The following is a 113,068-nucleotide window of genomic DNA, read 5'->3' on the forward strand; positions in this document are numbered from 1 at the left end:
GCGCTCAAACACGCTGTGCCGGGTGTCCCCGCAGGCCGGACACACGAAGCCATCCGGCCAGCGCGACTGCTTCAGTGCCGCAATGCACTGCGCCTCGCTGCCGTAGCGTTTCATGAACTCGCCCAGCGACAGCCCTTTCTGAAACTGAACCCGATTCATCGACATCGCACGACTCCTTCAGAACCATGCCGATATCTTCCGCATCAACAGGCTCAGTACCTGAGCCCAGCTGCGATTCGGGCCTAATCACGAATCGCTATCCGTCACATGGCACAGGGACCGAGCCCGGTGGACTCCAAGACGCAGGAATATCTGCAGCGCCTACCCCGCCCCACGGCGGCGCCCGAAGTACTGTTGGGTCTCGGCGGCGAGCTGGCGAGTCAGGTCCAGGCGCCGCAGCTGCGCGGTCTGCTGTATCGCGTCGGCCGCGGCCTGGCCGGCCGCCATTCGGTCGGCAGCATCAAGACGCTGGCGGAGTTCGAACAGTTCGCGCTGCGCAAGCTCGCCGAGCTGGATCTCGGCTGGGTGCAGGTCGAGGAAGTCGCCGGCGCCGTCGACTTCGTGCATGGCGGCGCGCCGCTGCAGAACTGGTTCGGCGCCGACGCCGAAGAATGGGCGCCCGGACTGCTCGAAGGACTCTACGCGGAGTGGATGGCGCAACTCGGCGCCGATGCCCGGCTCGATGTGCGGGAGATCGAGGACGGCGCGCTGGAGCCCGGCGTCCACCGGCTGCGCTTCGCGCACGAGTCGGCATTCGGAATCTGATGAACGACATGCCAGATCAACCGAAATCTTCGGACGATGTGCAACAGCTGCTGCGCGATTTGAGCATCGGCGGCCTGCAGTACCGCGAGTTCGCCAAGCCCAATGCCGCCCATCTGCGGCTGGCGCCGAACCGTCCGGCGGTTGAAGCGCCGGCCGCCTCGCCGCCGTCGTCTGCGCCGCCGCTGCAGACGCCTCCCCTGGCTTCGCTGCCGCAGCCTGCCGCGGCGCCTCCGCTGCCGGGCACCGAGGTCGGTCCGGCACCGGCTCGTCGCCCGGCGGCAACGCCACGCGCCGTGCACGAGAGCCCGCTCAATTTCACGTTCGAGCGCCTGCGCCGCCAGGCGATTGCGTCGCGCGCCACGCCGTTGCAGCTCGATCTCAAGCTGCCGTCGCGGCGTCGCGTGACGCTGCCGTCGCACCTCGATCAGCTGCAAAAACGCCCCCTGCCGGAAGTCTTCAGCTCGCTCTGCCGCACGGCGGGCGATCAGCGCAGCATCTCCTAACCACCCGCTCGCACTCGTCCAGGGAGGACCTGCATGCGGCTGTCCGTGATCCTGCTGATCGTTGCCGTCGCCGTGCCGGCGTACGCCGTGATCAGCGCGCCGCTGTCGCTGTTCTGGCAGTCGTTCACGGCGATCGGCATGCTCGTCGCCGCCAATGTCTTGGTACGCCTGCGCGACTATCGCTGGGCGCTGGCGCTGATGGGCCTGTCGGTGCTGGCCAGCAGCCGCTACATGTGGTGGCGCCTGACCGAGACCCTGCCGCTCGGGCACGGCTTCAACGCCTGGGACATGTTCTGGGCCTGCGGCCTGATCATCGCCGAGCTCTACGCGTACCTGATCCTGATCCTCGGCTTCGTGCAGACCGCCTGGCCTCTGCACCGCAAGCCCGAGCCGCTGCCGGCCGACCCGTCGCGGTGGCCGACGGTCGACGTCTTCATCCCGAGCTACAACGAGCCGCTGCAGGTCGTGCGGCCGACGGTGCTGGCGGCGCTGGCGCTCGACTGGCCGCGGGACAAGCTCAACATCTATCTGCTCGATGACGGCCGCCGCGACGAGTTCCGGCAGTTCTGCGAAGAGGTCGGCGTCACGCATCTGACGCGCAGCGACAACAAGCACGCCAAGGCCGGCAACATCAACGCCGCGCTGAAGCGCACGCACGGCGACTTCATCGCGATCTTCGACTGCGACCACATCCCGGTGCGCTCGTTCCTGCAGATGACGATGGGCACGATGATCGCCGATCCGCAGATCTCGCTGGTACAGACGCCGCACCACTTCTTCTCGCCGGATCCGTTCGAGCGCAACCTCAACACCTTCCGCAAGGTGCCGAACGAGGGCGAGCTGTTCTACGGCCTGATCCAGGACGGCAACGATTTCTGGGACGCGTCGTTCTTCTGCGGCTCCTGCGCGGTGCTGCGCCGCCAGACGCTGGACGAGATCGGCGGCATCGCCACCGAGACCGTCACCGAGGACGCCCACACTTCGCTGCGCATGCACTCGCGCGGCTGGAAGAGCGCCTACATCAACATCCCGCAGGCGGCCGGCCTGGCAACCGAATCCCTGTCCGCGCACGTCGGCCAGCGCATCCGCTGGGCGCGCGGCATGGCGCAGATCTTCCGCGTCGACAACCCGATGATCATGCGCGGCCTCAAGCTCGGCCAGCGCCTCTGCTACACCAACGCGATGATGCACTTCTTCTACGGAGTGCCGCGCCTGATCTTCCTGACCTCGCCGCTCGCCTACCTGCTGCTCGGCGCCGACATCATCAAGGCGCAGGGCTGGATGGTGCTGGCCTACGCGATGCCGCACGTGCTGCTGGCGACGATCACCAACAGCCGCCTGCAGGGCCGCTACCGGCACTCGTTCTGGGCGGAGATCTACGAGACGGTGCTGGCGACCTTCATCATCGCCCCGACCCTGCTGGCCGTCATCAATCCCAAGCTCGGCAAGTTCAACGTCACCGCCAAGGGCGGCATCGTCGACCGCGACTACTTCGACAAGGACATCGCCAAGCCGTACTACCTGCTGTTCCTGCTCAATCTGGCCGGCTTCAGCGTCGGCATCGGCCGCCTGCTGCTCGGCAATCCGCATCCGGACACCGTGCTGCTCAACCTCGGCTGGACCGCCTACAACCTGCTGATCATCGGCGGCGCGCTGGCCGTGGCCAGCGAAAAGCGCCAGGTGCGCGAGGCGGTGCGCGTGCGCACGCGCATCCCGGCGGCGATCGCCACCGAGCCCGGCGGCGAGGCCTATCTGACCGACACGCTCGACGTCTCCTACGGCGGCGCCGCGCTGCAGGCGCCGGAGAGCCTGGCGCTGCAGCCCGGCCAGCGCCTGCAAGTATTGCTGATGCCGCAGCGCAACGACGTCTGGATCGATGCCGTGGTGCGCCGCTGCGGCCACCGCATGGTCGCCGTCGAATACGAGGCGATGTCGATCGCCCAGGAAAGCGCGCTGGTGCAAGCGCTGTTCGGCCGCGCCGATGCCTGGATGCAGTGGCGCGACCGTCAGGACCGCGATCGCCCGCTGCACGCGTTCGGCGAAGTCGCGCAGAACGGCCTGCGCGGCGCGCGCGCGTTCTTCCGCTGGGCCTTCACCACGATCTTCAACCGCACCGCCGACCGCAGCGCGCGGTCCGGTTCCGCATGAATCCGCAGCGTTCCGACCGGAGCATGATCTGATGCGTTCGTTCAAAACCTCCCTCGCCCTCGCCGCCGCGCTCCTCGCGGCGGCGACAGCGCTGGCCGCCGCCGAACCGGCGGCCGAGCCGGCGGCCCGTCCGGTTGCGGCGACCACGGCCGTCGCCGGCACCGCCGCGTCGCGCACGCTGAGCCTGCGCGATCTCGGCATGCTCTATTCGCTGAAGCTGCGCACGGTGTTCGGCCAGGCCTCGCTGCCGCTGAACCTGCGCAGCGATCAGGTCGTCACCGGCGCCAGCCTCGAACTGCGTTACGCGCACTCGCCGTCGCTGCGCTTCGACCTCAGCCACCTGAGCGTCTACATCAACGACCAGCTGCTGCGCACGATTCCGCTCAGCGCCGAGACCGCGTCCGGCGCCATCGCGCAAATCCCGATCGACCCGCGCTTGCTGTTGCCGAACAACCAGATCCGTTTCGAGCTGGTCGCCCACTACGCCAAACCCAATGAGTGCGAAGACCCGGCGCACACCACGCTGTGGGCCGACATCAGCAACGAAAGCCGCATCACCCTCAACTTCGCGTCGCTGCCGCAGGCGCCGGCGCTCGAAAATCTGCCGGCGCCGCTGTTCGATGCCGGCGACGAGCGCCGCGTGCGGCTGCCGTTCGTGTTCGCCGGCAACCCGGATGCGACCACGCTGAAGGCGGCCGCCATCGTCGCCGCCTGGTTCGGCGCGCAGGCCTCCTATCGCGGCGCCGATTTTCCGGTGTCGTTCGGGCCGCTGCCGGACGGTCACGCCGTGCTGTTCACGATCGGCGGCGGGCCGTGGCCGGGCCTCGAGCGCCTCGGCGCGCGCCGCGAGCCGAGCGTGTCGGTGCTCGAGAACCCGAGCGCGCCCGGGCACGAGCTGCTGGTCTTCAGCGCGCCCGATGCCGACGGTCTGGTGACGGCCGCCGCGGCCCTGGCGCTCGGCAAGCTGACGCTGCGCGGCAGCGAGGCGACGATCGGCAGCCTGCAGCTGCCGGCGCCGCGCCAGCCCTGGGTCGGCCCGCAGTGGATCGACCCGTCGCGGCCGTTCCGGCTCGCCGACGGGGCGATCGGTCCGCTGTCGGTCACCGGCCTGCTGCCGGGACCGATCAGCTTCGAGTTCGCGCTGCCGCCCGACCTCTACCCGCTGTCCGAGAGCAGCGTGCAGGTGCAGCTGAAGTACCGCGCCGCGCCGGTGTCGGCGGTCAGTTCCTCGCTCAACGTGCTGTTCAACGAGCAGTTCATCGGCGGCGTCTCGCTCGACCGCAAGAACGGCGCGAAAGCGGTCGACAGCAGCCGTACGCTCAAGCTGACGGTGCCGCCGGCGCTGCTGCGCGCGCGCGATCGGCTCGATGCCCAGTATCACTTCCGCCGTGACACCAACAGCGCCTGCCAGGACTTCGATGTCACCGCGCTGCAGGGTTCGGTCGATCCGGACTCGACGGTCGAGATCCGCAGCTACGCGCACTTCGCCGAAATGCCGGCGCTCGAAAAGTTCGCCGACGGCGGCTATCCGTACTCGCGGCTCTCCGATCTCGGCGAGACCACGATCGTGCTGCCGGCCGCACCGGTCGAGGAGGAAATCTCGGCGGCGCTGATCGCCGTCAGCCACCTCGGCCGCTGGACCGGCGACGCGGCGACCCGCGTCGGCGTCACCACCACCGACGGCCTGGCCTCGATCAAGGACCAGGACATCCTGCTGGTCGGACGCCTCGACCGCCTCGGCCTGCCGGAAGACTGGATCGGCCGCATGCCGCTGCGCCTCGACGGCCAGCAGATCGAGCTGGCGCCGATCGGCACGCTGCTCGCGTTCAACGAGCGCTGGCTGCGCGGCCACGACATCGGCGCCGCACGCGAGCACGCCAGCCATGTGCTGGTCGACGCCGGCCAGCGCTTCGCCGCCATCGAGGGCTTCGAGTCGCCGCTGCAGCGCGGCCGCAGCGTGGTGCTGCTGACCGCCGGCCGCGACGGCGACGTGCGCGACGCCGCGCTGGCGCTGACCGACGCCGGCACCGCGCAGTTCATGCGCGGCGCGCTGGCGATCGTGCAGGGCGGCAAGCTCAGCGGCTACGAGCTCGGCGAGCACTACGACGTCGGCCACCTGCCCTGGTGGTTCGCGCTGCGCCGCTGGTTCAATCTCCACCCGTACCTGATCTGGCCAACGGCGCTGCTGCTTGTCATCATCCTCGGGTTCGTCGTCATGGGCCTGATGCGGCGTCGCGCCGCGCAGCGCCTCGCCCACAAGATCTGAGCCCCGGCCGAGCCGAGACCGTCCGAGATGATCCGACCGATGCGCTGGCTGGTCTGCCTGCTGACGCTGTTGAGCGCGCAGACCGCGCGCGCCGCGCCGCCGCCGGTCTGGGACGACTGGCGCGCGTTCGACGACGCCTTCATCGACGTGCAGGGCCGCGTCATCGACTGGACCGAGCGAGCGCGCACCGTGTCCGAAGGCCAGGCCTACGCGCTGTTCTTCGCGCTCGTCGCCAACGACCGCAAGCGCTTCGCGCAGATCCTCGACTGGACCGAGAAGAACCTCGCCTACGGCGACCTGCGCCAGAACCTGCCGGCCTGGCACTGGGGCGCGCGCGACGACGGCAGCTGGGGCATCGTCGACGCCAATCCGGCCAGCGACGCCGACCTCTGGCTCGCCTACACGCTGATCGAGGCCGGCCGCCTCTGGAAGCAGCCGGACTACCGCGCCACCGGCCGCGCGCTGCTCGCGCAGATCGCCGCGCGCGAGGTCGTGCGCATGCCGGGCGGACCGTATCTGCTGCTGCCCGGCCCGCAGGGCTTTGTCGGTGACGACAACAGCGTGCGCATCAATCCGAGCTACTACATGCCGCTGCAGCTCGCCGCGCTGCAGAACGAGGACCCGCAGGGTCCGTGGCTGCGCCTGCTGCGTGACTACGTCGCCCTGCTGCCGCAGATCGCGCCGCTCGGCCGCGTGCCGGACTGGACGCTGTGGCGCACCGACCGCATCGTCGTCGACCCGAAGACCGGCGGCGTCGGCAGCTACGACGCGATCCGCGCCTACCTGTGGGCTGGCCTGGCGCCGATCAACAATCCGCACGCGCAGCAGATGCGCGTCGCCCTGCTCGGCTTCCACGATCTGGTCGTCGAACTCAAGCGCGCGCCGGAGAAATGGACGACCGGCAACAGCGGCGTCGGCGGCGAGGCGCCGCCCGGCTTCTATGCGGCGCTGCTGCCGTACCTGCTGACGGTCAGCGATCCGGACAGCTACCAGCGGGCCCGCGCACGCCTGGCCGCCAGCCGCGTCGATGGCCTCTACGGCAAGCCGGCGCGCTATTACGATCAGGTGCTGACGCTGTTCGGCAAAGGCTACGTCGACGGCCGCTATCGCTTCGACGCCCACGGCAGAGTGATTCCTTCATGGCAATGAAAGTCGCACGGCATCGCGTCGCGCTCGGCCTTTGCTCGGGCCTGCTGCTCGGCGCCGCGCCGATCCCGGCGGCGCTGGCCCAGCAGGACGGCGCCGTCGCCCAGCTGGTGCAGCAGGCCGAGTTCTGGGACGCCAAGCAGCGCCCCGACCTCGCGCGCGAAAGCTGGAAGCGCGTGCTCGCCGCCGATCCGCGCAACGCCCGCGCGCTGGCGCGCCTGGCGGTGCTCGAGGAGCAGAACGGCAATGCCAGCGACTCGCGCCGCTATCTCGACACCCTGCGCCAGGTCGCGCCGGACTCGGCCGAGCTGCGCCGCGCCCAGCAGGAGCTGCTCAGCGGCGGCGCACCGGCGACGCTGGCGCGCGCCCGCGCGCTCGGCCAGCAGGGCAAGGCCGCCGACGCGGTCGCCGCCTACGAGCAGGCCTTCGGCGGCAGCACGCCGCCGGACGACGTCACCGCGCTCGAGTACTACGAGACGATGGCCGGCGTCGAACGCCGCTACGGCGAGGCGCGCGACGCCTTGGCGACACTGGCGCAGCGCAATGCCGGCGACACCCGCTACGCGCTGACCTATGCGCGCGTGCTGACCTACCGCGCCGCCTCGCGCCGCGAGGGCATCCAGCGCCTGCGCACGCTGGCCGGCGATCCCAAGTATGGTGCCGACGCCCGTCGCGCCTGGCGTCAGGCGCTGGTCTGGCTGCAGGCGACGCCGGCCGACCAGCCGCTGTACCAGGCCTATCTCGACGGCGTCGGCCGCGACGCCGAGATCGCCGACAAGCTCGACGCCCTCAAGCAGGCGCGGGCCGGCGCCGTCGTCGCCGAGGCCGGCCAGGCCGCCGACGCCGAACTCGCGCATGGTTTTCGTGCGCTCGACGACGGCGAACTGGCGGTCGCCGAATCGACGTTCGAGCGCCTGATCGGCCGCAACGCCGGCAATGTCGCCGATGCCCGCGCCGGACTCGCGCTGGTGCGCCTGCGCCAGCAGCGTTTCGCCGAGGCCGGCAGCCTGTTCGACGCCGCGATCCGCGCCAAGCCCGGCCTCGAACCGCGCTATCGCGAGGCGCGCCGCACCGCGACCTTCTGGGGCCGCGTGCGCCGCGCCGAACAGGCCGCCGCCGACGGCGATACGCGCCAGGCCGAGACCGATTACGCCAGTGCCCTCGCCGCGCCGCCGCCGGGCGGCGCACCGGCCTCGGTGGTGCGCGCCTATGCCGACGCACTGATCGCCAACGACAAGGCGACGCTCGCCGAACAGAAGCTGCGCGAAGCGCTGAAAGCGCATCCGAATCAGCCCGAGCTGGTCAGCGGCCTCGCCGGCGTCCTGATCCGCAGCCAGCGCAACGACGAAGCCGGCCGTCTGCTGGCCGCCGCGCCGGAAGCCTCGCGCATCGAGTTCCGCACCGCGCAGGCCGAGATCGCGCGCCAGCAGGCCGCCGCGCTGCTGCAGGCCGGCCGCAGTGCCGAAGCCGAGCAGAAGCTGCGCGAGGCGCTGGTCGCGGCGCCGGAATCGCCGTGGGTGCGCCTCGACCTCGCCCGCCTCTACCGCCGCATCGGCCGCGACGCCGAAGCCGAGTCGCTGCTCGACGCCATGGTCGAAGCGGCCAGCAACACCGCGCAGGCGCGCCTCGCGCAGGCCTACGCCTACGCCGAGTCGCAGCGCTGGTACGAGGCGCTGCAGGCGCTCGAACGGCTGGCGCCGGCCGACCGCAACGCTGACGCGCGCAAGCTGCAGCGCGAGGCCTGGGTCCGCTACCAGGTGCAGCGCGCCACGCAGGCCGCGCAGCGCGGTGACGCCAGTCACGCCGCCGAATGGCTCGGCGCCGCGGTCGACGGCGCCGGCAACGATCCGGCGCTGGCCAGTGCGCTGGCCCAGGGCTGGGCCGCGCTCGGCGATCCGGCGCGCGCGGTCGCCGTGCTGCGGCGCAGCTTCGCGTCGCGCGGCGAGCCCTCGGCCGGCGACCGCATCCAGTACGCGGCGCTGCTGCTGCAGATCGACCAGGACGCCGAGTTCGAGGCGGTCAGCACCACGCTGATCCAGCGCGGCGGCCTGACGCCGGCGCAGTCGCGCACGCTCGAAGACCTGATCGTCGGCTACCGCATCAAGCTCGCCGACCGTGCCCGCGAGCGCGGCGACTTCGGCGCCGCCTACAAGCAGCTGCGCGAAGTCGTCGCCCGCTATCCCGATCAGCCGCGCGTGCAGATGGCGCTGGCGCGCCTGTTCGCGTCGGCCGGCGAACCCGACAAGGCGCTGGCGATCGGCCGCGCGCTGATGAAGTCGGCCGAGCCGAGCGACGAGCAGCTGTATGCGGCGATCGACGCCGCGCTCGCCGCCCAGGACCGCGACAGCGCCGCGCGCTGGATCGACCTCGCCTTCCAGCGCGGCAGCGATCCGGTCGCCGCGCACCGCGCCGCCGCCCGCCTCGCCGAACAGCGCGGCCGTCAGGCCGAAGCGCTCGGCCACTATCGCGAGGCCGAACTGCTCGCCCAGAAACAGGATGCCTACGGCGCGCAGCCGCCGGATCTGGTGCTGATCGATCCGGCCAGCGGCGACGCGCGCCTGCTGCCCGAGCCGCTGCGCGACATGCTGCGCGGCGAGGACGTGCCGGTCGGGCCGCTGCTGCCGCGCGCGCCGGAAGCCGGCAGCGAAGCGGTGCTGCCGGCGACGCCGGCCTTGCCGGCCGCCGCGCGCAGCGCCGCGCCGGCGTCCGCGCCCGTGCCGCCGGCCGATGCGCGCTACGGCGGCTACCGTCTCGACGCCAAGCTGCAGGGCGGCAGCGGCCGCGAGCTCGCCGGCGCCAGCAGCGCGCGCTACGGCGCGCCGCTGGCGCTGCAGTTCGAACGCCGGCTGCGCGCGCCGGCGCCGGATTCGGAATGGGTCGCGCCCTACGACGAGACTCAGGTCAAGCCGATCGACCGGCTCGAAGCGCAGGTCAGCGGCTGGGCCCTTGGCGGCTTCATGAGCCGCTCGCGCAACGGCGAATCCGGGCTCGGCCAGCTCTACGATCTCGAAACGCCGATCGACTGGACCAGCCGCCAGTGGCGCGCCGGCCGCATCGGCCTGCGCGTGCGGCCGGTCTATCTCGACGCCAGCACGGTGTCCGGCGACAACCTGCTCAAGTTCGGCACGCTGGCGCTGATCAACGGCGATTCCCAGGAGCTCGACCAGTCCGACAGCGGCATCGCGCTCGCCGCCGCCTGGCAGATCGCCGACTTCAGCGCCGATCTCGGCACGACGCCGGTCGGCTTCAGCATCGAGAATCTGGTCGGCGGCCTACAGTGGGCGCCGCAGTTCGGCGATCTGAGCCTCAAGTTCGACGTCTCGCGGCGCGCCGTCACCGACAGCCTGCTGTCGTACGCCGGCGCCTACGACCCGCTGACCGGTCACGACTGGGGCGGCGTGACGCGCACCGGCGGCCGCTTCGACGCGGCCTACGATTTCGGCCGCTACGGGCTCTACGGCAACGGCGGCTATTCGGTCTACACCGGCCGCAACGTCGACGAGAACAGCGAATACGAGATCGGCGGCGGCCTGTTCATTCGCGCCTACCAGCGCGGCTCGCAGACCCTGACCGTCGGCCTCAACCTGACCGCGCTCGGCTTCGACAAGAACCTGCGCTACTTCAGCTTCGGCCACGGCGGCTATTTCAGTCCGCAGTACTTCGGCGCGGTCACGGTGCCGATCTCGTTGACCGGCACCTACGGGGCGCTCAGCTACCGCGCCGAGCTCGCGCTCGGCCTGCAGAGCTTCCGCGAGGACGGCGCGGCGCTGTACCCGAACAACGGCTCGCTGCAGAAGGAACTGGAGGATCTGGCCGCTTCCGAGCCAGCCTCGAACCTGGCGACCGGCTATGCCTCGCAGAACAACAGCGGCCTGGCCTACCGCGTCGGTGGCGCCGCGCAGTACCGCCTGACCGAACGGCTCTCGCTCGGCGGCACGCTGAGCGTCGACAACGCCCGCGATTACGAGGAACTGGTCCTGCTCGGCTATCTGCGCTGGTATTTCTCCGGCGTGCAGCCGCTGCCGCCCGAGCCCAACGCGCCCAACGTCTTCAAGGGACCGCTGCCATGAAGCCGATCCGTTCCGCATCGCCGGCCCTGGCCGCGCTCGCCGGTCTGCTGCTGGCGCCGCTCGCGGCGCCGGCACAGGGCCCCGCGCCGAGTTCGGCGCAGCTGCAATCGCTGCTCGAATCCGGCCGCGTCTCGCAGGCGGTCGACTCGCTCGAAGCCACGCTCGGCGACAACCCGTTCGACCCGGTGCAGCTCAACAATCTCGCCGCCGCGCGCGCCCGCAACGGTGACGTCTACGCCGCGCTGCAGCTGCTCGACCGCGCCGCGCGGCTGGCGCCGGAGCAGCCGGTGATCGCCGACAACCGCAGGCAGCTGCGCGAGTGGATCGCCGCCAAGATCGGCGCCAACAGCGCGCGCCTCGAAGCGGTGCCGGTCGTCGACCTGCCGGCGCAGCTGCCGGACCCGCCGCCGCTGTGGGAGAAGTAGCGCCCGTCAGGCATGCGTCCAGCGGCGGCCGGCGGCGCCGGCCAAGGTAGACAGGCCCGCTGTCGGGCGATACGAGACACGACGATGAACGATGAGCGATGGACGGCGGCACTGGCGCTGCTGATCGAGATCCGCGACCAGCAGCGCAGTCAGCTCGCGCATGCCGAGCAGGCGCTGCAACTGCAGCGCGAACAGCTCGCGCTGGTGCAGCGCCAGGCCGAGCGCGCGGAACGCCTGCAGGAGCGCGCCGAGACGCTGCAGGCGCGCAGCGCCCAGGTCGTCGGCCTGTCGCGGCGGCTGCTGGCGCTACTCGTGCCGGTGATCGTGGCGCTGATCGCCTATCTGAGCTGGCTGCTGTTCAGCCACCGCCTCTGAGTGCGCTTCAGTCCTCCGCGTACTTGACGGCAACGATCTCGAACTCGGTCTCGCCGGACGGCAGCCGCACCTTCACGATCTCGCCCTTGGCGCGGCCGAGCACGGCGCGCGCGACCGGCGAGTCGACGCTGATCCAGCCGCGCGCCGAGTCGGTCTCGTCGGCGCCGACGATGCGATAGCGGCGGCTCTCGCCGGCCTCGTCGGCAAGCTCGACCCAGGCTCCGAAGAAGACCTTGCCGTCGCGCGAGGGCTTGATCTCGACGATCTTCACGTCTTCGAGGCGCAGCGTCAGATACTTGAGGCGCGCGTCGATCTCGCGCAGCTCCTTCTTGCGGTACTGGTACTCGGCGTTCTCGCTGCGGTCGCCCTCGGCGGCGGCGGCCGACAGCGCGCGCACCACTTCCGGCCGGCGCACGCGCCAGAGCTGTTCGAACTCGGCCTTCAGGCGCGCGTGGCCCTCGGCGGTGATGTACGGCGAGGACTTCTCGGACGGCGGACGCCAGCGGGACATGGAATGCGTGGATACGGACGCGGGAGACGGCCGCCAAGCGTAGTGCGGCGCTGCCGCACGTCAAGGCGGGCCGGCACGCTGCGCAAGCCGCGGCGCGCCGGCCCGCCGGTACGGCTCCGTCAGTGGAACTTCGGCAGATCGTCCGGCAGGAAGAAATCCGGCGCCAGCGCCGACTCCGGCGTGCCCGGCACGGCCGTGTACATCGAGAAATCGCGCATGCCCTCGCCATGCAGCACCACGTCGTCGATGCAGAACTGGCCGGTGAACTCGCGCGAAGGCTTGTTGAGGATCACGTAGGCGGCGTCGGCCATGATCTCCGGCTTGCGCGACGCGCGCACCACCGGATCGCCGCCGGCCAGCTTCAGCGCCGCCGTCGCCACTGCCGTGCGCGGCCACAGCGAATTGGCGGCGATGCCGTCCTTGCGGAATTCCTCGGCCCAGCCGAGCGTGCACAGGCTCATGCCGTACTTGGCGATCGAGTACGCGACGTGCGGCGCGAACCACTTGGCGCGCATGTCGAGCGGCGGCGACAGCGTCAGGATGTGCGCGCCGCCGCGCTCCCGGGCGGCTTTCTGCAGATGCGGGAGGCAATGGCGGCCGGCCATGTAGGTGCCGCGCGCGTTGATGCCGTTCATGAGGTCGTACTTCTTCATGTCGGTCGCGAGCGTGCCGGTCAGCGAGATCGCGCTGGCGTTGTTGACGAGGATGTCGATGCCGCCGAAGGTGCTCGCCGTCTTCTCGACCGCCGCCGCCAGCTGCGCCTCGTCGCGCAGGTCGCAGACGATCGGCAGCGCGCGGCCGCCGGCCTGCTCGATGTCCGCAGCCGCCGAGTAGATCGTGCCCGGCAGCTTGGCATTGGGCTCGGCGGTCTTGGCGGCGATCGCGACGTTGGCGCCGTCGCGCGCCGCGCGCACGGCAATGGCCAGGCCGATGCCGCGCGAACCGCCGGTGATGAACAGGGTCTTGCCCTTCAGGCTCATGATGCGCTCCTCGCAGTTTTTCGAAATCCTTGCATGCCGGCCGTGCCGCGGCCTGCTGCTTTCATGGGAGCCCAGCCTAGCGGGGAGCGCCGCGGAAATGGCGATTGCCGGTCCGCCGTACGCCCGTACGCCCGTACGCCGCCTATTGCAGCATCGCCGTCGCCCGCGCCAGGCGCTCGGCCTGGATGCGGTTGAGATTGCGCAGGATCAGCGCGGCGATGCGCGGATAGCGCAGGCGCAGGCGTTCGAGGTCCTGCGAATCGAAGCGCAGCACGCGCACCGCGCCGAGCGTGTCGACGTTGGCGGTGCGGCGCTGGCCGAAGTAGCCGGCCTCACCGATCACCGCGCCGCGCGTCAGCGTCGCCAGACGCTTGCGCTCGCCGTGGCGTTCGACCCAGACCTCGAGCTGGCCGTCGAGCACCACGTAGATGTCGCGCGCCAGATCGCCCTCGCGGATCAGCAGCGTGTTCGGCGGATGCTTTTCGAGGCTCGACAGCAGCGCGAACACGCGCGCCTGGCGCAGCGACAGGCCGGACAGCAGCGGGATCGTGTACTGCGGCGAGGCGCCGAGATCGAGGCGCAGGATGTCCCACAGCGTGACGATGCGCAGCTTGCTGCCGAGCGCCGGCGTCAGCGTGATGTTCATGATCCACGCCAGGAACAGCGTGAACGCCGACAGCAGGCCGAACTGCACCTGCGTCGCCAGCGAGCTGCCGGCGAAGACCATGAAGCCCGAGCACAGCGCCACCGTGCTCAGCGTCACCGGCCGCAGCACGGCGACCAGCGCGCTCGACACCGCCGGCGCCTCGGCGGCGCCGGCGCGCGCGTCGGCATTGAAGCGCGCCAGGAACTGGATGGTGTCGTCGACGGCGATGCCGATGACGATGCAGGCGATCAGGCAGGTGGTCGGCGACAGGGCGATGTCGAGCACGCCGAGCGTGCCGAAGTAGATCGCCACCGGCACGACCGTCGGCAGCAGCGCGATGAAGCCGGCGCGCGCCGAGGTGAACATCAGTGCCAGCAGCAGCCAGATCGCGGTGGTGGCGACGGCGATCGACAGGAACTGGCCCGCGGCGATCGCCTGCACCATGCGCGTCGCCAGCACCGGGCTGCCGGTGACGACGCCGTTGAGCGGCGGCGGCATCGCCTGCAGGCGCTGGTTGATGCGCGCGACCAGATCCTCGACCGGACGCGAACCGTCGACGCGGATGCGCAACTGGATCAGCGCCGAACGGAAACGCGGATCGACGACATGGCGGATCGCGTCGCCGCCGCCGAACACCAGCAGCTGCTTGACCGCCGCGGCGCTGTCCGGGATCGCGAAGGCGGCCGGATCGTCGTCGTGGAAGGCCCGGTTCAGCAGCTTGAGATGATCGACGTAGGACACTGCGGAGCCGACCTCGGGCTGCGCGCGCAACCACTGCTGCAGCGCGTCGAGCTGGGCGATCAGCGCCGGATCGGTCAGCGCATCGTTGACGTGCGTGTCGATGTGGATCGAGATCAGGCTGGCGCCGTCGAACTCGCGATTGATGGCTTCGAAGTCGCGGCGCACCACGCTGCGCTCGGCGAAGCTCTTGCTGAATTCGGCACCGGCATGAATGCGCGTGGCGAACAGACCGCCGACCGGAATCAGCAGCAGCGCCAGGGCGATGATGGCGGCGCGCCGACGCTGCGCGAAGGCCGCGAGCCGGATCGCGGCGGCGGTGAACAGTGCTTCGCCCGGCGGCGGCCGCTCGCGCCGCGAGCAGCCGCTCAGCGCCAGCAGCGACGGCAGGAAGCTCAGCGCCAGCAGCGCGCCGTACAGCGAGCCGAGCGCCGCCAGCACCGCGAAATGGCGGATCGCCGGCAGCGCGCTGATCAGCAGCGCCAGAAAGCTCGCCGAGGTGGTCGCCGCCGACAGCACCAGGCCGATGCCCGAGCGATTGATGACCCAGCGCGTGCGCGCCGCGCGGTCGTGGCGCAGCCACGGACGGCCGAACGCGCCGAAGTAGGCCGACAGCAGATAGATCGTGTACGAAAGACCCAGCGTCACGACCAGCGCCGGCACGATCGCGGTGACCAGGTTGAACGGCATGCGCAGCAGCACCGCGCTGGCCAGCGTCCACAGCAGCGTCAGGCCGACGGTCAGCGCCGCGGCCAGGGTCGCACGGCCGTTGCGGAAGGCCAGCAGCAGCAGGCCGACGATGATCGCGAATACCGCCGGCACCGTGAACTTCAGCGCATCGATCAGCGCGCGCGCGGTCGCCGCACGGCCGACCTGCGTGCCGGTGATCCAGACTGGCGCGTCGCCGACCACCTCGCGCGTCGCGGCGCGGATCAGCGCCGGATAGTCGTCGTTCAGGAACTGCTGCTCGCTGACGCCGTCGGCGACCAGCGCGAACGCCGCCTTGCGGCCGTCCGCCGATACCAGCGTGCCGCGATACAGGGGATTCTCGGCGATGCGCTGCGCGAAGCCGGCGATGCGCTCGGGATGCTCGCGCGCCTGCTGCGTGAACGGGCTGACTTCCAGCTCGTCGCCGCTGGCATGCAGGTTCGGCGCGCTGGCCAGCGACAGCACCGCGCTGACGCCGGGCAGCGCCGCGTAGCGTCGGCTCAGGCGCTCGACGGTGGCCATGCCCTCGGGACTGAACAGCGGCTCGATCTGCACCGCGACGATCACCGGGTCGGCATTGCCGAAGCTGGCGCGCACGTGGTCGTACAGCGCACGGTCGGCATCGCGGGCCGGCAGCAGCCGCTCGATCGACGGATCGATCTGCAGGCGCAGCGTGCGCGCAGCCGGATCGACGATCACCAGCAGCGCGGCGACGCTGAGCAGCAGCGTCAGCAGCACGACCTGCCACGGCCGCCGCGCCATCCAGACGATCAGTCTCTGCACGCGCGGCTCCGGCGCTCAGCTGCCGACGTAGAACGTGCCGGGATTGAAATAGCGGTCGGCGAGGTCCTTGTCGGCGCTGATGCCGAGCACCTTCAGCCGCGTCTGCGAGCCTTCCTTGAGGTCCTTCATCAGCGCCTGCGAGGCGTACCAGTAGCCGCCGCTCTGCGCGAGATCCTGTGGCTCGACCGTGAGCCGCTTGCGCACCGTCTCACCATCGAGGAAGTCGACGCGGATCGCCATGCAGGTCTTGGCATCGACCCAGGCGCGCAGCAGACTGAAGCGCGCGCTGTCGGCGGCGCTCGGCACCACGCTGAGCACGTGCGTCGCACGGCCGCCGAGCGTTTCCTCCTTCTCCAGTCGGGCCTGCGCGCCGGTGAAGGCATTGGCGATCTGCTTGACGTCGCCGTACGACAGGTCGGTGCCCCACAGGGAGCCGTCGACCGCGGCGCCGCTGATGCGGCGCACCTTGGCCAGCGCCGGCAGGTAGGTGTACATCTCGTCGCCGCCGTCGCGCTCGCGCAACAGGTAGGCGGCGCCGGCGAGGTCGGCCGGCGAGGCGATGCGGATCGTCGCGCGCAGCTTGTCCTGCTCGCGACTGGCATAGAGCCGTCCCTGCAGGGTGCGGCTGCTGCCGTTGCGGTCGGTCGCGGTGAGCAGGATGTCCTTGATCGTCAGCGTTTGCGGAATGTTGCCGCGCATGCAGGCGAGCACCGCTTCGGCCGTGGTCGCGGCATCCGTCTGCGCGGGCGCGGCGGGCGCGGCCTGCGCGGCGGCGACGCCGCACAGCACGGCCCCGCATCCTCCGACGATCCAGCGTCTCAGCATGTTTTCCCCCTCGCGGTCCTGGCGCCGGCGATTGTGTCATGTCCGGGCACGCGCTTCGTGCCGGCACGCTCGCAGAGCCGGCCGCAGCTGTCATTGTCCGGCTGCCGCCCGCGTCTGGCGCGGCGGCCACGCATAATCGGGCGCAAGCAGCGGCGCACCGGACCCGGGCCCGCGATCGAGGAGAGCCGACATGAGCACGAAACACGCGCCGCACGGCGCGACGCGGCGATGATGCTGCTGGCCGGTGCCGGTGCGGTCGGCACGACGCTGGCGACGTTCGTCGTCGCCGCCGGTCGCGAACCGCTGCGGATTTACGCGCGCGACAAGGATCGCGCCGCCTTCGCGGCGGTCGCGTCGCTGTGCGTGCGGCATGCCGGCGGCGAGCTGCGCGCGCCGCGGCCGCCGCTCGCCGACAGCCTTGCGCTCGATGGCGTCGATTACCTGCTGATCGCCGTCAAGCATCCGCAGCTCGACGCGCTGATCGACGCGCTGCCGCCGGTGCCGCGCGGCTGCACCCTCGTCTCGACCCTCAACGGCCTGTCGGCGCTGCGCCGCCTGCGCGAGCGCCTGCCGCACGCGCGCGTCGTGCCGCTGACGGTGATGTTCAACGCGCAATGGCTGGCGCCGCTGCAGACCGAGCTGACGACGCGCCCGCAGCTGATCGTCGGCAGTGACGACGCCCGGCTGCGCCGCGCCCTGGCGGCGCCCGGCGTCACCGTGAAGCGCGCCGAGGGCGAAGCCGCGGCCTGGGGCAAGCTGCTGATCAACCTCGCCAACGCGATCTGCGCGCTGACCCACGCGAGCTTCGAGGAACTGCTGACGCAGCGAGATCTGCGCGCCATCTACGTCGCCATCCTCGACGAGGCGGTCGGCCTGCTGCGCGCCAGCGGCACCGCGTTCGATCTGCCGATGCCGTTTCCGTACGGCGTCTATCGCGCGCTGCTCGCCGGCCGCACGCAGCTGCCCTGGCACTTCGCGCGCTGGCGCAACGGCCTGCACGGCCGCACCTATCCGTCGATGGTCGCCGACGTCGAGCACGGCAGGCGCACCGAGGCGGCGGAGCTGAACGGCGAGATCGTGCGGCTCGCCGCGCGCGTCGGCGCCGCCGCGCCACGCAACGCGGCGCTGATCGAGCTGGTCGGTGCGCTCGGCGCGACACAGCCGCCGGCCTACTGGACGCCGGCGGCGCTGCGCGCGCGGCTCGGCGTCTGAACGCGGCCCGTCGTCAGCGACCGCGCGGACCGACCAGCAGCCAGAGAATGAAGCCGAGCACCGGCAGGAACAGGATCAGGAGAATCCACAACACCTTCTTTCCGGTCGTCAGGGCGCTCTGCACCACGCTGACGATCGCCCAGATGTCGGCGACGAGGACGATGAAGCCCCAGAGGCCCATGTTGTGGTTGAAGTTCATCATGACGGCTTCGCTCCATGCGCAACGGTGATGCGCCGCCGTGGCCGATGGCGGGCGCGCGATGGCGGTCTTTATAGCAGATGGACGGCGACGCACCGCAGGCATCGCGGCGACCGCTTCGCTACAGTGCGCGCAGCCGCGCGCCATCCGTTTTCGCCATTGCCAGACCCGCCGTGATCCAACCCCTCGAACCGCTGCGCTTCGACAACCGCCTCGCCGCGCTCGGCGAGGCCTACGCCACGCGCGTCGCGCCGACGCCGCTGCGCGAGCCGCGGCTGCTGCACGCCAACGCCGCGCTCGCGGCGCAGCTCGGCCTCGATCCCGGCGCGCTGCACAGCCAGGCCTTTGTCGAGATCTTCGCCGGCAATCGCCCGCTGCCCGGCGGCGCGCCGCTCGCCACGCTCTACGCCGGCCATCAGTTCGGCGTCTGGGTGCCGCAACTCGGCGACGGCCGCGCGATCCTGCTCGGCCAGATCCGTGACGCCGCCGGCGCCAGCTGGGATCTGCAGCTCAAGGGCGCCGGGCGCACGCCGTACTCGCGCTTCGCCGACGGCCGTGCCGTGATCCGCTCCAGCGTGCGCGAATACCTCGCCGGCGAGGCCATGCATCATCTCGGCATCCCCAGCACGCGGGCGCTGAGCCTGATCGTCGGCGACGATCCGGTCCACCGCGAGACGATCGAGCGCGCCGCCGTGATCTGCCGCGTCGCGCCCTCGCACATCCGCTTCGGCCACTTCGAGGTGTTCTACTACCGCGGCCAGCCCGAGCGCCTGGCGCCGCTCGCCGACCACGTCATCGACGAGCACTTCCCCGCGCTGCGCGGCGCCCCGGACCGCTACGCGCGCTGGCTCGGCGAGGTCGTCGAGCGCACCGCGCGGCTGATGGCGCAATGGCAGAGCGTCGGCTTCTGTCACGGCGTGATGAACACCGACAACATGTCGGTGCTCGGCCTGACGCTCGACTACGGCCCCTACGGCTTTCTCGACGCGTTCGACGCGCACCACATCTGCAACCACAGCGACGAAGGCGGGCGCTACGCCTACGACCGCCAGCCGGCGATCGGCTACTGGAACTGCTCGCGGCTGCTGCAGGCGACGCTGCCGCTGCTCGACGACGACGAGAACCGCGCCGTCGAAATTGCCGAAGGCTTGCTCGAACGCTACGGCCCGGTCTACGGCGAGACGGTGACCGCGCGCTGGCGCGCCAAGCTCGGCCTGCGCGAAGCGCGTGACGACGATGCGGCGCTGATCAACCGCTTTCTGTCGCTGCTGCACCAGGGTCGCGCGGACTTCACGCTCAGCTTCCGCCGCCTCGCCGCGGTGCCGGCCGCCGACGGCGGCGACGCCGCGGCGCTGCGCGACTGGCTGCCGGCGGTCGAGGCCTTCGACGCCTGGCTGCCGGACTGGCGCGCGCGCCTGCGCGCCGAGGATGGCACCGACGACGCAGCGCGCGCGGCGCGGATGAACGCGGTCAATCCGAAGTACGTGCTGCGCAACCATCTCGCGCAGCGCGCCATCGAGGCGGCGGAGCGCGGCAGCGGCGCGGAGATCGAGCGCCTGCTGACGATCCTGCGGCGCCCGTACGACGAACAGCCGGAACACGAGGCCTATGCGGCCGAGCCGCCGGCGGATGCCCGCCATCTGACCGTCAGCTGCTCGTCGTAGGAAGAAAAGCCGGGAAACGCGGCGTCACGTCCGCGCCGGCGCGACAGAACGCGTTTAGGAACCTCTGAAAAAGCTCATCATCGTCATGGCGAGAAGCCGCAGGCGATCAAGCCATCCGGCGGCGCACGACGCCCGCGGCGTCTCTGCATCGCCACGGCCGCTGCAGCCTCGCGATGACGGCGTTTTTCAGACCTTCCTCAGCGCAGCACGCCGACATACTTGTTCGGCACCGCCAGCCCCGGCGCCGGCGCCGGGCGTGGCGCGACCGGCGCGGCGGCACGCGGTGCCGCGGCGCCGAACATCAGTTCCTCGAAACGCGCCGCCAGGCGCTGCACCTCGCCGTCGGCATGCGCGTAGGCCAGGCGCAACACTTCGCGCGCGTACTCGGCGTTCTGCGTCATCCAGACGGCGTCGATCACGCGCCCGCCGTTGGCGCGCATGCGCACGTAGAGGCGCGTGGCGAGCAGCAATGCTTCGTTCTCGGTCATGACGACAACTCCCCTGCGCCGGTTTCATGCCGGACGCCCAAAAACCGCTCCTTCCGTCTGCCCCGATCCGGCCTCGCGCCGCGTCGATCGTGATCTACGGAATCGTCTCGCCGTGCAGCGAGAGATCGAGTCCGGTGAGCTCTTCCTCGGCGCTGACGCGCAGGCCGACGGTGTACTTGAGGACGACCAGGATCAGCAGCGACACCACGCCGCTGTAGATCAGCGTCGCGAACGCGCCGATCGCCTGCGTCAGCACGTGGCCTTCGGCGCCACCGATGTTCTTGTCGGCGAACACGCCGGTCAGCAGCGCGCCGACCAGACCGCCGATGCCGTGAATGCCAAACACGTCGAGCGAATCGTCGGCGCCGAGCAGGCGCTTGAGGCCGGTCGCGCCCCAGTAGCAGGCGACGCCGGCGGCAACGCCGATCGCCAGCGCGCCGCCGACGTTGACGAAGCCGGACGCCGGCGTGATCGCGACCAGGCCGGCGACGGCGCCGGACAGCGCGCCGAGCAGCGAGACGCGGCCGCGGATCAGCCACTCGGCGGTGACCCAGGTCAGCGAGGCCATCGCCGTCGCCGTCTGCGTGACCAGCATCGCCATGCCGGCGCGGCCGTCGGCGGCGACTGCCGAGCCGGCGTTGAAGCCGAACCAGCCGACCCACAGCAGCGAGGCGCCGAGCATGGTGAAACCGAGATTGAACGGGATGAACGGTTCGCTGCCGTAATGCGTGCGCCGGCCGAGCATGTAGGCGCAGGCGAGGCCGGCGGCGCCGGCGTTGATGTGCACGACCGTGCCGCCGGCGAAGTCGAGCGCGCCGAGGCCGGCGAGCCAGCCGATCGGCTCCCAGACCCAGTGCGCGACCGGCGCGTAGACCAGCAGCGACCACAGCGCCATGAACAGCACCATCGCGCCGAAGCGCATGCGTTCGGCGAAGGCGCCGGTGATCAGCGCCGGGGTGATGATCGCGAAGCTCATCTGGAACATCACGAACACCGATTCGGGAATCGTCGTCGCGACGTGGCTGACGGTCAGCTGGCCGGCGTCCTTGAGATACAGCAGGCCCTGCAGCGCGAAGCGGTCGAGGCCGCCGAGGTACGGGCTGCCCGGCGTGAACGCGAGGCTGTAGCCGACCAGCACCCAGAGCACGGTGACCAGGGCGCAGACGAAGAAGCTCTGCAGCGCGGTGGCGAGCACGTTCTTCTTGCGCACCATGCCGGCGTAGAACAGCGCCAGGCCGGGGATCGTCATCAGCAGCACGAGCGCCGTCGAGCTGAGCATCCATGCGGTGTCACCGGCGCTGATGGCGTCGGTGGCGACCAGATGCGGGCGCGCCGCGACCTCGGCCGCGGCCGGCGCGCTCAGGACGGTGGCGACGAATGCCGCGAATGCGGCGCACAGCGACGGCTGCCGGAACAGGCGTAGGCGCACGAAATTCCCCCGATGCCGTTCCACCTTGAACGGTCGGATGATTCGCAAGCATGTTTGATGCCAGCGCTTTACACGATTCGATCCGGTCCGGCGCGCGGCGGGCGCCGGACGGTGGCGACCGACGGCTCAGCGGGAGACGTCGGCGGCGCCGATCAGCGGCGTGATGACCGCGACCGGGGCGCTGCCGTAGCTCAGGAAACGGTCGTTGAACTTCTTCAGGTCGAAACGCTCGCCGAGCTGCTGCTTCAGGCTTTCGCGGAAGTCGTAGATCGCCGAGAAGCCGGCGAAGTAGCTGGCCAGCTGCACGTAACTGAGCTGGGCCCGGCGCCACTTGCCGCGCGCCTCGGTTTCGCTCTGGAAGGCTTCGTCGCGCAGCAGGCGCAGCGCCTCGTCCTCCTGCATGCCGCGCACGTGCACGCCGTAGTCGAGCAGCGTGTTGCAGACCACGCGCAGCAGCCACTTCGAGTACATCAGCTCCATTTCCGGCGACGGGTCCCAGCCGCTTTCCAGCATCATGCGCTCGCTGTAGACCGCCCAGCCCTCGATCATCGGGCCGTTGCCGAACACGCTCTTGATGCGGCTCGGCGTCTTGTTGGCGTAGACCAGCTGCACGTAGTGGCCGGGCACCGCTTCGTGGATCACCAGAATCTGCAGCAGCCAGTGGTTGTACTCGCGCAGGAAGCTGTCGGCCTGCGCCGGCGTGAACGCGTCGAGCGGCGTGACGTTGAAATAGGTCTTGGCGGTCGCATCGTAAGGACCCGGCGCATTGACCGAGGCCATCGCCACGCCTCGCTGGTACGGCGGCGTCACGCGCACCGCGAGCGGCCGGCTCGGATCGAGATCGACGAGCTGGTGGGTGCGCACACAGTCCTCCAGGCGCGGAATCAGCGCCTGCACCTCGTCGTAGAAGCCGGCGGGCGTGGCGTGGTTGTCCGACAGCCGGGCGATCAGCTGGCCGATGCGTGCGACGCGCTCGGGCGGCGGCGCCTGATCCGGGAAGTATTTCGGCCACAGGTGGTCGGCGAGCTCGGCCATGCGCTCGTGCAGCCGCTCCTTCTCCTGCAGCGCGCGCGCATGCAGCGCGTCCGGCGTGACGCCGGTCTGGATCGCGTAGCCGAACAGGCGCTCGTAGGCGGCGCGGCCGATGCGGAAGTCGCGGCCGCCGCCGTCGCGCGCGAGCCGTTGGTCGAGCGCCTCGAGAAAGGCGATGTAGCCTTCGACCGCGACGCGTGCGGCGCGCAGCCGCTGCAGGAAGCGCGCGCGCTCGTCGGCGCGCAGCGCCGAACCGGCGAGCTGCCGCTCGAGCGCTTCGCCGAACACGTCGAGCGTGCCCTGGCTCTGCTGCATCGCCAGCTGCACCTGCTCGCGCACCGGCCGCGCGATCGCGGCGCGCGCCGCCGCGTAATAGGCCGGCACCTGCGTCAGGCGCTGCGAGACTGTGCGCAGACGCTCGGCCTCGGGCGCGTACGGCGTGTTCAGCAGCAGCGCGAAGGCGTCGGCGACGTTGTAGAGCGAGGGGTTCCACTGCCACTCGCGGAACTCGGCGAGCGACCAGCGTTCCTGCTCCAGCTGGCTCAGCAGCACCGCGCCGTCGGTACGCATCGCTGCGTCCATGCCGGCCTCCGGCAGGCGCCGCAGCGCGGCGATCGAGCGTTCGAGAAAGGCGAGCCGGCGCGCGCGGTAGGCGGCGTCCGGCACGGCGATGCGCGCGGCATAGCGGTAATAGCCGACGGCGATCGCCGCGTCCGGCTGCAGCGCCCAGTAGCGATCGAGGAAAGCGTCGCCGAACTGCGCGCGGAACGTCGCGCCGGCGTCGGCCCGCACGGCGCCGGCGAGCAGCAGCAGGGCGGCGGCGACGGCACGTGCCATCGTGACGGATCGGATCATGGGGTGCGCTCCCGTTGCGGTGGCCGCATCATAGCGGCGCATGCCCGCCGTTCAGAGCGGGCATTTCCTCATTCTGCGCGACCGCCGCCGACCTGACGGCGGGATCGCCGCTCGCGACCGCGAAGGAGCCCCATGCGCAACGCCACCGCCGCCCCGCCCCGCCGCCGCATCGGCCCCGTCGACTGGCTGATGCTGGCGCTGGCGATCGTTTCGATCGGCCTGCTCGCCTACGAAACCTGGGGGCCGGTCACCGCCCAGGAACGCCGTGACATCATCCTGGCCGATCTCGTCATCTGCGCGATCTTCGCCGTCGAATTCCTGTGGCGCTGGCGCGCCGAGGGCTGGAAGCGCCAGTTCCTGATGCGCAACTGGTACGAGATTCTCGGCATGATCCCGGCGGCGCATCCGGCGATCCGCGGCTTCCGGCTGTTCCGCGTGATCCGCATCGTCGTACTGCTGTCGCGCTTCGGCAGCGCCGCCGACCGCGCGCTCGGCGACGACTTCACCTACCTGCTCGTCAACCGCTTCAAGAACACCATCGTCGATTCGATCAGCGACGCCGTCACCGTCGCCGTGCTCGACGAGGTCGCCGACGTGCTCGGCCGCGGCACCTACACGCGCAACATCGCGCGCGCACTCAAGGAAAACGAGAAGGACCTGCGCGCGATGGTCTTCGAAAAGCTCGCCAACGATCCGCGCGCCAGCCGGCTGTCGCGGCTGCCGTTCTACCGCGACATCAGCGAGGCGCTGGTCGACGCCGGCTTTCGCATCGTCGAGGAGGTGCTCGCCGACCCGCGCACCGACGAGCTGGTCGCCGACATCATGCGCGAGAACCTCACGCAGCTACGCACCGCGGTCATCGTCAACAATGCGCCGGTCGCCGGCGACATCCGGCCGGCCTGAGCGTCGCCGCGGCGGCCGCGCCGGCGTGACAAAGCGTTACACCGTCGGCGACGCGGCTGCGGCACACTGCCCGTGCCCTCCCCGACTGGAAGCCCCGCCATGAAGATCCGCTCCTCGAAGATCCGTTCGCTGTGTTTCGTTGCGCTCGCCGTGCTCGGCAGCGCCCCGCTCGCGCACGCGCAGGACGGCGCGACGCCACCGGCCGGCTCCGGTGCCGGTGCCGCCTGGTGCCAGCAGCATCCGGAGCGCTGCGAACAGGCCAAGGAACGCATCAAGGCCAAGTGCGACGCCGATCCGGCCAAGTGCGAGGAAATGAAGCAGAAGATGCAGGAGAAGGCGGCCGAGTGCCAGGCCCATCCGGAGTCGTGCAAGGAAGAGCGTCGCGCCAAGCTCGAGGAAGCCTGCAAGGCCAATCCGGACCGGCCGATCTGCAAGCGCCTGTCGGCGACGCCGGCCAAGTAACGCGCGCCAACCGGCCAGCACGGCGCGTCCCGGCACGCGTCGTGCTTCTCATTTACGCACCGCCGGGACACCGGCTGCTACACTGATCACATGTTCCGTCACGGCTCGCCGCTGCTCGCCGTCCTGCTGACCGTCCTGGTCAGCTCGATGCTGCTCGTGCGCGCCGTCGACCTGCACTGGCACCAGCATCTCGGCGAAACGCAGACGACCGTCGACGGCAGCATCGTGCCGCTGACCTATATCGCCGACGCCTCGACCCCGCACCTGCCGCACGATCAGGATCACGACGTGCGCATGTTCGGCGACGACGGTTCGGCACAGGCCGTCATGCCCCTGACGGCCTGGCCGGTCGCCCTCGTCGTCCTGCTGCCGCTGTTGCTGCTGCTGTTCGCGCCGCCGCACGCCGGCCTGCGCCCCGAGCGCGCCAGCCGGTCCGGGCTGTACAGGCAACCGCAGCTCCCGCCGCCGCTGCGCGGCCCGCCCCGCTAGTTCCCGATTGCTGCGGCTGACGCCCGTCAAGGCGTGCGGCTGCGGCCTGCCCCAATATCGCCCGCATGCCGTCCGGCATGGGCGATGCCGTCGTATTCATCAGTTTCGGGAGCTACACATGTTGCCCAAACGCTGGCGTCCCGCCGCAGGCCTCGGCCTGCTGCTGGCGCTGTCCTGCGCGGTCGCCGCCGCGCCCCCCGTGGCCGAAGTGCCTCATCCGCTCGGCGAACTGCGCCTCGATCAGGCCGCGACGCTCGCCTTGCGCGCGCATCCGGATCTGGCCCGCTACGCCTACGACCGCGCCGCCGCCGACGGCCGCCGCGTGCAGGCCGGGCTCAGCCCGCGCACCGAAGTCGGCGTCGATCTCGAGAACTTCGCCGGCAGCGGCCCTTACCGCAATGCCGACTCGATCGAGGCGACGCTGCGCCTGGCCAAGGTCTGGCAGAGCGCACGCAAGCGTGAAGCGCGCATCGGCGTCGCCAGCGCGCAGATCGAACAGGTCGACGCTGACACCGAGCTGGCGCGCCTCGACGTGCTGGCCGAGACCACGCGCCGCTTCATCGACGTGGTCGAGTCGCAGGAGCAGCTCGACCTCGCCCAGCGCGGCGTCGACAACGCCAAGCTGACGCTGAGCGCGGCCGAGCGCCGCGTGCGCGCCGGCGCGGCGTCGAGCCTCGAAGTCAACCGCGCGCGCATCGCGCTCGAACGCGCTCAGCTGGACTACGAGCACTACGAGCATCTGCTGTCGACGCAGCGCCGCATGCTCGGCGCGCAGTGGGGTGAATCCGAGCCGCAGTTCGACCATGCCCGCGCCGAGCTGCGCACGCTGCCGGAAACGGACGAGTACAGCGTGCTGGTCGAGCGCCTGCGGCGCAGCCCGGACTTCGCGCGCTACGACGTCGAGCAGCGCCTGCGCAATGCCGAGCTGAGCTACGCGCAGTCGCAGGTCAACGGCGACCCGCTGTTCAGCGCCGGCGTGCGCCGTCTGCAGTCGACCGGCGACTACGCGCTGATCGCCTCGATGCTGCTGCCGCTGCCGATCGGCAACCGCAACCAGGGCGCGATCGCCGAAGCCGCGGCGCTGCGCGACCGCGTCGGCGTCGAGCGCCGCGCCGCGGCGGTGCGCAGCGAAACAACGCTGTACGACTTCGTCCAGGAACTGCGCCACGCGCGCACCATGGTCGAATCGCTGCGCGATGTGCTGGTGCCGCAGGCCGAAGAAGCACTGACGCTGACGCGCCGTGGCTACGCCAACGGCCGTTATTCGCAGATCGACCTGCTCGACGCGCAGAAGACGCGCCTCGACTTGGAACGCGAACTGCTGACCAACGCCGCCGACTATCACCGCATGCTGGCCGCCGTCGAGCGCATGACCGCGCTGGCCGCCGCCCCGAACGGAACTCCCTCGCCATGAACCACACTCTTGCCCTCACCAGCATCGCGCTCGCCGCCCTGCTCAGCGCCTGCGGCGGCGACGCCCCGCCGGCCGCGACCGCCACGCCGGCCGCCGCGACCGAACTGGTCATCCATCTCGACGAGGCGCACCGCCGCGAGGCCGGCGTCGAAGTCGCGCCGGCCGGCCCGCAGACGATCGCCGACGTGCTGAGCGTCTACGGCGAGATCGCGCCGGCCGCCGATCACATCCGCCGCGTCGCCGCGCGCTATCCCGGCATCGCCCGCAAGGTCACCAAGAACATCGGCGACCGCGTCGCCGCCGGCGAGACCCTGCTGGTGGTCGAATCGAACGACAGCCTCGAGCCGTACCGCATCACCGCGCCGATCGGCGGCCGCATCCTCGACCGCCAGGTCAACGACGGCGAGTCGCTCGGCGACCAGACGCTGTTCATGATCGGCGACCTGTCGAAGGTCTGGGCCGAGCTGGCGGTGTTCCCGCACGACGCCGGGCGCGTCAGCGTCGGCCAGGCCGTCGATCTCTACGCCGAGCGTGGCAGCGAGGCGACACGCGCCCGTGTCGACTACGTGGCGCCGGAGAGCGATCCGCAGCGCCGCAGCGTGCGCGTGCGCGCGACGCTCGACAACGCCGACGGCCGCTGGCGCCCGGGCCAGTTCGTCAGCGCCGAGCTGATCACCGCCGAGCACGCCGTCGCGCTCGCCGTGCCGCAATCGGCGCTGCAGGAGCTGGAGGGCCGCAGCAGCGTGTTCGTCGAGCGCGACGGCGGTTTCGTCGCGCGCGCCGTCGTGCTCGGCGCGCAGGACCGCCATTACGCGGAAGTGCGCGAGGGCCTCGCCGCCGGCGAGCGCGTCGTGGTCGGCAACAGCTTTTTGCTGAAGTCGCAGTGGCAGGCCAAGAGCGAGGAGTGAACCCATGATCGACTCCCTGCTCCACCTCGCCGTCACGCGGCGATGGATGATGGTGCTGCTGGCCCTGCTGCTGGCGGCGATCGGCGTGTTCTCGTACCAGCGCCTGCCGGTCGACGCGGTACCGGACATCACCAATGTGCAGGTGATGGTCGCGGCGCGTGCGCCCGGCTATTCGCCGCTCGAAACGGAACGCCGCGTCACCTTCCCGATCGAAACCGCGCTCGGCGGCATGCCCGGTCTCAAGCAGACGCGCTCGATCTCGAAGTACGGCCTGGCGACGATCACCGCGGTGTTCGAGGACGGCACCAACATCTATCTGGCCCGCCAGCTCGTCAACGAGCGCCTGATCGACGTGCGCTCCAGCCTGCCGGCCGACGCCGAAGTCTCGCTCGGCCCGATCGCGACCGGTCTCGGCGAGATCTTCATGTACGCGCTGCGCGCCAAGCCCGACGCGCGCCAGGCGGACGGCACGCCGTATGACGCCACCGCGCTGCGCACGATCCAGGACTGGATCGTGCGGCCGCAGCTGCGGCAGACCGCCGGCATCACCGAGGTCGACACCATCGGCGGCCGCGTCAAGGAGTTCCACGTGCTGCCCGATCCGGCGCGGCTGCTGGCCCAGCAGCTGAGCCTCGACGATCTGCGCATGGCGCTGATCGCATCGAACGGCAGCCGCGGCGCCGGCTACATCGAGCGCTACGGCGAGCAGCTGCTGGTGCGCGTGCCCGGCGAACTGCGCGGGCTCGATGACCTGCGCCGCGTCGTCGTCGCCACGCGCAACGGCGTGCCGGTCACGGTCGCCGATGTCGCCGAGGTCAGCCTAGGCGGTCCGCTGCGCACCGGCGCCGCGCAGCTCGGCACCGAGGAGACGGTCCTGTCGACGGCGTTCATGCTGATCGGCGAGAACAGCCGCATCGTCGCCCGTCGCGTCGCCGCCAAGCTCGACGAGATTCGCGGCCGCCTGCCCGAAGGCGTCGAGGCGGTCACCGTCTACGACCGCACCGTGCTGGTCGGCAAGACCGTCGCCACCGTGCAGAAGAACCTCATCGAAGGCGCGGTGCTGGTCGTCGTGGTGCTGTTCGTGATGCTCGGCAATCTGCGCGCCGCGCTGCTGACCGCGCTGGTGATCCCGCTGTCGCTGCTGATGACCTTCACCGGCATGGTCAGCGGCGACATCAGCGCCAACCTGATGAGCCTCGGCGCGCTCGACTTCGGCCTGATCGTCGACGGTTCGGTGATCATCGTCGAGAACTGCCTGATGCGGCTCGGCCACGCGCAGCACGAGCGCGGCGGCGTGCTGCCGCTGCGCCACCGGCTCGCCGTCGTGCACGAGGCGACCGGCGAAGTGTTCCGCCCGAGTCTGGTCAGCGTGCTGGTGGTGGTGCTGGTGAACCTGCCGATCCTCGCCCTCACCGGCGTCGAAGGCAAGATGTTCCACCCGATGGCGCTGACCGTGATCATCGCCCTGCTCGCCGCGCTGCTGCTGTCGGTGACGCTGGTGCCGGCGCTGGTCGCGATCCTGCTGACCGGCCCGATCTCGGAGAAGGACAACGTGCTGGTGCGCGGCGCCAAGCGCGTCTATGCGCCGATGCTGAACTGGGCGCTGACGCACCGTCCGCTGGTACTCGGCGGCGCCGTCGCGCTGACGCTGGCCTGCGGCTGGCTGGTGACGCGGCTCGGCGCTGAATTCATCCCGAACCTCGACGAGGGTGACCTCGTCATCCAGCCGACCCGCATCCCGGGCATCGGCATCGAGCAGGCGGTAACGACGCAGAAGCTCGTCAATGCCGCGCTGCTCGAAGTGCCGGAGGTGCGTCTCGTGTTCGCCCGTACCGGCACCAACGAGGCGGCGACCGACCCGATGTCGCCGGGCGAGACCGACACCTTCGTGATGCTCAAGCCGCACGAGGAATGGCCGAACCCGGACAAGCCGAAGGCACAGCTGATCGACGAGCTGGCCGCCGCCGTCAACGCCGTGCCCGGCGCGGCGTACAGCTTCACCCAGCCGATCCAGATGCGCTTCAACGAGCTGATCTCGGGCGTGCGCTCGGACGTCGCGATCAAGGTGTTCGGCGACGATCTCGACACCCTGCAGCGGCTTGCCAACCGCATCGCTGCGCGCATCGGCAAGATCCCCGGCGCCGCCGACGTCAAGGTCGAGCAGGCCAGCGGCCTGCCGATGCTGGCGGTGCTGCCGGACCGCGCGCAGCTGGCGCGCTACGGTGTGCGCGTCGCCGACGTGCAGGATCTGGTCGCCACCGCCGTCGGCGGCAGCGGCGCCGGCACGATCTTCGAGGGCGACGCGCGCTTCGCGGTCGTGGTGCGCCTGCCCGAGGCGGCGCGCACCGATCCGGCGGCGCTCGCGCGCCTGCCGGTGTCGCTGCCGGGCGGCGGCTACGTGCCGTTGTCCGAGGTCGCGAAGATCGAACGCACGCTCGGCCCGAACCAGATCTCGCGCGAGAACGGCAAGCGCCGCGTCGTCGTCACCGCCAACGTGCGCGGCCGCGATCTCGGCGGCTTCGTCACCGAGGCGCGCGCCGCGGTCGAATCCGGCGTCAATCTGCCAACCGGCTACTACGTCAGCTGGGGCGGCACCTTCGAGCAGCTGGCCTCGGCGGCCAACCGCCTGATGATCGTCGTGCCGATCTCGCTGCTGATGATCTTCGGCCTGCTGTACCTGACGTTCTCGTCGGTCAAGGACGCGCTGCTGGTGTTCTCGGGCGTGCCGCTGGCGCTGACCGGCGGCATCATCGCGCTGTGGCTGCGCGACATTCCGCTGTCGATCTCGGCCGGCGTCGGCTTCATCACGCTGTCTGGTGTCGCGGTACTGACCGGTGTGGTGATGGTGTCGATGTTCCGCCACCTGCTATCGCAAAGCCGGCCGCTCAACGAGGCGATCACTGAGGGCGCGCTGTCACGGCTGCGGCCGATCCTGATGGTGGCACTGGTGGCGTCGCTGGGCTTCCTGCCGATGGCGCTCAATACCGGCACCGGCGCCGAAGTGCAGCGGCCGCTGGCAACGGTCGTCATCGGCGGCATCATCTCGGCGACGATCCTGAGCCTGCTGGTGCTGCCGGCGCTGTATCAGGCCGCGCACCGCCGCGATACGGACTGACGGCCGCAAACGGGCCGGTGCAACGCCTGAGGCCGCAAGGCCGCCGGCGCTGCACCGGCCTTTTTCGTTCGGGTCGCAGCTTTGCGGGCGACGGGCGCCGCCCGCGACAGGCTCCGGAGCATCCGGAGCCGGGCCGATCAGGCCTCGGCCGCCTCGCCTTCCAGCGCCGCGAGCCGCGCGCGCACTTCCTTCTTGCCGACGCCGCGCAGTTCGGCGAGCTTTTCGAGCTGGGCGGCGCGCGGCGTCGCGCGCCGCGTTTCCCAGTTGTAGACCGCCTGCTCGCTGACGCCGATCAGCAGCCCGAACTCGCGGGCGCTGACGCCCAGGCGCGTACGCAGCGGCTTCAGCCCCTTGGCGACGAAGCGCAGCTTGCGCCCCGGCGCGTCGGCCTCGACTTGGGGAGCGGCGCCGACCGCGGCACGGCGCAGCCGCGCCACTTCCTTCTGGAGGTCGCCGACTTCCTTCTTCAGCGCTGCGAGCTGGCGCCGGTGCGCCGTGCTGGCCTTCTGCAGCGACGCCGCCTGCTGGCGCACGACCTTCTTCGACAGACGGGTGATCTCGCTTTTCAGCAGAGCCGCAATATCCGACATAAGGTTTGGAACCAATGGGTGAAACGGGGGGATTCGCCGGCGGTCGCCGACCGAGAAATGAAAAACATTACCGGTGCTGGCCGGCAGGGGCAACTGCACGCCGACCCCCATTCGGGCGGCATCACCCCGCGCGGCGGCCCCCATTCGGGCGGCATCGCCCGGCGCAGCGGCCCCGCACCGCGCCGCGCGCTGTCCCGTTTACGCGACAGCGCCGGCCACCTCGCCGACGGCCTGCGTTGCGCCGGGCGGCCGATTCCGCAAGCATGCCGGCCATGCTGCCGCGCCTGTCTGCCGCCGTGCTGTTCGGAAGCTGCGCGCTGGCGCCGCTGCCGGCGGCGGCCGCGTCCGGCGCCTGCCCGAACCCTGAGCTGAGTCTCGGCTGCGGCAGCTGCCATGGCGCCGCGCCGAACGCGCTGCCGGCGCTGCCGCCCGATCCGGCCCCGGCCCTGTACGCCCGGCTCGCGCGTCTGCGCGACGCGCCGTACACCGGCACGGTGATGCCGCGCCTGCTCGCCAGTCTCGACGATCAGACCCTGCACGCCATCGCCGCAGCGGTCGCCTGCGAGCGCGGGCACGCGCCATGACGACCCGGCGCCGGCTGCTCGGCGGCTTCGCGGCGCTGGCGGCGGCGGCGCTGCCGGCCGCCGTGCGTGCCGCCACGGCGCGCGTCGTGATCGTCGGCGGCGGTTTCGCCGGCGCCAGCTGCGCACTGGCGCTGCACCGCATCGCACCGTCGCTCGAACTCACCGTGGTCGAGCCGCGCGGCGCGTTCCTGACCGGGCCGTTCTCCAATGCCGCGCTCGCCGGTCTGATCCCTCCCGAACGCATTCGCGCAAGGCCCGGCGACGGCCTGCGCCGCCACGGCATCCGCTGGCTCGCGCAGGCGGCCGTCGCGCTCGATCCTGTCGCGCGCGAACTGCGCCTCGCCGACCGCGGGCGCCTGCAGGCCGAGCGTATCGTCGTCGCCCCGGGCATCGACTTCGTCTACGACGCCATCGACGGGCTCAGTGCCGCGAACAGCGACGCCGTGCCGCACGCGTGGCGGATCGACGCCCAGTTCGCGCGACTGCGCGCACAGCTCGACGCCCTGCCCGACGGCGCGACCGTGCTGATCGCCGCGCCGCCGAATCCGTACCGCTGCCCGCCCGGCCCCTACGAACGCGCCAGCCTGTTCGCCTGGCACGCGCAGCGCCGCGGCCTGCGCCGCCGCATCGTCATCGCCGACGCCAAGGACGACTTCTCCAAGCGCGCCGCCTTCACGGCGAGCTGGGACACCCTGTATCCGGGCATGATCGAGTGGCTGCCGCGCGCGCAGGGCGGCACCGTCGTCGCCGTCGATGTCGCGGCGCGGCGTGCGCGTCTGGCCGGCGGCGAAACCGTGCACGCTGCGCTGCTCAGCGTGATTCCGCCGCAGCACGCCGCGGCGTTCGCACGCGCGGCCGACCTCGCCGACGCCTCGGGCTGGTGTCCGGTCGAGCCGCTCGGCTTCGAATCGACGCGCCATCCCGGCATTCACGTGCTCGGCGACGCCTGCATCGCCACGCCGATGCCGAAGTCGGCCTTTGCCGCCAACAACCAGGGCAAGGCCTGCGCGCTGGCGATCGCGCACCGTCTCGCCGGCGAGACGCCGCCGCCGCCGCTGCTGCTCAACACCTGCTACAGCCTGCTCGCGCCCGATTACGCGCTGTCGGTGTCCGGCAGCTATCGCGCCGTCGGCGGCCGTCTCAACGAACTGTCGTCGGGCCTGAGCCCGGCGCACGCCGATCCGGCGCTGCGCGAACTCGAGGCGCGCCACGCCGAGGGCTGGCAGGCGCAGCTGCTGCGCGACAGCTTCGGCTGAAAGCGCGCCCGGCGCGCCGCTCAGGATCTGGCGATGACGACGCCCGTGACGTACGCCGCCAGCGCGATGGCGAGACCGGCGAACGGGACGCGGAACCAGTAGGCACGCGCCAGCGCGAGCAGCGCCGTCAGCATCGCAAAGCCGAGCAGCAGCAGGTACGTCGAGCCGAACAGCAGCTCCGGCTGGCACAGCGCAAGAAAGCCGTAGACGAGACCGAACAGGATCGCGCCCAGACTGTGGCTGGCGTTGAAGCCGATCCACGCGCGCCACACGGTGGTCTGGTCGGTGATGCCCATCTGCGCGCGCGCCATCGCCGCCTCGACCGCCGGATCGCGCGGCCGCAGCTTGCGTCCGCGGAACGTGTACAGCAGGTGGACGGCGCCGAGCGCCGCGAGAATGGCGGCGCTGCCCAGCATGCAAACAGCGGCCAACGACATATCGATTCGGCTCCGGAACGGCGGCACGCCAGCGCACATGGCCACCGGGGCCGCCGGGGCCGCGCCGGCGATGGTCCACGCACCGCAGGAAAGGTGGTGACGGCGACGCCGCACGTCGCCGTCGGGCCAGCCGCATGATGCCGCAATACGAGGTCGCTCGTTCCGCCCGGCGACGGGTGCCGCCTGCGCTGCGCGCCGGCCACGCCTCAGGCCTGTCTTCGCTCAACCGTCGCCGCGACAGTCGCCGTGTTCGAGTGCCTCTTGTGCGTCGCTCTCGCCGAGCGCCATGGCGCTGGCCAGCCAGGCACGGCCGGCGGCGACGTCGCGCGCCACGCCATCGCCGCGACACAGGGCAATGCCGTAGTGGTACTGCGCAAGCGCGCCGTAGGGCGAGGCCGCGCCGACCGCCGCGCCGCGCGCGAGCAAGGCTGTCGCCCGTGCGGGATCGCGCGGCAATGCAACGCCGGTGTCGATCATCCGCGCCAGCCAGATCATCGAGTAGACGTCGTCCCAGCGGCGGATGCAGTCTTCGAAGATCGCAAGCGCGGCGGCGTGGTCGCCGGTCTTCTCGGCGACGTAGCCGTACAGACACTTGATGCGCTTCGGGCTGTCGACGTAGGCGCCGTAACTGAGTTCGTTGCCGCTGTCGTCGCCGGCCGTCGCCGCGCCGGCGACGAGCAGCACGGCCAGCGCCAGCACGGCGGCGATGTCGTTTTTCACGTCGCCAGCGGATAGAACAGCACGCTGAGCACGAACAGCCCGGCGTAGAAACCGATCTCCAGCGTCTCGGTCCACGGCTGGATGCGGCGCAGTGCGCCGTAGACATGCACCAGCACCATCGAGCCGGTGATCGCCAGCAGCATGCGGAACACCACCTCGATATCGTGGCCGTGCGCGGCGCGCCAGGCCAGCCATTCGAAGATCAGGATGAAGGCGCCGAGACAGCGCCCGAAGTAGACGGCCAGATCGGTGTGCTCCGGAATGCGCCATTGCATGACGCGCGCCCAGTGCAGCGGCACCAGAAAGATCGGCAGCGCGAATGCCAGCGTCGTGCCGATCACCAGCACCTTGAGGTAGACGGGCGCATACGCAGCCCACAGTCCCAGCCATTGCATCGTTTCCCCTCCTGCTTGTGGCACCGGCGCAGCGCGGCCGGCGATGTTGTCGTTTTCTACTCGCGCCCGTCCGGCGCCAGACGCCGCAGGGCCTGCGTCTCCAGCGCCGGATACAGATGCGCCGCCGAGCGTGACAGTTCGGCGCGCAGCACCGCGAAATCTCCGAAGCGCTCCGGCACCGGCAGCTCGGCGAGTTCGGGCAGGTCGACGCCGCGCGCAGCCGCCTCGCGCAGCATCGCGTCGAGCCAGCGCAGGTAGTCGCGCGTCTCGCGAATCGCCGCCGGCCCGTTCAGCACCGGCCCGTGACCGGGCACCAGCGTCTTGTACGGAATCGTTTCGAGCCTGTCGAGCGCGGCCAGCCAGCGCGCAAGATCGGCGTTCGGCGTGGTCGGCGTGCGCCGGTGGAAGACCAGATCGCCGGCGTAGAGCGTGGCGCTGCGCTCGTCGAACACCGCGAGATCGGCGTCGGTGTGCCCGGCCAGCGCGATCAGCTGCAGCGCGCGACCGCCGACCTCGATGCGCCCGGCACCGGCAGGCAGGCCCGGCGCGACCGCGTGCGTGCCGCGCATCGCATCGCCGACGAGGCGGTAGAGATTGTCGGCAAGCGCGTCGCCATTGGCGGCGATCGCCTCGCGCGTCGCCGGCAGCGCATAGACCGGAACGCCGGCATAAGCCTGGTCGCCGAAGAAATGATCGGGATGTGCATGCGTGATGTAGACGCGCGCGACCGGCCTGCCGCTGCGCCGCTCGATCAGCGCGCGCTGCTGCTCGCCGTACAGGCGCGACGGTCCGCTGTCGATGACGACGGCACCGGCCGGCGTATCGATGTAGCCGGTGTTGACGATGTTGCCGCCGTTGGCGCGCGTGAAATGTTCGAGCGCGCCGACGAAGACATAGGCGCCGTCGCCGAGCGCCTGCGGCGCGAGACGGTAGTCGTACTGCGCATGCGCGGCGCCGACGGCGAGCAGCGCCAGCAGCGCGCTGGAAAACGGCAGACGCCTCATGGCGCCACCGTGCCGGCGAAGCGGTTGGCCTGGGTGTCGCGCCCGCGGATCGAGACCGCGCCGCGACCGCGCAGATCGAAGCTGAGCAGCGGGTTCTCGGCGACTGGCTCGAACGTCTGCAGGCGCGCGAGCGTGCGGCCGTCGGAGTCCTGCAGCGCCAGCGTCTCCAGATAGAACGCCGGAATGCCGCCGGCCAGACCGGTGTCCATCGGATGGATCAGCTGCAGGCGCAGGCGGCGCAGGCCATCGGCGCGCGGCCACAGACGCGCGTCGATCTCGCCGAAGCGATCCTTCCACAGGCCGCTGCCGCTGGCCTGACTCGGCGTCGTGCAGCCGCCGCCGCCGGCGTTGAGCCAGGCGCCGCCGAGGTGCCAGACGCCATCGCCGGTGCGGGCCGCGGCGCGCAGGGGCGTCGCCTGCTGGACCTTGAAGCGGAAACCGATCGACGGCCGCGCCAGCTCGCCCGGCTCGTAGCGCAGAATGGTCGTGATCGGATTGAGGTCGGCGAACACGAGAATCTCGCGCACATCGGCGAGCGCGCCGGCATCGACGTACACCGGCACCGCCAGCGGGTCCTCGGCCGCGCCCGGCATCAGCACCCGCACCGCCGCGTCGAAGCGCACCGTCTGCCCGGCGAAGTAGCGTTCCGCCATGTACGGCCAGGCCGGCGAACGCAGCGGATCGTCGGGCGGTGCGGCGAGCGCCGGCACGACCCATGCGGCGACGAACAGCCAGGCCAAGCGCAGCATGGACGAAGACGTCAGTGGGCGGCGAGCGCGAGCGGTGCGTCCGCCTGCGTCAGGCCGTAGGCGGCGTAGATCGACTGCAGGCGACCCTCGCGGCGCAGCGCAGCGAGCGCATCGACGAGCGCAGCCTTGAGCTGCGGATTGCCGGCCTTGATCGCCATGCCGACGTCCCAGGACGTCCGGAACAGCCCGGCAAACTCGCTGATCTCGAACCGCGGCGCCTTGGCGCCGGCACGGAACAGCGCGCCCTCCAGCTGGCCGCGCGGCGCCATCACCGCGTCGACTTCGCCCTTGAGCCAGGCGTCGATCGCCTCGTCAACGCTCAGCTTGCGCACCGCGCTGTCGCGCAGACGGCCGTTGAATGCGCCGCTCAGGTAGTAATCGCTGATCGAGTCGACCTCGACCGCGACCTTGTGCCCGGCAAGCGCCAGCGGCGAATCGAAGCGCGCGAAACGCCCCGGCTGATAGATCACGCCGACGGTCTCGCGCTGGTAGACGTTGAACAGCTCGGCCTTGTCGTTGCGTTTGACGTACTCGGGATCGAGCCCGACATGCAACATCAGGTCGGCGACGCCGCCGCCCAGGTAGTGCCCTTTCCAGACCTGATTGCGCAAGTCGTCGTCGCTGTTCTCGTCGGCGTAGAACGGTCGCAGCGACAGGCGCACGCCGAGCTGCCGGGCGAGCGCCTGCGCCAGATCGACGTCGACGCCGACGTAGCGACCGCCGTCGGCGTACGAGTACGGCGGAAAGTCGCGATAGACCGCAACCGACAGCTCGCCGCGCTCGCGGATCTCGTCGAGCCGGTCGCCGGCGATGGCCGGCGCGGCGAGCGTCAACAGCAGCAGCGTCAGCAGCGCGCCGAATCCGCGGCTCAGGCGTTCAGTCGACATGGACCGAATCCAGATAGCTGCGGATGGCCCAGATCGCCGGCTCGTTGAAGGTCGCCTCGAACGGCGGCATGTAGGTCACGCCGTTGCGCACCGAGCCGTGCCGCACGCGCATCTGGAAATACTCGTCGCCTTCGGTCCCGGCCGGCAGATTGCGCAGGTCCGGCGCGATGCCGCCGGAGACGGCTTCGAGGCCGTGGCAGCGCGCGCAGTTCTGGTTGTAGGCCGAGGAGCCGATCTCGATCGCCTTGGCGTAGACCTTCTTGTCCTGGCGATACGGATTCTCGGTCAGCGGCCCCTGCACGGCCGGCAGGCCGTCGGTATTGACGCCCTGCGGCGTGACGTTGCCGTGGGCGAGCGCGACGCCGGCGGCGAGCGCGGCGGCCGACGGCAGGACAACGATGGCGGTCTTCAGAATGGGGAAACGCATGGTGAACCTTTCATTTTCGTGTCGTGATGAACGGCGGGAAAACCCGCATCGGGACGGCGGGCCGTGCGGGCCCGCCGTCCCGAGCCCTTACTGCGCGGCGAGCTGCGTGCGATGCAGCTTGAACACCCAGAGCATGCCGCCCTGGCTGATGTCCTTGATCTTCTTGGCGACCTCGCCGCCCCACAGCGGCACGGCGCCGCCCCAGCCCGAAGCCACGGCGACGTACTGCTCGCCGTCCTGCTCCCAGGTGATCGGCTGGCCGACCACGCCGGAACCGGTCTGGAACTGCCACAGCTCCTTGCCGCTGCGGGCATCGAGCGCCTTGAAGTAGCCCTCCGGCGTACCGGTGAAGACCAGATTGCCGGCGGTCGTCATCACGCCACCCCACAGCGGCGCCGGGTTCTTGTATTCCCAGACGATCTTGCCGGTGGCCGGATCCATCGCGCGCAGCGCGCCGATGTAGTCCTCGTAGAGCGGATGGATCGTGAAGCCGGCACCGAGGTAGGCCGCGCCCTTCTTGTAGGTGATCGGCTCGTTCCAGATGTCCATGCCCCACTCGTTGGCCGGCACGTAGAACAGTCCCGTGTTGGCGTTGTAGGCCATCGGCATCCAGTTCTTGCCGCCGAGGAACGACGGCGCCGAGAACACCTGCTTGCCGCGCTCGGCCGCGGCCGGATCGCCGGGACGCGTGTCGGCCTCGATCGGCCGCGCGGTTTTCGGATCGATGCCCTTGGTCCAGGTCTGCCGGGTGACGAACGGCGACGCGCTGATGAACTTGCCGTTGCTGCGGTCGAGCACGTAGAAGAAGCCGTTGCGGTCGGCCTTGGCGCCGGCCTTCACGGTCTTGCCGTCCCTCTTGAAGTCGAACGGAATGAACTCGTTGACGCCGTCGAAGTCCCAGCCGTCGTTCGGCGTCGACTGGTAGCTCCAGACGATCTTGCCGGTGTCGGCGTTGATCGCCAGCGTCGAGCTCGAATACAGGTTGTCGCCGGGGCGCAGATGCGAATTCCACGGCGCCGGGTTGCCGGTGCCGCAGTAGATCAGCCGGGTGTCGCCGCCGTAGGTACAGCCGAGCCAGGTCGCGGCCCCGCCGTACTTCCACATATCGCCCGGCCAGCTGGCGTTGAGCTTGCCGGTGATGCCGTTCTCCTTGCCGTTGAGATAGCCCATGTGGCCCTCGACGGTCGGACGCGTCCAGACCAGCTTGCCGGTCTTGGCGTCGCGCGCGTCGACACGGCCGACGATGCCGAACTCGCCGCCCGACACGCCGGTGATGACCTTGCCGTCAACGATCAGCGGCGCGGCGGTGTTCGAGTAGCCCGCCTTGTAGTCGCCGAGCGTCTCGCTCCACGCGACCTTGCCGGTGTCCTGCCTGAGCGCGACCAGCTTGGCGTCGAGCGTCGCGAAGATCACCAGATCGTCGTACAGCGCGGCGCCGCGGTTGACGACGTCGCAGCACGGCATGATGCCGTCCGGCAGACGCTGCTCGTAGGCCCACAGGCGCTTGCCGGTGCGCGCATCGAGCGCCCAGATGCGCGAGTACGAACCGGTGACGAAGATCTTGCCGTTGTAGACCAGCGGCTGCGTCTCCTGACCGCGCTGCTTCTCGTCGCCGAACGAGAACGTCCAGGCCGGGACCAGATCCCCGACGTTGGCGGTATTGATCCGGGTCAGCGGACTGTAGCGCTGGCCGCCCTGGCCCATGCCGACGGTGACGACGTCGTCCGTCGTCGTCGCGTCGTCGGCGATCATCTTGTCGGTGACGGCGGCCGTCGCGGCGCCGCTGCCGATCAGCGCGGCGAGCGCCGCGAACCGGCCGAACCGGCGCCAAGCGCCGGCGCCTTGCGGGTTCCCCCGACGATGTTCGTCTTTCATGTGCTGCTCCTCTCTTCAGTTATCGATGCGGCAGGTCGCCGCGTGTTATGGCTTGCTGCGAACGCAACGCCGATGCCAGCCGCGATGGCTTGCGTACCGGCCCGGAATCCGTGCGCTATCACCATGATTCGCCGTTGTTTTCCTTGCAGGCCCGGCCATCGCTCGCGAAGCCCGGGCAAGGGCGCTGTCACAGGCCCGTGACAGCGCCGCTACCGTGCTGACACAACCCGCGCCGGCCTAGAACGACAGATAGGCGCCGACGTTGAAGTTGCTGCTCTGGTTCTCGGCGCCGTCGTGTGCTTCGGTCTTCACGTCGCTGAACTCGCCGAGCAGCGTCAGGTTCGGCGTCAGCGCGTGATAGACGCCGAGCGTGTACTTGCTGTTCTTCTCGACCAGATTCGGTACCGCGGCGGCATCGGCGGCGTTGGCGTAATCGAGCTTGGAGACGCCGTAGTTCGCGCCGATCTTGGTCTTGGCGATCGTCCAGGTGGCCTGTACGAAGTAGCCGTCGGAATCGCGCTTGTGGCCGTTGCCGTCGTCGCCGAGCACGAACAGGCCGGTCGTGCCGACGCCGCTGGCGTCGTAATAGCTGGCCAGCAGCTCGACCGGGCCGAACTTGGCCTTGCCGGTGACGTCGACGCCGAAGCTGTTGTAGTCGCCGGCGTCGTTCGGCAACTGCTGCTTCTGGCTCAGGAAGCTGGTCGACAGGTAGTAGTCGCCGTAGGTCCACGCCAGCTTGCCGTGAAAGCCGGGCGTGCTCTCGGCGGTCGCCGTGCCCTGCAGCAGCGGCTCGACCGGATCGAAGATGCCCAGCGTCAGCGTCGCGCCGTAGAAGCTCGGCGTCGTGTAGTTCATCTGCGCCAGCGTGTCGGTGTAGATGTAGCCGAAGCCGATCGAACCGAGCGAAGTATTCGACGGCGATGCGTAGTTGCCGTTGCCGGCGCCGACGCCGGGCAGCGTCATGTCGTTGATGATCGCGTCGAACTGGAACAGGCCGAAGTTGCGGCCGAACAGGAAAGTGCCCATGTCGGCATTGCCGAACGTCATGAACACCTGGCGCACGTCCAGGCCGGTGGTGCCGAGAGCGGTGTTGGTGCCGCCCAGATTCGGACTGCCGCCGTCGTTGGTGCTGACGCCCGGATAAAAGCCGAAGTGCACGCCGATGTCGTAGCCGAGCTGCGTGGTGGTGACGCCGAACTTGATCGACGCCGGCAGCAGGCCGTTGCTGATCGACGAGGTGTTGTCCTCGCCGCCGGAGTCCGGTGTGCAGGCGCCGCCGACGGTGACGATCGGTGCCGGATGGCTCTCGCACGACGAATGGATGTAGTGGACGTTGACGTTGCCGTTGACGGTGAAGGTCCAGTCGCCGGACTTCAGTTCGACGGCCGCCGCCTGTGCCGACGCCAGCGCCGCACCCGCGCCGAGGACCCACGACAGATGAATGGTCTTGCTCATAAAACCCCCTGCTCTCCTCATGTGATGGATGTCGCCACGCTGCCGGCGGGGAAGCCGACGCGAGGTCGAAAGCCGCAGGCGCAAGCCACATGCCACTCGTAACGGCCTCGTATCACATTGATGAAAATGAGGTTTTTTCAAAGATTCGGAAAAATCCCGACGACCATGCGAGCAATGACACGCGGCTGTCACGAACCCGCCACGCGGCCTGTCACGGCAACGGCGCCGTGCGCGGCGAAAACTGCGGCAGGCGATGACGATCGACGCGCACGGACTCGTCGGCCACGGATCGCGCTCCGCTTTCACCGGGCGTACGCGGCCGATGCCGGATGCGATGGAGGGCGGCGAGATGCGTATGCATCAGCCGCGGCGCGCGAAACGCGGCGAGGCGAAAAACGCGCGCCCGCCGCCGCCGCGTGCCGCCGCGGCAGGACCTGAAGCGAACGCGAAACGCTAGCGCGTCGCGAACGGCAATCCGACGTGCAGGCGGCAGCCGAGGCCACGGCCGCTGTCGACCTGCAGACGTCCGCCGAGGGCGTCGACGCGCTCGGCGAGGCCGACGATACCGAGGCCGGCCGGACGCAGATGCACGTCGAAGCCGCGCCCGTTGTCGGCGATCAGCAGTTGCAGCGCGCGCGCGCCGCGCGCATCCGGTTCGCCGAACTCGACGCGCACGACGACATGACTGGCCTCGGCGTGGCGCGCGATGTTCGACAGGCCCTCCTGCACGATGCGGAAGACGTGGATCGCCAGCTCGTCGGCGGCGGCGTCGCAGTCCGGATCGAACGCCGCCTGCAAGGCCCAGTCGGGACGCCGCTGCCGCCACTGAGCGAGCAGTGATTCGAGACTGGCGACGAGGCCGAGCGCGTCGAGCGTCGGCGGGCGCAGGCGCTGGATCATGCGCCGGCTGATGTCGTGCACTTCGCCGGCCAGCGCGCGGATGCGGCCGAGGCCGGCGCGCAGCGCAGCCTCGTCGAGTCGGCCCGGTGCGGCGACGAGCGTCGCCGCCTCGACCTCGATCGCCGCGACGTGCTGACCGATCTCGTCGTGCAGCTCGCGCGCGACATAGCGCCGTTCCTCCTCCTGCACGTCGAGCCGCTGCAGCAGCAGGCGGCGGTTCTGCTGGCGCATGCCGGCGAGCTGGCGCGCGAGCGCTTCGACCTGCGTCAGCAGGCGGCGCAGCTCGGGCGTGCCGCCGCGCGGCAGGCGCGTTTCGAACTGGCCTTCGCGCATGCGTTCGAGCGCGACGACCGCCTGCGACAGCGGCCGCAGCGAGCGCGACAGCCAGGCGAATACCAGCAGGTTGATCGCGAAACCCATCGCGACCAGGACGACGAGCACACCGCGCACGTCGCTCCAGGCTTCGTCGATCTCGTCGTCCGGCATCGGCACGATGCGCACCGCGTAGCGCGCATCGCCGTGCGTCCAGATGCGCTCGACCGGTGCCGGAGCGCCGACGATGCCGTCGGCGAACCAGTCCGGCGCCCGGCGCGGGGCACGCGGCGCACAATCCGCGGCCCGGCGCGCGTCGGCCTGCAGATCGGCGACGGCAAGGCACAGGTGGCGGCTGCCGGCATAGGCCTGCGCCCATTCGCGCAGCGCCGCGCTCGCGGCCGGCCCAGGCACGTCGTCGAGCAGGCCCAGCGTCAGATCGAGATGGCCGGCGGCGGCGCTGACGCCGGCGCGCAGTTCGAGCGCGACCGAGCGGCGTGCCTCGCGGATCGCCAGCACGCTGGCCAGCGACAGGCAGGCGAGCAGGATCAGGCCGATGCCGGCCGACAGTCGCCAGCGCAGATCGAGCGCCCGCAGGCCACGGCCGTCGCGGCGCGGCGCGGCGACGCTCGGCGCACTGGCGCTCACGGCAGCGCCGGCAGCAGGCCGGCGGCGATCGCGATGCGCGCCAGCTCGGCACGGTTGCCGGCGCCGAGCTTGTGGCGGATCGCGGTGTTGTAGTTGGCGACCGTCTTGTCGCTGAGGCTCATCGCCGAGGCGATCTGCGCGACGGCGCGACCTTCGGCGAGCTGGCGGAAGATCTCAAGCTCGCGCAGCGACAGGCGCGCCAGCGTCGGCGCCAGCCGCTGCGGCACGGCCTCGAAGCGCGGATCGAGAAAACGCCGGCCGGCGGCGACCGTCTCGATCGCGCCGAGCAGGATCTCCGGAGCGGAGCGCTTGCACAGATAGCCGAGCGCGCCGGCCTCGAACGCTCGGTCGACGATGACGCGCTCCTCGTGCATGCTGAACGCCAGCGCCCGCAGCTGCGGCTGTCGCTGGCGCATGCGGCGCAACACTTCGAGCCCGCCGATACCGGGCAGCGACAGATCCATCACCACCACGTCGACGCCGCCTTCGAGCAGACGCCGATAAGCCTGCGCGCCGTTCGCGGCCTCGGCCGCGACGCGAATGCGCGCCTGCATTTCGATCAGATGCCGGTAGCCGGCGCGGACCACGGCGTGATCGTCGACGAGCAGGACCCGCACATGTTCCATGTCGTTCTCCTCCGGCCGCCTCGGGGCGGCTCGACGGGTGCGAACAGCGCGGAACGAAGCCTGGGCCGCCGCGTTTGGCCGGCGGCCCAGGCTTCGCTCCACGATCCGTTCGCCCCGCTCTTTTGCCTCCATCGAAGCGGCGGCCGCCGGCGCTGACACGCCGGCGGCCGCAAGGCATCAGCCCTGGCCGAGGCCGACGCAGACCGACTTCGTCTCGAGATAGTTGTTGAACACCTCGACGCCCATCTCGCGACCCCAGCCCGACTGCTTGTAACCGCCGAACGGCAGCGCCGCGTCGAAGATGTTGTAGCAGTTGACCCAGACGGTACCGGCGCGCAGCTTCGTCGCCAGACGATGCGCCCGCGTGATGTTGCTGGTGTAGATGCCGGCGGCGAGACCGTAGATGGTGTCGTTGGCCTTGCGCACCAGCTCGTCGTCGAGCTCCTTGAAGCGCACCGCGGCGACCACCGGCCCGAAGATCTCTTCCTGATAGACCTTCATGTTCTCGTGCGCGTCGACGATCACCGTCGGCTCGACGAAGTAGCCCTGTTCGCCAAGGCGCTTGCCGCCGGCGGCGAACGTCGCACCCTGCTCCTTGCCGGATTCGAGATAGCCGCAGACGCGATCGAGCTGGACCTGCGAAACCAGCGGGCCCATCTGCGTCGACGGATCGAGACCCGGACCGACCTTGAGCTTGCGCGCGTACTCGGCGACGCCTTCGACGACCTTGTCGTAGATCTTGTCCTGGATGAACAGGCGCGAACCGGCGCAGCAGCACTGGCCGTGATTGAAGAAGATCGCGCTGGCGGCGCCGGGGATCGCCTGTTCGAGATCGGCGTCGTCAAGGATGATGTTCGGCGACTTGCCGCCGAGTTCGAGCGTCACCTTCTTGAGATCGTTGGCGGCGGCCTTGACGATCAGCTTGCCGACTTCGGTCGAGCCGGTGAACGCGACCTTCGACACGTCGGGATGCGCGGCCAGCGGCGCGCCGCAGGTCTCGCCGAAGCCGGTGATGACGTTGACGACGCCGTCCGGCACGCCGGCCTTCTGGATCAGCTCGGCGAGCTTGAGGCCCGACAGCGGCGTTTCCTCGGCGAGCTTGAGCACCACCGTGCAGCCCGAGGCGAGCACCGGACCGAGCTTCCAGGCCGCCATCAGCAGCGGGAAGTTCCACGGGATGATCTGCGCAACGACACCGACCGGCTCGCGGCGCGTGAAGGCGTGGTACTCCGAGCCCGGCGTGTACGGCACCGACAGCGTCAGCGAACGGCCGTCGAGCTTGGTGCACCAGCCGGCCATGTACTGGAACAGCTCGGCGGCGAGCACCACGTCGGCGGCGCGCGCCACCGTGACCGGCTTGCCGTTGTCGAGCGATTCGATCTGCGCCAGTTCTTCCTGGTGCTCCATGATCAGCTCGCCGATCTTCCAGACGATCTTGCCGCGCTCGGCCGGCGTCATGCGCGACCACGGGCCGGATTCGAACGCGCGCTTGGCGGCGGCGACGGCGACATCGACGTCCGGCTTCTCGGCGGCCGGCACATTGGCGATGACCTGCCCGGTCGCCGGGTCCAGCACTTCGAAGCTCTTGCCGCTCTTGGCGTCGACCCACTTGCCGTCGATCAGCATGCGGCGCTTTTCGCCGATGAAGGCCTTGACGTTGGGGTGCAGCGAAACGAGGGGTGCGTCTTTGGTCATCGTAAATCTCCTCACTAGGATGAAATATCGGTACGGCCTTGGGCCGTGTTCGGGGCGCCGCCGTGCAGCGCGCACGGAAGGCTTGGGGGCAAGGACCCTGCCAACCCGAAACACACATCCACACACATGAATGGAAAGGGTTTTTCAAAAAAGACCCGCACCCCCCGGAGCCGGCTGTCACGCGCCGGACGCAATGCCGGACCGCGCCCTTGTCACGGCCATGACACAGTCGGGCGGAACAGCGTCGGCCCGCGCCCGGAATGCTGCATTGACGAACTTTTGCGCAGCGGAGTACGGTCCTTGCAATAGAGCCGGGGCAAGACCTTCAAGGCCTTCGCCAGCACACCGCGAAAAGACGGACCGGCAACCACAACGGCGCCTGAGCTTTGAGGAGAGACATGGGCGAACCAGTCAGCTACGTGCAGCACGCACGTGAAGTCATGACCCTGATCGACGGCTTTCCGCGCATGCCGGCGCAGGTCGACAAACCGGTTGCCTATTCCTGGCTGCGCTGCGCCAAGGAACACCGCCTGCGCCCGGACGGCCCGCTCGATCCGGCCGTGGTCGAGAACCGCCATCTGCGCGAACGCCAGCAACGTCTCGACGACCTCGTGCTGATCGCCCGCGCCGAGATGGACTCGCTCTACGAGCAGATCTCAGGCTCCGGCTACGCGCTGCTGCTGACCGACGCCTCCGGCGTGATCCTCAGCGAGAAAGTCGATCCGACGCTGCGCGACAACTTCCGCAAGGCCGGCCTGATCGCCGGCGCCAACTGGAGCGAGCAGCACGAAGGCACCAACGGCATCGGCACCTGCATCACCGAGCGGCGGCCGATCACGATCCACCGCAACGACCATTTCCGCGCCCGCCACATCGGCCTGTCGTGCTCGGCGGCGCCGATCCGCGACACCGGCGGCGAACTGATGGCGGTACTCGATGCCTCCTGCGTCGGCTCCGACGACAGCAAGGCCAGCCGCATGCACACCGTGGCACTGGTCAGCATGTCGGCACGGCTGATCGAGAAATGCCTGTTCCTGCGCCGCTTCCGCAATCGCCGCGTGATCCGCTTTCACAGCCGTCCGGAATTCGTGAACCTGCTGCACGACGGCGCGCTGGCACTCGACGACGACGGCCGCATCGCAGCCGCCGACGACATGGCGGTCGCGCTGCTGTCGGCCGACTGCCGCGGCGACCTGATCGGCCGGCCGCTGACCGAAATCTTCGACGTCAGCGCACGCGAGCTCGACTCCAGCCTGTCCGGCCCGCGCCAGCCGATCCTGCCGGTGCGCGACATCGAGCATGGCCGCCGCTATTACATGAGCGTGCACGCCGCGCAGCCCGAATCGCGCGCGCCGCGCACCATCGCCGGCTCCAGCCAGATCATGGCGATCGAACCGGCCACGCAGACCGAGTCGCGCGCGCACACGCTCGACGAACTCGCCGGCCACGACCCGTCGATGCAGCGCAATGTGCGTTGCGCACACCGCATCGCGTCCTCGCGCGTGTCGGTGCTGATCCAGGGACCGACCGGCTCCGGCAAGGAGGCGTTTGCACGCGCCCTGCATCTGGCCAGCGACCGCGCCGCGCAGGCCTTCGTCGCCGTCAACTGCGCGGCGATCCCGGAATCGCTGATCGAAAGCGAGCTGTTCGGCTACCGGCCCGGCGCCTTCACCGGCGCGCGCAAGGAAGGCATGCGCGGCCGCATCGCGCAATCCAGCGGCGGCACGCTGTTCCTCGACGAGATCGGCGACATGCCGCTGATGCTGCAGACGCGTCTGCTGCGCGTGCTCGAAGAACAGGAAGTCACCCCGCTCGGCGGCGAAACGCCGGTCAAGGTCAACCTGCGCATCGTCAGCGCCTCGCACCGCAACCTCAAGGACATGATCGCCCGCGGCGAATTCCGCGAGGATCTCTACTACCGTCTCAACGGCATCACCATGACGCTGCCGGGGCTGCGCGAGCGCGCCGATCTCGAGGCCCTGATCCATCGCATCCTCGGCGAGGAAACCGCGCTCGGCCGTCCGGCCGGCATCGAAATGGAAGCGTTCCGCCGCCTCGCTGCCCACGACTGGCCCGGCAACGTACGCGAACTGCGCAACGTGATCCGCACGGCACTGGCGATCGCCGAAGGCGGCGTGATCCGTCTCGGCGACCTGCCGTCCGATCTGCTGCCATCGCGCAGCGCGGCGTCAACCGGTACGCCGGTGACGCTCGCCAGCGTCGCCAGCATCACGGTCGCGACCGGCGATGAGGGCAGCGCCCCCGGCAATCCGCTGGAACGCGCCGAGCGCGAGGCCCTGCTGCGCGCGATCGCCGTCAACCGCGGCAACATGACGCACACCGCGCGGCAACTCTGCATGAGCCGCAACACGCTCTACCGCAAGCTCAAGTCGCACGGCATCGCGCCCGAGACGCTGCGCAGCGACGGACTGTCACAAGCCTGAGACAAGAGCGCGACAACTGTCTCGATTCGAGACACAAGAAAGCGCCGCCTCTGCGGCGCCTTTTTGTTTGTGCCATCGGCCGCGAAAGCGCGTCACAGCACGCTTTGCGCACCCCGGCGCGACGCGGCGCTGGGGTCTGGCCCGGGCTGGCACGCTCGCTGCTTTATCGGTGATGCCGGCGCCTCCAAACGCGACCGGCCACGAGTTCCAAGCAAACGACGACGAAACGAGGAGATTCAGCATGTGGACCAAACCGAGCTTCCGTGACCTGCGCTTCGGCATGGAAATCACGATGTACATCCTGAACCGCCAGGCCTGAACGCCCGGCGGTGCGGTGTCCGCGGCGCGGCCCTCCCGGGGCCGCGCCGCGGAAGGCGGTAGCGCAAACTCTCCCCCTCCCAACGCGCGACCGCCACGGCGACTGCCCCCCTGCCCGGGCAATCCTTGGCCGGGGGTTTTTTCTGCCCACTGCCCGCGTTTTCCATTCCAGCCATGTCCGGCGAAACTCTCACCGTCCGCGTCCTCGGTTCCGCCGCGGGCGGCGGCTTCCCGCAGTGGAACTGCAACTGCGCGATGTGCGACGGCCTGCGTCGCGGTCGCGTCCGCGCCAAACCCCGTACGCAGTCGTCGATCGCCGTCAGCGCCGACCGCACGCACTGGCTGCTGATCAACGCTTCCCCCGATCTGCGCGCGCAGATCCTGGCGACGCCCGAACTGCAGCCGGCCCGCTCACGACGCGACAGCGGCATCGCCGCGGTGTTGCTGACCGACGCACAGATCGACCACGTCGCCGGACTGGCGATGCTGCGCGAATCGACGCAGCCGCTGCCGGTCTACTGCACGGACCGCGTGCGCGATGATCTGCGCTCCGGCCTGCCGATGCTGCCGCTGCTCGAACCCTACTGCGGCAGCCGCTGGCATGAGATCCGGCCGGACGGCGAAGCCTTCGCGGTCGACGGCGTGCCCGGCATCCGCCTGCGCGCGCTGCCGCTGCACAGCAAACCGCCGCCGTACTCGCCGCACCGCGCGCGACCGGCGCCCGGCGACAACCTCGGCCTGCTGATCGAAAACCCGGCGAGCGGACAGCGCCTGTTCTACGCACCGGGCCTCGGCGTGTTCGACAAGGACATCGATGCGGCGATGCGCGCCGCCGACCTGATGCTGGTCGACGGCACCTGCTGGACCGACGACGAGATGAGCCGCAGCGGCGTCGGCCACAAGCGCGCCACCGAAATGGGCCATCTGCCGCAGAGCGGTGCCGGCGGCATGCTCGAATGGCTGCAGCGGCACCCGGACAAGCGCCGCGTGCTGATTCACATCAACAACACCAACCCGATCCTCGACGAGGACAGCGCCGAGCGCGCGCAGCTGCGGCTGCTCGGCATCGAAGTCGCCGAGGACGGCATGGAGCTTTCGTTCTGAACATGGCCGGATTCCCAGAACCCCGCTTCGACGCGCACGACGACGTACCGGGCGACGCCCCGGCGCGTTTCGCCGAGCGCCTGCGCGCGCTCGAACCGCGCTACCACATCCACCACCCGTTCCAGCGCCTGATGAACGACGGCCAGCTCGACGCCGATGCAATCCGCGGCTGGGTGCTGAACCGCTACTGCTATCAGGTGCACATCCCGATGAAGGATGCGGCGCTGCTCAGCAATTGCCCGGACCGCGACGTGCGGCGGCGCTGGATCCAGCGCATTCTCGATCACGACGGCGACGCTCGCGACGAAGGCGGCATCGAGTGCTGGGTGCGACTCGGCATCGCCTGCGGCCTGACGCGCGAGGAAATCGAATCGCAGCGTCAGGTGCTGCCGGGCGTGCGCTTCGCGGTCGAGGCTTACGTCAACTTCGTGCGCCGCGCGTCCTGGCAGGACGGCGTCGCCTCATCGCTGACCGAGCTGTTCGCGCCGACCATCCACCGCGAACGCCTCGCCGGCTGGCCGCAGCACTACCCGTGGATCGAAGCGTCGGGCCTCGACTACTTCCGCAAGCGCCTGACGCAAGCCCATCGCGACGTCGAACACGGCCTCGAGCTGACGCTGTCGAACTTCCGCACGCGCGCCGCGCAGGATCGCGCCGTCGCCATCGTGCGCTTCAAGCAGGACGTGCTGTGGAGCATGCTCGATGCCATGCACCTGGCCTACGTCCACCACATGCCGCCGTACGCCGCGGTGCAGGACATGCCGTGAATCCGATGCCGACATCCGCAACCCAAGGTGCCCCGGTGAGCCCGATCCCGATCGACGCCCATGTCAGTCTCGCGCCCGCGCTGCGCCTGCAATGGGAGGCCGCGCAGGAATGTCACGTGCTGCTCTATCCCGAAGGCATGGTGCAACTCAATCCGTCCGCCGCCGCGATCCTCGAGCTCTGCGACGGCGTGCACACCTTCCGCGACATCGTCGGCACGCTGACCGCGCGCTTCCCGGAGGCCAGCAACCTCTCCGACGACGTCGCCGAGTTCATCGACGTCGCCAGCCACCGGGGCTGGGTCCGTGTCCGCTGACGGCGTTGCCGCGATCGCCGGACCGCGCTGGCTGCTCGCCGAACTCACCTACGCCTGTCCGCTGCAGTGCCCTTACTGCAGCAACCCGCTCGACTATGCCGCGCATGGCGAGGAACTGGGCACCGAGGACTGGCGCCGCGTGCTGCGCGAAGCCCGCGCCCTCGGCGCCCTGCAGCTCGGCCTGTCCGGCGGAGAGCCGCTGGTGCGGCCCGATCTCGACGCGCTGGTGCACGAAGCGCGCACGCTGGGCTACTACAGCAACCTCATCACCTCCGGCTACGGACTCGACGACGCGCGCGTCGCGGCCCTGCGCGAAGCCGGCCTCGACCACATCCAGATCAGCTTCCAGGCACCCGGGCAGGAACTCAACGACCGCATCGCCGGAACCCGCACCTGGGCACACAAGGTCGACATGGCGCGCGCGGTGAAGCACCACGGGTTTCCGATGGTGCTGTGCTTCGTCATCTACCGCGACAACATCGCGCAGATCGGCGAGATGCTGGCACTCGCCGAGACGCTGGAAGCCGACTACGTCGAGCTGGCGACCGTTCAGTACTACGGCTGGGCCGCACGCAACCGCGCCCGCCTGCTGCCGACGCTCGAACAGGTACGCGAGGCCGAAGCCGCAGTGCAGGCCTGGCGCGCGGCACGCGCCGGCAGCGCAACCAAGGTCTACTTCGTGGTGCCCGACTACTACGAGAAGCGGCCGAAGCCGTGCATGAACGGCTGGGGCTCGGTCTTCCTGACGGTAACGCCCGACGGCCTCGCCCTGCCCTGCCACGCCGCGCGCCAGCTGCCGGGCCTGGCGTTTCCGGATCTGCGTACGAGCAGCGTGCACGAAGCCTGGTACGCGTCCGATGCGTTCAACCGCTTCCGCGGCCGCGACTGGATGCGCGAGCCGTGCCGCTCGTGCCCGGAGCAGGAGCAGGACTTCGGCGGCTGCCGCTGTCAGGCCTATCTGTATACCGGCGATCCGGCCAACACCGACCCGGTCTGCGAGCATTCGCCGCTGCGCGGCCGCATCGACGCGGCGATTGCCGAAGCGGCGGCGACGCCGCGCGAGTTCCCGCTGCTGTTCCGCAATCCGCGCAACAGTCGCCGTACCGCCGCCGAAGCCGGCGTCCCGCCGGCGTGACAGCGCATCTCGGGAACTTCTCCCGTCGTTAGCGCGCCGCCGGCGTGCGAGGCTGCCGCATCGGCGCCCAGACGCCGCAGCCGCAAATGAGGAGAAGCCCATGCGCTCCGCGCGCCGTCCCGCGCTCGCCTGTATCTCGGCGCTGATCGCCGCGCCGGCCTGTGCCGTGGCGTCGGCCGCGACCGATGCCGACCCCGCCGATCCGGCGCTGCTGGCCGCACTGCCGACCGTCTACGTGATCGGCGCGGCACCGTTCGGCGACGACGAGCGCGACGCCGACACGCTGCCCTATCAGGCCCAGCGCGCCGACGCCGGCGCACTGATCGGCCCGCGCGCACAGAACCTTGGCGACGCGCTGCTGCGCGAGTTCGACGGCGTGCAGGTCAACGACGTGCAGGGCAATGCCTTCCTCGGCGAGCTGAGCTTTCGCGGCTACCGCGCCTCGCCGACACTCGGCGCCGCACAGGGCCTGGCGGTGTTCCTCGACGGCGTGCGCATCAACGAAGCCTTCGGCGATGTCGTCAACTGGGACCTCGTGCCGGAAGCCGCGCTCGGCGATGTGCAGCTCGCCGCCGGCTCGAATCCGCTATACGGCCAGAACGCGCTCGGCGGCGCACTGAACCTGCGCACGCGCTCGGGCCTCGACCAGCAGGGTCTTGCCGCCGAACTCAGCGGCGGCGGCGACGCACGGCGGCGCGCCGATCTGTCGTACGGCTGGCGCAACGACGCCGGCTGGCACGCCTTCGTCGCCGGCACCGGCCACGCCGACGACGGCTGGCGCGATCATTCGGCGAGCCGGCTCGGCAATGTCTTCGCCAAGGCCGGTCGCCGCGGCGCGCGCGACGATGTGTCGCTGTCCTTTCTGCACGGCCGCAGCCGCCTGCTCGGCAACGGTCTGCTGCCGAGCTGGCGACTCGAAGACGGGGCACGCGACAACGGCCTCTACGAGGCCGACCGGCGCGCCGTCTACACCTATCCGGATCGCAACGAGAACCGCCTGACGCAACTGACGCTGCAGGGCGAGCACCGCTACAGCGACGTCCTGCACCTCACCGGGCTCGCCTATCTGCGCCGCGGCACGCGCGACACCGTCAACGGCGACGTCGGCGAGGACTACGAGGAATATGTCGAACAGTGCGAAGACGGCTTCGCCGCCGACGGCAGTCCGCTCGACGACGGCTGCCCCTACACGCGCGCCGAAGGCGCAGCAGTACCGAGCGGCGCACTCAACACCACCCATGCGACACAGCGGCGCGGCGGCGCCGCACTCAACCTCGCCGGGCGGCTCTCGCAGCATCGCTGGCTGCTCGGCACCGGCGTCGACCTCAGCAAAGTCGACTACGCGCAATACGAACAGGACGGCACGATCGGCGCCGACCGCGGCGTGCGCGCACTCGACGGCAGCGAGCGCGCGTTCTTCTCCGGCGTCTCCGGCGACACGCATGCAGTCGGCGTCTACGGCAGTGACACTTGGTCGCCGTGGTCACGCACGCACCTGACGGTATCGCTGCGCTGGGATCACAGCACCGTCGCCAACCGCATCGAAACCGACGACGGCGCGCAGCCGCGCGAGCGCTTCCGCTACGTGCAGATCAATCCGGCGATCGGCCTCGCGCAGTCGCTCGACAACGGCATCAAGCTGTTCGGCGGCTGGTCGCAGAACAGCCGCACTCCGACCGCAATCGAACTCGGCTGCGCCGATCCCGCGCAGCCGTGCCGCCTGCCGACCGGCCTGCAGGCTGATCCTTATCTCGATCAGGTGGTCTCCCGCACCATCGAGCTCGGAGCGCGCTGGCAGTCACGCGAAAACTGGCGCGCCTCGCTCGCGCTGTACCGCACCGACAACCGCGACGACATCCTGTTCCTGCGCGCCGCCAATACCCAGCAGGGCTACTTCGCCAATGTCCCGCATACGCGCCACCGGGGCGCCGACCTCTCGCTGCGCGGCACGCTCGGCCCGCTGGCGCTGCGCGTCGGCTACAGCTGGCTCGATGCCCGTTACGAGGCGGCGACCACGCTCGCCGCCGGCGAGCGCGACGTCGCCGTGCGTAGCGGCACACGCATTGCTGCCCTGCCGGAACACAGCGCGCGCCTCGGCCTCGACTGGACGCTGCGCGAGAACCTCGGCTTCGGCGCCGATCTGCTCGCGTTCTCCTCGCAGCGCAGCAGCGGCAACGAAGACGGACGCATCGACAACGAGGACGATACCCGCCACGACTGGCGCACCGCCGGTTACGCGCTCGTCGACCTGCGCGCGCACTGGCAGCCACATCCGGCCGTGGAGTTGTACACGCGTATCGACAACCTGTTCGACCGCCGCTACGAAACCTTCGGCGCGGTTGCCGACGACCTGTTCCCGAATGGCGAACTGCTGCAACCCCACATCGCTGCTGGCGACGCCGCGCCGGCTCGCTTCGTCGCGCCCGGCGCGCCTCGCACCTGGGTGCTCGGCCTGCGCTACCGCTACGGCGCCTGAACGCCGGCCCGCACAAACGCCGGACACCGCACCAGCGATAGGAGGAGGTTGAACCGCCCCGACTATCTCGGAGGCTCCACTCTTTGAGAGGATGGAGCGATGAGCAAGAAGCAGACGCGGTATTCACCGGAGGTCAGGGAGCGCGCGGTGCGGATGGTATTCGAGCACCGTGGCGAGCACGGATCGCAGTGGGCGGCGATGGGTTCTACCCCGTAGTCACGGACGGTTTGGAAAGAGCTGAAAACTTCTGATCCTGCTTTGCGACTCTCCGCCGCATGCGAGGGTTATGGAATCGCTCGATGTAGTCAAACAGATCGGCCTTGGCGGCATCCAGCGACGGGTATCGCGTCCGGCTGACACGCTCCCGCTTGAGCATGCCGAAGAAGCCTTCGCAGGCTGCGTTATCGCCGCAGTGACCAACGGCACTCATCGAGCACAGCAGCGTGTGCTGCGTCAGAAAGCGTTGGTAGTCACCACTGCGAAACTGACTGCCGCGGTCTGAGTGGAGTATCACGGACCATCCGCCACGCCGCTGCCAGATTGCCATTTCGACCGCCCGGATCACCATTTGACGGTCCTGCCGGTGATGCATCGACCAGCCGATCACCAGCTTGCTGAATAGATCGAGGACGACGCACAGATACAGCTTGCCTTCGTCGGTGCCGATCTCCGTAATGTCGGTCACCCACTTGGTTTCCGGCTCTAGCGCGTTGAAGTCGCGCTCCAAGAGGTTACGCACGCCGGGCGGCGGCAGGCGCTGATCTGCGCGCTGGCCGCGACGTTTCCGTCGGGGCCAGCCCTGAATGCTGTGCCGTGCCATCAGGCGAGCCACCCGATTCAGGCTGGCGGTTTCTCCTGCTTCAACGAGATCCTCGTGCATCCGGGGCGCGCCCAGAACGCCGCGGCTATCCTCGTGAAGCTCGCGGATACGCGCCAGCAGCCGATCGTTGTCGGCCTGGCGAGCGCTCGGCCGGCGAGTGCTCCACTCGTAATAGCCGCTCGGCGACACCCGCAGGCAACGGCACATCAGACGAACCGGAAACTCATTGCGGCAACGTTCGATCGCCTGATATCTCAGGACGACCCCTTGGCAAAGAACGTTGCCGCTGCGCGCAAAAAATCCCGCTCCTTGGTCACTCGGGACAGCTCGCGCTTCAGGCTGGCCACTTCCTCGTCGCGTGCCGTACCGGTGCCGACGAAAGCGCCTTTGCCCTGGCCATCCATCTCGCGTTTCCAGCGAGTCAGCAGATTGTCCCTGATGCCCAGCTCTCGGGCGACCTGGGCACAACTGACACCAGGCTGGCGCGTCTGCTCAACAGCCCCACGCTTGAACTCTACACTGAACTTCCTTCGCTTCGACATGAACACTCCTTTCGGCCATTGTCGGCCTTCTCGAAAGTGTCCGTGCTATCGGGGTAGAACCCCAAAGCTTTCTACCTGAAGAAGATCGGCATCACCCGGAAGAAGATTTGCGAGGCCTTGCAAACGCCTCAGCTGTAGCACCGTCCCTTTCCCTGCTCGGACCGGCTCCAGCCCGCACCCTTCGATGACAAGGGCAGTCAGAATAGGCTTTTCGGCAGCAAGTGCTTGAGGATGAAGATCGTACTCACGGATGAGAAGTCGCTGGCGGCTCTGGGCGCTGAAGCGGCGGGCATGCTCGCCCGCCGCGACTATGCCGCTCTGGCGAGCCGCTTCGGCTACGCGCTCTGCTTTGGACGGGACCCGGCAGCCGCTCTCCAGGCGGATCATCTGGCGGCGGCGGCCTCCTCTCATCAAACCGAAAAGCGGGAGCCGATTGCCGTGAAGTACTTTCCTCCCAACAGCGCCGGACTGTTTGCTGTGGTGGAGTGTCTGGTCCCGGCGGCCGACGGCGCGGCTGTGCTCATGGAGCTTGTTGTCAGCGGCCAGGAAGAAAAACAGATCATCATCGAAGACATCAGCGGCGCCGTCGGGTAAAGCACGCCCATCTCTGCGCCTGGCACCGACGATCTGCCTCTCCCCATCGGTTTCACGGGCCGGCAGGTCGTCCGTCTTCGTAAAAAAGCGAGCAGAAGGGCTTTTCGTCTTCCCCCGACGTCGCCGGCCGTTTCACCGAGGCACGCCCGGCACTTTCCCCTCACCCTGCCTGTCGCCTCAGCCGCACCAGTCCGCGCTGCGGGTCAAAGCCAAGGGCCGCAGCGATGAAGAACAGCAGCGTGGCGGCCGCCACGACGGTGAGCGCTTCACCATTAAGGCGGCCGTAGAGCGCATAGCGGATCAGTTCCACCGCATGCGTGAACGGGTTGAAGCGCGCCAGCCACCAGACCCACGTCGCACCGGACTCCTGCAGCTTCCACAGGGGGTACAAGGCGCTCGACAGGAAGAACATCGGGAAGATCACGAAGTTCATCGCGCCGGCGAAGTTCTCGAGCTGACGGATCGTGGCGGCGAGCAGCAGACCGAGCGCCCCGAGCATCAGCCCGCAAAGCAACAGCGCCGGCAGCGCGGAAAGCCAGCCGCCCCACGGCAGACCGACGCCGAACCAGGCGCAGACGGCAAGAAAGGCATAGGCCTGCAACATCGACAGCACGGTACCGGCTAACAGCTTGCAGGCGAGCAGATAGACGCGCGGCAGCGGTGCCGTCAGCAGCAGGCGCATCATGCCCATCTCGCGGTCGTAGACCATCGCCAACGAAGACTGCATGCCGTTGAACAGCAGCACCATGCCGAGCAGGCCGGGCGCGACATACTCCTGATAGGTCACGAAACGGTCGTAAGGCTCGACGACCGACATGCCGAACACGTTCTGGAAACCGGCCGCGAACACCGCGAGCCACAGCGTCGGCCGCACCAGTGCCGACAGCAGGCGGGAACGCTGCTGCACGAAGCGGCGCACCTCGCGCTGACAGATCGCAAACAGTGCCTGCGCGGCGTGACCCGCCCTCATTTCCCATCTCCGCGTCGGCAGGCGCTCTCGCGGGCGTCGATGCCGAGCGTGTCGAGTGCATTGCGCGGATCGAGAAAACCGTCGAACGGCGCGACGGCGAGCACAGCATTGTCGCCAGTCACCAAGACCGGCTGACGCAGCTGCCCGTCCCAGGGCCGAAATCCCATGCGAAAGCCCTTGAATCCATCGAGCGTGATCGACTCGCCGCGCAGATAGGAGCGCATCTTCGCGAAGTCCGCACCGCCGGTACGCTGCGCTGCCTCGACGACAGCCTTGACTGCCATCCAGGCCGACCAGTCGTACTGCGTGGGCCGTCGTCCCGCGGCCTTGCGCAGACGCGCGTTGAGCTGCGGCGCGCCGTGGCGCTCCCAGGCCCAATGCCAGCCGTCGGCCACGATGCCGGCGCTGCCGACGACGACGCGCGGACGCTGCGTCATGCCGGGGACGTCGCGCGCGAATTCGCCGTCGCTGTCGGCGACGTAGACCGCGTCATAGTCAGGCCCCGCGGTCAGCAGGGCCACATCGTTGCGCTCGCGTTGGCGCGGATCGCGGCCGGGGACGAAGTCACGCGTGGCGACGGTCTCGATGCCGTAACGCCGGGCACTGCGCGCAAAGCTGTCCGCCTGTGCGCGATCGGCGGCCTGCGGGCCGCGCAGCACCAGCACGCGCCGCCACTTGCGGCTTGCCAGGTACTGACCGAGCGCATCGTCGAGCATCGCTTGGCTCGGCACCACGTGCAGCAGGTTCGGCTGACATTGCGGGCCGCGCAGCGCATCGTCGAGCGCGGAGACATTGAACAACAGCAGGTCCAGATCGCGCACACGCTGCGCGAGCACTGCCAGCGGCGCGGCACGCGCATCGACGATGAAGAAGCGCACGCCTTGCGCATAGCGTCGGCGCAGAGCGGCCTCCAGCGCGGCGGCACCCGACGCCGAGTCCCTGTCGAGCGTGAGCGAGAGGCCGAGCGCGGCAGCGGCAAAGCGCGATTCCTGGACCGCTACTTCGGCGCCTGCCGCAGGCCGCCCCCACGGCTGCAGGCGCAGCGCCTCGTCGAGCCGGTGCGCCTCGTAGCGCGCATCGCCGCTGTCTTCGAGCATGTCGATCGCCAGCGTCGCGGCTTGCGCCGGATACGCGCAGGCCAAGAGCACCAGCGCCAGCAGACGGCGTGCGCCTGTCATCGGTCGTCGACCACGATGCTGTGCGGCGTGCGTCCGGCCGGCACCGCACGCTCGACGCGAAACGATTGAAGATCGACGACGGCGACATCGTCCGAAAGACCGTTGGCGACGAGCAGGCGGCGGCCGTCCGCCGTCAGTGCCGCCCCCCAGGCGCGACTGCCGGTCAGGGCATAGCCCAGCACGCGACGCGCGGCGACGTCGACCTTGGCGACGTGGTTCGCGCGCCCGAGCGTGACGTAGGCGGTGCGTCCATCCGGCGTCATGACGATGCCGACCGGCGTGACGTCCTCGACGCGGAATCCCTGCGGCGCGAAGCGCAGCTCGCCGCTCACCACGCCGCGCAGCGGATCGACGATGCTGACGTTGGCGCCGAGTTCGTTGGTCACCCACAGCTCGCGGCCGTCCGGCGTCAGCGCCATGCGCCGCGGCCGGTTGCCGACCAGCACGCTGCGACGCAGAACGTGCGTCTTCGCGTCGATGACGTGCACCATGTTGGCGACTTCGGAGGCGACGTAAACCGTCGCGCCGTCGGGGCTGACGAGCACGCCTTCCGGCTCGTCGCCGACCGCAACCGAAGCAATGATGCGGCCGCTGGCGAGATCGAGCGCGCTCGCCGTCGCCGTCTCCTCATTGGACAGCCACAGCGCGCCGCCATCGGGCGTCAGCGCGAACATCTCCGGATCGTCGACGCCGCGCAAACGCGCGACGATCGTGCGGCGATCGGGATCGATGACGTCGATCGAATTCCCGTCGCCGCAGGCGACGTAAAGGCGGCGGCGATCCGGCGACAGCGCCAGCGCGCGCGGCCGCTTGGCGACCGCGAGACGGAAGACCGGCTTCCAGCTCGCCAGGTCGATGAAGGTGACGATGCCGTCTTTCTCGCTCGACACGTAGGCCAGATTGCGGCCGCCGGCCAGCGCCGCGCACGGCACCAGCAGCGCGGCGATCAGCACCGCAGCAGCGGACAGCGCAATAACGGAATGCCGCGACGATCTCATGCGTCTGCTTCCTCCGCCCGGCCCGGCGCCGGCTCGCGCGTGAGCGCGACGAAAGCCGATTGCAGGTCGGGTGCCTGTTGGGCGGCGACGATCGCCGCCGGCGAACCCTCGGCGCGGCAGCGGCCGCGATGCAGCACCAGTACGCGATCGGCGGCCTCGGCCTCGTCGACCAGATGCGTCGCCCACAACACCGCGAGACCGTCGTCGGCACAGCGGCGGCGCACGCTGTCGAGCAACTGCCGGCGCGACAAAGGGTCGAGGCCGACGGTCGGCTCATCCATCAGCAGCAGACGGGGCTGCGTCAGCAGCGCACGCGCCAGCTCGACCTTGCGCCGGTTGCCGCCGCTGAGCAGGCGGCACGGCCGCGCTGCCTGCTCGGAGAGCCCCAGCTCGGCGAGCAGCACCGGCGCCCGCTGCAGGCCTGCGTGGCCGAGTCCGTGCAGCCGTGCGTGAAAGCGCAAATTGGCGAGCGCGTCGGTGTCGAGATCGAGCGTCGGCTGCTGGAATACCACGCCGATGCGCGCCAGCGCCGCCGACGGCCGCTGTGCCAGCGAAACCCCGTCGACCTCGATGACGCCGGCGTCGGCGACGAACAGCGCGGTCAGCAGCTGGAACAGTGTCGACTTGCCGGCACCGTTCGGGCCGAGCAGCGCCACGAACTCGCCCGGCGCGATCGACAGATCGAGGCCGTCGAGCGCGCGCAGCGCACCGTAGCGCTTCGACAGCCGGACGACTCGCAGGCTGGGCGGCACGGCGTCGCCGTTCATGGCACGTCCGCCTGCACCGTATCGCCGATGCCGTCGAGCAGCGGCCGCCACTGTCGCGCCAGCGCTTCGAGTGCGACATCGTCGTCGCGCCGCGGCCGTGGCAGCGGCACGCGGCGCTCGGCGATGACACGCCCCGGCGCCGCCGAGAAAAACAGCAGGCGATCGGCGAGCAGCAATGCCTCGCGCAGCTCATGCGTCACACACAGTACCGTCGGCCGCTCGCGCGCCCACAGCGCCAGCAGCAGCGCGTACAGCTGCGCGCGCGTCGGCACGTCGACCGAGACAAACGCTTCGTCGAGCAGCAGCAGGCGCGGCCTGATCGCAAACGCGCGCGCCAATGCGACCCGGCGCTGCATGCCGCCGGACAGACGGTGGGCGTACACCCCGGCGTGCTCGCGCAAGCCGACCGCCGCGAGCAGTGCGTCGATGCCCGCCTCGTCAGCGCCGACCAGCGCGAGGTTGTCGCGCACGCTGAGCCAGGGCAGCAGACGCGGCTCCTGAAACACCATGCCGATGCGGCCGCCGCCGCGCACGATGCAGCCCCGATAGTCGCGGTCGAGCCCGGCGATCAGCTGCAGCAACGTGGTCTTGCCGGCCCCTGACGGACCGAGCAGCGCGACGAACTCACCGTCGGCGACATCGAGACGCAGCGGCGCCAGCGCATCGCGCCCGCCATAGCGCTTGGTCTCGATGCTCAGGCGCAGCGCGGCGCTCATGCGCGCCACCGCCGGCAGCGCTGTTCGAGCGGCCGCAGCAGCAGCGCCTCGACCAGCGCGATCACCGCAACGAATGCTCCCGCGTACGCCAGCACTCCGGTGACATCGAAGTCGTGAAAACTGCGCGCCAGCGCGAAACCGACACCGTTCGGCCGTCCGAGCAGTTCGACGACGAGCACGATCTTCCAGACCAGCGCCAGGCCGTTACGCGCGGCGCCGAGCAGGTAGGGCGCGAGCTGTGGCAACCAGATGTGGCGCAGCACGCGGCCGCGCGACAGGCCGTACACCGTGCCGACCTGCAGCAGCCGCTCGTCGAGGGCGCGCGCGCCTTCGCGCAGCGCGACGGCGACCATCGGAATCTTGTTGAGCGCCACCGCCAGCACCGCGGCGAATTCACCGAGACCGAACCAGACGTAGCACAGCATCATCGTCACCAGCGCCGGCAGGTTCAGCGCGACCATCAACGGCGCATCGAGCGCAGCGTCGAGCCGTGCGCGACGCCCCATCAGCACGCCGAGCACGCTGCCGCACGCCATCGCCAGCAGGAACGCGACGGCGACACGCGCCAGCGTCGGCAGCAATTGCCGCCACAGCTCGCCGGACGAAGCCAGTTGACCGAGCCGGGCGGCCACGGCCAGCGGCCCCGGCAGCAGCGGATCGGCGAGCACCAGCGCCGCCAGCTGCCAGAGCAGCAGCGCCGCAAGCGCACCGGCGATACGTCCGTTCAATAGCGACGGCATCGGTACGACCAGCGTGCTCACCGGCGTGCTTCCGCCGGCCAGAACGTACCGGGCTGCAGCGCCTCGCCCCCGAGCAGCGCGCAAAGACGCGCGGCGTCGCGTGCGTCGATGTCCTCAGCGACATTGCGCAGGCCGGCGCGATAGGCGTCGCGCAGCGCCAGGAACTCCGCCTCGTCGCCGGCCTGCATCAGGGGCCGCAGCGCCTGCCACGCCGCATCGTCGTCGCGCAGGCGCTGCTGGGCCGCCGCCGACGCGCGCAGAAAGCCGCGCAGCGCGTCGCCGTGTGCCTGCGCCCAGCCTCCGGCGAATACCCAGCCGAGCAGCGGCGGCGGCGGCGAGAAGCCGAGTCCGCGCAGCATCGCGTTGGCATCGAGCAGCGGGCGCTGGCCGGCGGCGACCAGACGCGCATTGAAGTGCCAGAAGCTCAGCACGGCATCGAGCCGGCCGCGCAGCAGCAACTGATTCAGCGTCGGCGGCGGAGCGAAGTCGACGCGAATCTCGCGCGCCGCGTCGAAGCCCTCGTGCCGTTGCGCGTAGACCTGGAGCAGACGCCAGGTTTTGTCGTCAGCGCCGCCGGCGATGCCGAGATGGCGGCCACGAAGCTCCGCAAGATCGCGTATGCCGCTGCGCGCGGCGGCCACCAGACCGCCAAGCGCCTGCGGATGCGCCGCGAGCCGGTAGTCGCGTCCCTGCGCGCGCTGCCGCGACACCCAGAACCAGTCGGCGAGCACGATGTCGGCCGCCCCGCCCTGCAGCGCCACGGTCGCAGCATCCGCCGACGCCACCGGCGCCAGTTGCAGCGTGAAACCGTTGGCGGTGTCGAGTCCGGCCCGCTGCAGCCCGTCGAGCTCCCAGGCGACGGTGCCGAAGCCGAGAGCGGCGACACGCACGGGCTCGGCGGCCGACGCCGCGCCGCTCAGCGCCATCGCCAGACCGGCAGCGCGGCCCAGCGCGCACAGCGCGCGCCGCATTGCCTCAGGCCTCGACGACGATGGCGGAAATCTGCAGTTGCGGCTGCAAATCGGTGTAGTTCGGCACATCGGCAAGCACGGCGGCACCAGCCGCCGCGAACGCCGCCTCGAAGTGCTCCACCGACGCGAAATACAAATGCGCGGCGGCGACGAACGGGGCCTCGCCGCCACCGCCGCCAGCCAGCCCGCGATCGGCCTCGACGCGCAGCAGTCCATGCGGCGTCAGCCGTTCGCGCACCAGCGCGATGTGACGCTGCGCGTAATAGACGTGGTCGAAACGGGCGCCGGCCTGGTTCGCATACAGCGCGGATACGCGGATCATCTCTCTCCTCCGGTTCTTGTCGTGTGCCGCTTGTGAAAGCGGACGCGCAAGACCGGTGCCACCGATGAAGAGACGCGGAATCAGCGACTTGGCTGCGAATGCCTGCGCTGTGCGTGACACAGTGTCACGTCGGCGGGACGCTCGGCGGCGGGCACAGGCGACGCAGGCGCGACTGCGGCGCCGGATGCGTGTCGCAACAGGCGCTGAGCCAGCGATCGGTGGCGATGGTCGCCGCCTCGCCGTAGAGCACGCACAAAGCCGCGTGTAGCGGCGCGGCACCGACCTGCGCGACCGCGAAGGCGTCGGCCTCATGCTCGAAGCGGCGCTGCTGCGCCGCCAGGACGCCGCGCGCGGCGAAGCCCAGCACCGGCAGGATCGCCAGCGTTGCCGGCGGCCAGATCCCGATGCCGACCGCAACGAGCATCGCCGCGAACGGCACCGCGAGCAGCGCCAGCGCCACGCGACGGCGGCCGTGATGGTGCCGGTGCCCGTGCGCCAGCTCGTGCGCGACCACCGCGCGCAAACCGTCGCGGTCGAGCGCGTCGAGCAAGCCCTGCCAGAGAAAGACCTCGGTGCCGCCACGCACCGGCAATGCACGCGCGTTGCGGCGACCGCCGCCATCGTCGACGGCGATGAAGCGCGCGCCGGCGCAGCCGCAGCGGCGCGCAAGTGCGTCGAGCGCCGCCGCGGTATCCGCCGGCAAGGCGCGCCAGTGCTCGGCGCGGGGACGCAGCGGCCCGCGTGCCGGGGCACCGAACCGCCATCGCGGCAAACCCCACTGCACGAGCGCAAAGCCGGCGAGCGCGAGCGCCGCCCCCAGCCAGGGGTGCCATCCCGGCCCGTAGGCCAGGGCCGGCGCCAGCCAGGCCAGCGCCGCAGCACTGGCAAACCAGGCCTCGGCCCGCCAACGCTTGGCACGCCGCCGGTAGGTCGCCGCAATCGGCGCCGCGAGCGCGGCCTGCGCGCGCAACAGGCGCGACTCGCGCGCGTGCAGCGGCATGGCGACGAGCACCGGCAGCAGCGCACAGATCAGCAGAGCGACGGTCATCTCGGGCAGCCCGCTCCGGACGGAGGACGCGGCGAGCTTACGGCAATGCGCGCGGACCACGAGTCCGCATCGGATCGCATGCCTCGGCACCGGCACAGCCGGCCGGATCGCCGCGACCTCGCCGCCGGCGTCGCTGCCGTCGGCGCCGGCACACGGAACGAAGCCGGAAACGGCGGCGCGCCCGGGGCACGCCGGTGCCGGGCACGGCGCCGCAACGAGGGATAGCGCAAGGAAAGAAAACGGGAGGCAGGCATCGCACACTGCCCGTCGCCGACCGCGCCGGAACGGCGCGGGGCTGGTGCCGAAGGTGGGACTCGAACCCACACGCTTTTAAGGGCGGCGGATTTTGAGTCCGCTGCGTCTACCGATTCCGCCACTTCGGCGCGGCCGGCGATTATAGGGGCGTCGCGGCGCCACGACCAATGCGCCGGCCATCGACATCGCTCGCCGGCGCCGGAAATAGGCGAGCCCCAGGGGGACTGGGGCTCGGGGGGTGACCGTCCGGCATCTTCAGGGGTGACCCCGGACGGTTGGGTCGAGCGCGCGAAGCGTCGATCCGGTATCGATACTAGGCCCGCACCGGCCGGCCTGCGGTCACCGACGCGCTCGCAATTGTTTCACTCGGTAACTTCCGCTCAGGAAGCGGCGCCCGAAAACACGAAAGCGGCCCGCAGGCCGCTTTCGCGCATCGCATCCGCGACGGATCAGAGCTTGAAGTCGAGACGCACGCCGGCGTGGTAGCCGTAGGTGCGCGCTTCGCGCTCGGCATAGAACACCGTGCCGCCGCCGCCGATGCGGACGTCGGGCCAGCGGCTGTCCTGGCTCACGTAGACCGGCACTTCGAGATTCAGGCCGAAGCTCAGCGAGTCGAAGTCGACCTTGCCGTTGCTGTTCTCGAGGCGCAGGTGCGAATAGCCGATCGGCGCCGACACTTCGAGGAAACGGAACAGATTGCCGGTCGGCACGACGTAGAGACCGTACATCTGGTTGGTCTCGACCTTGCCCGAGGACTTGCCGTCCTCGTTCTTGATGCCGAACTGCGCTTCGATGCCGATCGACGGCAGCAGACGCGTGCCGACGCGCAGGCGGTAGAAGTCGGAATCGAAGTCGTCGCCGCCGAGCGCGTTCTTGAGGCTGTCCTTCGACAGCGAAGTGCTCAGTGCCGCGTAGTCGATGCCGCCGTAGACGTAGATCGGATCGCGGTGCGGCGCGCTGGCGCTGTCGTCGCTGCCGCTGTCTTCGGATGCCGAGGTCTCGACCGCTTCGCTGCCCGCGGCTTCGGCGCCGGCGGCGCTGCTGTCGGTGGCAAGCGGATCGGCAACGGCTTCAGCCGGCGCGGCGGCCTCGACCGGAGCCGCGCCTTCGTCGGCCGGTGCAGCCGATTCCTGCGCATAAGCCGGGACGATGAAACCTGCGGCCAGCAGCGCGGCGCCAACAGGCCAATAACGACGGTGCTTCATGAACTACCCCCTTCCCATTCCATGGCCCGGCTTTTCGCCGGTTCGTTTAATAGCGCTCGGAATGTTCGTCGATTTTCCCCCTCAAATCCAGTAAAGCGGCGGCCGCGGATGCGGCGCATGCAGGACGACCCGGCCGCCGGACGCACGCACGCTACGCAGACCGGACGAGCGCAATCGGCCGGCGCATTCTCTATAGTGCGGGCTTCATCCGCCGACCCTCCTCATGTACGCCGAGACCCGCTACTGCAACGCCTGCGGCCACGAAATCGAGTTCCGCGTACCGGACGGCGATCATCTGCCGCGCCACGTCTGCCCGAACTGCGGGCACATCCAGTACCGCAACCCGAAAGTCATCGTCGGCGTCATTCCGGAAAACGCGGACGGCCGCGTGCTGATGTGCCGGCGCAACATCGAACCGCGGCTCGGCCTGTGGACCTTTCCGGCCGGTTTCATGGAACTCGGCGAAACCAGCGGCCAGGGCGCCGCGCGCGAGGCCATGGAGGAAGCGCAGGCCGATGTCGAGATCGATGACCTGCTGATGGTCATCAACGTCCCGTACGTCAGTCAGGTCTACATGATCCATCGCGGCACGCTGCGCACCGAGCACTACGGCCCGACCTTCGAGAGCTCCGAGGTACGGCTGATGCGCGAGGACGAGATTCCCTGGGACGACATCGCCTTCCCGACGATCTGGCACAGCCTCAAGCAGTTCTTCGCCGACCGCCGTGCCGGCGCCTACGCGACGCACAGCCTCGACCTCGCCTACCGTCCCAAGCCGCCGCAGCGTGCCGAAGTCGCCGGCGACGATCCGCTGACACCCTGAACGCCGCGCGCTGCCCCCCAGAACGGGTATCCCCGTATGGGGAGCGGACAGTCTCGTCCCCGGCCGCCAAGCTGGCGGCGCCCGATCTGCGGGCCCACGCCTCCCGGGGAAAACCATGCCACACACGATCCACTTCAAGCGGCCGCTGCGCGCGGCCGGCTTCGCCTTCACGCTGTTCGCCGGAACGCTGCTCGGCGCCTGCGGCGGCGGCGACAACCATGACGGCGGCGGTGGCGCCGCCGACGTCGGCACCGCCGATCTCAGCGCCGGCGGCGCCAAGGCCCAGGTCGGCACCTTCGCGCAAATGATCCAGGCGCTCGGCGCCCTCGATGCGCTGCAGCCGCCGGCTGCGGAAGCCGCGGCGCGGGCCCGTCCGCTCGCCAAGGCCGCACGCGTGCCTGCCAAGGCCAGCGAGGCCTGCCCCGACGGCGGCACCATCACGTCGAGCGGCCCGACCAGCAAGAACGTCGGCTCGCCGTTCACGAACCAGGCGATGTCGGTGAGCGGCGCGCAGGCCAGCGACTGCCGCTACCACGAGACCTACAGCGAGGACGGCACCGACGTCGATCTGACGCTGCTCGTCAACGGCAGCACCGAGGGCGGCAGCGTCGAGGACGGCGGCCAGTACGTGGAATACGCGCGCGTCGGCAGCAGCGCGCAGCCGTTCCGCTTCGACTACCGGATCAAAACCGACAGCACGCAGCAGGGCTACAGCGTCAGCGCCGATCTCGATCTCGGCATCGGGGTCGACTACCGCGATGACTATCGCGAAGGCGCCAGCGACAACGAAGACCGCTTCGCGCTGGCGATGGACGGCGACTACACGGCCCGCGCGTCCGCCAACGGCCAGAGCGGCAGCAACAGCGGCGACTTCACGTACTACATCGGCACGCACGATGCGCCGTTCACGGCGAAGTCCGACGCCGACGGCACCGTGATCGCCGGCCAGTACGGCTTTCGCATGACCGGTGTGCAGGCGCAGACCTGCCCGAGCGGCGCCGTCGACGTCGCCACCGAAACGCCGCTCGTCGACAGCGACGGCCAGATCGCCAGCCCGTTCGCCGGCGGCAAGCTGACGTTCGCCAGTGGCGGCAAGACCGCGAAGGTGACGTTCAACGCCGACGGCACCGTCACGGTCGACGGCTCGGACGGACAGAGCGAAACCTTCGACTACGCGCAGGCGCTCGCCGCCGCGGCGCCCTGCGCCGGCTACGGCCTCGCCGGCCTGTACCTCGCCGCCGGCCTCGGCGCGCGCTGACGACGACGGCGGAACGGGGGACGCCTCCCCCGTTCTGCCGACGTCGCGCCACGGCAATGGTTTAAACTATGCGCCCCGTAGAACCGACCGCTTCAAGCAGCGAGCGCATCATGACCTTCGTCGTTACCGAGAACTGCATCAAGTGCAAGTACACCGACTGCGTGGAAGTCTGCCCGGTCGACTGCTTCCATGAAGGCCCGAACTTTCTCGTGATCGATCCCGAAGAGTGTATCGACTGCACGCTGTGCGAGCCGGAGTGCCCGGCCAACGCGATCTTCGCGGAAGACGATCTGCCGGCGGATCAGGCCGACTTCAAGGCGCTCAATGCCGATCTCGCCAAGAAATGGCCGGTCATCACCGAGAAGAAGGACATGGCGCCGGATGCCAAGGAATGGGACGGCAAGCCGGGCAAGCGCGACCTGCTCGAAACCTGAGCACCGCTCGCGCGGTGCCCGAAGCGCGGCAGGCCGAGCAGCCTGCCGCGCTTTTCTTTTGCCCGCCGCCCCGCCAGACGCGGCGCGCGCCGGCGCCGTTCAGACCTCGATCGGCTGCCAGCGCAGCGCCGGCTCGTCGAGCAGCGGCAGGTACAGCGCCGCGCGCACCGGCTGCGGTCCGTGGCGACGCAGCAGGTCGGCGTAGGTCTGCAGCTGGCGCTGATAGCGGCGCCGTTCCTCGGCGACGAAGGCGTCGAGTTCGCCGCCCTCGTGGCGGCTGGTCTTGAAGTCGACGATCCAGCGCACGCCGTCGGCGTCGATGAAGCTGCGGTCGATCACGAAACGCTGCGCGCGGCCGTCGAGCCAGGCCGTCAGCGCCCATTCGCTGCGCGCCTCGCGATGGGCCGGATCGAACAGCCAGCGCCCGCGCGGATCGTCGAGCAGCGCCTGCAGCGCACGCTGCACGAGCTGCGCCGCGCCGCCCAGGCTCGCCGCCGGCACGCCGGCCTCGGCCAGCTCCTGCGGCAGACCGTGCGCGAGCGCCGCCAGCCGCACCGCGTCCCATTGCGCCAGATCGCCGGCGGCGAGCCGCTCGGCCCAGCGGTGGAAGACGACGCCGATCAGGCGCGCAACTTCACCGGCCCATTCGAAGGCCGGCGTCAGCGCCGGCACCGGCGCTTCAGCGGCGGACAGCGACCAGGCCGGCAACGGCGGCGCCTGCCAACCGGCGACGAGGCGGCGCAGCGGCGGCGGCGGCGCGGCCCCGAGGGCGTCGAACGTGGCCGCTGCGGCCGGCGCCGGTGGCGGTGCGCCGGCGGCCGCAGCGACGTAATCGGCGGCGACGGCCGGCCACAGCCGCGCCAGCAGGCTGCTCGGCGGCGGCGCCTTGGGCGCGCCGTCGGCATCGCGCGCGACGCTGCCGAGCAGATGCAGGCGGCGCCGCGCGCGCGTCGCCGCGACATACAGCAAGCGCCCGTCCTCGTGCAGCTGCTTGTCGGCGGCCAGGCTGCGGATATAGGCGTAGGTCGCATCGCTCTCGTCGCCGCGCGCGTGGATCGGCGCGAGCACCAGCTGCGCGCGTCCGTCGGCGTCGATGCGGCGATCGAAGACGATCGGCGGCGGCGTATCGCTGCGCGTCGTGCGGCCGAGGCCGGGCACGATCACGGTGTCGAACTCCAGGCCCTTGGACTTGTGGATCGTCATCAGGCTCAGGCGCCCGTCGGCGAGCGGATCGGGCGTCGCCTTGAGATTGGCGAGCGCCAGATCGAGCGCGTCGAGATCCGCCAGCGCCGGTCCCTGCGCGAGCGTTTCGAGCCGCGCGAAGAACTGCTGCGCATCGTTGAGATCGCGCGTCTCGCGCACCGCGGCCGGACCGCCGAGGGCGAGCCAGACGCCCTCGACCCAGCGCCGCAGGGGCTTGCGTCCCTGCTGCGCGAGCGCCGCCTCGAGCACGTCGAGCGCGCGGGCCAGCCGGCCGCGACCATCGGCGCCGAGCCGCGCAAGGCGCTGCGGATCGCGCAGCGCCGTCAGCAGCGGCTGACGCGGCGGCACGCCGTCGGCGAGCGCATGAAGATCGGCGAGGCGCAGGCCGCACCACGGCGCGCGCAGGATCGCCAGCCAGGCGACGCGATCCATCGGCAGCAGCAGCGCGCGCGTCAGGGCACGCAAGTCTTCGATCACCGGACGGCTGGCGAGACTTTCGAGATCGACCGCCTGGTAGCGCAGCCCGGCCGCGCGCAGCGCCGGCATCAGCTCGTCGAGATGCGTGCGGCTGCGCACCAGCACGGCGATGCTGCCGTCGGCGTCGGCGGCGCGTGCCTCGCGCACCAGCTCGACGATGCGGCGGGCTTCGCTGCGCGCGTCGTCCTCGCCGGACGGCCCGGCGAACTGCGGATGGACGACGACCGCCGGGCCCACCTCGGCCGCGCGCGTCGCGGTCGCCGCGCTGTACGGCACGGCGCTGCGCCCGACGTCCTCGCGCGGCGGCAGCACCTGCGCGAACGCGGCGTTGACCCAGTCGACGAGGCCGGCGCGCGAGCGGAAGTTGCATTGCAGGCGCAGCGCTTCCAGCGGCAGCGCGGCGACGCCGTCGCGGCGCGCGCGCAGGTACAGGCCGACGTCGGCTTCGCGAAAACGGTAAATGCTCTGCATCGGATCGCCGACCACGAACAGCGTGCGGCCGTCGCCGTCCTGCCAGCCGGCGGTGAGCCGCGTCAGCAGGCGGTATTGCGTCGCCGAGGTGTCCTGGAATTCGTCGACCAGCAGATGATGGATGCGGTAATCGAAGGCCAGCGCCAGATCGGTCGGGGCTTCGTCGCTGCCGAGCGCGGCGACCGCTTGCGCGGCGACTTCGGCAAAATCGACTGCGCCATGCGCCGCGAACACGACACGCAGCTGCGCAGCGGCGAGCTTGAGCACGTCGAGCAGCGCCTGCAGTACCTCCCACTGCGCATCGTCGTAGGCCGGCGCCGGCAGGCTGCGCAAACGCTGCAGCAGGTCGAGCAGGCCGTCCTGCGCGGCGAGATCGGCGATCAGCTGCAGGTGCGCGTCGCGCGGCGGGCCGAGCTGCTCCTTCTCGGCCTTGCTCTTGCCGGCGGGGAAACCACAGCGCGCGTCGATCTTCTGCCGCCAGTCGCCATCCTTCTTCAGCACCAGCTCGACCAGCGCGAGCCAGCGCGGCAGCTGTGCCGGCGCGACCGGCGGCCATGTGCCGTCGCGCAGCGCGTGCAGCGCCAGCTCCGGCTGCGCGGCGTAGAGCTGCGACGAGGCGTGCGCGGCGGAGGCCAGCCAGATCTCGCGCTGTGGCGCGGCGATCGCCGCGTCGGCCGCGCCGAGCGCGGTGCGGACGATCGCCTCCAGCGCGGCTTCGAGTTCGACGCGCGCGGCGCGGCCGCCCTCGGTCGCGAAGTGCAGCCACTGATCACGGCGGCCGAGCAGCGCGACCAGCTGTTCCTCGAGCAGGCCGCTGCGGTTGTCGAAATGGCGCAGCACGCGCGCCAGCGGTTCGCGATACGGCGTCTCGGCCTCGAGCATCGCCAGCGTCGCGCGCGCCGCCTCGCGGTACAGCGGCTCGGCTTCGGCGGCGATCTGCACGCGGCCGCCGAAGCCGGCGGTCAACGGCATCTGTTGCGTGATGTGCATGCACAGCGCGTCGATCGTCATCACCCGCAGGCGCTGCGGATTGTCCTCCAGCCGCCAGCCGCGCTGCCGCGAGCGCTCGAGTGCGGCGCGCGCCAGCCGCCAGGTCTGCGCGCGATGCGCGTCGTCCGGCTCGGCCATCGTCGCCGCGTCACGGATCGCGCGGAACACGCGCGCACGCATTTCCGCGGCGGCCTTGCGCGTGAAGGTGATCGCGACGACCTCTTCCGGCTCGTCGACGCCGGCCAGCAGCACCAGCAGGCGCTGCGTCAGCAGCTCGGTCTTGCCGGAGCCGGCCGGCGCCTGGACGATGAAGCTGGTCCGCGGGTCAAGCGCGCGGGCGCGCGCGGCGGCGTCGATCACGCCCATCGCGTCGCCCCCCGCAGCGCCTGCGCGCGCGTCGTCGTCACGCCCTGCCCCCATGGATGCCGGCTCCTCATGTGGCGACCTCCTCGCCCTCGTCGAGCGAGACGTCCTCGCGGATGCGGCACAGCGCATGCAGACCGCAGTCGCGGCAGCTCTGGCGTGGATGCTTGGGCGCGACCGCTGCCCAGCCGGCGCGGATCTCGCGAGCGAGCGTCGCCAGCTCGCCGCGCCACTGGCCGTGCAGCGCCGCCCAGCTCGCCGCTTCGCGCGTCGCCGGATCGGCGGCGTAGTCGGCGATGCCCGCCGCGAAGCGCTCGTCGCAAGCGATGCCCTGCAGGCCGATGTCGCCGGCGGCGAGGCGCGCGAAGGCCAGCGCACTGATGTCGGCTTCGGTCAGCGCGTAGAGCAGCAGCTGCGGATCCTCGGGCCGGCCGTCGGCCCACGGCGGCGTCTTGCGCGCGCCGGTCTTGTAGTCGAGCACGATGCGCCGGCCGTGCGCGTCGACGTCGACGCGGTCCGGCCGCAGGCGCAGGCGCAGACCTTCGAATTCGGTCGTGGCATCGGCGGCGACGCCCTCGCCGGCCTCGCCGTCGAGCGCGCGATTCTCGACGCTGAGCACGCGAAACGGCGCGCGCGCGCGTTCGACGTCGAGCCAGTCCCGGATCAGCGCCGTCAGGCGCTGCGCTTCGAGTGTGCGCAGCACCGGCCGCAGGCGCTGCGGCGCGCGGCGCTGCAGCTCGTCGAGCGCTGCGTCGACGGCGCTTGCAACCTGGGCGCCGACGCTCGCATCGTCGAGCGCGAGCAGCGCGCGCTGCTCGCGCCAGTCGCTCCACAGGTGTTCGAGCACGCGATGCACGAGCACGCCGCGATCGATCGCGGTGATGCCGTAGCCGGCCGCCTCGAGCGGTCGCGCACCGAGCCGATGCACGGCATAGCCGCGAAACGGGCAGCGCGCCTGATCGCCGAGCACACGGGTGCCACCGCCGAGCACCGCACCTTCGGCCGGCGGCGGCGCCTGCGCGTCGTTGAGCGTCTCGATGCGCGCCGCCGCGGCGCTGTCGCGCCAGGCCTGCGGCAGCGCCTCGACCGCCAGCGCCTCGACCGCCAGCGCCAGATCGGCCAGCAGCGGACTCGGCGCTTGTTCGCGACCGTCGCCGCTGCGCGCGTAGCTCAGAACCAGCTCGCCGCTGCGGCGCCGCCAGCCGTCGAGCTGCGCCTGCGCGTAGGCGAGCTCGCGCTGCGCCGAGGCGTGCGGCAAGCCGTGCCGGCGCTGCAGGCGGTGCGGAATGAACGGATGCGGCCGGCTCGCCGCCGGCCAGCGCTCGTCGTCGATGCCGCAGACCCACAGCGCGTCGAACGACAGGCCCTGCGCTTCGAGCACGCCCATCACCTGCAGGCGCACGTCGCCGGCCTGCGCCTGGAACAGCGTGCGCTCGGCCAGCTCGCGCAGCGCCGAGACCGCCGCCGACAGCGGAATGCGGCCGAGCACGCGATCGAGCGCGGCAAACTGCAGCAATACCTCGCGCCAGCGCGACAGCATCTGGAATTCTTCGCTGTCGAGCGGGCGGACGCCGGGCCAGCGCACGACGGCAAGCGCGGCGGTGAACAGCTCCGCCCACTCCGCCGGCGTCTGGCGGCGCGGCGGCAAGGCGGCGGCATACGCGCGCCAGTCCTCGCGCAGCGGCGCCGGCGCCAGCGGCAGCAGCGCCGCCAGATCGGCGTCGAGCCAGCCTTCGGCAGCGAGCGTCGCGTCGAACGCGGTGCGCTGCAGGCGTGCGGCCTCATCTCCCCAGTACGGTGATGCGAACAGCGTGCCGCGCGTCGCCGCGTCGCAGCCGAGCGCGGCGAGCTGCAGCAACTGCAGCGCCGCCTGCACCGGGCCGCATGCCGCCAGCGGCATGCCGAGCGTGAGGTCGTACGGACGCGCCACGCTGTGCGCGCCGGGCGCATCGAGCGAGGGGCACAGCTGCTCGTCGAAGATGCGCTGCACGGCGGCGCGGCGCGCGCCGATGTCGGGCACGATGACGGCGACGCGGCGCGGCGGCTCAGCCTGCAGCTGGGTCCGGGCCCAGGCCGCGGCAGCGCGCAGCTCCAGCTCCTCGTCGGCGGCCGCGACCAGACGCGGCGTCAGCGGCGCGCGCTCGTCGGCCAGCCGTGACAAGGTCACGCTACGCGCCGCGAGCGCCGCCAGCCAGTCGTCGAGGCGCGGCGTGGTCTCTTCGAAACCCGCCAGCACGATCGCGTCGGGCACGGCGAGCGCGCCATCGCGGACGTATCCGAGCAGCGCGCGGTCGAACAGCGCCGCGTCGATCACGCCGAGCCGTTCGAGGCGCCGCCGGTACGACTGCGCCCAGCCGTTGAAGCGCTCGACATCGGCGAAACCGCCGGCCTCCAGCGGCAGCGGCAGGCGGTACTCGTGGCATAGCGCCCAGGCTTCGGCGGCCAGCGCGGCGGCGTCGCCGGCGCGCAGCAGAGGCAAGGGTTCGCGGCTTTCGTCGATGCACAGGCGCCACAGCACGCGCGCCTCGGCGGCGGCGATGCACGGCGGCAGCGCCGCGCCGGCCAGTACGAGTGCCGGCCGCGCCTGCGTGTAAAGACGGTCGACGAAGGCGTCGAAGCCGAGGATCTGCGGCGTGTCCCAAACCGCGAAGCCGGCAGCGACGCGCCAGCGCGCGTGCGCCTCGTGCAGCGCCTGCGCTTGGCGGTGGCTGGCGCAGACCAGCACCGCGGCCGACGGCGCGGCCGCGGCGAGGCGGGCGTGCAGTTCGTCTGCCGGACAGGCGGCCAGAGAGTCGAACATCGGCAGGATCGGCATCGTGGGACTGGCGCGCAGTATGCCGGGCGCGAGGCTCGTATTCCGAGCCCGGACGCGCCGCGCCACGGCAGCGACGGAAGGAATGGTCGGGGCGACTGGATTCGAACCAGCGACCCTCTGCTCCCAAAGCAGATGCGCTACCAGACTGCGCTACGCCCCGACGGGCACTGCAGACACATCGCGGCGAGGATGGTGGGTCGTGCTGGATTCGAACCAGCGACCAACTGGTTAAAAGCCAGCTGCTCTACCGACTGAGCTAACGACCCGGCGACCGTCGATGCGTCATGAGGGCGCGCATGATAAACGAATGGCGCTCTAGCCGCGATAAGGCGTCGGGTCCGGCACGCCGGCCTCGGCGAAGCCGGCAGCGCGCAGCCGGCAGGAGTCGCAGCGGCCGCAGGCGCGGCCCTGCTCGTCGGCCTGGTAGCAGGACACGGTCAGCGCGTAGTCGACGCCGAGGCGCGTGCCTTCGCGAATGATGTCGGCCTTGCTCATCGTCAGCAGTGGCGCGTGGATCTTGAAGCGCGCGCCCTCGACACCGGCCTTGGTCGCGACATTGGCGAGCGCCTCGAAGGCCTCGATGAACGCCGGCCGGCAGTCCGGATAGCCGGAGTAGTCGACGGCGTTGACGCCGATGAACAGGTCCCGGACGCCGAGCACCTCGGCCCAGCCGAGCGCCAGCGACAGGAACAGGGTGTTGCGCGCCGGCACGTAGGTGACCGGAATGCCGTCGACCGGCGCTTCCGGCACGGCGATGTTGCGATCAGTCAGCGCCGAACCACCGACTGCGTCGAGATTGACCTGCATCTGCTGCAGGCGCGCGGCGCCGAGCGCCGCGGCGACGCGTTGCGCCGCCGCCAGCTCGGCGACATGGCGCTGGCCGTACGACACGGCGAGCGCGTAGCACTCGTAGCCCTGGCGACGGGCGATCGCCAGCACGGTCGCCGAGTCGAGGCCTCCGGACAGCAGGATGACGGCTTTCTTGCTCATGCGTGATACCAAAAGTTCAGCGCGCGGCCGGCGGCGGTCGCGCGAACGAAAGCGAAAAGGATAGCCGCACGGGCGGCGCCCGGCGTCCGCAGCGGGGATAGCAAGATACGCACCAGATGCGGCCGCTAGCGGCCCGGCGCGTTACCCCACAGCACCTTGTGCAGCTGCATCTGGAAGCGGACCGGCAAGCGGTCGGCGACGATCCAGTCGGCAAGCTGCGTGGCGTCGAGCTGGCCCGCGCTCGGCGAGAACAGCACCGCGCAGCGCCCGGCGAGGCCGTGCTCGGCGACGCAGGCTTTGGCCCATTCGTAATCCTGGCGATCGCAGAGCACGAACTTGATCTCGTCGTGCGCTTGCAGCAGCGCCAGATTCTCCCAGCGGTTGCGTGCCACTTCCGCGGAGCCCGGGGTCTTGATGTCGAGCACGCGGATCACGCGCGGGTCAACGCCGGAGATGTCGATCGCGCCGCTGGTCTCCAGCGAAACGCGGTGGCCGGCATCGCACAGGCGCGTCAGCAGCGGCAGCGCGTTCTTCTGCGCCAGCGGCTCGCCGCCGGTGACGCAGACATGCCGGGCGCCGAGGCGCTGCACTTCGTCGACGATCGCATCGAGGCTCAGCCACTGGCCGCCGTGGAACGCATAGGCGGTGTCGCAGTACTGGCAGCGCAGCGGGCAGCCGGTCAGGCGCACGAATACCGTCGGCCAGCCGACCGACGAGGATTCGCCCTGCAGCGAAAGGAAGATCTCGGTGATCTTGAGACGAGGCGGCGTGGCCGGCGACGGCGTGAGGTCCAACGCAGCTCCCGCGCAGCCCGCTTACTTCTTGGCCGGCTCGAGGCGCTGCTGGGCCAGACGGGCGGCGTTCGAGTTCGGGTAGGTCTTGATCACGCGCTGCAGCGTGGCGCGCCCCTGCGCGTCCTGCCCGAGGTCCATCTGCACGAGGCCGGACTTGAGCAGCGCATCGGCGCTCTTGCCGCTCTGCGGAAAGCGCTGGCCGACGGCCTGGAAGGCCGCGAGCGCCGACTTGTAGTCGCGCTTCACGTAGTAGGCCTCGCCGCTCCAGTAGAGCGCATTGTCCGCGTAGCGGCCTTGCGGCCACTTCTCGAGCTGGGCACGGAAACCCTTGAGCGCGTCGTCGTACTTGCCGTTCTTGAGCTGGTCGAAGGCGGCGAGATAGGCCGCTTCCTCATCCGGCGAAGGCGCGCTGCCCTGCGAAAGCGTGGTCGCTCCCGACGCCGTGACAGCAGGCGGCGGCGTGGCGACGGGAATGCTGGCGCTGCTTGCGGCAGCGCTGGCCGGTACCGCGACCGGCGCGGTCGCCGGTGCCGGCATCGTCGACGGCAGCGCCGGCGTCACGCCGGCCTCGCCACCGACAACCGGTGCGGCAGCGCCACCGGCGGCCTCCAGACGCGCGAGGCGCGCCTCGAGATCGCGGCTGCGCTGCTGCGACTGATCGAAATCGTAGCGCAGCTTCTCGACGTCGCCGCGCAGCGAGCGCACGTCGTCGCGAAGATGCTGGTTCTGCTCGTCGGCGCCCGCGAGGTTGGCCGCGTCGAGCCGCCGCTGCAGCACGGCGACGCGGCCTTCCACGGCCTGCAGGCGCCGCTCCTCCGGAGACAGCACGTCCTTGCCGCCCGAGACGCTGCCGCCATAGTCGGACGCGCAAGCCGCGAGGCTGGCGACGATCGCGATGAGGGCAAGTCGGCTTGGGCGCATGAAGGCTGCTCCGGAGGTTGCGGCGGGTCAGGCGCTTACTGACGGATGATCTGCGCGCGGCGGTTCTGCGACCAGGCCGACTCTTCGTGGCCTTCCGCAACCGGACGCTCTTCACCGTAGCTGATCACCGAGATCTGCGCCGCCGTCACACCCTGGGCCGTCAGCGCATCCTTGACGGCATTGGCGCGGCGCTCGCCGAGGCCGATGTTGTACTCGCGGGTGCCGCGCTCGTCGGTATGGCCTTCGATGCGGACCTTGGCGACCGGGTTGGCGGTCAGATACTTGGCGTAGGCGCCGACGACCGAGGCGTATTCCGGCTTGATCGCGCTGGAATCGTAGTCGAAGTACACGAGGTTGTTGCTGAGCGCGCGCTCCGCAGCGGTGCGGGCATCTTCGTCGCCGAGCTGGGAGCCGGCGCCGGAGGTGTCGTTATAGGCCGAGCTCGGCGTCGACGGCGGCGGCGTGCTGGCCGTCTTGTCGCCCTTGGAGGCGCAAGCGCCGAGCGTGAGCATGGAAACAATCGTCAGCGACAACAGCAATTTATTCTTGATCATCTTGAACTCCTACGACGGAGAACAACTTGGGTCGGGTGTTGAGAGAGGGGATTCTGGACAACTTAACGCATCAAGGGGGACCACGAGGGCTCCTGGACATCGCCACCGGCCTGCCTCATCGTCAGACGCACGCGTCCATCGACTGATACGGTTTCGAGCTGGCGTCCTCGGGGACCTTGCGACGAATAGATTACCACGGCGCCACCCGGAGCGAACGACGGACCTTCATCGAGAGGGCCGCTGCTGAGGACGCGCACTGCCCCCGTGGCGAGATCCTGGATGGCGATCCGCTGACCGCCGTCGGTCGTCACGTACAGGATCGATTTGCCGTCCGGCGAATAGCTCGGACGCGAGTTCTGCGAACCCTGGAACGTGAGCCGCCGTGGCTCGCCGCCGTTGGCGCCGATCTCGTAGACCTGCGGCTTGCCGCCGCGGTCCGAGGTGAAGACGATCTTGCTGCCGTCCGGCGACCATGCCGGCTCGGTATCGATCGCGTAGTGGTCGGTGAGACGCTTGCGCTGCTTGGTCGCCAGATCCATGACGTAGACGTCCGGATTGATCTCGAACGACAGCACGAACGCCAGCTTGGTCCCGTCCGGCGACCACGCCGGCGAGCCGTTGATGCCCTTCTCGCTGATCAGCTTCTGCACGCGGCCGGTTTCGGTCGAATACAGGTAGATCGCCGAGCGGCCGCGCTCGTAGCCGACCAGCGCGATCTGCTTGCGGTCCGGCGACCAGGACGGCGACATGATCGTTTCGCGCGAATTGATCGGGTACTGCGGGTTCTCGCCGTCGGAATCGGCGATCACCAGCTGGTAGGTGCGCTGGAAGCCCAGCCCCTTGGCCGCCACGTAGGCAATCTTGGTGTTGAAGTAACCCGGGATGCCGAGCAGCTGCTCGTAGATCTTGTCGGCGATCCAGTGCGCGGCATAGCGCGCCTGCGAGGCGCTCTTGATCGGATAGTCGTAGGCGATGACCTGCTTGCCGGACAGCGAGTCGAGCAGGAAGAAACGCACCACATAGCCGCCCCTGCCGTCCTCCCAGACCTTGCCGATCACGACGTTGTCGAAGCCCTGCGCGCGCCACGGTGCGGCATCGAACGAGGCCAGCTCGCTCGGCCGCTGGCGCATCTCGGCGCGCGGCATGGTGCGGAAACGGCCGCTGCGCGCCAGGTCGTTGTCGACCACCTGAGCGAGATCGGTCGGCAGGCCCGGCACCTGCGCGAACGGCACGATGGCGATCGGCAGCGCGCCGACGTCGCCGCCGGTGACGGTGATTTCGAGCTGGGCCCGGGCCGGTGCCGCCGCCAGTCCGCAGACGACGACGAGCAGGGCCAGAATGCGTTGATAGACGTTCATAGACGCTGAAGGATGAGACGGGAGAATGAGCCCACGATGAACGGCACCTGACTCACTGGCAGCCGCTCGCCGACGGGCAGAAGTTGATCGTCACGTTCGGCACAAAAGCGCGCGGATCGGGCGGCAGCGGCATCGGGCTGGCCTTGAGCACCGCCGCCTCGACCGAGCGGTCGAGCGGCGCACTGCCGCAGCTCGACACCACGCGAGCGTTCTGCACTTCGCCGTTGCTCGCCAATTGCATCGCCACCACGCAGCGGAAGCTGTCCGGCGACGCCGGCGGGCGGATCCAGAACTTGCGGATGCGCGCGGCCATCACCTGCCCCCAATCGGCCTGCGCCTGCTGGATGCGGCCCTGGACTTCGGCGGCCATCGCCGCCTCCATTTCTTCCTTGCGGCGCTTGGCCTCGGCCGCCTCGCGCTCGCGCTTCTGGCGTTCGAGTTCCTGGCGTTCGGCCTCGGCCTGGCGCTTGAGCTCGGCCTCGGCTTCCTTGCGGCGCTGCTCTTCCTGGCGCTTCTGCTCGGCCTCTTCCTGCTTCTTGCGCAGCTCGTCCTGACGCTGCTTCTCGGCCTCGGCCTTCTTCTGCAGCTGATCCTGGCGCTTGCGCTCGGCCTCGGCCTTCAGCTCGGCTTCCTTCTGCTTGCGCTGCTCGGCCTCGACGCGCTTGCGCTCGTCGTCCTGCTGCGCCTTCTTCTGCCGCTCGACGTCCGCCTGCTTGGCCTTTTCCTGCTCCTGCTGGCGGGCAAGGGCCTGCTGCTGGCGCGCCTGCTCCTGCTGCTGTTCGAGCGCTTCCTGCTGCTTCTGCTGCTCGAGCTGGCGCTGCCGCTCGATCTCCTGCTGGCGGCGGACCTGCTCGGCGCGCGCCTCGCGCGGGTCCTGCGCGATCAGCACGGCTTCGATCGGCGGCGGCGCCTGGATCTTGCGATGGAAGATCGCGCCGGCGAACAGCAGTGCGAACAAAACGAGATGCAGCGCCAGCGCTGCAATCAGATAGCGACGCTCGAAGATCATTAGGGCCGCTTGCGGGGAGTCGCCTCGTCGGCGGATTCGGTGACGAAGCCGATCTTGGTGGCGCCGGCGCTGCGCAGGATCGCCATGCCGCGCGCGACGTACTCGTACGGCACCTTCTTGTCGCCGTTGACGAGCACCATCTGGCCGGGCTTGGCCGCCATCAGTTCCTGCACCTTGGCCCCGAGCGCCGATTCGTCGAGCACTTCGCCGTTCAGCTTGTAGCGACCGTCGGCGAGGATCTGCAGCGTCGGCGGATCCTCCGGCACCGTCATCGATTCGGCGTTGGCGTCCGGCAGGTCGACGTCGACACCCTGCGTCATCAGCGGCGCCGTCACCATGAAGATGATCAGCAGCACCAGCATGACGTCGATGTACGGCACGACGTTGATGTCGGCGTTCATGCGGCGCTTGCCGCCGCGACCACCCTGCACCGGCGCGCCCATCTCAGTGCTTCCCGCCGCGCAGGCCGCGCTCGATGATGCCGGTCAGCTCGTCGGCGAAGACCTGGAAGCGGGTGTCGAGCTTCTCGACGCCGCGCGTGAAGAAGTTGTAGGCGATGACCGCCGGGATCGCCGCGAACAGGCCCATCGCCGTGGCGATCAGCGCCTCGGCGATGCCCGGCGCGACGGTGGCGAGCGACGCCTGCTTGACGTTACCGATCGAAATGAAGGCGCTCATGATGCCCCACACCGTGCCGAACAGGCCGACGTAGGGGCTGGTCGAGCCGATCGTGGCCAGCGTCGCCAGCCCGCCTTCGAGTTTTTCCAGTTCGCGGGTCTGCGTCACGCGCATCTGCCGCTGCACGGCGGCGAGGACGTCGTCCGGATCGGCCCGCCCGGTCGTCTGCTGGCGGGCGAATTCCTCGTAGCCCGCCTTGAAGATCGCCGCGCTGCCGCGGGTGTCGTCGTCGCGGCGCACCGCCTCGTAGAGATCGGCGAGATTGCCGCCGCTCCAGAAGCGCTCTTCGAACTGGCTGGCCTCCTTGACGGTCCGCGACAGCAGCGCGCGCTTGCCGAGGATCACCGCCCAGGACAACACCGAGGCGACGACGAGCAACAGCAGCACGATCTGCGCGAGCGCACTGGCCTGCAGGATCAGGTGGGTCAGCGAGAGATTGGCATTCATGGAAAGCGTATGGCCTGGAAAGCGGATACGGAAAATAGCGGGCGAACCTTAACATTCCCCGTCTGGCAGATCATGTCATCCGATGCCGTTGGGCTGGATTTCCGCAGCGTCACGCCAGCGCGCGATCGCCTGCTCCAGCGGCTCGGGCAGCGGCGCCGGCCGGAAATCGGCACTGCCGACGCAGCCGATGCGCACACGGGCACGCGCCAGCAGGGTCGGCTCGCCGGTCCGGAACAGGGACTGCTCGAAAATGATGCTGGCACGGCGGATCTGCTGGACCTCGGTACGGATTTCCAGCGCGTCGTCGAGCCGCGCCGGGGCGCGGAAGTCGATCTCCAGATTGGCGACCGTGAAGGCGATGCCGAGATCGCGCATCAGCCGCTCCTGGCCGAGACCGAGCGCGCGCAGCCATTCGGTGCGGGCGCGCTCGAAGAAGCGCAGGTAGTTGGCATGGTAGACCACGCCGCTGGCGTCGGTGTCCTCGTAGTAGACCCGCAGCGGCAAAACGAAGCGGCTCATTCGGCGAACAGGTCCGGGGTGCCGAGCCGGTCCGGCATCTTCAGTCCGTAGTGCTGATACGCCAGCTTGCCGGCGATGCGGCCGCGCGGCGTGCGCATCAGATAACCCTGCTGGATCAGGTAAGGCTCGATGACGTCCTCGATGGTGTCGCGCGCCTCGCCGATCGCCGCGGCGAGGTTGTCGACGCCGGCCGGACCGCCGTCGAAGCGCTCGATCAGGGTCAGCAGCAGCTTGCGGTCCATGAGATCGAAACCCTGGCTGTCGACCGCCAGCAGCTGCATCGCCTCGCCGGCCAGTCTGGCGGTGATGTGGCCATCGCCGCGCACCTCGGCGTAGTCGCGCGCGCGGCGCAGCAGGCGGTTGGCGATGCGCGGCGTGCCGCGCGAGCGGCGTGCGATCTCCGCGGCGCCCTCCGGCTCGATCGGCGCCCCGAGGATGCCGGCCGAGCGCAGGACGATGTGGGTCAGATCCGGCACCGAATAGAACTCGAGGCGCTGCACGAGGCCGAAGCGGTCGCGCAGCGGACTGGTCAGGCTGCCGGCGCGGGTGGTGGCGCCGACCAGCGTGAATGGCGGCAAATCGAGACGGATCGAGCGCGCCGCCGGCCCTTCGCCGATGACGATGTCGAGCTGGTAGTCCTCCATCGCCGGATACAGCACTTCCTCGACGATCGGCGACAGGCGGTGGATCTCGTCGACGAACAGCAGGTCGCGCGGTTCGAGGTTGGTCAGCAGCGCAGCGAGATCGCCCGGCCGCTCCAGCACCGGACCGGAGGTCTGGCGCAGGTTGACGCCCATTTCCTCGGCGAGGATGTGCGCGAGCGTGGTCTTGCCGAGGCCCGGCGGACCGAAGATCAGCACATGGTCGAGCGCGTCGCCGCGGCGACGCGCCGCCTCGATGGCGATGCCCATCTGTTCGCGGACCGCCGGCTGGCCGACGTAATCGGCGAGCCGGTGCGGACGGATCGCGCGCTCGACGCGCTCCTCGTCGCCGCCGGCCTTCGCCGAGACGATGCGTTCCTCGCTCATCTGCAAAACCTCGCAGCGTCATTGCGAGGAGCGCAGCGACGAAGCAATGACGGGATTGCCACGCTCATTTCACGGCGCGCTTGAGCGCCTCCTGGATGATCTGCTCGGTCGTCATGCCGTCCTTATACACGGCATCGGTGAAGCGCTGGATCTCGGCCGGCTTGTAGCCGAGCGCGGCGAGCGCGCTCTTGGCCTCGCCGAGCGCCGAGGCGTCGGTAGCGAGCCGCACGCCGGGCACGGCTTCGCCTTCGGCACCGGCCTTGTCGCGCATCTCGACGACCAGGCGCTCGGCGGTCTTGCGGCCGACGCCGGGCAGCTTGGTGAGCCGCGCGACGTCGCCAGCGCGCACCGTGTTCCAGAAGTCCTCGACGCTGACGCCGGACAGCACGGTCAGCGCCAGCTTGGGACCGACACCGGAAATCTTGATCAGCTCGCGGAACAGGTTCTTCTCGGTACTGCTCGCGAACCCGAACAGCAGGTGCGCGTCCTCACGCACCGTCAGATGCGTCTGCAGGCTGACGGTCTCGCCGAGCGCCGGCAGCTTGTAGAAGGTCGACATCGGCGCTTCGATCTCGTAGCCGACGCCGCCGACGTCGACCAGCAGCAGCGGCGGCTGCTTGAGCACCAGCTTGCCGGTGATGCGGCCGATCATGCGCGGCTCCAGCTGCGGCTGCGCGCGCCGACGACCAGGCCGGTGCGCTCGCGCATGCCGCGCACCTGGGCGTGCGTGAGCGCGATCGCCAGCGCGTCGGAAGCGTCGACCGCCATGCGGCCCTGCAGGTTCAGCAGCACTTTCACCATATGTTGCACCTGCAGTTTCTCGGCGCGGCCGCTGCCGGTCAGCGCCTGCTTGACCTGGGCGGGCGCGTATTCGGCGACATCGAGCCCGACCTGCGCCAGCGCGCAGAGCGCCACGCCGCGCGCCTGCCCGAGCACCAGCGCGGTCTGCACGTTCTTGTTGACGAACACTTCCTCGATCGCCGCTTCCGCCGGAGCGAACTCGGCGAGCAGCGCGCCGAGCTCGCGCTGGATCTGCAGCAGCCGCTGCGGCATCGTGCCGGCGGCGGTGCTGATGCGGCCGGCGGCGATCATGCAGGCGCGGCCGCGGTCCGCTTCGATGATGCCGTAGCCCGTATGCCGCGAGCCGGGATCGATGCCGATGATGCGGATCATGCCGGCGGTCCGCCGCGGCGCGAGCGCGACGCGCGGTCGCGCGCCTGCCGTCCCGCCTCCCGCCAAAGTCCGTCGAGCACCCTCGCTCTCCCCGTCGCCTGCATGGCGGCGCCCGTCGCCGGGCTCGCCCCGACCGCCCCGGATCAGCCGAGGTCGGCGTTCGAATAGACCTTCTGCACGTCGTCGAGGTCTTCGAGCATGTCGATCAGCTTCTGCACCGACTCGCGCGCCTCGCCGGCGACGTCGACCATGGTGCCCGGGCGCAGCGTGACGTCGGCCTGAACCGGCTTGAGGCCCTTGGCCTCCAGCGCCTGCTTGACCGCCTCGAAGCTGTCCGTCGCGCAGAGCACTTCGGTCCAGCCCTCCTCGCTGAGGACGTCGTCGGCGCCCGCTTCGAGCGCCGCCTCGAGGATCTTCTCCTCGAGCGCGGCGTCGCCGCCGGTCTCGAAGAAGATCTGGCCGACGCGCGCGAACATATACGCCACCGCGCCGGACGTGCCGAGATTGCCGCCGTGCTTCGAGAAAGCGTGGCGGACCTCGGCGACGGTGCGGACCGGGTTGTCGGTCATGCAGTCGACGATGATCGCGACGCCGCCCGGGCCGTAGCCCTCGTAGCGGATCTCCTCGAAGTGATCGCTGCCGCCCTCGCCGGTGCCGCGCTTGATCGCGCGCTCGGCGGTGTCCTTCGTCATGTTGGCGGCGAAGGCCTTGTCGAGGACCAGGCGCAGACGCGCGTTGGTCTTCGGATCGCCGCCGCCGGCACGCGCGGCGACCGTGATCTCGCGGATGAACTTCGTGAACAGCTTGCCGCGCTTGGCGTCTTCGACACCCTTGCGCGCGGCAATACTCGGACCTCGACCCATATACCCTCGTCTGCCCGGCAACCCAGGCGCGATCTTAGAACGTCAGTGCGATGCCGCCATAGAGGCCGGTGTCGAGCGTCACGTCGTGGCCATGTTCGACGCCGAACTTGACGTTGCGGGCGCCGACATAGACCGCCGCATTGCGGTTCAGCTCGTAGCTCAGCACCACGCCGATGTCGCGATAATCGTCGATGTCGCCGAAGCTGACCACGCTCGGCGCATAGTACGCATAGCCGCCGAGACCGAGGCGCTCATAGCCCGGCAGGCGCGCGTCGAAACGGACGCCCGGCGCGATCGCGCCGCCATTGTCGCCGTCGCCGCCGACGTAGACGCCGCGCAGGCCGGCGCCGACGGTCAGATCGAGATCGCGCAGGCCGGCGTCGCCGCTGACCAAGAAGCCCGCGTGCACGGCGTAGCTGTTGTCGCCGTTGTCACGGTGCTGCAGATAGCCGAGGTCGTACTGGCCCTGGGCGCCGCCGATCAGGCGCGACAGCGGACCGGTCAGGCCGAAGCGGAACGAATCGTTCGACAGGCCGAAATCGACCGTCTCGGCCTGGGCGGCGCCCGCCGCCAGGACCAGGCCGGCGGCGGAAATGCGGGCAAGCCGGCGAAACAACCGCGATACCGGGAACATCATGTCCGGAGAACTCCTGAAAGTGTGAGGTCGGAGAAACGCGAACGGCGCCCCGCTCGCGCGGGGCGCCGCCGGCCGTTTACTTCTTGGCCTTGTTGACCGCGTGGATCGCGCGGCCGTCGACCGAAAGCACGGCCTCGTGGAAGTTCTCCGACAGCGTCGGATGACCGTGCATGGTCAGCGCGATGTCCTCGCAGGTGGCCGCGAACTCGAGCGCCAGCACCGCCTCGGCGAGCAGCTCCGAGACGTACGGACCGACCATGTGCACACCGAGAATGCGATCGGTCTTGGCGTCGGCGATGATCTTGATCGTGCCCTGCGCCGCTTCCATGGCCTTGGCGCGGCCGTTGGCGGCGAACGGGCCGGTGCCGATCTTGACCTCGTAGCCCTTGGCCTTGGCCTGCTCTTCCGACAGGCCGGTCCAGGCGATCTCCGGGGCGGTATAGACCACGCTCGGGATCGCGTTGTAATTCACTTGGGTGTGCTCGCCGTGCAGCTGCTCGGCCAGCGCCACGCCTTCTTCGATGGCCTTGTGTGCGAGCATCGCGCCGCCGATCACGTCGCCGATCGCGTAGATGCCCGGAACGTTGGTCTTGTAGTTGGCGTCGACCTTGACGAAGCCGCGCTCGTCGAACGCCACGCCGATTTCCTTGGCGTTGAGACCGTCGGTGTTCGGACGGCGGCCGACGGCGACGATCAGCTTGTCGAAGACTTCCGTCTTCTTCTCGCCGCCCATCTCGTACTCGACCTCGACCGCCTTGGTCTTGGTGCCGGTGACCTTGGCGGTGCTGACCTTGGCGCCGAGGCGGATGTCGAGACCCTGCTTGGTCAGGTGACGCATCGCTTCCTTGGCGATCTGCGCATCGACCATCGGCAGGAAGTTCGGCAGCGCTTCGAGAATGACGGTCTTGGCGCCGAGGCGGCTCCAGACGCTGCCGAGCTCGACGCCGATCACGCCGGCACCGATGATGCCCAGACGCTGCGGCACTTCAGTGAAGTCGAGCGCGCCCCAGGAATCGACGATCGACTCGTTGTCGAACGGCGCGATCTTGAGGTTCACCGGCGACGAGCCGGTGGCGATGACGATGGTCTTGGCCGACAGAACCTGCTTCTCACCCTTGTGCGAGGTGAACTCGACCTTGCCGTCGCCGAGCAGCTTGCCGAAGCCTTCGAGGCCGGTGACCTTGTTGGCGGCGAACAGCTGCTTGATGCCGCCGGTGAGGCCACGCGAGACCGCGGTCTTGCGCGCCTGCATCTTGGCGAGATCGAGCTTCAGCTCGCCGACGCCGATGCCATGCGCCGCCGCCTCATGCTGCATGCGGTGCCACAGCTCCGACGACTCGAGCAAGGCCTTGGAGGGGATGCAGCCGGCGTTGAGGCAGGTGCCACCGAACGCGGCGGTATTGTCCTTGTTGAGCCACGCGTCGATGCAGGCGGTCTTGAAGCCGAGCTGCGCGGCGCGGATGGCGGCCGGGTAGCCGGCGGGGCCACCGCCGACGACCACGACGTCGTATTGGTCAGTCATGATGCTCCTTCTCTGTTTGCGCGCATTTTAGCCCCGGCGGTCCGTCATCGCACGGCATTCGCTACAACTTTCGCATGCGCGTCGGCGGCGGTCCGGCGCGGATGCGCAAACGCCCGGTCTGCCGCGCCGCCCCGCAGGGTCGTGATCGCTCCGTGAATCCGCTTGCCGGGCGGGCACCGACGCTGCGCGACGCCGTTCTCGCGCGGCGCGAACTCAGCCTGCCGGATGCCGGGCCGGACCTCCTGCGCAGGCGGTGCCCGCGCGATCTCCGGCAGCGGTTGCGCCAGCTCGTGCTGCGCCGCGTCGCACGGCCGGCGGCTCCGCCGCTGCGCGTTGCGCTGCCGCAGTACCTGTGGCGCTAATTCCACAAACTGCCGAACGGCAGCGACCCGAAGCGCATCACGCGCGCCGAACAGCACCGGCTTCGACCGCATCCTGCTCGGCGCGATGCGCCGGGCGCGCGGCACCCTCGCCGCCGGCTGCGGCGCCGGCCATTCATCGCAGGGGCGGGCCGCCGCGGGCGTGCCGGACGTCTGGGTCGTGGATGCGACGCCGCACCTGCTGCAGCACGCGGCGCGGCAGCTGCCGCAGCCGCGCTTCGTGCAGGGGCCTCGCCGAGCGCACTGAACGGGCCAATGCGAGTGTCGACGGCGTCGCCGCGTGCTTCTGGTTCCACGCGCTGCCGCCGCGCTCGCCGAGGCGCGGCGCCGGCTGCAGACGGCTAAGCGGCTGGACGGCTGGACGGCTGGCGATCGTCGAGCCGACGCCGGAACAGTTGGTCGCCCCGCCGTACGCGCTGTGGCGGGCGCGGCGGGCGCGGACCCTACTTTTGGGGGCCGGCGCGCTTCGTCAACGAGCGGTTGCTCCGCGCCGGGCATCGCTCCGACGTGCCGGCCTGGCTCGCCGCCACCGGCTGCACGCGGGTCGAGGAGCGCGCCCTGTTTCCGACGCGCCTGATCGTCGCCGCGCGGCGCGGCCGACGGCGGCGCCGTTCAGGCCGCGCGGGTCGCGGCCATCACCGCGTCGGCGGCGGCGAGCGCATTGCTGCCGCTGCGCTCGTAGCTTTCGCGCCAGAGCCGGTAGGTCTGCAGCTCGCCCTGCTGCCAGGGATGGAAGCCCGGCTTGAAGTACGCGAGGTAATGACGCATCAGCCGCGGATACAGGCCGCCGGGACCGTACAGCCACCACAGCCCCCGCGCCCAGACGCCGAAGCCGTTGCGGACGCCGTCGACCTTGAACATGTGGCGCATGATCGCGAAGACGTGCAGCGGAAACGTCAGCGAGACCTGCAGCATGCTGAGCACGCGCGTGAAGTAACCGCCGCGCGCGACTTTCTGGAAGACGTCGAAGGCGACCGCCTTGTGCTCGATCTCCTCGACCGCGTGCCAGGCGTACATCGCCCGCACACGCGGATCGGCGTCGTCGAACATGCCGGTCGAGAAGAAACCATGCGCCATCAGCGCCGTCATGTGCTCGGCCGCGGCGGTCTGGCCAAGCGTGTAAACCTTGGGCAGACGCCGGCGGAAGACGTCGAACATGATCTGCCGCTGCCGCGCCAGCACCTCGTCGACCGCGATGCCCTGCGACTTCAGGTGTTCATTGAACGCGGTGTGCACGACGCCATGCTGGCCTTCCTGGTACATGAAGTCCTTGACCGCCGCACGCAGCTGCGGGTCGTCGATGCCGTCACGGTAGTCGCGCACGCAGGCGATGAAGAACTTCTCGCCTTCCGGGAACAGCAGCGACATCGCATCGAAGAAACGGGTGCGGAACGGGTCGCCGCCGAACCACCAGCGCGGCAGGTCCTGCCACGCGAACTCCGGTCCCTTGCGCGGCACGATCGCCTGCGGGCTGCCTCCGTCCATCTTCGGTCTCCTCGTTCTGCGCCGATGGCCGAACTGTAGGCAGCGACGCCCGCCGCGCCTATGACAGGTGGCGACCACCTGGGAACTTTTGGCGACAGCGCGGCCTGTACCTTAAGCCAGTCGCGAACCCGAACGCCGCTGCATGCGCCCGCCCGCCGGCCGCGCCAGGCACTAACGGCCGCGCAGACGGTAGCGGCTCGGCGTCACGCCGGCCCAGCGCGTGAACGCGCGCGTGAAGCTGCGCCGGTCCGAGAAACCCAGGCGCTCGCTGATCGTTTCGAGATCGAGCCGCGCATCGTCGAGATCGCGCAGCGCCAGCCGGTAGCGCACGCGGTCCTGCAGCTCGCCGTAGACCTCGCCCTCCTCGCGCAGCCGACGCTGCAGCGTGCGCTCGTGCAACGCCAGCCGGCGCGCCATTTGCGCGATACCGAGCCCGAGCAGATGCGGCTCGCGCTCGAACTGCGCTTCGACCGCCGCGATCAGACCGCTGCGCCGCGGCAGGCGTGCGAGACGCTGCTCGACGCGCGCCTCGGCCTGGCCGTGCAGGGCCGGGAAGCCGCCATCGAGCGGCACGTCGAGCTGGGCACGCGGCAGCTCGATCGCGTTGCACGACTGCGCGAACGCCACCGGAATGCGGAAGTGGCTTTCATACGCCGCCGCGTAGGCCGGCGCCGGATAGCGGAAGCGCAGGCGGCTGAAGCGTTCGACGTCGCCGTGCAGCATGCGTCCGAAGCGGGCGATCGCGGCAAAGATCGATTCGATGAAGTAGATCGCGGCGGCCCCGCCATCGCGCGGCTCGCCGGCGCCGCGCAGCGTCAGCCGCGCGATATCGCCATCCTCCTCGAGGCGCACGTCGATCAGCGGATTGATCAGCGTGCGCACCCAGTCGAACACGCGCACCGCGTCGCGCAGCGTCGGGCTGGTCGCCAGGAAGGTGCCGATGTCCGGCAGATAGTCGAACGCGAAGGTTTCGCCGAGCACGAACGGAAAGTGCTGGCTGCGCGCGCGCGCGACGCAGGCGACCATCGCCTGTTCGAGCCGCGGGCGGCTGACCGTCGCGTCCTCGAGATGGATCAGGTCGGTCTCGATGCCGAGTTCGTCGAACACCGGCTGGATGTTGAAGCCGCACAGCGCCGCTGCCTTCACCCAGTTCGGCAGGGTGATGAACGGAATCGGTTCCTCGTGCAGCGGCGCGCGGTTCATGGCCCTGCAGTATGCCGGAGCGGCGTCCGCCGGCGGACCGGCGGCGGGCGGCCGAAACGCATCGGGCCCGCGTCCGGCGGGCCCGATGGGGTGACAGCGAGAGTGCCCTGCGCTGCCGGCAGCCGTCGCGCACGACGGCATGCCGGCCGCAGGGCGCGGTCGCGTTACAGCTGCAGCAGCAGCTTGGCCGGATCCTCGAGGCACTCCTTGATCGTGCGCAGCGCCAGCACGGCTTCCTTGCCGTCGATGATGCGGTGATCGTAGGACATCGCCAGGTACATCATCGGGCGGATGACGATCTCGCCGTTGACGACGACCGGGCGCTCGGTGATGCCGTGCATGCCGAGGATCGCCGACTGCGGTGGGTTCAGGATCGGCGTCGACATCATCGAGCCGAAGATGCCGCCGTTGGTGATCGAGAACGTGCCGCCGGTGAGGTCTTCCATCGTCAGCTTGTTGGCCTTGGCGCGCACGCCGAAGTCGACAATGGCCTTCTCGATGCCGGCCAGCGACAGCTGATCGGCATCACGCAGGATCGGCACCACCAGACCGCGCTCCGACGAGACGGCGATGCCGATGTCGTAGTAGCCGTGATAGATGATGTCGTTGCCGTCGATCGACGCATTGACGACCGGGAACTTCTTCAGCGCCTCGACCGCCGCGCGCACGAAGAAGCTCATGAAGCCGAGCTTGACGCCGTGCGCCTTCTCGAACTCGGTCTTGTACTTGGCGCGCAGATCCATCACGGCCTTCAGATCGACCTCGTTGAAGGTCGTCAGCATCGCCGTCGTGTTCTTGGCTTCGAGCAGGCGCTCGGCGATGCGCGCGCGGATGCGCGTCATCGGCACGCGCTGCTCTTCGCGGGCGCCGAGCACCTTCGGCGCGGCCGGGGCCGGCGCGGCAGCGGGCTTGGCGGCCGGGGCCGCGGCCTTCGGCGCGGCGGCGTAGGCCTTGACGTCCTCGACCGTCAGGCGGCCGCCCTTGCCGGTGCCGGTGATCTGGTTGGCCGACAGGCCCAGCTCGGAGAGCAGCTTGCGCACGGCCGGGCTCTGGCCGTCTTCCGACGACATCGCCGCTTCGCTCGCCACCGCCTTGGTCGGCGCCGATTCGTTCTTGGCTGCCTCGCTCTTGGCTTCCGCCTTCGGCGCCGCCGCGGCGCCTTCCTCGAGAATGCCGAGGATGTCGCCGGCCTGCACCGTGGCGCCGGCCTCGATGCGGATCTCCTTGATCACGCCATCAGCCGTCGCCGGCACTTCGAGCATGACCTTGTCCGTCTCGAGGTCGAGCAGATTCTGCTCGCGCGACACGGCGTCGCCGGCCTTGACGTGCCAGCCGGCAACGGTCGCCGAAGAGACCGATTCCGGGAGATTGGGGACTTTGATTTCGATGGCCATTATTTGGGGGTTCCTGTCCGTTTTCTTCTAACTGTCTGGTGGTACGCGGAGCCGGCTTGCGCCGGCTCCGCGCTGCCCTCGCGGGCCTTCGTCAAATCCGCTTGCCGCCGGTCAGCGCTTCCTGCACGACCTCGGCCTGCTCCTTCTGGTGGACCTTCAGGTAGCCGACCGCGGTGGTCGAAGCGCCCTTGCGCGTCGAGTACAGCAGCTGATGCTGCGGCTGCAGGTACGCGGCGAGGCGGTGCTTGATCTGGTACCAGGCGCCCTGGTTCTCCGGCTCTTCCTGGCACCAGACGATGTCCTTGGCGTTCGGGTAGCTGGCCAGCACCTGCTCGTAGCCGGCGCGCGGGAACGGATAGAGCTGTTCGATGCGCACCAGCGCGACGTTGTCGAGCTTGTCCTTCTGGCGCGCCTGGAGCAGGTCGAAGTAGACCTTGCCCGAGCAGAACACGATGCGGGTCACCTTCTGCGCGTCGAGCGCCTCGACTTCCGGGATCACGGTCTGGAAACCGCCCTTGGTCAGATCGTCGAGCGTCGACACCGACAGCGGGTGGCGCAGCAGCGACTTCGGCGTCGCCACGATCAGCGGCAGGCGCAGCGAGCGCTTCATCTGGCGACGCAGCATGTGGAACATCTGCGCCGGCGTCGACGGCACGCAGACCTGCTGGTTGTTCTCGGCGCAGAGCTGCAGGTAGCGCTCGATACGCGCCGACGAGTGCTCCGGACCCTGGCCCTCGTAGCCGTGCGGCAGGAACACCGTCAGGCCGCAGAGGCGACCCCACTTGGCCTGGCCCGAGGAGATGAACTGGTCGAACAGCACCTGCGCGCCGTTGGCGAAGTCGCCGAACTGCGCTTCCCAGATCACCAGCGAATCCGGATCGGTCGTCGAGTAGCCGTACTCGAAGCCGAGCACGCCCTCTTCCGACAGCAGCGTGTCGTTGACGACGAAGCCGTACTTGTCATCGACGAGGTGGCGCAGCGGCGTGTAGCGCTGGCCGTTCTTGTAGTCGTGGATCGTCGCGTGACGGTGGAAGAAGGTGCCGCGGCGCGCGTCCTGGCCGCACAGGCGGACGTGGAAGCCGTCCTTGATCAGCGAGGCGTAGGCCATGGTCTCGGCGAAGCCCCAGTCCATCGGCAGGTCGCCAGCCGCCATCTTGGCGCGGTCTTCCCAGATCTTGATGACGCGCGGATGCAGCGTGAAGCCTTCCGGCGTCTTCAGCAGCTGCTCGGACAGCGCCTGCAGCGACTTCTGGGTGATCGTCGTGTCGACCGGGCTGTCCCAGGTACCTTCCTTGTACTTGGCCCAGTTGACGGTGTGCTTGTTGCCGACCAGGCCCAGCGTCACGCGCGCCGGGTTCTCGCCCTTGTCGAGGCCTTCGCGGTATTCCTTGACCAGGGTCTCGGCGTCGCCCTTGGCGATGGTGCCTTCTTCCTCGAGCTTCTTGGCGTACAGCGTCAGCGTCGTCGGCTGCTTCTTGATGACTTCGTACATCACCGGGCTGGTGACGCTCGGCTCGTCGGCCTCGTTGTGGCCGAGGCGGCGGTAGCAGCAGATGTCGACGATGACGTCCTTGTGGAACTCGTTGCGGAAGTCCATCGCCAGGCGCGTCACGAAGGTCACCGCCTCCGGATCGTCACCGTTGACGTGGAACACCGGCGCCTCGAGCATCTTGGCGAGGTCCGTGCAGTAGCGCGAGGTGCGCGCTTCCTTGCGGCGCTGCGCCTCGATCGGGTCCGGCGTGGTGAAGCCGATCTGGTTGTTGACGATGATGTGCATCGTGCCGCCGGTCGCGTAGCCCTTCGACTGCGACAGCTGCAGCGTCTCCATCACCACGCCCTGACCGGCGAAGGCGGCGTCGCCGTGGATCAGCACCGGCACGATCTTCTGGCCGGCCTCGTCGCTGCGCCGCGTCTGGCGGGCCTTGACCGAGCCTTCGACGACCGGATTGACGATCTCCAGGTGCGAAGGATTGAAGGCCAGCACCAGATGCACGCGCTTGCCGTCGACTTCGACGTCGGTCGAGAAACCCATGTGGTACTTGACGTCGCCGGCGCGCGACAGCGCCTCGACCGAGTACTTGCCCTCGAATTCGGCGAACAGATCCTTCGGCGACTTGCCGAGGGTATTGATCAGCACGTTGAGGCGGCCGCGGTGGGCCATGCCGATGACGATCTCCTCGACGTCGCGCGCCGCGCAGGCGCGCAGGATCTCGTCCATCGCCGGGATCAGCGAGTCGCCGCCTTCCAGCGAGAAGCGCTTCTGGCCGACGTACTTGTTGTGCAGGTAGCGTTCGAGACCTTCGGCGGCGACCAGCTGCTTGAGCACGTCGCGCTTGCGTTCGATGCCGATCTTCGGCTGGAACGCGACCGATTCGAGGCGCTTCTGGATCCAGCGCTTCTCGGAGGTCTCGGTCAGGTACATGTACTCGGCACCGATGGTGTCCGTGTACACGCTCTTGAGGATGCGGATGATCTCCTTGAGCGGCAGGCGGTCGGCACTGGCCGCCAGCGTGCCGGTATTGAAGACCGTCTCCATGTCCTCGGCGCCGAGGCCGTGGAAGGCCGGATCGAGATCCGGAATGATGTCGGCCGGCGCGAGACCGAGGGGGTCGAGCTTGGCGGCCTGATGGCCGCGCACGCGGTAGTAGTTGATCAGGCGCAGCACGCCGGCCTGTTTCTCGGCGGCCTTGGCGTCGAAGCCGGCTTCGGCCGCAACCACGCGGCGCGGCTCGCGCGCCAGGCGTTCGAAGCGCGCGATCACCTCGCTGTGCGGCGTCTCGCGCGGCGCGCTCTGATCCTGGATCAGGCGGAAGTACGCCCGCCAGCTCGGATCCACCGATTCCGGGTCTTCGAGGAACTGCTCGTAGAACGCTTCGACGTAGGGCGCGTTGGCCCCATTGATCGAAGACGACTCAATGAAGTTCTGGTACTTGCTGGTCGCCATGTCTGTTACTGCTCTCGTCTGTGTGTTCGTGTCACCCCGGCGTCCCCAAGCTTGGGCGGCTTCCCCATCGAGTCGTGTGTGGATTCGCCGCCGGTGCTACGCCTTGGCCCTTTTCTTGTCCTGTTCGTGCCAGCCGGCGGTGAGTTCGCTCAGGTAGGCGCGGAAATCGTCGGCCAGTTCCGGATGCTTGAGGCCGAATTCGACGTTGGCGCGCAGATAGCCGAGCTTCGAACCGCAGTCGTGGCGCACGCCTTCGAATTCGTAGGCGAGCACGGTCTGCTCGTTGAGCATCAGGCTGATCGCGTCGGTCAGCTGGATTTCGCCACCGGCGCCGCGCTGCGTGCGCTCCAGCAGCTTGAAGATGCGCGGCGTCAGGATGTAGCGGCCGACCACGGCGAGATTGCTCGGCGCGTTCTCCGGCTTGGGCTTCTCGACCATCTTGCGGATCTCGGACAGACCCGGGCCGATCGGCTGCACGTCGACGATGCCGTAGCTCGACACGTCCGCCTGCGGCACGCGCTGGGTCGCCAGCACGCTGGTGCCGTACTGCTGGTAGACGCGGTGCATCTGCGACAGGCAGGGCTGCAGGCGGCCGTCGATGAGGTCGTCGGCGAGGATCACGTAGAAGTCCTCGTCGCCGACCGCCGGCCAGGCCTGCAGCACGGCGTGGCCGAGGCCGAGCGCCTCGGCCTGGCGGATGTAGATGCAGGTGACGCCCGGCGGCACGATGTCCTGCACGGTCTCGAGCAGCTTGTTCTTGCCGCGGGCGGCGAGCTCGGCTTCGAGTTCATAGGCCTTGTCGAAGTGATCCATGATGGAATTCTTCGAACGGCCGGTGATGAAGATCAGCTCCTGGGCGCCGGCGCTGATCGCTTCCTGGACCGCATACTGGATCAGCGGCTTGTCGACGACCGGCAGCATTTCCTTGGCGCTGGCCTTGGTGGCCGGCAGGAAGCGGGTGCCGAGACCGGCGACCGGGAAGACCGCTTTGCGAATGCGCATGAGAGCTCCTTTAAGCCTGACGATTTTAGCGCAGTAGGCCGGTCAAATGGACCTTGTCCGAGTTGCGCGCCAGCAGCGCGAATTCGATACCGTTCCCGCTGCCGTGCTCGCCGATGCCGTGGGCGAACTTCAGCGCCGCCCGGCCCGGCAGGAACAGCGGCTGGCGGAACTGCACGTCGAGCAGCTGCGGCTCGCCTTCGAGGTGATCGGCGAGCAGCGCCGTGCAGTGCGCTGCCGACCACATGCCATGGGCGATGTGACGCTTGAAGCCGAACAGCCGGGCCGGCAGCGGCGCGAGATGAATCGGGTTGAAGTCCTTGCCGACCTTGGCGTAGCGGCGGCCGATGTCAGCCGGCGCGTCGACGGCGATGTAGTCCGACAGGCTGGCCGGCAGCGGCGCCGGCTTGGCGGCCGGCTTCTTCGGCCCCGGGGTGCGGTAGAGCGTGGTCATCACCTCGTTCCAGACCTCGGCGCCGTCGACCGTGACGCTGGAGACGATGTCGAACTCCAGGCCCTGGCGCACTTCGCGCGCCTCGCCGAGGCGCACGTCGAAATCGTAGCTCTCGCCGGTGCCGAGGCCGCGCACCTGCTCGATGCGGTTGCGCACGTGCACGAGGCCGAGCAGCGGCAGCGGGAACTGCGGCTGCGTCATCAGGTGCAGGTGCAGGGCCGCGGCCATCACGTGCGGGAAGGTGATCGGCAGCGTGTGGCTGTCGGCGAAGCCGCAGACCTGGCGGTAGTCGGACAGCTGCTGCGCCGAGACGCGCACGCCCTTGACCTGCACGCCGTACTGCGGAATGCGCGGCTTGCCCTTGGGCCGGCGCAGCACGGTGGTCGCCGCCTTCAGATAGAGGCCTTCCGCCGAGGGCAGCCGGGCGAGCGTCGCGTTCATCAAAATCCCCTTGTTTTTCAATTCAATGCTGTTGGTTCGATGCGCCGGCCGCAAGCTTCGCAGGATGCCACTCAGGGCACTTGCCGGTCGATCACCAGTTCGAGCGGTGAGCCGGCCTCGGCGCGGCTGGCAGGATGGCTGCCCTCGAGATCGCCGGACAGCGCCTGCGCGCCAGCGCCGCTCGTCAGGCGGGCCGTGACCACCCAGCGCTCGAAGGCCGACAGCTTCATCGCCGGCATCATCGCCTGGCTGTCGTCGAGCGTGACGCTCAGCGGCAGCTGCGGCGACGCGATGCGCTGCACCGCCAGCGGCATCGGCGGGCCGTTCTCGGCCTTGGCGAACACCATCAGCGTCATGCCCGGCTTGAGCTGCGCGCGCAGCGCGTCGGCGAGGCGCACGTGCACTGTCAGCTGCACGCCGGACGGCGCGGCCGCCGGTTTCGGCGGCAGGGTCTGGCCGGTCTTGGCGGCGAGCGCCGGCAGCTGCTGGTCGAGGATCGCGGCCAGATCTTCCGGCGGCGACAGCTCGCGCAGCTTGAGCCAGTGCGCGTAGGCCGCCGCCGCGTCGTCGGCCTGCAGCGCGGCGAGGCCGGCGTACCAGAGCGCCTCGACGTTGCCCGGATCGAGCGTCAGCGCCTGCTCGAACAGCGGGCGCGCCGGGCGCAGATCGCGCTGCGGATTGGCCATGCCCTGCGCCGCGCCGGCCGCGATCAGCCACTCGGCCTGCGGCTGGGCGACGCTGAGGGCGTTGGCGCGGCTGTAGGCCTGCGCCGCGTCGGAGTAGCGCTGCAGCACCAGATAGGCGCGGCCGAGCATCGCCCAGCCCTGCGCGTCGTCCGGCGCCGACTTCAGGCGTCGCTCGAGCTGCCCGACCATGCCGTCGATCATCTGCTGCTCGGCGGCCTGCGGATCGCGCTGCGCCAGCTCGATCAGCGCCCGCGTCCGCCAGCTGCCTTCGAGCCAGTAGCCGAGGCCGGCCAAGGCGCCGAGCAGCAGCACCAGCGCGAGCGCCAGACCGCGCCGCCGCGGCGCCGACTCGCCGGCCTCGGCGGCGGCGGCGGCGTCATCGAGCAGGCGCGCGCCGGCCTCGTCGCGCAGCTGCTGCGCCGATTCGGCGTCGAGCGTGCCGGCGGCGACGTCGGCGTCGATCTCGGCGACGCGCGTTTCGTAGGCGATCACATTGGCGCGCTTGCGGCGCAGCGTGGCGGCGGTCGCCCGCGCCCACAGCGGCCGGGTCAGCCACAGCCCGGCGGCCACGGCGATGGCCGCCATCACGACGATGAGCAGGGTCACGAACGGTTTTCCGGTGGTCGGCGCGCGTCGTCGCCCGCCTCGTCGGCGAGCACCTGGCGCAGCGCGGCGGCGTCGACCGCGGTCGCGGCCGGCGCGGCGCGGCGGGCGCGCACGAAGCGCAGCGCGACCGCGAGCGCGATCAGCAGCACGACAAACGGCCCGCCCCACAGCAGCCAGGTCTTGGCCTTGAACGGCGGCCGGTACAGCACGAAGTCGCCGTAGCGGTCGGTCAGGTAACGCTTGATCTCGGCATCGCTGCGGCCGGCGCGGATCTGCGTCTCGACCTGCTGACGCAGGTCGGCGGCGAGCGGCGCGTTGGAATCGGCGATCGTCTGGTTCTGGCAGACCAGACAGCGCAGTTCGTTGATCAGCGTCTGGTAGCGCGCCTGCTGCTCGGCGTCGAGCTCGGCAGCGCGCAGCGGCGCGCCGGGCAGCGCCAGCAGCAGGCCGGCGAGCAGCGCCAGCGGCGCAAACCGGGATTTCAGCGTTCCGCGCTTCACGGCTTGGCTCCCTGCAGCAGCGGCGCGACGCGCTCGCGCCAGACCGCTTCCGATAGCGGACCGATCTGCTTGTAGACGATGGTCCCCGCCGTATCGAGCACGAAGGTCTCCGGCGCGCCGTAGACGCCCCAGTCGAGGCCCATCGCGCCCTGCGGATCGGCGATCACGGTGCGGTACGGATTGCCGTGCCGGGCCAGCCAGTCGGCGCCGTCGGCGTCGGTGTCCTTGTAGTCGACGCCGACGATCTCGACGCCCTGCGCCGCCAGCTGCATCAGGAACGGATGCTCGACGCGGCAGGCCGCGCACCAGCTGGCGAAGAAATTGACGAGCACCGGCCGGCCCTGGAGGTCGGCGAGCGTGTAGGTCTGCTGCGGCGCCCCAAGCACCGCCAGCGAGAACGCCGGCGCCGGCTTGCCGATCAGCGGGCTCGGCACTTCGCGCGGATCGTGGCGCAGGCCGATCGCGAACAGCACGACCAGGCCGATCAGGACCAGCGCGGGAACCAGATAGCGCAGGCGCATCAGGCGAGCGCCTCGGCGCGCACGGCGGCGGTCTCGCGCGCCTGCGCGAGCCGGTAGCGGCGGTCGGACGCGGCGATCAGGCCGCCGAGCGCCATGATGAAGCCGCCCCACCAGACCAGACGCATCATCGGCTTGTAGTACAGGCGCAGCGCCCAGTCGCCGTCGGCCCGGGCCTTGTCGATCGGCTCGCCGAGCGCGACGTAGAGATCGCGCAGCGCGTTGTGGTCGACGGCCGACTCGGTCATGACCTGACCGCTGGCGCGATAGCGGCGCTTCTCTGGCTCGAGTTCGGCGAGCACGCGGCCGCCGTGCGAGACCTCGACGCGGCCGTGGTCGGCGTCGTAGTTCGGGCCGGCGCGGCCTTCGACGCCGTCGAAGCGGAACGCGTAGCCGGACAGCTCGGCGGCCTGTCCCGGGCCGAGGCGCACGTCCTTCTCGACGCTGTAGAGGCTGACGAAGCTGACGCCGAGCACCCAGATGCCGAGCCCGGCGTGGGCCAGCGTCATGCCCCAGACCGCGCGCGGCACCTGCAGCAGGCCCTGCACGCGATCGCGCTTGGCGAGCACGCGGCGTCCGATCTCCTGCGCCGCCGTCAGCAGCACCCAGATCGCGAGCATGCCGCCGGCGATCGCCGCCAGCAGCGTGCGATGGCCGAGCGCCCACGGCAGCGCCAGACCGGCGACGACGGCGAGCGCCGCCGGCACGCGCACGCGCTTCCAGACCTCGGCCGGCTTGGCACGCTTCCAGCCGACCGCCGCCGCCAGACCGACGAGCACCGCCAGCGGCGCGGTCAGCGGCAGGAACACGGCATTGAAGTACGGCGGTCCGACCGAAACCTTGCCGAGGTTCAGCGCCTCGGCGAGCAGCGGATAGAGCGTGCCGAGCAGCACCGCGAACGCGGCGACGACGAGGAACACATTGTTGAGCAGCAGCAGGCCTTCGCGCGAGAACAGCGCGAAGTCGGCGACCGAGACGAAGCGCGGCGCGCGCCATGCGTACAGCGTGAAGGCGATGCCGAGCACGATCGCCAGGAACGTCAGGATGAACACGCCGCGCGCCGGATCGGTGGCGAAGGCGTGCACCGACACCAGCACGCCGGAACGCACGAGGAAGGTGCCGAGCAGCGACAGCGCGAACGCCAGGATCGCCAGCAGCACGGTCCAGGCCTTGAGCTGGCCGCGCTTCTCGGTGACCGCCAGCGAATGGATCAGCGCCGTGCCGACCAGCCAGGGCATGAACGAGGCGTTCTCGACCGGGTCCCAGAACCACCAGCCGCCCCAGCCGAGCTCGTTGTAGGCCCACCACGAGCCGAGCGTGATGCCGCAGGTCAGGAACAGCCAGGCGGTCGTCGTCCACGGCCGCGTCCAGCGCGCCCAGGCGGCGTCAAGCCGGCCCGAGATCAGCGCCGCGAGCGCGAACGCGAACGCCACCGAGAAGCCGACGTAGCCCATGTAGAGCATCGGCGGATGGATGACCAGGCCGGGATCCTGCAACAGCGGGTTCAGGTCGCGGCCGTCCGCCGGCACCGGAAAGCTGCGCTCGAAGGGATTCGAGGTCAGCAGAATGAACAGCAGAAAGCCGACGCCGACCGCGCCGAGCACCGCCAGCGTGGTCGCCGCCAGATCCGGCGGCAGGCGGCGGTTGAAGACCGACACCGCCGCCGCCCAGCCGCTCAGCATCAGCACCCACAGCAGCATCGAGCCCTCGTGCGCGCCCCAGACCGCGCTGACCCGGTAGGCCAGCGGCAGCTCGGAATGACTGTTGGCGGCGACGTAGGCGACCGACCAGTCGCGCGTCACGAAAGCCCAGGTCAGGCACAGGTACGCGAACAGGATCAGCAGGAACTGCGTCTGCGCCGCCGAGCTGGCGACCGCCATCAGGCGGCGGTCGCGGCGCCACACACCGAGCGCCGGCAGCGCGACCTGCAGCAGCGCCACGAGCAGGGCCGCGACCAGCGCGAAGTGACCGAGTTCCGGAATCATGCGGGCCTCTGCGGATCGTTCAGCTGGCGGCCTGCATGACCGACTTGAACGGTGCGCAGGAATGCTGGCCGTCGGCGGTCTTCAGCGATTTCGCCAGTTCCGGCGGCATGTAGTTCTCGTCGTGCTTGGCGAGCACCTCGTCGGCGACGAACACGCCGTCCTTCATCTGCCCGGTGGCGACGATGCCCTGCCCCTCGCGGAACAGGTCCGGCAGGATGCCGTCGTAGCGCACCGGCAGCGACTTCTCGCAGTCGGCGAGCATGAACTCGACGTTCAGGCCCTCGCCGCGCTTGAGACTGCCGACGGTGACGAGACCGCCGAGGCGCAGCCGCGCGTTGTCGGCGACCTTGTGCTCGACGATGTCGGTCGGCGTGTAGAAATACATCATGTTCTTGCGGAAGGCCGTGAAGCCGAACACCGCCGCGAGCGCGAGGCCCGCGACCAGCGCGGCCACCGCCGCCATGCGTTTCTGCCGTTTGGTCATTCGTCGTCGAGCAGCGTCTCGAGGATCGCGCGGCGGCGCAGCCGCGGCGCGATCAGGTTCCACAGGTAAATGCCGGCGGCGATGCCGAAGCTGCCCCAGACATACAGCGCATACCCGCCCATCTTCCAGAACTCAGGAGACACGCGCGCCTCCGCCAAGTTCCGTCGCCAGCTCGCGCACCCAGCGCGTGTTGCGCTCGCGCAGCAGCAGCTCGTTCTGGGCGCGGCGCAGGATCGCGTGCGCGCAGAGGCAGTAGGTCGCCAGCAGGCCGGCGTAGAGCGGACGCGCCATGTCGGCGCTGATCGCCGGCCGGCCGAACTTCAGCACCGTCGAGCCCTGATGCAGGCTGTTCCACCACTCCACCGAGAAATGCACGATCGGCACGTTGACCAGGCCGACGATCGCCAGCAGCGCGCAGGCGCGGGCGCCGGCGCGGGCGTCGTCGAAGGCCGCGTGGAGACCGATCACGCCGCAATAAAGGAACAGCAGCACCAGCTCCGAGGTCAGGCGCGCGTCCCAGACCCAGTACGCGCCCCACATCGGCTTGCCCCAGAGCATGCCGGTGACCAGCGCCAGCGCCGTGAAGCTGGCGCCGACCGGCGCCGTCGCGACCATCACCGCCTCGGCCAGTTTCATCCGCCAGATCAGCGCGACCGCGCCGGCAACCGCCATCAGCACATAGAGCGACAGCGACACGGCGGCGGCCGGCACGTGGACGTAAATGATGCGGAACGCGTCTTTCTGCTGGTAATCCGGCGGCGCCAGCACCAGGCCCGCATACCAGCCGTAGGCCAGCAGCAGCAGGCCGAAACCGCCCAGCCACGGCGCGAGCCGTCCGGCGAAGCGGTAGAAGCTCGGCGGCGAGCCGAGGCGGTGGAACCACGTCCAGTTCATGGGCCGGAATGTCCGGAGCTATTCGAAGGCATTGCGCAGCGCCGCGGCGGCGAGCCAGGGCAGGAGGGTCAGCGTCAACGTCAAAATGGCGGCCAGGAAGTATAGCGGAGCCCCTGCATCGAGACCCTGCTGGGCAGCCCGCACGCTGCCGGCGCCGAAGATCACGACCGGCACGATCAGCGGCAGTACCAGCACCGGCAGCAGCGCGCCACCGCGCGGCAAGCCCACCGTCAGCGCCGCGACGAAGCCGCCGATGAAGCTCAGGCACGGCGTACCGAGCGCCAGGCCCAGCACCAGCGGGCCGAGATGCGGCGGCGCCAGGCCGAGCATCAGGCCCAGCGGCGCCGCCAGCAGCACGATCGGCAGACCGCTCAGCAGCCAGTGCGCCAGGCCCTTCACGAACACCGCGAAGCTCAGCGCCGTGCGGCTGACGAGCAGCTGTTCGAGCGTGCCGTCTTCCTGATCGGTGCGATACAGGCGTTCCAGCGACAGCAGCGCCGCCAGCAGCGCGCCGACCCAGAGCACCGCCGGCGCGAACGCGGCGAGCTGCGGATCGTTGGGCTTGGTGCCGAAGCTGAACACGGTGACGACGATGACGAAGAACAGCGGCGGCATCAGCCACTCGGCCTTGGCGCGCGCCGCCAGCCGCAGCTCGCGCGCGAAGATCGCGGCCAGCGCCTTCACAGGATCAGCTCGCGCGCCGCCAGCGGCGCCGGCAGCGTCTGGTGGCTGGTCATCAGCACCGCCCCGCCCTGCGCCAGATGCGCCTGCGTCAGCGCCGCGAACAGGGCGAGACCGCCGGCGTCGAGACCGTCGAGCGGCTCGTCGAGCAGCCAGACCGGTCGCGGCTGCAGCAGCAGACGGGCCAGCGCGCTGCGCCGCTTCTGTCCGGCCGACAGGCTGCGGCAGGCGCGGCGGCGCGCGCGCGCCGGCAGTTCGACGCCGGCCAGCGCAGCGTCGATGCCGTCCGGCGACGCGCCGTTGATGCCGCACCAAAAGCGCAGGTTGTCGATCGCGCTGAGCTGCAGGTTGAGGCCGTTGCGATGGCCGAGCCAGTGCAGGCCGGCGGCCTCGTCGGCGAGCCGGCACCGGCCCGCCGCCGGCCGGCGCAGACCGGCCAGGGTCTCCAGCAGCGAGGTCTTGCCGATGCCGTTGGCGCCGCGCAGATGCAGCAGCTCGCCGGCCGCCAGACGCAGGTCGAAATCGCGCAGCAGCGCGCGGTCACCGCGCTGGATCGTCAGTTGGTCGGCGCTCAGCAGGGGCACGCGAGGATCGTCGGCTGCGGTGGCGGCGGATGGCGCCCGGCCGCGCCACCCTGTTCGGGGAAAAGGGCGCCTAGTGTACGGGAACGCCCGGCGCGACCGGCGCGCATCTTTGCGGGTAGCCGAAGCCGGCCGCCGTGTCCTTGATCGCGATCAGTTCCCGGCACCCGGCGCCTGCCTAAGGTGGCCGGCCATGAACGACCAGCCGAGCGCAGTCCACGATCTCATCATCATCGGTGCCGGCCCGGCCGGACTGGCGCTGGCGCGCGCGCTCGGCGCCGACCCGCTCAGTGTCGCCATCGTCGATCCGACGCCGCGCGAGGTGCTCGCCGACGCGCCGTTCGACGGCCGCGAGATCGCACTGAGCGCGGACTCGGTCGCGCGGCTGCGCGACTACGGCATCTGGCCGCACCTCGCGGACGACGACATCTCGCGCCTGCGCGACGCGCGCGTGCGCGACGGCGGCACGCGCAGCGCACTGCATCTGCAGGCCGACGGCGCCGGCGAGCTCGGCTGGCTGGTGCCGAACCACCGCCTGCGCCAGGCCAGCTACGCGAGCCTCGCCGACGCCGAGCGCCTGAGCTGGTACAGCGCCCGCGTCACCGCGCTGCAGACCGCGCCCGGCCACGCCGAAGTCCGGCTCGACGACGGCCGCCGGCTGCGCGCGCGGCTGGTGGTAGCCGCCGACAGCCGTTTCTCCGAGACGCGGCGGGCGATGGGCATCGCCGCGCGCATGCGCGACTTCGGCAAGAGCATGCTGGTCTGCCGCCTCGAGCACGAGCGGCCGCACTGCCAGACCGCCGAGGAATGGTTCGTCTACGGCGCGACCCTCGCGCTGCTGCCGCTGAACGGATCGCGCAGTTCGCTGGTGCTGACCCAGCCGCATCGCCAGATCGCCGCGCTGGCGCAGGCCGAAGCCGAGGATTTCGCGGCGCGCATCGGCGACTGGACCGGCCACCACCTCGGCCGCCTGAGCCTCGCCAGCAGCCGCCACGTCTATCCGCTGGTCGCGGTCTGGGCCGAGCAGTTCTGCAAGGAACGCTACGCCCTGATCGGCGACGCCGCGGTCGGCATGCATCCGGTCACCGCGCACGGCTACAACCTCGGCCTGCGCAGCGTGGCGGCGCTCGCCAACGCCGTGCGCGCGGCGCAGCGGCGCGGCGCCGACATCGGCGCGCTGCCGCTGCTGCGCGGCTACGAGGCCGAGCACCGGCGCGCGGCGCGGCCGCTGTACGAGCTGACCAACGCGCTCGTCGGCCTCTATACCGACGAGCGGCTGCCGGCGCGTCTGGCGCGCCGCGCCGCGCTGCAGCTGACCGAGCACCTGCCACCGCTCAAGCGCCTGATCGTCGCCCCGCTGCGCCGCCACGGCGACCGCCGGCCGGACGCCGTGGCGGGCTAGCCGGTCCGCGGAACCGCCGCGGGGACGCGCGCCAGCGTGCCGGTCGCACCGGCGGGGCGCGCTTTTCCTACAATACGCGCCCCGCCGAGACCCGAATCCCCATGAGCGCCCAACTGATCGACGGCAAGGCCGTCGCCGCCGCCATCCACGAACGTGTCCGCAGCGCGATCGCCGCGCGCGTCGCCGCCGGCCGCCGCCGGCCGGCGCTGGCCACGGTCCTGGTCGGCGCCGACCCGGCCTCGGAGATCTACGTGCGCAACAAGCGCCTGACCTGCGAGAAGGTCGGCGTGCGCTCGGTGCCGATGCACTTCGACGCGACGATCAGCGAGGCCGAACTGCTCGGCGCGATCGACCGCCTCAACGCCGACGACGACATCGACGGCATCCTCGTGCAGCTGCCGCTGCCGTCGCAGCTCGACGCCACGCGCGTCACCGAGCGCATCCGCGCCGACAAGGACGTCGACGGCTTCCACCCGTACAACATCGGCCGCCTCGCGCAGCGCCTGCCGGCGCTGCGGCCGTGCACGCCGTTCGGCGTGATGGAGCTGCTGCGCTCGACCGGCGAGACCTTCAAGGGCAAGCGCGCCGTCGTCGTCGGCGCCAGCAACCACGTCGGCCGGCCGATGATGCTGGAGCTGATGCTGGCCGGCGCCACCGCGACCTGCTGCCACCGCTTCACCGTCGACGTCGCCGGCGAAGTCGCGCGCGCCGACATCCTGGTCGCCGCGGTCGGCAAGCCGGGCCTGGTCAAGGGCGCGTGGATCAAGCCCGGCGCGACGGTCATCGACGTCGGCATCAACCGCCTCGCCGACGGCAAGATCGTCGGCGACGTCGAATTCGAGGCCGCCCGCGAGCGCGCCGCCTGGATCACGCCGGTGCCGGGCGGCGTCGGCCCGATGACGGTGGCGATGCTGATGCACAACACCCTCGCCGCCTGCGCGGCGCGCGAGGGCCACGCGGTCGACTGAGTCCGGAGCAAGCGCACCGCGTGCCCCGCCCGTTCGCCGCCACGCCGCATCGGCGGCAGCCGGCAACGCACATCGAACCGCGCGGCGGACGCTCAGCCGGACGCGGATGAGGACGAGGAACTCAGCTTCGACAGCGCGCTGAGCTGCTGGCTCAGATAACTGCTGGTGCTCTGCATGCTGGCGAGCAGCGCATCGAGCGAGGTGTATTGCTGGCGGTAGCGGGCCTCGACCTTGACCATGCGCGCGTCGAGACCGTCGAGCTGATCGGAAATCGTGTCGAGCCGCGCCTGCAGCGCGTCGTTGCGCGCCTCGACCTGGCCGTCGTCGCCGACGATCTTCTCGATCGCCGCGTCGAGCCGCGTCGCGTAACCGCCGTCGCCGGCAAACAGTTTCTGCACGGCGGCGCTGTCGTCGGCGAGCGCGTCCGAGAGCTTCTCGCTGTCCACTTCCAGCGTGCCGTCGGCCTTGGCGGTGATGCCGATCTGCGCCAGATACTGGTAGCTGCCGTTCGATGCGCCGGCGCCGGCGAGAATGCCGCGCAGCGTGCCCGCCGCGCCGCGCACCATGGCGTCGCCGTTGAGCACCGCGGCGGTCTTGGTACCGGCGTCGTATCGGGTCAGCGAGGCCATCGTGCCGATCGCCGCGTTGTAGGCGTTGACAAAGCTCTGCACGGTCTTGGCCGCGGCGTCGGTATCGAGGGCGACGTCGAGCGACAGCGTGGTGCCCGGCTCGGCCTTCTGCAGCTTGAGCGTGACGCCGTCGATGGCGTCGCTGACGCTGTTCGACGCCGAGTAGACGTCGTAGCCGTCGATGCGCACGTGCGCATCCTGCGCGGCCTGCTGTTCGGTGAAGCCGAGCAGCGACGAGGACACGGTGATGGCGTTGGCGGCGCCGGTTTCGTTGCTGCTCAGCACCAGGCGCGTGCCGCCGCTCTCGCTGATCAGCGTCGCCGTCACGCCGGTGTTGTCGGTGGCCTTGTTGATCGCATTCTTGAGATCGACGAGCGTGTTCTGCGTATCGCCGAGCGTGACCTTGAAGCTCTTGCCGGCGACGCCGATCGTCACCTCGCCCGCCCCCAGCGTAGCGTCGGCGCCGGCGAACGCCGAGCTGGCCAGCTTGTGCGATTTGGCGAGGCTCTGCACCTCGACCTGGTAATTGCCGCGCGTCGCCGTGCTGCTCGTCGAGACGCCGAGAATGTCGGTATCGGACGAGGTCGCCGACAGCGTCATCAGCTCGCCACCGGACTTCAGCGCGGCGAGCTTGGTCTGCAGCGTCGACAGCACCGACTTGAAGGTACCGACTGCCGACAGCTGCGTATTGAATACGCTCCGCTTGGTCGTCAGGCGCGTCTCGGTCGGACTGCGCTCGGCGCTGACCAGCTTGGTGATCAGCGACTCGATGTCGAGCCCGGAGCCGACGCCGGCGGAAGTAATGCCCATCCTCAGTCTCTCCTCATGCCTCGGCCTGCAGCAGGCCGCCGTTGCCACCCTTCATCAGCCGCGCCAGGCGCAGCACTTCCTCGCCCGGAATCTGCCGCAGCACGGTGCCGTCCCGGCGATCGACGACTTCGACGATAACGCGATTCAGCTCGCGGTCGACGCGGTAGGTCAGATCGACACCGGCGCCGGCCAGCGTGTCACGCACCTCGCCGAGCGCCTGCCGCAGTTCGTCGGCGTCGACCGCGCGCCCGCCCGCAGCGTCGGCCGACGTCTGCTCGCGCGCGACGGAAACGCCGAAACGGCCGCTGCCAGCCGGCGCGGCCACCGCTTCGATTGCCTTGATCGTGTCGCTCATCACCGGATGCTCCGGTCATGGCCCGCTTCGAACCACGCTGGCCGCGCGTCCTCCGCCGGGCCCGTTCGTCACGCCGCGAATCCGTTCGCGAGGCGGCCCTCCGGCGCATCGCGCCGGAGGGCCTCACCCCGGAACCGCCTCAGCCCTTGAGCAGGCTGAGAACGTTCTGCGGCACCGAGTTGGCCTGCGCCAGCATCGAGGTGCCGGCCTGCTGCAGGATCTGCGAGCGCGTCATGTTCGCCGTTTCGACCGCGAAGTCGGCGTCCTGGATGCGCGAGCGGGCGGACGACAGGTTCTCCGACGTGGTCGCGAGGTTGGACACCACCGACTCGAAGCGGTTCTGCACCGCGCCGAGCGTGGCGCGCGCCGAGTTGATCTGCGACAGCGCGCTGTCGGCCTGCTGGATCGCCAGCGAAGCGCCCGAGAACGAGCTGAGGTCCAGCGAGGTCAGGCCGGTCGTGGTGGCCGCCGTCGCCGAGCCGTCGCCGCCGGCGACGTTGAAGCCGGTGGCGGTGCCGTCGTCGGTGCCGGTGACGGCGATGTCGGCGGCCGAGCTGAGGACGATGCGGCCGGTGGCGCTGTCGAACGCGGCGTTGACGCCGGTGGTCGTCGCGTAGTTGTTGATCGCATCGACGACCTGGCCGACGCGCTGCTGCGAGGTGCCCGCGGCGCCGATGCTGGCGCCGACGTCGACGCCGTTGATGACCAGCGCGCCGGCGCCGACCGCGCCGAGCGCGGAGATGCCGGAGACCGCGCTCGACTGGCCCGAGGCGGAGGTCACCGACCCGAGCGCCGCCGTGTTGGCGTCGACCAGGCCCGAGACGGTGATCGTCTCGCCGGCGTTGGCGCCGACCTGGAACACCGACGAGGTGAAGCTGCCGTCGATCAGCGCGACGCCGTTGAACTTGGTCTGGTTGGCGACGCGGTCGATTTCCTGCAGCAGCTGCGTGGCTTCGGTCTGCAGCGCGGCGCGGTCGGTCGAGGAATTGGTGGCGTTGGCCGACTGCACGGCCAGCTCGCGCACGCGCTGCAGCGAGTCGGAGATCGAGCTCAGCGCGCCGTCGGCGGTCTGCGCCAGCGAGATGCCGTCGTTGGCATTGCGCTGCGCCTGATTGATGCCGGTGATCTGGCTGGAGAAGCGGCTCGAGATCGCCAGGCCCGCGGCATCGTCCTTCGCGCTGTTGATGCGCAGGCCCGACGACAGGCGCTGGATCGAGGTGGCCAGTGACGACTGCGACGACTGCAGATTGCGCTGCGCGTTCAGCGACATCACGTTGGTATTAATGCCTTGCATGAATGCACTCCTGATGAGGAAGGGTTGAAGTCCGGGCCGACGGCCACTGCGGCTTTCGGTCCTGCCTCAGCAGATCCGCGAGCGGATTGCCGTTGCTGATCCCTTATCGGGCTACGCCGCGCAAACTTGAGCGCATTCTTCGATGGGCGACGAGCGGCGATGCGGCGTCGATGAACGGCGTCGCGTCGGCTTGCACGGTGGCATGGCGCTTTCCGGCGTCGGGCGCAGCGTCGCGCTCGCCGCAGCGCGCCGCCCTGCCGCCGCCTGCGCGCCGAGGCGCGGCCCGCGCGCCGGTCCGGCTCTCGGCGACCAGAGGCGGCAGAACCCAGGACCTGCGGCAAGAACGGGCTCTTGCCGGCGCCGGACGGCGGCGCAGACGCCGACGAACGCCACGGCATGAGGCGATAAAATGCGGTTCCACCGCATGTTCCACGCGTCCGGCAAGAGACCGTTGCGGGCCTGTTTCTTCGCCGTCTATCTTCTTCGTTGCGGTACCGGCCCGGTCCGCGCGTAATCTAGATGGTGTCCGGCGAACCGCCGCTCGCACTTTCAGTGGGGGAACTCACCATGTCTCTGAAGAATGTCCGCGTCATCGTGCCTGTGCTGCTGGCCGCCGTCGCCCTGCCGCAAGTCGCGATCGCCGCCACCGCCAGCAGCACGCTCACCGTCAACGCGCTGGTCCTCAACATCTGCTCGGTCGCGCCGGCGACGCTGAGCTTCGGCAACGTCACGGGTTCCGGCGACACCGACGCCACCGCCAGCATCCTGGTCACCTGCACGCTCAACACGCCGTACGCCGTCGCGCTCGATCAGGGCGCCAACGGCAGCACCGTGACCACGCGGCAGATGAAGGCGACGCTCGGCACCGACCTGCTCGGCTACAGCCTCTACCGTGACAGCGGCCGCACCCAGAACTGGGGCACGACGGCTGGCACCGACACCGTCGACGGCACCGGCTCGGGCCTGACGCAGACGCTGACCGTCTATGGCCGCGTACCGGCCTCGCTCGCCTCGCCGAGCGGCACCTACAGCGACACCGTCAACATCACCGTCAACTACTGAGCGCCATGCGCCTCGCGCTGCTGCGCCGGTTCGGTGTCATCGCGGCGCTGCTGATCGCCGCCCCGCTACGGGCGGCGCCGGGCGGCATCGCCGTCAGCCCGCTGCGCCTCGACATGGCCGCGGCGCGGCCGACCGCGGCGCTGACCGCCGCCAACAGCGACGCCGCGGCGCACCGCTTCCAGATCGAGCTGCTGCGCTGGACGCAGCCGGGTGGTCGGGATCATTACGAAGCGACCGACGCGCTCATCGCCAACCCGCCGCTGTTCGAGCTGGCGCCGGGCGCGCAGCAGGTGGTGCGCGTCGGCCTGCTCGACGTACCGGCGGGCAGCGATGAGCAGGCCTTCCGCCTCTACCTGACCGAGATCCCGCGCGCCAGCGAGCCGCCGGCGAGCCAGCTGAACTTCATGCTGCGGCTCGGCGTGCCGCTGTTCGTCGCGCCGCAGGGCGCGGTGCGGCGCAGCTGGCGCTGGAGCGCGCGACTCGACGGCCAGACCTACGTGCTGCGCGCCGACAACGACGGCAACGTGCACCAGCGCCGTGCCGGCCTGCGTCTGTTCGATGCCGATCGCCAGATCGAGATCGGCCACGACGCCGGCTTCCGCGACGTACTGCCGGGCGCCTACTCGGAATGGCGCTTCGCCGCCGCGCCACCGCTCGCCCGCCGCCTGCGCATCTCGGCGACGACCGACGCCGGCGCCGATGACAGCACGATCCCGCTCGCGACGCCGTAAGCTCCCCAGCCTCGCGCTCGCGCTGGCGCTGCCATGCGTGAGCGGCACGGCCGTCGCCGGCAACGGCTGGTTCACCGATCGCTGCCCGGATCGCGCCGAGATCTTTCCGCCGACGCCGCAACGCCTGCTGCTGCACGTGCTGCGCGATCCGCGCGACGACGGCGAGGATCTGCTGCTGCTGCGCCTGCCCGACGGCCAGCTGTACGCGCCGAAACGCCTGTTCGAATTCATCGGCATCGCCGCGCCGGAGCCGCCGCTGCGGCGCGGCGACGAAGCCTGGTACCGGCTCGATGCCGTCGACGGACTGCGCTACGCCGTCAACGCCTGCGAGCAGACGCTGTCGGTCGACGCCAGCCCGCTGCGCGCGCGCGACGTGCGTCGCCTGCTGCCGGAGCGGCAGACGCGCTTCGCGCATTCCGAGCCGGGAGGCTACGCGCAGGCCGACCTGCAGTACCTGCATGCGCGCGGCCATGACACGGTTTCAGGCCTGCTCGACGCCGGCCTGTTCGGCCCGTACGGGCTCGCCGGCAACACGCTGCTCTACGACGGCGAGCGCGCGGTGCGACTCGATACCAGCTGGACCGTCGACGACCCGCTGCATCTGCGCCGGCTGCGCCTCGGCGACGGCATCACGCGCGGCGGCGCGTTCGGCCGCGCACTGCGCTTCGCCGGCGCGCAGTGGGGCACGGACTTCAGCCTGCAGCCGGACATCGTCACCTTCCCGCTGCCCGGCGTCACCGCCAGCGCAGCGCTGCCGAGCGCCGTCGACGTCTACGTCGACGGCACGCTGCGCGCACACCAGGACGTCGACGCCGGACCGTTCCAGCTCGAGCGCATTCCGGTCATCACCGGCGGTGGCCAGATCCAGCTGGTCGTCACCGATCTGCTCGGCCGCAGTTCGGTCTACCGCTACGACTTCTACGCGTCCCAGCAGCTGCTGCGCGCCGGGCTCGACGATTACACCGTCGAGGCCGGCAGCGAGCGGCGTGATTACGGCCGCGAGTCGCTGCACTACGGCGATGCCTTCGCGGCCGGCACCTGGCGGCGCGGTCTCAGCGACTGGCTGACCGGCGAGCTGCACGCCGAGGCCAGCGCCGACCGTCAGGTCTACGGCGCCGGCGCCGCCTATCTGCTGCCGTACCTCGGCGTGCTCGGCGGCGGTCTGGCCTTCGGCAGCGGCGACAGCCACGGCCTCGAGCTCAGCGCCGGCCTCGAGCGCAACACGCCGGCCTGGAGCTACGGCGCCTCGTACACGCGCACGCCGCGCAGCCTGCGCCGCGTCGGCGAGATCGAGCCGGCCTCGCTGCAGCGCACGGTCGTGCGCGGCAGCCGGCAGCTCGCCGGCCTCGGCTCGCTGAGCCTCGCCTGGCTCGAAGACCGCGGCCCCGACGGCACCCGGCTGCGCGGGTTCAGCTTCGGCGGCAATGCACGCCTCTGGCACCAGGGTGCGCTGGCCGTCGGCGGCTTCGCCGATGTCAGCGACCATCAGCGCAGCAGCCTGTACGCGAACCTCAGCTGGACTTTCGGCCGCACGCTGAGCGGCGGCGCCAGCTGGCAGCGCAACGACGGCGATGATGTCGAACGTGTCTCGGTGCAGCGCGCGCGGCTCGAATCGATCGGCTGGGACGCGGGCGCCTACGTCGAGCATGGCGCGAGCACGCGCGTCGGCGGCAGCGCCGCGCTGACCGATCCGCGCGCGATCGTGCGTACCGACGTCGAGCGCGACGCCGATGGCAGCGCCGTCCGCGTCGGGCTGCGCAGCGGCGTCGTCGGACTCGGTCCCGACTGGTTCTGGACCCGGCCGACCAGCGGCCCGTTCGCGGTCGTCGAAACCGGCGGCGCCGAAGCGGTGCGCATCTACGACGAAAACCGTCTGGCCGGCACGACCGGCGCCGACGGCCGCCTGCTGGTGCCCGACCTGCGCCCGTACGAGCCGCGCCGCATCGCCATCGCCGACAGCGATTTCGCGATCGACGCGCGCCTCGACGAAACCGCGCGGCGCATCGAAGCGCCCGGCTACGGCGGGATCCGCGTGCGCCTCGGCGCGCCGGCCGCCGCCGCGCGGCGGATCCGCCTGCGCCTCGCCGACGGCCGCCCGCCGCCGCCGGGCAGCGACGTCGCCGCCGCCGGCCTGGCGCCGCGCTTCACCGGCCGCGGCGGCGAGCTGCTGCTCGACGGCCGGCCCGGAAACTATGCCCTCGACGTGCGCTGGCACGACGGGCAATGTTCAGCCCGTGCCGCGCTGCGCGCCGAGGATCGCCTCAGCGACGCGCCACTCGATGTCCCCTGCACCGTCCGGCCCCTGCCATGAAACTGCGCACCTGCCTGCTGGCCATACCGCTCTGCCTCGCCTGCCGGCCGGCGCTGGCCTTGCTCGAAAGCTGCTCGGCTTCGACCAGCGCCGTGTCGTTCGGCAACTACAGTCCGTTCTCCAGCGTCGATCTCGACACGACCGGCACCGTGACGGTGACCTGCACCGCGTTGCTCAGCATCGCGGTCAACTACACGATCAAGCTCGGCCCCGGTGTCAGCGGCAGCTTCAATCCGCGCCGCCTGTCGACCGGCCCGTATACGCTGAACTACAACCTCTATACGAACAGCACGCGCACGAGCGTCTGGGGCGACGGCACCGGCAGCACGCAGACGGTCAGCGACGGCTACGCGCTGGGCCTGCTGATCGTGACGCGCAACTACACCGTCTACGGCCGCCTGCCGGCGCGACAGAACGCCGCGTCGGGCGTCTACAGCGACACGGTGGTCGTCACCGTCGAATACTAAAAAGCGCGCACGGCGGGCGGACGCCGCCGTGCGCGCCGGGGCGCTCAGCGGCAGAACAGATCGGCCTCGTCGCTGTCGGCGACGCGCAGCAGCTCGAGCAGTCCGCTGAAATGCTCGCGGGCCGGCGTATCCGGCCGCGCGCCGAGCATCAGGCCCGTCGCGTCGCGCGACAGC

Annotated in this window: 106 protein-coding genes and 3 tRNA genes (1 of these 109 cut by a window edge); 37 read left to right on the plus strand and 72 right to left on the minus strand. The window is 70.1% G+C overall.

Annotated elements, in window-relative coordinates; translation table 11 throughout:
• Window positions 1–165: transposase (locus tag H149_RS20620; protein WP_020649739.1), on the minus strand; the 165-nt coding region annotated here is incomplete at its 3' end.
• A gap of 123 nt (window positions 166–288) precedes the next feature.
• On the opposite strand from H149_RS20620, the gene bcsD reads away from it, so the two are divergent.
• From bcsD to H149_RS0110680, 8 genes are all read left to right on the plus strand, one after another.
• Complete coding sequence (gene bcsD / locus H149_RS0110645) at window positions 289–765, plus strand: cellulose biosynthesis protein BcsD (protein WP_020649740.1); 477 nt, start codon at window positions 289–291, stop codon at window positions 763–765.
• Complete coding sequence (locus H149_RS0110650; protein WP_020649741.1) at window positions 765–1,268, plus strand: hypothetical protein; 504 nt, start codon at window positions 765–767, stop codon at window positions 1,266–1,268. The genes bcsD and H149_RS0110650 overlap by 1 nt, the downstream gene beginning before the upstream one ends.
• Before the next feature lie 33 nt (window positions 1,269–1,301).
• On the plus strand, window positions 1,302–3,416 hold the full coding sequence (gene bcsA, locus H149_RS20625) for a UDP-forming cellulose synthase catalytic subunit (RefSeq protein WP_020649742.1): 2,115 nt from the start codon (window positions 1,302–1,304) through the stop codon (window positions 3,414–3,416).
• A gap of 31 nt (window positions 3,417–3,447) precedes the next feature.
• Window positions 3,448–5,682 (plus strand): cellulose biosynthesis cyclic di-GMP-binding regulatory protein BcsB, encoded by a 2,235-nt coding sequence (locus H149_RS0110660; RefSeq protein WP_020649743.1) that lies wholly within the window; start codon window positions 3,448–3,450, stop codon window positions 5,680–5,682.
• Between the two features lie 27 nt (window positions 5,683–5,709).
• A complete protein-coding gene (gene bcsZ, locus H149_RS0110665) occupies window positions 5,710–6,831 on the plus strand; it encodes a cellulose synthase complex periplasmic endoglucanase BcsZ (protein WP_020649744.1) in 1,122 nt (373 codons plus the stop codon).
• Window positions 6,822–10,898, plus strand: a complete 4,077-nt coding sequence (locus H149_RS0110670; protein ID WP_154654747.1) for a cellulose biosynthesis protein BcsC — start codon at window positions 6,822–6,824, stop codon at window positions 10,896–10,898. Before bcsZ ends, H149_RS0110670 begins: the two co-directional genes overlap by 10 nt.
• Entirely contained in the window at window positions 10,895–11,323 is a 429-nt protein-coding gene (locus tag H149_RS0110675) for a tetratricopeptide repeat protein (RefSeq protein ID WP_020649746.1), read from the plus strand. The genes H149_RS0110670 and H149_RS0110675 overlap by 4 nt, the downstream gene beginning before the upstream one ends.
• A gap of 84 nt (window positions 11,324–11,407) precedes the next feature.
• The gene (locus H149_RS0110680) at window positions 11,408–11,698 is read left to right on the plus strand and encodes a hypothetical protein (protein ID WP_020649747.1); all 291 of its coding nucleotides are present in this window, start codon (window positions 11,408–11,410) and stop codon (window positions 11,696–11,698) included.
• Window positions 11,699–11,705: 7 nt separating this feature from the next.
• On the opposite strand, the gene greB is transcribed toward H149_RS0110680, so the two are convergent.
• From greB to H149_RS22175, 4 genes are all read right to left on the minus strand, one after another.
• Entirely contained in the window at window positions 11,706–12,209 is a 504-nt protein-coding gene (gene greB / locus H149_RS0110685; RefSeq protein WP_020649748.1) for a transcription elongation factor GreB, read from the minus strand.
• Between the two features lie 119 nt (window positions 12,210–12,328).
• On the minus strand, window positions 12,329–13,189 hold the full coding sequence (locus tag H149_RS0110690; RefSeq protein WP_020649749.1) for an SDR family oxidoreductase: 861 nt from the start codon (window positions 13,187–13,189) through the stop codon (window positions 12,329–12,331).
• A 142-nt stretch (window positions 13,190–13,331) separates the two neighbouring features.
• Entirely contained in the window at window positions 13,332–16,064 is a 2,733-nt protein-coding gene (locus H149_RS0110695; RefSeq protein WP_245540502.1) for an MMPL family transporter, read from the minus strand.
• Window positions 16,065–16,079: 15 nt separating this feature from the next.
• Entirely contained in the window at window positions 16,080–16,889 is an 810-nt protein-coding gene (locus H149_RS22175) for an outer membrane lipoprotein-sorting protein (RefSeq protein ID WP_083930927.1), read from the minus strand.
• A gap of 228 nt (window positions 16,890–17,117) precedes the next feature.
• On the opposite strand from H149_RS22175, the gene H149_RS0110705 reads away from it, so the two are divergent.
• On the plus strand, window positions 17,118–18,101 hold the full coding sequence (locus H149_RS0110705) for a ketopantoate reductase family protein (RefSeq protein WP_020649752.1): 984 nt from the start codon (window positions 17,118–17,120) through the stop codon (window positions 18,099–18,101).
• 13 nt (window positions 18,102–18,114) lie between these two features.
• On the opposite strand, the gene H149_RS20635 is transcribed toward H149_RS0110705, so the two are convergent.
• A complete protein-coding gene (locus H149_RS20635) occupies window positions 18,115–18,303 on the minus strand; it encodes a PLDc N-terminal domain-containing protein (RefSeq protein WP_020649753.1) in 189 nt (62 codons plus the stop codon).
• 77 nt (window positions 18,304–18,380) lie between these two features.
• Here H149_RS20635 and H149_RS0110715 point away from each other — a divergent pair, with 77 nt between their 5' ends.
• Window positions 18,381–19,964 carry a protein adenylyltransferase SelO gene (locus H149_RS0110715; protein ID WP_083930928.1) on the plus strand — a complete coding sequence of 528 codons (1,584 nt, stop codon included), beginning with the start codon at window positions 18,381–18,383 and terminating at the stop codon, window positions 19,962–19,964.
• Window positions 19,965–20,161: 197 nt separating this feature from the next.
• On the opposite strand, the gene H149_RS0110720 is transcribed toward H149_RS0110715, so the two are convergent.
• The 3 genes from H149_RS0110720 to H149_RS0110730 form a co-directional block, all read right to left on the minus strand.
• Window positions 20,162–20,452, minus strand: coding sequence for a hypothetical protein (locus H149_RS0110720; protein WP_020649755.1), 291 nt, complete (start codon window positions 20,450–20,452; stop codon window positions 20,162–20,164).
• A 94-nt stretch (window positions 20,453–20,546) separates the two neighbouring features.
• Entirely contained in the window at window positions 20,547–21,881 is a 1,335-nt protein-coding gene (locus H149_RS0110725) for an ammonium transporter (protein ID WP_020649756.1), read from the minus strand.
• Window positions 21,882–22,007: 126 nt separating this feature from the next.
• On the minus strand, window positions 22,008–23,768 hold the full coding sequence (locus H149_RS0110730; protein WP_020649757.1) for a DUF885 domain-containing protein: 1,761 nt from the start codon (window positions 23,766–23,768) through the stop codon (window positions 22,008–22,010).
• A 132-nt stretch (window positions 23,769–23,900) separates the two neighbouring features.
• On the opposite strand from H149_RS0110730, the gene H149_RS0110735 reads away from it, so the two are divergent.
• From H149_RS0110735 to H149_RS0110760, 6 genes are all read left to right on the plus strand, one after another.
• Complete coding sequence (locus H149_RS0110735) at window positions 23,901–24,671, plus strand: ion transporter (protein ID WP_020649758.1); 771 nt, start codon at window positions 23,901–23,903, stop codon at window positions 24,669–24,671.
• Between the two features lie 99 nt (window positions 24,672–24,770).
• On the plus strand, window positions 24,771–25,133 hold the full coding sequence (locus tag H149_RS0110740) for a hypothetical protein (RefSeq protein WP_020649759.1): 363 nt from the start codon (window positions 24,771–24,773) through the stop codon (window positions 25,131–25,133).
• A gap of 90 nt (window positions 25,134–25,223) precedes the next feature.
• Window positions 25,224–25,622 carry a hypothetical protein gene (locus H149_RS0110745; protein WP_020649760.1) on the plus strand — a complete coding sequence of 133 codons (399 nt, stop codon included), beginning with the start codon at window positions 25,224–25,226 and terminating at the stop codon, window positions 25,620–25,622.
• A gap of 118 nt (window positions 25,623–25,740) precedes the next feature.
• Window positions 25,741–27,036, plus strand: a complete 1,296-nt coding sequence (locus H149_RS0110750) for a TolC family protein (protein ID WP_020649761.1) — start codon at window positions 25,741–25,743, stop codon at window positions 27,034–27,036.
• Window positions 27,033–27,944: an efflux RND transporter periplasmic adaptor subunit gene (locus H149_RS0110755; RefSeq protein ID WP_020649762.1), complete on the plus strand. Its 912-nt coding sequence runs from the start codon at window positions 27,033–27,035 to the stop codon at window positions 27,942–27,944. The genes H149_RS0110750 and H149_RS0110755 overlap by 4 nt, the downstream gene beginning before the upstream one ends.
• Before the next feature lie 4 nt (window positions 27,945–27,948).
• Window positions 27,949–31,059 (plus strand): efflux RND transporter permease subunit, encoded by a 3,111-nt coding sequence (locus H149_RS0110760; RefSeq protein ID WP_020649763.1) that lies wholly within the window; start codon window positions 27,949–27,951, stop codon window positions 31,057–31,059.
• Between the two features lie 137 nt (window positions 31,060–31,196).
• On the opposite strand, the gene H149_RS0110765 is transcribed toward H149_RS0110760, so the two are convergent.
• Window positions 31,197–31,793, minus strand: coding sequence for a helix-turn-helix domain-containing protein (locus tag H149_RS0110765; RefSeq protein WP_211213583.1), 597 nt, complete (start codon window positions 31,791–31,793; stop codon window positions 31,197–31,199).
• A gap of 119 nt (window positions 31,794–31,912) precedes the next feature.
• On the opposite strand from H149_RS0110765, the gene H149_RS0110770 reads away from it, so the two are divergent.
• Both H149_RS0110770 and H149_RS0110775 read left to right on the plus strand, forming a co-directional pair.
• Window positions 31,913–32,233, plus strand: coding sequence for a hypothetical protein (locus H149_RS0110770; protein WP_026353079.1), 321 nt, complete (start codon window positions 31,913–31,915; stop codon window positions 32,231–32,233).
• A complete protein-coding gene (locus tag H149_RS0110775; protein ID WP_020649766.1) occupies window positions 32,230–33,489 on the plus strand; it encodes an NAD(P)/FAD-dependent oxidoreductase in 1,260 nt (419 codons plus the stop codon). The genes H149_RS0110770 and H149_RS0110775 overlap by 4 nt, the downstream gene beginning before the upstream one ends.
• 20 nt (window positions 33,490–33,509) lie before the next feature.
• Here the strand turns inward: H149_RS0110775 and H149_RS0110780 are convergent, their stop codons facing one another.
• The 9 genes from H149_RS0110780 to H149_RS0110820 form a co-directional block, all read right to left on the minus strand.
• A complete protein-coding gene (locus H149_RS0110780) occupies window positions 33,510–33,905 on the minus strand; it encodes an LIC_13387 family protein (RefSeq protein WP_020649767.1) in 396 nt (131 codons plus the stop codon).
• A 243-nt stretch (window positions 33,906–34,148) separates the two neighbouring features.
• On the minus strand, window positions 34,149–34,646 hold the full coding sequence (locus H149_RS0110785; RefSeq protein WP_020649768.1) for an SEL1-like repeat protein: 498 nt from the start codon (window positions 34,644–34,646) through the stop codon (window positions 34,149–34,151).
• The gene (locus H149_RS0110790) at window positions 34,643–35,041 is read right to left on the minus strand and encodes a hypothetical protein (RefSeq protein WP_020649769.1); all 399 of its coding nucleotides are present in this window, start codon (window positions 35,039–35,041) and stop codon (window positions 34,643–34,645) included. Before H149_RS0110790 ends, H149_RS0110785 begins: the two co-directional genes overlap by 4 nt.
• 56 nt (window positions 35,042–35,097) lie before the next feature.
• Window positions 35,098–36,045, minus strand: a complete 948-nt coding sequence (locus H149_RS0110795) for a quinoprotein relay system zinc metallohydrolase 1 (protein WP_020649770.1) — start codon at window positions 36,043–36,045, stop codon at window positions 35,098–35,100.
• Window positions 36,042–36,794: a quinoprotein dehydrogenase-associated SoxYZ-like carrier gene (locus H149_RS0110800; RefSeq protein WP_020649771.1), complete on the minus strand. Its 753-nt coding sequence runs from the start codon at window positions 36,792–36,794 to the stop codon at window positions 36,042–36,044. Before H149_RS0110800 ends, H149_RS0110795 begins: the two co-directional genes overlap by 4 nt.
• A gap of 11 nt (window positions 36,795–36,805) precedes the next feature.
• Entirely contained in the window at window positions 36,806–37,681 is an 876-nt protein-coding gene (locus H149_RS0110805; RefSeq protein ID WP_020649772.1) for a substrate-binding periplasmic protein, read from the minus strand.
• Window positions 37,671–38,108, minus strand: a complete 438-nt coding sequence (pedF, locus tag H149_RS0110810; protein WP_020649773.1) for a cytochrome c-550 PedF — start codon at window positions 38,106–38,108, stop codon at window positions 37,671–37,673. The genes H149_RS0110805 and pedF overlap by 11 nt, the downstream gene beginning before the upstream one ends.
• An 87-nt stretch (window positions 38,109–38,195) precedes the next feature.
• Complete coding sequence (locus tag H149_RS0110815; protein ID WP_020649774.1) at window positions 38,196–39,983, minus strand: methanol/ethanol family PQQ-dependent dehydrogenase; 1,788 nt, start codon at window positions 39,981–39,983, stop codon at window positions 38,196–38,198.
• Between the two features lie 237 nt (window positions 39,984–40,220).
• The gene (locus tag H149_RS0110820; protein WP_020649775.1) at window positions 40,221–41,438 is read right to left on the minus strand and encodes a porin; all 1,218 of its coding nucleotides are present in this window, start codon (window positions 41,436–41,438) and stop codon (window positions 40,221–40,223) included.
• A gap of 253 nt (window positions 41,439–41,691) precedes the next feature.
• Here H149_RS0110820 and H149_RS23615 point away from each other — a divergent pair, with 253 nt between their 5' ends.
• Window positions 41,692–41,895, plus strand: coding sequence for a hypothetical protein (locus H149_RS23615; protein ID WP_020649776.1), 204 nt, complete (start codon window positions 41,692–41,694; stop codon window positions 41,893–41,895).
• Here H149_RS23615 and H149_RS0110830 read toward each other — a convergent pair.
• The 3 genes from H149_RS0110830 to H149_RS0110840 form a co-directional block, all read right to left on the minus strand.
• Window positions 41,892–43,298, minus strand: a complete 1,407-nt coding sequence (locus H149_RS0110830; protein ID WP_020649777.1) for a histidine kinase — start codon at window positions 43,296–43,298, stop codon at window positions 41,892–41,894. The genes H149_RS23615 and H149_RS0110830 overlap by 4 nt on opposite strands.
• On the minus strand, window positions 43,295–43,924 hold the full coding sequence (locus H149_RS0110835; protein WP_020649778.1) for a response regulator: 630 nt from the start codon (window positions 43,922–43,924) through the stop codon (window positions 43,295–43,297). The genes H149_RS0110830 and H149_RS0110835 overlap by 4 nt, the downstream gene beginning before the upstream one ends.
• A gap of 177 nt (window positions 43,925–44,101) precedes the next feature.
• Window positions 44,102–45,619 carry an aldehyde dehydrogenase family protein gene (locus H149_RS0110840; protein ID WP_020649779.1) on the minus strand — a complete coding sequence of 506 codons (1,518 nt, stop codon included), beginning with the start codon at window positions 45,617–45,619 and terminating at the stop codon, window positions 44,102–44,104.
• Between the two features lie 398 nt (window positions 45,620–46,017).
• On the opposite strand from H149_RS0110840, the gene H149_RS0110845 reads away from it, so the two are divergent.
• From H149_RS0110845 to H149_RS0110875, 7 genes are all read left to right on the plus strand, one after another.
• The gene (locus H149_RS0110845; protein ID WP_020649780.1) at window positions 46,018–48,063 is read left to right on the plus strand and encodes a sigma-54-dependent Fis family transcriptional regulator; all 2,046 of its coding nucleotides are present in this window, start codon (window positions 46,018–46,020) and stop codon (window positions 48,061–48,063) included.
• A gap of 241 nt (window positions 48,064–48,304) precedes the next feature.
• On the plus strand, window positions 48,305–48,382 hold the full coding sequence (gene pqqA, locus H149_RS24485; RefSeq protein ID WP_084615702.1) for a pyrroloquinoline quinone precursor peptide PqqA: 78 nt from the start codon (window positions 48,305–48,307) through the stop codon (window positions 48,380–48,382).
• A gap of 173 nt (window positions 48,383–48,555) precedes the next feature.
• Window positions 48,556–49,485, plus strand: a complete 930-nt coding sequence (gene pqqB / locus H149_RS0110855) for a pyrroloquinoline quinone biosynthesis protein PqqB (protein ID WP_020649782.1) — start codon at window positions 48,556–48,558, stop codon at window positions 49,483–49,485.
• A 2-nt stretch (window positions 49,486–49,487) separates the two neighbouring features.
• The gene (gene pqqC, locus H149_RS0110860) at window positions 49,488–50,252 is read left to right on the plus strand and encodes a pyrroloquinoline-quinone synthase PqqC (RefSeq protein WP_020649783.1); all 765 of its coding nucleotides are present in this window, start codon (window positions 49,488–49,490) and stop codon (window positions 50,250–50,252) included.
• A gap of 35 nt (window positions 50,253–50,287) precedes the next feature.
• The gene (gene pqqD, locus H149_RS0110865) at window positions 50,288–50,566 is read left to right on the plus strand and encodes a pyrroloquinoline quinone biosynthesis peptide chaperone PqqD (RefSeq protein ID WP_020649784.1); all 279 of its coding nucleotides are present in this window, start codon (window positions 50,288–50,290) and stop codon (window positions 50,564–50,566) included.
• Window positions 50,556–51,701 carry a pyrroloquinoline quinone biosynthesis protein PqqE gene (pqqE, locus tag H149_RS0110870; protein WP_020649785.1) on the plus strand — a complete coding sequence of 382 codons (1,146 nt, stop codon included), beginning with the start codon at window positions 50,556–50,558 and terminating at the stop codon, window positions 51,699–51,701. The genes pqqD and pqqE overlap by 11 nt, the downstream gene beginning before the upstream one ends.
• A gap of 100 nt (window positions 51,702–51,801) precedes the next feature.
• Complete coding sequence (locus H149_RS0110875) at window positions 51,802–54,177, plus strand: TonB-dependent receptor (RefSeq protein ID WP_020649786.1); 2,376 nt, start codon at window positions 51,802–51,804, stop codon at window positions 54,175–54,177.
• Window positions 54,178–54,382: 205 nt separating this feature from the next.
• Here the strand turns inward: H149_RS0110875 and H149_RS0110880 are convergent.
• Window positions 54,383–55,539, minus strand: a protein-coding gene (locus H149_RS0110880; RefSeq protein ID WP_154654749.1) for an IS3 family transposase whose coding sequence is annotated in 2 segments (ribosomal slippage) — window positions 54,383–55,299 and window positions 55,299–55,539 — 1,158 coding nt in all. Because the reading frame shifts where the segments join, the coding sequence is not laid out codon by codon here.
• A 231-nt stretch (window positions 55,540–55,770) separates the two neighbouring features.
• On the opposite strand from H149_RS0110880, the gene H149_RS0110890 reads away from it, so the two are divergent.
• The gene (locus H149_RS0110890; RefSeq protein ID WP_020649789.1) at window positions 55,771–56,133 is read left to right on the plus strand and encodes a hypothetical protein; all 363 of its coding nucleotides are present in this window, start codon (window positions 55,771–55,773) and stop codon (window positions 56,131–56,133) included.
• Between the two features lie 160 nt (window positions 56,134–56,293).
• On the opposite strand, the gene H149_RS0110895 is transcribed toward H149_RS0110890, so the two are convergent.
• The 11 genes from H149_RS0110895 to H149_RS20655 form a co-directional block, all read right to left on the minus strand.
• The gene (locus H149_RS0110895; RefSeq protein ID WP_020649790.1) at window positions 56,294–57,103 is read right to left on the minus strand and encodes an ABC transporter permease; all 810 of its coding nucleotides are present in this window, start codon (window positions 57,101–57,103) and stop codon (window positions 56,294–56,296) included.
• Window positions 57,100–58,200 carry an ABC transporter substrate-binding protein gene (locus H149_RS0110900; protein WP_211213584.1) on the minus strand — a complete coding sequence of 367 codons (1,101 nt, stop codon included), beginning with the start codon at window positions 58,198–58,200 and terminating at the stop codon, window positions 57,100–57,102. Before H149_RS0110900 ends, H149_RS0110895 begins: the two co-directional genes overlap by 4 nt.
• 77 nt (window positions 58,201–58,277) lie before the next feature.
• Window positions 58,278–59,279 (minus strand): PQQ-dependent catabolism-associated beta-propeller protein, encoded by a 1,002-nt coding sequence (locus tag H149_RS0110905; protein ID WP_051101847.1) that lies wholly within the window; start codon window positions 59,277–59,279, stop codon window positions 58,278–58,280.
• Complete coding sequence (locus H149_RS0110910) at window positions 59,276–60,046, minus strand: ATP-binding cassette domain-containing protein (RefSeq protein WP_020649793.1); 771 nt, start codon at window positions 60,044–60,046, stop codon at window positions 59,276–59,278. Before H149_RS0110910 ends, H149_RS0110905 begins: the two co-directional genes overlap by 4 nt.
• On the minus strand, window positions 60,043–60,762 hold the full coding sequence (locus H149_RS0110915; protein WP_039748788.1) for an ABC transporter ATP-binding protein: 720 nt from the start codon (window positions 60,760–60,762) through the stop codon (window positions 60,043–60,045). The genes H149_RS0110910 and H149_RS0110915 overlap by 4 nt, the downstream gene beginning before the upstream one ends.
• The gene (locus tag H149_RS0110920; protein WP_039748790.1) at window positions 60,759–61,502 is read right to left on the minus strand and encodes an ABC transporter permease; all 744 of its coding nucleotides are present in this window, start codon (window positions 61,500–61,502) and stop codon (window positions 60,759–60,761) included. Before H149_RS0110920 ends, H149_RS0110915 begins: the two co-directional genes overlap by 4 nt.
• A gap of 17 nt (window positions 61,503–61,519) precedes the next feature.
• Window positions 61,520–62,473, minus strand: coding sequence for an ABC transporter substrate-binding protein (locus tag H149_RS20640; RefSeq protein ID WP_020649796.1), 954 nt, complete (start codon window positions 62,471–62,473; stop codon window positions 61,520–61,522).
• A 4-nt stretch (window positions 62,474–62,477) separates the two neighbouring features.
• Complete coding sequence (locus H149_RS0110930; RefSeq protein WP_154654750.1) at window positions 62,478–62,915, minus strand: EthD family reductase; 438 nt, start codon at window positions 62,913–62,915, stop codon at window positions 62,478–62,480.
• 4 nt (window positions 62,916–62,919) lie between these two features.
• Entirely contained in the window at window positions 62,920–63,843 is a 924-nt protein-coding gene (locus tag H149_RS22180) for a M48 family metallopeptidase (RefSeq protein ID WP_020649798.1), read from the minus strand.
• Between the two features lie 296 nt (window positions 63,844–64,139).
• Window positions 64,140–64,226: transfer RNA gene (locus H149_RS0110940), tRNA-Leu, on the minus strand.
• A gap of 321 nt (window positions 64,227–64,547) precedes the next feature.
• Window positions 64,548–65,303 carry a hypothetical protein gene (locus tag H149_RS20655; RefSeq protein WP_020649799.1) on the minus strand — a complete coding sequence of 252 codons (756 nt, stop codon included), beginning with the start codon at window positions 65,301–65,303 and terminating at the stop codon, window positions 64,548–64,550.
• Between the two features lie 223 nt (window positions 65,304–65,526).
• On the opposite strand from H149_RS20655, the gene H149_RS0110955 reads away from it, so the two are divergent.
• The 3 genes from H149_RS0110955 (at window position 65,527) to fdxA (ending at window position 67,818) form a co-directional block, all read left to right on the plus strand.
• Window positions 65,527–66,126 (plus strand): NUDIX hydrolase, encoded by a 600-nt coding sequence (locus tag H149_RS0110955; protein ID WP_020649800.1) that lies wholly within the window; start codon window positions 65,527–65,529, stop codon window positions 66,124–66,126.
• A gap of 115 nt (window positions 66,127–66,241) precedes the next feature.
• Window positions 66,242–67,384: a hypothetical protein gene (locus tag H149_RS20660; protein ID WP_020649801.1), complete on the plus strand. Its 1,143-nt coding sequence runs from the start codon at window positions 66,242–66,244 to the stop codon at window positions 67,382–67,384.
• A 110-nt stretch (window positions 67,385–67,494) separates the two neighbouring features.
• Window positions 67,495–67,818 carry a ferredoxin FdxA gene (gene fdxA / locus H149_RS0110965; RefSeq protein WP_020649802.1) on the plus strand — a complete coding sequence of 108 codons (324 nt, stop codon included), beginning with the start codon at window positions 67,495–67,497 and terminating at the stop codon, window positions 67,816–67,818.
• Between the two features lie 99 nt (window positions 67,819–67,917).
• Here the strand turns inward: fdxA and H149_RS0110970 are convergent, their stop codons facing one another.
• The 19 genes from H149_RS0110970 to lpdA form a co-directional block, all read right to left on the minus strand.
• Window positions 67,918–71,379, minus strand: coding sequence for a UvrD-helicase domain-containing protein (locus H149_RS0110970; protein ID WP_169518339.1), 3,462 nt, complete (start codon window positions 71,377–71,379; stop codon window positions 67,918–67,920).
• A 13-nt stretch (window positions 71,380–71,392) separates the two neighbouring features.
• Window positions 71,393–74,122 carry a PD-(D/E)XK nuclease family protein gene (locus H149_RS20665; RefSeq protein WP_169518340.1) on the minus strand — a complete coding sequence of 910 codons (2,730 nt, stop codon included), beginning with the start codon at window positions 74,120–74,122 and terminating at the stop codon, window positions 71,393–71,395.
• A gap of 98 nt (window positions 74,123–74,220) precedes the next feature.
• Window positions 74,221–74,297: transfer RNA gene (locus H149_RS0110985), tRNA-Pro, on the minus strand.
• A gap of 30 nt (window positions 74,298–74,327) precedes the next feature.
• Window positions 74,328–74,403 (minus strand) — tRNA-Lys (locus H149_RS0110990).
• Window positions 74,404–74,452: 49 nt separating this feature from the next.
• Window positions 74,453–75,127 (minus strand): 7-cyano-7-deazaguanine synthase QueC, encoded by a 675-nt coding sequence (gene queC / locus H149_RS0110995; protein WP_020649805.1) that lies wholly within the window; start codon window positions 75,125–75,127, stop codon window positions 74,453–74,455.
• Window positions 75,128–75,252: 125 nt separating this feature from the next.
• Window positions 75,253–75,921, minus strand: coding sequence for a 7-carboxy-7-deazaguanine synthase QueE (queE, locus tag H149_RS0111000; protein WP_020649806.1), 669 nt, complete (start codon window positions 75,919–75,921; stop codon window positions 75,253–75,255).
• Between the two features lie 21 nt (window positions 75,922–75,942).
• Window positions 75,943–76,842 (minus strand): tol-pal system protein YbgF, encoded by a 900-nt coding sequence (ybgF, locus tag H149_RS0111005; RefSeq protein WP_020649807.1) that lies wholly within the window; start codon window positions 76,840–76,842, stop codon window positions 75,943–75,945.
• Between the two features lie 35 nt (window positions 76,843–76,877).
• Window positions 76,878–77,396 carry a peptidoglycan-associated lipoprotein Pal gene (gene pal / locus H149_RS0111010; protein WP_020649808.1) on the minus strand — a complete coding sequence of 173 codons (519 nt, stop codon included), beginning with the start codon at window positions 77,394–77,396 and terminating at the stop codon, window positions 76,878–76,880.
• A gap of 62 nt (window positions 77,397–77,458) precedes the next feature.
• Window positions 77,459–78,754, minus strand: coding sequence for a Tol-Pal system beta propeller repeat protein TolB (gene tolB / locus H149_RS0111015; RefSeq protein ID WP_020649809.1), 1,296 nt, complete (start codon window positions 78,752–78,754; stop codon window positions 77,459–77,461).
• A gap of 52 nt (window positions 78,755–78,806) precedes the next feature.
• Window positions 78,807–79,763, minus strand: a complete 957-nt coding sequence (gene tolA, locus H149_RS20670) for a cell envelope integrity protein TolA (RefSeq protein WP_020649810.1) — start codon at window positions 79,761–79,763, stop codon at window positions 78,807–78,809.
• A complete protein-coding gene (locus tag H149_RS0111025) occupies window positions 79,763–80,206 on the minus strand; it encodes an ExbD/TolR family protein (protein ID WP_020649811.1) in 444 nt (147 codons plus the stop codon). The genes tolA and H149_RS0111025 overlap by 1 nt, the downstream gene beginning before the upstream one ends.
• Window position 80,207: 1 nt before the next feature.
• Window positions 80,208–80,888: a protein TolQ gene (gene tolQ / locus H149_RS0111030; protein ID WP_020649812.1), complete on the minus strand. Its 681-nt coding sequence runs from the start codon at window positions 80,886–80,888 to the stop codon at window positions 80,208–80,210.
• Window positions 80,889–80,963: 75 nt separating this feature from the next.
• Window positions 80,964–81,407: a tol-pal system-associated acyl-CoA thioesterase gene (gene ybgC, locus H149_RS0111035; protein ID WP_020649813.1), complete on the minus strand. Its 444-nt coding sequence runs from the start codon at window positions 81,405–81,407 to the stop codon at window positions 80,964–80,966.
• Window positions 81,404–82,435: a Holliday junction branch migration DNA helicase RuvB gene (gene ruvB, locus H149_RS0111040; RefSeq protein WP_020649814.1), complete on the minus strand. Its 1,032-nt coding sequence runs from the start codon at window positions 82,433–82,435 to the stop codon at window positions 81,404–81,406. Before ruvB ends, ybgC begins: the two co-directional genes overlap by 4 nt.
• A 64-nt stretch (window positions 82,436–82,499) precedes the next feature.
• The gene (ruvA, locus tag H149_RS0111045; RefSeq protein ID WP_020649815.1) at window positions 82,500–83,087 is read right to left on the minus strand and encodes a Holliday junction branch migration protein RuvA; all 588 of its coding nucleotides are present in this window, start codon (window positions 83,085–83,087) and stop codon (window positions 82,500–82,502) included.
• Complete coding sequence (ruvC, locus tag H149_RS0111050; RefSeq protein WP_020649816.1) at window positions 83,084–83,608, minus strand: crossover junction endodeoxyribonuclease RuvC; 525 nt, start codon at window positions 83,606–83,608, stop codon at window positions 83,084–83,086. The genes ruvA and ruvC overlap by 4 nt, the downstream gene beginning before the upstream one ends.
• Window positions 83,609–83,751: 143 nt before the next feature.
• The gene (locus H149_RS0111055; protein WP_020649817.1) at window positions 83,752–84,471 is read right to left on the minus strand and encodes a YebC/PmpR family DNA-binding transcriptional regulator; all 720 of its coding nucleotides are present in this window, start codon (window positions 84,469–84,471) and stop codon (window positions 83,752–83,754) included.
• Between the two features lie 34 nt (window positions 84,472–84,505).
• On the minus strand, window positions 84,506–85,108 hold the full coding sequence (locus H149_RS0111060; RefSeq protein ID WP_020649818.1) for a YfaZ family outer membrane protein: 603 nt from the start codon (window positions 85,106–85,108) through the stop codon (window positions 84,506–84,508).
• A gap of 76 nt (window positions 85,109–85,184) precedes the next feature.
• Window positions 85,185–86,630 (minus strand): dihydrolipoyl dehydrogenase, encoded by a 1,446-nt coding sequence (gene lpdA, locus H149_RS0111065; protein ID WP_020649819.1) that lies wholly within the window; start codon window positions 86,628–86,630, stop codon window positions 85,185–85,187.
• Window positions 86,631–86,782: 152 nt separating this feature from the next.
• On the opposite strand from lpdA, the gene H149_RS0111070 reads away from it, so the two are divergent.
• The gene (locus H149_RS0111070; protein ID WP_154654751.1) at window positions 86,783–86,992 is read left to right on the plus strand and encodes a hypothetical protein; all 210 of its coding nucleotides are present in this window, start codon (window positions 86,783–86,785) and stop codon (window positions 86,990–86,992) included.
• A 630-nt stretch (window positions 86,993–87,622) separates the two neighbouring features.
• Here H149_RS0111070 and H149_RS0111080 read toward each other — a convergent pair.
• From H149_RS0111080 to ccmA, 15 genes are all read right to left on the minus strand, one after another.
• On the minus strand, window positions 87,623–88,495 hold the full coding sequence (locus H149_RS0111080; RefSeq protein WP_020649822.1) for a metal-dependent hydrolase: 873 nt from the start codon (window positions 88,493–88,495) through the stop codon (window positions 87,623–87,625).
• 171 nt (window positions 88,496–88,666) lie between these two features.
• Complete coding sequence (locus H149_RS0111085; RefSeq protein ID WP_020649823.1) at window positions 88,667–89,698, minus strand: AraC family transcriptional regulator; 1,032 nt, start codon at window positions 89,696–89,698, stop codon at window positions 88,667–88,669.
• Window positions 89,699–89,862: 164 nt separating this feature from the next.
• A complete protein-coding gene (odhB, locus tag H149_RS0111090) occupies window positions 89,863–91,092 on the minus strand; it encodes a 2-oxoglutarate dehydrogenase complex dihydrolipoyllysine-residue succinyltransferase (RefSeq protein ID WP_020649824.1) in 1,230 nt (409 codons plus the stop codon).
• A 91-nt stretch (window positions 91,093–91,183) separates the two neighbouring features.
• Window positions 91,184–94,036, minus strand: coding sequence for a 2-oxoglutarate dehydrogenase E1 component (locus tag H149_RS0111095; protein ID WP_020649825.1), 2,853 nt, complete (start codon window positions 94,034–94,036; stop codon window positions 91,184–91,186).
• Window positions 94,037–94,132: 96 nt separating this feature from the next.
• Window positions 94,133–95,038 carry a UTP--glucose-1-phosphate uridylyltransferase GalU gene (galU, locus tag H149_RS0111100; RefSeq protein WP_020649826.1) on the minus strand — a complete coding sequence of 302 codons (906 nt, stop codon included), beginning with the start codon at window positions 95,036–95,038 and terminating at the stop codon, window positions 94,133–94,135.
• 25 nt (window positions 95,039–95,063) lie between these two features.
• Window positions 95,064–95,930: a MaoC/PaaZ C-terminal domain-containing protein gene (locus H149_RS0111105; protein WP_020649827.1), complete on the minus strand. Its 867-nt coding sequence runs from the start codon at window positions 95,928–95,930 to the stop codon at window positions 95,064–95,066.
• 71 nt (window positions 95,931–96,001) lie between these two features.
• Window positions 96,002–97,222: a c-type cytochrome biogenesis protein CcmI gene (gene ccmI, locus H149_RS20675; protein WP_020649828.1), complete on the minus strand. Its 1,221-nt coding sequence runs from the start codon at window positions 97,220–97,222 to the stop codon at window positions 96,002–96,004.
• Entirely contained in the window at window positions 97,219–97,722 is a 504-nt protein-coding gene (locus H149_RS0111115) for a cytochrome c-type biogenesis protein (protein ID WP_020649829.1), read from the minus strand. Before H149_RS0111115 ends, ccmI begins: the two co-directional genes overlap by 4 nt.
• On the minus strand, window positions 97,719–98,243 hold the full coding sequence (locus H149_RS0111120; protein WP_020649830.1) for a DsbE family thiol:disulfide interchange protein: 525 nt from the start codon (window positions 98,241–98,243) through the stop codon (window positions 97,719–97,721). Before H149_RS0111120 ends, H149_RS0111115 begins: the two co-directional genes overlap by 4 nt.
• On the minus strand, window positions 98,243–100,225 hold the full coding sequence (locus H149_RS0111125; protein ID WP_020649831.1) for a heme lyase CcmF/NrfE family subunit: 1,983 nt from the start codon (window positions 100,223–100,225) through the stop codon (window positions 98,243–98,245). Before H149_RS0111125 ends, H149_RS0111120 begins: the two co-directional genes overlap by 1 nt.
• Before the next feature lie 19 nt (window positions 100,226–100,244).
• Window positions 100,245–100,709, minus strand: coding sequence for a cytochrome c maturation protein CcmE (gene ccmE / locus H149_RS0111130; protein WP_020649832.1), 465 nt, complete (start codon window positions 100,707–100,709; stop codon window positions 100,245–100,247).
• Window positions 100,706–100,852 (minus strand): heme exporter protein CcmD, encoded by a 147-nt coding sequence (gene ccmD / locus H149_RS22755; RefSeq protein ID WP_245540505.1) that lies wholly within the window; start codon window positions 100,850–100,852, stop codon window positions 100,706–100,708. The genes ccmE and ccmD overlap by 4 nt, the downstream gene beginning before the upstream one ends.
• A complete protein-coding gene (locus tag H149_RS0111140; RefSeq protein ID WP_020649834.1) occupies window positions 100,842–101,603 on the minus strand; it encodes a heme ABC transporter permease in 762 nt (253 codons plus the stop codon). The genes ccmD and H149_RS0111140 overlap by 11 nt, the downstream gene beginning before the upstream one ends.
• Before the next feature lie 18 nt (window positions 101,604–101,621).
• Window positions 101,622–102,287 carry a heme exporter protein CcmB gene (gene ccmB, locus H149_RS0111145; RefSeq protein ID WP_020649835.1) on the minus strand — a complete coding sequence of 222 codons (666 nt, stop codon included), beginning with the start codon at window positions 102,285–102,287 and terminating at the stop codon, window positions 101,622–101,624.
• Window positions 102,284–102,868, minus strand: coding sequence for a heme ABC exporter ATP-binding protein CcmA (gene ccmA / locus H149_RS0111150; protein WP_020649836.1), 585 nt, complete (start codon window positions 102,866–102,868; stop codon window positions 102,284–102,286). Before ccmA ends, ccmB begins: the two co-directional genes overlap by 4 nt.
• A 190-nt stretch (window positions 102,869–103,058) precedes the next feature.
• On the opposite strand from ccmA, the gene ubiM reads away from it, so the two are divergent.
• Window positions 103,059–104,267: a 5-demethoxyubiquinol-8 5-hydroxylase UbiM gene (gene ubiM, locus H149_RS0111155; RefSeq protein ID WP_020649837.1), complete on the plus strand. Its 1,209-nt coding sequence runs from the start codon at window positions 103,059–103,061 to the stop codon at window positions 104,265–104,267.
• Window positions 104,268–104,368: 101 nt separating this feature from the next.
• Window positions 104,369–105,235, plus strand: coding sequence for a bifunctional methylenetetrahydrofolate dehydrogenase/methenyltetrahydrofolate cyclohydrolase FolD (gene folD, locus H149_RS0111160; RefSeq protein WP_020649838.1), 867 nt, complete (start codon window positions 104,369–104,371; stop codon window positions 105,233–105,235).
• 92 nt (window positions 105,236–105,327) lie between these two features.
• On the opposite strand, the gene fliD is transcribed toward folD, so the two are convergent.
• The 3 genes from fliD to H149_RS0111175 form a co-directional block, all read right to left on the minus strand.
• Complete coding sequence (gene fliD, locus H149_RS0111165) at window positions 105,328–106,674, minus strand: flagellar filament capping protein FliD (RefSeq protein WP_020649839.1); 1,347 nt, start codon at window positions 106,672–106,674, stop codon at window positions 105,328–105,330.
• A gap of 13 nt (window positions 106,675–106,687) precedes the next feature.
• Complete coding sequence (locus H149_RS20680) at window positions 106,688–107,029, minus strand: flagellar protein FlaG (protein ID WP_020649840.1); 342 nt, start codon at window positions 107,027–107,029, stop codon at window positions 106,688–106,690.
• Window positions 107,030–107,168: 139 nt separating this feature from the next.
• The gene (locus H149_RS0111175) at window positions 107,169–108,323 is read right to left on the minus strand and encodes a flagellin N-terminal helical domain-containing protein (RefSeq protein ID WP_039748762.1); all 1,155 of its coding nucleotides are present in this window, start codon (window positions 108,321–108,323) and stop codon (window positions 107,169–107,171) included.
• A gap of 567 nt (window positions 108,324–108,890) precedes the next feature.
• On the opposite strand from H149_RS0111175, the gene H149_RS0111180 reads away from it, so the two are divergent.
• From H149_RS0111180 to H149_RS0111195, 4 genes are read left to right on the plus strand one after another with little or no spacing between them, the layout of a single operon-like run.
• Window positions 108,891–109,385: a Csu type fimbrial protein gene (locus H149_RS0111180; RefSeq protein ID WP_020649842.1), complete on the plus strand. Its 495-nt coding sequence runs from the start codon at window positions 108,891–108,893 to the stop codon at window positions 109,383–109,385.
• A 5-nt stretch (window positions 109,386–109,390) separates the two neighbouring features.
• On the plus strand, window positions 109,391–110,116 hold the full coding sequence (locus tag H149_RS22185; RefSeq protein ID WP_020649843.1) for a fimbrial biogenesis chaperone: 726 nt from the start codon (window positions 109,391–109,393) through the stop codon (window positions 110,114–110,116).
• A 37-nt stretch (window positions 110,117–110,153) separates the two neighbouring features.
• The gene (locus H149_RS0111190) at window positions 110,154–112,427 is read left to right on the plus strand and encodes a fimbria/pilus outer membrane usher protein (protein WP_020649844.1); all 2,274 of its coding nucleotides are present in this window, start codon (window positions 110,154–110,156) and stop codon (window positions 112,425–112,427) included.
• Complete coding sequence (locus H149_RS0111195; RefSeq protein ID WP_020649845.1) at window positions 112,424–112,894, plus strand: Csu type fimbrial protein; 471 nt, start codon at window positions 112,424–112,426, stop codon at window positions 112,892–112,894. The genes H149_RS0111190 and H149_RS0111195 overlap by 4 nt, the downstream gene beginning before the upstream one ends.
• Window positions 112,895–112,938: 44 nt before the next feature.
• On the opposite strand, the gene H149_RS0111200 is transcribed toward H149_RS0111195, so the two are convergent.
• Window positions 112,939–113,068: the 3' end of a hypothetical protein gene (locus tag H149_RS0111200; protein WP_020649846.1), read on the minus strand. The gene runs 644 nt beyond the window's last position; 130 of the gene's 774 nt are visible here — the last part of the coding sequence; its start codon lies beyond the right edge, outside the window; it ends in the stop codon at window positions 112,939–112,941.

Source organism: Solimonas variicoloris DSM 15731, from assembly GCF_000382285.1.
Lineage (GTDB): Bacteria > Pseudomonadota > Gammaproteobacteria > Nevskiales > Nevskiaceae > Solimonas > Solimonas variicoloris.

Bases quoted from the DNA above. Each gene is read 5' to 3' on its own strand.
- H149_RS0110970 (WP_169518339.1), bottom strand. From the start codon at position 71,379: ATGGGGGCAGGGCGTGACGACGACGCGCGCGCAGGCGCTGCGGGGGGC.
- H149_RS20655 (WP_020649799.1), bottom strand. From the start codon at position 65,303: ATGAAGCACCGTCGTTATTGGCCTGTTGGCGCCGCGCTGCTGGCCGCA.
- fdxA (WP_020649802.1), top strand. From the start codon at position 67,495: ATGACCTTCGTCGTTACCGAGAACTGCATCAAGTGCAAGTACACCGAC.
- H149_RS0110910 (WP_020649793.1), bottom strand. From the start codon at position 60,046: ATGAACGGCGACGCCGTGCCGCCCAGCCTGCGAGTCGTCCGGCTGTCG.
- H149_RS0111120 (WP_020649830.1), bottom strand. From the start codon at position 98,243: ATGCGCCTGCGCTATCTGGTTCCCGCGCTGGTCCTGATCGGCCTGGTC.
- H149_RS20665 (WP_169518340.1), bottom strand. From the start codon at position 74,122: ATGTTCGACTCTCTGGCCGCCTGTCCGGCAGACGAACTGCACGCCCGC.
- H149_RS0110750 (WP_020649761.1), top strand. From the start codon at position 25,741: ATGTTGCCCAAACGCTGGCGTCCCGCCGCAGGCCTCGGCCTGCTGCTG.
- pqqC (WP_020649783.1), top strand. From the start codon at position 49,488: ATGGCCGGATTCCCAGAACCCCGCTTCGACGCGCACGACGACGTACCG.
- H149_RS0110815 (WP_020649774.1), bottom strand. From the start codon at position 39,983: ATGAAAGACGAACATCGTCGGGGGAACCCGCAAGGCGCCGGCGCTTGG.
- H149_RS0110915 (WP_039748788.1), bottom strand. From the start codon at position 60,762: ATGAGCGCCGCGCTGCGCCTGAGCATCGAGACCAAGCGCTATGGCGGG.
- pqqB (WP_020649782.1), top strand. From the start codon at position 48,556: ATGTCCGGCGAAACTCTCACCGTCCGCGTCCTCGGTTCCGCCGCGGGC.
- pedF (WP_020649773.1), bottom strand. From the start codon at position 38,108: ATGCGTTTCCCCATTCTGAAGACCGCCATCGTTGTCCTGCCGTCGGCC.
- H149_RS0110755 (WP_020649762.1), top strand. From the start codon at position 27,033: ATGAACCACACTCTTGCCCTCACCAGCATCGCGCTCGCCGCCCTGCTC.
- H149_RS0110740 (WP_020649759.1), top strand. From the start codon at position 24,771: ATGAAGATCCGCTCCTCGAAGATCCGTTCGCTGTGTTTCGTTGCGCTC.
- H149_RS22175 (WP_083930927.1), bottom strand. From the start codon at position 16,889: ATGCTGAGACGCTGGATCGTCGGAGGATGCGGGGCCGTGCTGTGCGGC.
- fliD (WP_020649839.1), bottom strand. From the start codon at position 106,674: ATGGGCATTACTTCCGCCGGCGTCGGCTCCGGGCTCGACATCGAGTCG.
- H149_RS0110895 (WP_020649790.1), bottom strand. From the start codon at position 57,103: ATGAGGGCGGGTCACGCCGCGCAGGCACTGTTTGCGATCTGTCAGCGC.
- lpdA (WP_020649819.1), bottom strand. From the start codon at position 86,630: ATGACTGACCAATACGACGTCGTGGTCGTCGGCGGTGGCCCCGCCGGC.
- queC (WP_020649805.1), bottom strand. From the start codon at position 75,127: ATGAGCAAGAAAGCCGTCATCCTGCTGTCCGGAGGCCTCGACTCGGCG.
- H149_RS0110905 (WP_051101847.1), bottom strand. From the start codon at position 59,279: ATGAGATCGTCGCGGCATTCCGTTATTGCGCTGTCCGCTGCTGCGGTG.
- H149_RS0111180 (WP_020649842.1), top strand. From the start codon at position 108,891: ATGTCTCTGAAGAATGTCCGCGTCATCGTGCCTGTGCTGCTGGCCGCC.
- H149_RS0110715 (WP_083930928.1), top strand. From the start codon at position 18,381: ATGGACGGCGACGCACCGCAGGCATCGCGGCGACCGCTTCGCTACAGT.
- H149_RS0110675 (WP_020649746.1), top strand. From the start codon at position 10,895: ATGAAGCCGATCCGTTCCGCATCGCCGGCCCTGGCCGCGCTCGCCGGT.
- H149_RS0110790 (WP_020649769.1), bottom strand. From the start codon at position 35,041: ATGCAATGGCTGGGACTGTGGGCTGCGTATGCGCCCGTCTACCTCAAG.
- H149_RS0110805 (WP_020649772.1), bottom strand. From the start codon at position 37,681: ATGTCGACTGAACGCCTGAGCCGCGGATTCGGCGCGCTGCTGACGCTG.
- H149_RS0110835 (WP_020649778.1), bottom strand. From the start codon at position 43,924: ATGGAACATGTGCGGGTCCTGCTCGTCGACGATCACGCCGTGGTCCGC.
- H149_RS0110760 (WP_020649763.1), top strand. From the start codon at position 27,949: ATGATCGACTCCCTGCTCCACCTCGCCGTCACGCGGCGATGGATGATG.
- H149_RS0110680 (WP_020649747.1), top strand. From the start codon at position 11,408: ATGAACGATGAGCGATGGACGGCGGCACTGGCGCTGCTGATCGAGATC.
- tolQ (WP_020649812.1), bottom strand. From the start codon at position 80,888: ATGAATGCCAATCTCTCGCTGACCCACCTGATCCTGCAGGCCAGTGCG.
- pal (WP_020649808.1), bottom strand. From the start codon at position 77,396: ATGATCAAGAATAAATTGCTGTTGTCGCTGACGATTGTTTCCATGCTC.
- ccmE (WP_020649832.1), bottom strand. From the start codon at position 100,709: ATGACCAAACGGCAGAAACGCATGGCGGCGGTGGCCGCGCTGGTCGCG.
- H149_RS0111175 (WP_039748762.1), bottom strand. From the start codon at position 108,323: ATGCAAGGCATTAATACCAACGTGATGTCGCTGAACGCGCAGCGCAAT.
- H149_RS23615 (WP_020649776.1), top strand. From the start codon at position 41,692: ATGACGATCGACGCGCACGGACTCGTCGGCCACGGATCGCGCTCCGCT.
- bcsA (WP_020649742.1), top strand. From the start codon at position 1,302: ATGCGGCTGTCCGTGATCCTGCTGATCGTTGCCGTCGCCGTGCCGGCG.
- H149_RS0110795 (WP_020649770.1), bottom strand. From the start codon at position 36,045: ATGAGGCGTCTGCCGTTTTCCAGCGCGCTGCTGGCGCTGCTCGCCGTC.
- H149_RS0110820 (WP_020649775.1), bottom strand. From the start codon at position 41,438: ATGAGCAAGACCATTCATCTGTCGTGGGTCCTCGGCGCGGGTGCGGCG.
- H149_RS20640 (WP_020649796.1), bottom strand. From the start codon at position 62,473: ATGCGGCGCGCGCTGTGCGCGCTGGGCCGCGCTGCCGGTCTGGCGATG.
- H149_RS0110845 (WP_020649780.1), top strand. From the start codon at position 46,018: ATGGGCGAACCAGTCAGCTACGTGCAGCACGCACGTGAAGTCATGACC.
- ubiM (WP_020649837.1), top strand. From the start codon at position 103,059: ATGAACGACCAGCCGAGCGCAGTCCACGATCTCATCATCATCGGTGCC.
- H149_RS0111125 (WP_020649831.1), bottom strand. From the start codon at position 100,225: ATGATTCCGGAACTCGGTCACTTCGCGCTGGTCGCGGCCCTGCTCGTG.
- H149_RS0111060 (WP_020649818.1), bottom strand. From the start codon at position 85,108: ATGATGTTCCCGGTATCGCGGTTGTTTCGCCGGCTTGCCCGCATTTCC.
- H149_RS22180 (WP_020649798.1), bottom strand. From the start codon at position 63,843: ATGACCGTCGCTCTGCTGATCTGTGCGCTGCTGCCGGTGCTCGTCGCC.
- H149_RS22185 (WP_020649843.1), top strand. From the start codon at position 109,391: ATGCGCCTCGCGCTGCTGCGCCGGTTCGGTGTCATCGCGGCGCTGCTG.
- folD (WP_020649838.1), top strand. From the start codon at position 104,369: ATGAGCGCCCAACTGATCGACGGCAAGGCCGTCGCCGCCGCCATCCAC.
- H149_RS0110920 (WP_039748790.1), bottom strand. From the start codon at position 61,502: ATGCCGTCGCTATTGAACGGACGTATCGCCGGTGCGCTTGCGGCGCTG.
- ruvC (WP_020649816.1), bottom strand. From the start codon at position 83,608: ATGATCCGCATCATCGGCATCGATCCCGGCTCGCGGCATACGGGCTAC.
- bcsZ (WP_020649744.1), top strand. From the start codon at position 5,710: ATGATCCGACCGATGCGCTGGCTGGTCTGCCTGCTGACGCTGTTGAGC.
- H149_RS0110650 (WP_020649741.1), top strand. From the start codon at position 765: ATGAACGACATGCCAGATCAACCGAAATCTTCGGACGATGTGCAACAG.
- H149_RS0111140 (WP_020649834.1), bottom strand. From the start codon at position 101,603: ATGAACTGGACGTGGTTCCACCGCCTCGGCTCGCCGCCGAGCTTCTAC.
- H149_RS0110780 (WP_020649767.1), bottom strand. From the start codon at position 33,905: ATGCTGGGCAGCGCCGCCATTCTCGCGGCGCTCGGCGCCGTCCACCTG.
- ruvB (WP_020649814.1), bottom strand. From the start codon at position 82,435: ATGAGCGAGGAACGCATCGTCTCGGCGAAGGCCGGCGGCGACGAGGAG.
- H149_RS0110690 (WP_020649749.1), bottom strand. From the start codon at position 13,189: ATGAGCCTGAAGGGCAAGACCCTGTTCATCACCGGCGGTTCGCGCGGC.
- H149_RS0111195 (WP_020649845.1), top strand. From the start codon at position 112,424: ATGAAACTGCGCACCTGCCTGCTGGCCATACCGCTCTGCCTCGCCTGC.
- ybgF (WP_020649807.1), bottom strand. From the start codon at position 76,842: ATGCGCCCAAGCCGACTTGCCCTCATCGCGATCGTCGCCAGCCTCGCG.
- pqqA (WP_084615702.1), top strand. From the start codon at position 48,305: ATGTGGACCAAACCGAGCTTCCGTGACCTGCGCTTCGGCATGGAAATC.
- H149_RS0110770 (WP_026353079.1), top strand. From the start codon at position 31,913: ATGCCGGCCATGCTGCCGCGCCTGTCTGCCGCCGTGCTGTTCGGAAGC.
- H149_RS0110840 (WP_020649779.1), bottom strand. From the start codon at position 45,619: ATGACCAAAGACGCACCCCTCGTTTCGCTGCACCCCAACGTCAAGGCC.
- H149_RS0110955 (WP_020649800.1), top strand. From the start codon at position 65,527: ATGTACGCCGAGACCCGCTACTGCAACGCCTGCGGCCACGAAATCGAG.
- H149_RS0110720 (WP_020649755.1), bottom strand. From the start codon at position 20,452: ATGACCGAGAACGAAGCATTGCTGCTCGCCACGCGCCTCTACGTGCGC.
- H149_RS20660 (WP_020649801.1), top strand. From the start codon at position 66,242: ATGCCACACACGATCCACTTCAAGCGGCCGCTGCGCGCGGCCGGCTTC.
- H149_RS0111105 (WP_020649827.1), bottom strand. From the start codon at position 95,930: ATGAACGCGACGCTCGCCCGGCTGCCCTCGGCGGAAGGCCTCTATCTG.
- H149_RS20680 (WP_020649840.1), bottom strand. From the start codon at position 107,029: ATGAGCGACACGATCAAGGCAATCGAAGCGGTGGCCGCGCCGGCTGGC.
- galU (WP_020649826.1), bottom strand. From the start codon at position 95,038: ATGCGCATTCGCAAAGCGGTCTTCCCGGTCGCCGGTCTCGGCACCCGC.
- H149_RS0110670 (WP_154654747.1), top strand. From the start codon at position 6,822: ATGGCAATGAAAGTCGCACGGCATCGCGTCGCGCTCGGCCTTTGCTCG.
- H149_RS0110775 (WP_020649766.1), top strand. From the start codon at position 32,230: ATGACGACCCGGCGCCGGCTGCTCGGCGGCTTCGCGGCGCTGGCGGCG.
- H149_RS0110705 (WP_020649752.1), top strand. From the start codon at position 17,118: ATGATGCTGCTGGCCGGTGCCGGTGCGGTCGGCACGACGCTGGCGACG.
- greB (WP_020649748.1), bottom strand. From the start codon at position 12,209: ATGTCCCGCTGGCGTCCGCCGTCCGAGAAGTCCTCGCCGTACATCACC.
- H149_RS0110730 (WP_020649757.1), bottom strand. From the start codon at position 23,768: ATGATCCGATCCGTCACGATGGCACGTGCCGTCGCCGCCGCCCTGCTG.
- H149_RS0111025 (WP_020649811.1), bottom strand. From the start codon at position 80,206: ATGGGCGCGCCGGTGCAGGGTGGTCGCGGCGGCAAGCGCCGCATGAAC.
- H149_RS0110890 (WP_020649789.1), top strand. From the start codon at position 55,771: ATGAAGATCGTACTCACGGATGAGAAGTCGCTGGCGGCTCTGGGCGCT.
- H149_RS0111085 (WP_020649823.1), bottom strand. From the start codon at position 89,698: ATGAACCGCGCGCCGCTGCACGAGGAACCGATTCCGTTCATCACCCTG.
- H149_RS0111080 (WP_020649822.1), bottom strand. From the start codon at position 88,495: ATGGACGGAGGCAGCCCGCAGGCGATCGTGCCGCGCAAGGGACCGGAG.
- H149_RS0110765 (WP_211213583.1), bottom strand. From the start codon at position 31,793: ATGGGGGCCGCCGCGCGGGGTGATGCCGCCCGAATGGGGGTCGGCGTG.
- H149_RS0110745 (WP_020649760.1), top strand. From the start codon at position 25,224: ATGTTCCGTCACGGCTCGCCGCTGCTCGCCGTCCTGCTGACCGTCCTG.
- H149_RS0111095 (WP_020649825.1), bottom strand. From the start codon at position 94,036: ATGGCGACCAGCAAGTACCAGAACTTCATTGAGTCGTCTTCGATCAAT.
- H149_RS0110800 (WP_020649771.1), bottom strand. From the start codon at position 36,794: ATGCTGCGCTTGGCCTGGCTGTTCGTCGCCGCATGGGTCGTGCCGGCG.
- H149_RS0110735 (WP_020649758.1), top strand. From the start codon at position 23,901: ATGCGCAACGCCACCGCCGCCCCGCCCCGCCGCCGCATCGGCCCCGTC.
- ybgC (WP_020649813.1), bottom strand. From the start codon at position 81,407: ATGAGCCGCTTCGTTTTGCCGCTGCGGGTCTACTACGAGGACACCGAC.
- H149_RS0110900 (WP_211213584.1), bottom strand. From the start codon at position 58,200: ATGCTCGAAGACAGCGGCGATGCGCGCTACGAGGCGCACCGGCTCGAC.
- H149_RS20635 (WP_020649753.1), bottom strand. From the start codon at position 18,303: ATGATGAACTTCAACCACAACATGGGCCTCTGGGGCTTCATCGTCCTC.
- H149_RS0110875 (WP_020649786.1), top strand. From the start codon at position 51,802: ATGCGCTCCGCGCGCCGTCCCGCGCTCGCCTGTATCTCGGCGCTGATC.
- tolA (WP_020649810.1), bottom strand. From the start codon at position 79,763: ATGATCTTCGAGCGTCGCTATCTGATTGCAGCGCTGGCGCTGCATCTC.
- odhB (WP_020649824.1), bottom strand. From the start codon at position 91,092: ATGGCCATCGAAATCAAAGTCCCCAATCTCCCGGAATCGGTCTCTTCG.
- H149_RS0110660 (WP_020649743.1), top strand. From the start codon at position 3,448: ATGCGTTCGTTCAAAACCTCCCTCGCCCTCGCCGCCGCGCTCCTCGCG.
- tolB (WP_020649809.1), bottom strand. From the start codon at position 78,754: ATGAACGTCTATCAACGCATTCTGGCCCTGCTCGTCGTCGTCTGCGGA.
- ruvA (WP_020649815.1), bottom strand. From the start codon at position 83,087: ATGATCGGCCGCATCACCGGCAAGCTGGTGCTCAAGCAGCCGCCGCTG.
- H149_RS0111055 (WP_020649817.1), bottom strand. From the start codon at position 84,471: ATGGGTCGAGGTCCGAGTATTGCCGCGCGCAAGGGTGTCGAAGACGCC.